Origin of the sequence: Pseudomonas sp. C6002, from assembly GCF_013385805.1 — a bacterium.
Taxonomy (GTDB): domain Bacteria; phylum Pseudomonadota; class Gammaproteobacteria; order Pseudomonadales; family Pseudomonadaceae; genus Aquipseudomonas.
Genome location: NZ_JACAPH010000014.1, coordinates 1 through 115343 on the forward strand (window position 1 = coordinate 1; position 115343 = coordinate 115343).

105 protein-coding genes and 1 pseudogene (1 of these 106 running past the window's edge) are annotated in these 115343 nt (G+C 61.4%); 54 read left to right on the plus strand and 52 right to left on the minus strand.

Annotated features, from left to right (window positions below):
• Positions 1-280 precede the first annotated feature (280 nt).
• From HX817_RS08685 to HX817_RS08700, 4 genes are all read left to right on the plus strand, one after another.
• Complete coding sequence (locus HX817_RS08685; RefSeq protein WP_008438591.1) at positions 281-1192, plus strand: SDR family oxidoreductase; 912 nt, start codon at positions 281-283, stop codon at positions 1190-1192.
• Positions 1193-1677: 485 nt separating this feature from the next.
• The gene (locus HX817_RS08690) at positions 1678-3468 is read left to right on the plus strand and encodes a DUF1302 domain-containing protein (RefSeq protein ID WP_177040111.1); all 1791 of its coding nucleotides are present in this window, start codon (positions 1678-1680) and stop codon (positions 3466-3468) included.
• A 26-nt stretch (positions 3469-3494) separates the two neighbouring features.
• Positions 3495-4862 carry a DUF1329 domain-containing protein gene (locus HX817_RS08695; RefSeq protein WP_087695186.1) on the plus strand — a complete coding sequence of 456 codons (1368 nt, stop codon included), beginning with the start codon at positions 3495-3497 and terminating at the stop codon, positions 4860-4862.
• Between the two features lie 272 nt (positions 4863-5134).
• Entirely contained in the window at positions 5135-7624 is a 2490-nt protein-coding gene (locus HX817_RS08700; protein WP_177040112.1) for a LuxR C-terminal-related transcriptional regulator, read from the plus strand.
• A gap of 155 nt (positions 7625-7779) precedes the next feature.
• Here HX817_RS08700 and HX817_RS08705 read toward each other — a convergent pair whose 3' ends face one another.
• Positions 7780-8568 (minus strand): IclR family transcriptional regulator, encoded by a 789-nt coding sequence (locus HX817_RS08705; protein ID WP_102605170.1) that lies wholly within the window; start codon positions 8566-8568, stop codon positions 7780-7782.
• 119 nt (positions 8569-8687) lie between these two features.
• On the opposite strand from HX817_RS08705, the gene hmgA reads away from it, so the two are divergent.
• From hmgA to HX817_RS08725, 4 genes are all read left to right on the plus strand, one after another.
• Complete coding sequence (gene hmgA, locus HX817_RS08710) at positions 8688-9971, plus strand: homogentisate 1,2-dioxygenase (RefSeq protein ID WP_177040113.1); 1284 nt, start codon at positions 8688-8690, stop codon at positions 9969-9971.
• 3 nt (positions 9972-9974) lie between these two features.
• Entirely contained in the window at positions 9975-11261 is a 1287-nt protein-coding gene (gene fahA, locus HX817_RS08715; RefSeq protein ID WP_177040114.1) for a fumarylacetoacetase, read from the plus strand.
• A gap of 12 nt (positions 11262-11273) precedes the next feature.
• A complete protein-coding gene (maiA, locus tag HX817_RS08720; protein WP_177040115.1) occupies positions 11274-11909 on the plus strand; it encodes a maleylacetoacetate isomerase in 636 nt (211 codons plus the stop codon).
• A gap of 165 nt (positions 11910-12074) precedes the next feature.
• The gene (locus tag HX817_RS08725) at positions 12075-13460 is read left to right on the plus strand and encodes an aromatic acid/H+ symport family MFS transporter (protein ID WP_177040116.1); all 1386 of its coding nucleotides are present in this window, start codon (positions 12075-12077) and stop codon (positions 13458-13460) included.
• Here HX817_RS08725 and HX817_RS08730 read toward each other — a convergent pair.
• Positions 13384-14187 (minus strand): SirB1 family protein, encoded by an 804-nt coding sequence (locus HX817_RS08730; protein WP_177040117.1) that lies wholly within the window; start codon positions 14185-14187, stop codon positions 13384-13386. The genes HX817_RS08725 and HX817_RS08730 overlap by 77 nt on opposite strands.
• Positions 14188-14373: 186 nt before the next feature.
• Between HX817_RS08730 and HX817_RS08735 the strand changes: the two genes are divergently transcribed.
• Entirely contained in the window at positions 14374-15393 is a 1020-nt protein-coding gene (locus HX817_RS08735; protein WP_010176963.1) for a Glu/Leu/Phe/Val dehydrogenase dimerization domain-containing protein, read from the plus strand.
• 6 nt (positions 15394-15399) lie between these two features.
• Here HX817_RS08735 and HX817_RS08740 read toward each other — a convergent pair whose 3' ends face one another.
• On the minus strand, positions 15400-16707 hold the full coding sequence (locus tag HX817_RS08740; RefSeq protein ID WP_102605173.1) for an acetamidase/formamidase family protein: 1308 nt from the start codon (positions 16705-16707) through the stop codon (positions 15400-15402).
• Between the two features lie 217 nt (positions 16708-16924).
• On the opposite strand from HX817_RS08740, the gene HX817_RS08745 reads away from it, so the two are divergent.
• Positions 16925-17650 carry a dienelactone hydrolase family protein gene (locus HX817_RS08745; RefSeq protein WP_023659147.1) on the plus strand — a complete coding sequence of 242 codons (726 nt, stop codon included), beginning with the start codon at positions 16925-16927 and terminating at the stop codon, positions 17648-17650.
• Positions 17651-17750: 100 nt separating this feature from the next.
• On the opposite strand, the gene HX817_RS08750 is transcribed toward HX817_RS08745, so the two are convergent.
• Complete coding sequence (locus HX817_RS08750) at positions 17751-18011, minus strand: YebG family protein (RefSeq protein WP_003212789.1); 261 nt, start codon at positions 18009-18011, stop codon at positions 17751-17753.
• Between the two features lie 305 nt (positions 18012-18316).
• Here HX817_RS08750 and HX817_RS08755 point away from each other — a divergent pair, with 305 nt between their 5' ends.
• Positions 18317-18574 (plus strand): DUF6124 family protein, encoded by a 258-nt coding sequence (locus HX817_RS08755; protein WP_008438570.1) that lies wholly within the window; start codon positions 18317-18319, stop codon positions 18572-18574.
• 283 nt (positions 18575-18857) lie between these two features.
• Entirely contained in the window at positions 18858-19346 is a 489-nt protein-coding gene (locus HX817_RS08760; RefSeq protein WP_003212783.1) for a phosphate-starvation-inducible protein PsiE, read from the plus strand.
• On the opposite strand, the gene HX817_RS08765 is transcribed toward HX817_RS08760, so the two are convergent.
• From HX817_RS08765 to HX817_RS08775, 3 genes are all read right to left on the minus strand, one after another.
• Positions 19343-19660 (minus strand): DUF3509 domain-containing protein, encoded by a 318-nt coding sequence (locus tag HX817_RS08765; protein ID WP_003212781.1) that lies wholly within the window; start codon positions 19658-19660, stop codon positions 19343-19345. The genes HX817_RS08760 and HX817_RS08765 overlap by 4 nt on opposite strands.
• Before the next feature lie 300 nt (positions 19661-19960).
• A complete protein-coding gene (locus HX817_RS08770) occupies positions 19961-21256 on the minus strand; it encodes a serine/threonine transporter (protein WP_177020374.1) in 1296 nt (431 codons plus the stop codon).
• A gap of 60 nt (positions 21257-21316) precedes the next feature.
• Positions 21317-22693 (minus strand): L-serine ammonia-lyase, encoded by a 1377-nt coding sequence (locus HX817_RS08775; RefSeq protein ID WP_003212777.1) that lies wholly within the window; start codon positions 22691-22693, stop codon positions 21317-21319.
• Positions 22694-22830: 137 nt separating this feature from the next.
• Here HX817_RS08775 and HX817_RS08780 point away from each other — a divergent pair, with 137 nt between their 5' ends.
• Positions 22831-23778 carry a LysR substrate-binding domain-containing protein gene (locus HX817_RS08780; RefSeq protein ID WP_003212775.1) on the plus strand — a complete coding sequence of 316 codons (948 nt, stop codon included), beginning with the start codon at positions 22831-22833 and terminating at the stop codon, positions 23776-23778.
• Between the two features lie 211 nt (positions 23779-23989).
• Complete coding sequence (locus tag HX817_RS08785) at positions 23990-24400, plus strand: HPF/RaiA family ribosome-associated protein (RefSeq protein WP_003212772.1); 411 nt, start codon at positions 23990-23992, stop codon at positions 24398-24400.
• A gap of 72 nt (positions 24401-24472) precedes the next feature.
• On the opposite strand, the gene HX817_RS08790 is transcribed toward HX817_RS08785, so the two are convergent.
• A complete protein-coding gene (locus tag HX817_RS08790; protein ID WP_177040118.1) occupies positions 24473-25981 on the minus strand; it encodes an MFS transporter in 1509 nt (502 codons plus the stop codon).
• A gap of 104 nt (positions 25982-26085) precedes the next feature.
• Here HX817_RS08790 and HX817_RS08795 point away from each other — a divergent pair, with 104 nt between their 5' ends.
• Positions 26086-26958: a LysR family transcriptional regulator gene (locus HX817_RS08795; protein WP_008438547.1), complete on the plus strand. Its 873-nt coding sequence runs from the start codon at positions 26086-26088 to the stop codon at positions 26956-26958.
• Here the strand turns inward: HX817_RS08795 and fecA are convergent, their stop codons facing one another.
• The 3 genes from fecA to HX817_RS08810 all read right to left on the minus strand — a co-directional run bounded on the left by fecA (position 26959) and on the right by HX817_RS08810 (position 30821).
• Positions 26959-29304 carry a TonB-dependent Fe(3+) dicitrate receptor FecA gene (fecA, locus tag HX817_RS08800; RefSeq protein WP_008438539.1) on the minus strand — a complete coding sequence of 782 codons (2346 nt, stop codon included), beginning with the start codon at positions 29302-29304 and terminating at the stop codon, positions 26959-26961.
• A 90-nt stretch (positions 29305-29394) separates the two neighbouring features.
• The gene (locus tag HX817_RS08805; protein WP_087695174.1) at positions 29395-30336 is read right to left on the minus strand and encodes a FecR domain-containing protein; all 942 of its coding nucleotides are present in this window, start codon (positions 30334-30336) and stop codon (positions 29395-29397) included.
• A complete protein-coding gene (locus HX817_RS08810; protein ID WP_087695173.1) occupies positions 30333-30821 on the minus strand; it encodes a sigma-70 family RNA polymerase sigma factor in 489 nt (162 codons plus the stop codon). The genes HX817_RS08805 and HX817_RS08810 overlap by 4 nt, the downstream gene beginning before the upstream one ends.
• A gap of 159 nt (positions 30822-30980) precedes the next feature.
• Here HX817_RS08810 and HX817_RS08815 point away from each other — a divergent pair, with 159 nt between their 5' ends.
• The 6 genes from HX817_RS08815 (at position 30981) to HX817_RS08840 (ending at position 37253) form a co-directional block, all read left to right on the plus strand.
• Positions 30981-31283 carry a DUF3649 domain-containing protein gene (locus HX817_RS08815; RefSeq protein WP_003212759.1) on the plus strand — a complete coding sequence of 101 codons (303 nt, stop codon included), beginning with the start codon at positions 30981-30983 and terminating at the stop codon, positions 31281-31283.
• A complete protein-coding gene (locus HX817_RS08820) occupies positions 31280-32854 on the plus strand; it encodes a PepSY domain-containing protein (protein WP_177040119.1) in 1575 nt (524 codons plus the stop codon). The genes HX817_RS08815 and HX817_RS08820 overlap by 4 nt, the downstream gene beginning before the upstream one ends.
• Entirely contained in the window at positions 32855-33181 is a 327-nt protein-coding gene (locus HX817_RS08825) for a DUF3325 domain-containing protein (protein WP_003212755.1), read from the plus strand.
• Positions 33182-33192: 11 nt separating this feature from the next.
• Complete coding sequence (locus HX817_RS08830; protein WP_003212753.1) at positions 33193-33753, plus strand: RNA polymerase sigma factor; 561 nt, start codon at positions 33193-33195, stop codon at positions 33751-33753.
• Positions 33750-34739 carry a FecR family protein gene (locus HX817_RS08835; protein WP_177040120.1) on the plus strand — a complete coding sequence of 330 codons (990 nt, stop codon included), beginning with the start codon at positions 33750-33752 and terminating at the stop codon, positions 34737-34739. The genes HX817_RS08830 and HX817_RS08835 overlap by 4 nt, the downstream gene beginning before the upstream one ends.
• A gap of 273 nt (positions 34740-35012) precedes the next feature.
• Positions 35013-37253 (plus strand): TonB-dependent receptor, encoded by a 2241-nt coding sequence (locus HX817_RS08840; protein WP_008438524.1) that lies wholly within the window; start codon positions 35013-35015, stop codon positions 37251-37253.
• Positions 37254-37388: 135 nt separating this feature from the next.
• On the opposite strand, the gene HX817_RS08845 is transcribed toward HX817_RS08840, so the two are convergent.
• A complete protein-coding gene (locus tag HX817_RS08845; RefSeq protein ID WP_003212747.1) occupies positions 37389-37739 on the minus strand; it encodes a glutaredoxin family protein in 351 nt (116 codons plus the stop codon).
• A complete protein-coding gene (yejK, locus tag HX817_RS08850; RefSeq protein WP_003212745.1) occupies positions 37739-38743 on the minus strand; it encodes a nucleoid-associated protein YejK in 1005 nt (334 codons plus the stop codon). Before yejK ends, HX817_RS08845 begins: the two co-directional genes overlap by 1 nt.
• Positions 38744-39139: 396 nt before the next feature.
• Between yejK and HX817_RS08855 the strand changes: the two genes are divergently transcribed.
• Positions 39140-39421, plus strand: a complete 282-nt coding sequence (locus HX817_RS08855) for an HU family DNA-binding protein (RefSeq protein ID WP_003212743.1) — start codon at positions 39140-39142, stop codon at positions 39419-39421.
• A 64-nt stretch (positions 39422-39485) separates the two neighbouring features.
• Here HX817_RS08855 and rlmF read toward each other — a convergent pair whose 3' ends face one another.
• From rlmF to HX817_RS08880, 5 genes are all read right to left on the minus strand, one after another.
• Positions 39486-40508, minus strand: coding sequence for a 23S rRNA (adenine(1618)-N(6))-methyltransferase RlmF (rlmF, locus tag HX817_RS08860; RefSeq protein ID WP_003212741.1), 1023 nt, complete (start codon positions 40506-40508; stop codon positions 39486-39488).
• 248 nt (positions 40509-40756) lie between these two features.
• Positions 40757-43603 (minus strand): valine--tRNA ligase, encoded by a 2847-nt coding sequence (locus HX817_RS08865; RefSeq protein WP_177040121.1) that lies wholly within the window; start codon positions 43601-43603, stop codon positions 40757-40759.
• Between the two features lie 185 nt (positions 43604-43788).
• Positions 43789-44193, minus strand: coding sequence for a DNA polymerase III subunit chi (locus tag HX817_RS08870; protein WP_087695166.1), 405 nt, complete (start codon positions 44191-44193; stop codon positions 43789-43791).
• A gap of 7 nt (positions 44194-44200) precedes the next feature.
• On the minus strand, positions 44201-44629 hold the full coding sequence (locus tag HX817_RS08875) for a DNA polymerase III subunit chi (RefSeq protein WP_102605183.1): 429 nt from the start codon (positions 44627-44629) through the stop codon (positions 44201-44203).
• Between the two features lie 51 nt (positions 44630-44680).
• A complete protein-coding gene (locus HX817_RS08880; RefSeq protein WP_003210444.1) occupies positions 44681-46171 on the minus strand; it encodes a leucyl aminopeptidase in 1491 nt (496 codons plus the stop codon).
• A gap of 282 nt (positions 46172-46453) precedes the next feature.
• On the opposite strand from HX817_RS08880, the gene lptF reads away from it, so the two are divergent.
• From lptF to tadA, 10 genes are all read left to right on the plus strand, one after another.
• Positions 46454-47572 carry an LPS export ABC transporter permease LptF gene (lptF, locus tag HX817_RS08885; protein ID WP_134325780.1) on the plus strand — a complete coding sequence of 373 codons (1119 nt, stop codon included), beginning with the start codon at positions 46454-46456 and terminating at the stop codon, positions 47570-47572.
• Complete coding sequence (lptG, locus tag HX817_RS08890) at positions 47565-48644, plus strand: LPS export ABC transporter permease LptG (RefSeq protein WP_003210440.1); 1080 nt, start codon at positions 47565-47567, stop codon at positions 48642-48644. Before lptF ends, lptG begins: the two co-directional genes overlap by 8 nt.
• A 152-nt stretch (positions 48645-48796) precedes the next feature.
• Positions 48797-50596: a translation elongation factor 4 gene (lepA, locus tag HX817_RS08895; RefSeq protein ID WP_003210439.1), complete on the plus strand. Its 1800-nt coding sequence runs from the start codon at positions 48797-48799 to the stop codon at positions 50594-50596.
• A gap of 5 nt (positions 50597-50601) precedes the next feature.
• A complete protein-coding gene (gene lepB, locus HX817_RS08900) occupies positions 50602-51456 on the plus strand; it encodes a signal peptidase I (RefSeq protein ID WP_003210437.1) in 855 nt (284 codons plus the stop codon).
• A gap of 147 nt (positions 51457-51603) precedes the next feature.
• Positions 51604-52293, plus strand: coding sequence for a ribonuclease III (gene rnc / locus HX817_RS08905; protein WP_003210434.1), 690 nt, complete (start codon positions 51604-51606; stop codon positions 52291-52293).
• Positions 52286-53188 (plus strand): GTPase Era, encoded by a 903-nt coding sequence (gene era, locus HX817_RS08910; protein WP_003210432.1) that lies wholly within the window; start codon positions 52286-52288, stop codon positions 53186-53188. The genes rnc and era overlap by 8 nt, the downstream gene beginning before the upstream one ends.
• 164 nt (positions 53189-53352) lie before the next feature.
• Positions 53353-54042 carry a DNA repair protein RecO gene (gene recO / locus HX817_RS08915; RefSeq protein WP_003210428.1) on the plus strand — a complete coding sequence of 230 codons (690 nt, stop codon included), beginning with the start codon at positions 53353-53355 and terminating at the stop codon, positions 54040-54042.
• Positions 54043-54094: 52 nt separating this feature from the next.
• Complete coding sequence (gene pdxJ / locus HX817_RS08920; protein WP_003210427.1) at positions 54095-54838, plus strand: pyridoxine 5'-phosphate synthase; 744 nt, start codon at positions 54095-54097, stop codon at positions 54836-54838.
• 218 nt (positions 54839-55056) lie between these two features.
• Entirely contained in the window at positions 55057-56436 is a 1380-nt protein-coding gene (locus HX817_RS08925) for a multicopper oxidase family protein (protein ID WP_087695164.1), read from the plus strand.
• Entirely contained in the window at positions 56436-56927 is a 492-nt protein-coding gene (gene tadA / locus HX817_RS08930; RefSeq protein ID WP_003210422.1) for a tRNA adenosine(34) deaminase TadA, read from the plus strand. Before HX817_RS08925 ends, tadA begins: the two co-directional genes overlap by 1 nt.
• Positions 56928-57065: 138 nt before the next feature.
• Here tadA and cmoB read toward each other — a convergent pair whose 3' ends face one another.
• The 6 genes from cmoB to HX817_RS08960 all read right to left on the minus strand — a co-directional run bounded on the left by cmoB (position 57066) and on the right by HX817_RS08960 (position 63769).
• The gene (cmoB, locus tag HX817_RS08935; protein WP_177040122.1) at positions 57066-58022 is read right to left on the minus strand and encodes a tRNA 5-methoxyuridine(34)/uridine 5-oxyacetic acid(34) synthase CmoB; all 957 of its coding nucleotides are present in this window, start codon (positions 58020-58022) and stop codon (positions 57066-57068) included.
• Positions 58019-58762 carry a carboxy-S-adenosyl-L-methionine synthase CmoA gene (cmoA, locus tag HX817_RS08940; RefSeq protein WP_003210418.1) on the minus strand — a complete coding sequence of 248 codons (744 nt, stop codon included), beginning with the start codon at positions 58760-58762 and terminating at the stop codon, positions 58019-58021. The genes cmoB and cmoA overlap by 4 nt, the downstream gene beginning before the upstream one ends.
• A 136-nt stretch (positions 58763-58898) precedes the next feature.
• The gene (locus HX817_RS08945; RefSeq protein ID WP_102605186.1) at positions 58899-59543 is read right to left on the minus strand and encodes a lysoplasmalogenase; all 645 of its coding nucleotides are present in this window, start codon (positions 59541-59543) and stop codon (positions 58899-58901) included.
• A gap of 1 nt (position 59544) precedes the next feature.
• The gene (locus HX817_RS08950; protein ID WP_003210413.1) at positions 59545-59937 is read right to left on the minus strand and encodes a protease inhibitor I42 family protein; all 393 of its coding nucleotides are present in this window, start codon (positions 59935-59937) and stop codon (positions 59545-59547) included.
• Between the two features lie 199 nt (positions 59938-60136).
• Entirely contained in the window at positions 60137-62557 is a 2421-nt protein-coding gene (gene lon, locus HX817_RS08955; protein WP_003210412.1) for an endopeptidase La, read from the minus strand.
• A 222-nt stretch (positions 62558-62779) separates the two neighbouring features.
• A complete protein-coding gene (locus HX817_RS08960) occupies positions 62780-63769 on the minus strand; it encodes a GntR family transcriptional regulator (protein WP_003210410.1) in 990 nt (329 codons plus the stop codon).
• 336 nt (positions 63770-64105) lie between these two features.
• On the opposite strand from HX817_RS08960, the gene HX817_RS08965 reads away from it, so the two are divergent.
• The 9 genes from HX817_RS08965 to HX817_RS09005 all read left to right on the plus strand — a co-directional run bounded on the left by HX817_RS08965 (position 64106) and on the right by HX817_RS09005 (position 74499).
• Positions 64106-65449 carry an amidase gene (locus HX817_RS08965; protein WP_177040123.1) on the plus strand — a complete coding sequence of 448 codons (1344 nt, stop codon included), beginning with the start codon at positions 64106-64108 and terminating at the stop codon, positions 65447-65449.
• Positions 65450-65460: 11 nt separating this feature from the next.
• Positions 65461-66339: a polysaccharide deacetylase gene (locus tag HX817_RS08970; RefSeq protein WP_003210406.1), complete on the plus strand. Its 879-nt coding sequence runs from the start codon at positions 65461-65463 to the stop codon at positions 66337-66339.
• 42 nt (positions 66340-66381) lie between these two features.
• A complete protein-coding gene (locus HX817_RS08975) occupies positions 66382-67722 on the plus strand; it encodes an MFS transporter (protein ID WP_003210404.1) in 1341 nt (446 codons plus the stop codon).
• A 12-nt stretch (positions 67723-67734) separates the two neighbouring features.
• Positions 67735-68496 (plus strand): SDR family NAD(P)-dependent oxidoreductase, encoded by a 762-nt coding sequence (locus HX817_RS08980; RefSeq protein WP_017476085.1) that lies wholly within the window; start codon positions 67735-67737, stop codon positions 68494-68496.
• A 176-nt stretch (positions 68497-68672) separates the two neighbouring features.
• Complete coding sequence (locus HX817_RS08985; RefSeq protein WP_177020385.1) at positions 68673-69422, plus strand: SDR family NAD(P)-dependent oxidoreductase; 750 nt, start codon at positions 68673-68675, stop codon at positions 69420-69422.
• A gap of 13 nt (positions 69423-69435) precedes the next feature.
• Positions 69436-69729: a hypothetical protein gene (locus HX817_RS08990; protein WP_087695160.1), complete on the plus strand. Its 294-nt coding sequence runs from the start codon at positions 69436-69438 to the stop codon at positions 69727-69729.
• Between the two features lie 85 nt (positions 69730-69814).
• Positions 69815-70789, plus strand: a complete 975-nt coding sequence (locus tag HX817_RS08995; RefSeq protein WP_177008177.1) for a GTP-binding protein — start codon at positions 69815-69817, stop codon at positions 70787-70789.
• Positions 70786-71961: a PotD/PotF family extracellular solute-binding protein gene (locus HX817_RS09000; protein WP_003210394.1), complete on the plus strand. Its 1176-nt coding sequence runs from the start codon at positions 70786-70788 to the stop codon at positions 71959-71961. Before HX817_RS08995 ends, HX817_RS09000 begins: the two co-directional genes overlap by 4 nt.
• A 201-nt stretch (positions 71962-72162) precedes the next feature.
• Positions 72163-74499: a bifunctional diguanylate cyclase/phosphodiesterase gene (locus HX817_RS09005; protein WP_177040124.1), complete on the plus strand. Its 2337-nt coding sequence runs from the start codon at positions 72163-72165 to the stop codon at positions 74497-74499.
• A gap of 30 nt (positions 74500-74529) precedes the next feature.
• Here HX817_RS09005 and HX817_RS09010 read toward each other — a convergent pair whose 3' ends face one another.
• The 4 genes from HX817_RS09010 to HX817_RS09025 all read right to left on the minus strand — a co-directional run bounded on the left by HX817_RS09010 (position 74530) and on the right by HX817_RS09025 (position 80959).
• The gene (locus HX817_RS09010; protein ID WP_177040125.1) at positions 74530-75954 is read right to left on the minus strand and encodes a pyridoxal-dependent decarboxylase; all 1425 of its coding nucleotides are present in this window, start codon (positions 75952-75954) and stop codon (positions 74530-74532) included.
• Positions 75955-75988: 34 nt separating this feature from the next.
• Positions 75989-76846 carry a 2OG-Fe(II) oxygenase gene (locus HX817_RS09015; RefSeq protein WP_102368166.1) on the minus strand — a complete coding sequence of 286 codons (858 nt, stop codon included), beginning with the start codon at positions 76844-76846 and terminating at the stop codon, positions 75989-75991.
• A gap of 244 nt (positions 76847-77090) precedes the next feature.
• Positions 77091-79508 carry a glucose/quinate/shikimate family membrane-bound PQQ-dependent dehydrogenase gene (locus HX817_RS09020; RefSeq protein ID WP_008438499.1) on the minus strand — a complete coding sequence of 806 codons (2418 nt, stop codon included), beginning with the start codon at positions 79506-79508 and terminating at the stop codon, positions 77091-77093.
• Positions 79509-79621: 113 nt separating this feature from the next.
• On the minus strand, positions 79622-80959 hold the full coding sequence (locus HX817_RS09025; RefSeq protein WP_102605931.1) for a carbohydrate porin: 1338 nt from the start codon (positions 80957-80959) through the stop codon (positions 79622-79624).
• A 294-nt stretch (positions 80960-81253) separates the two neighbouring features.
• Here HX817_RS09025 and HX817_RS09030 point away from each other — a divergent pair, with 294 nt between their 5' ends.
• A complete protein-coding gene (locus tag HX817_RS09030) occupies positions 81254-81511 on the plus strand; it encodes a hypothetical protein (protein ID WP_003210383.1) in 258 nt (85 codons plus the stop codon).
• 1 nt (position 81512) lies between these two features.
• Positions 81513-81896, plus strand: a complete 384-nt coding sequence (locus HX817_RS09035) for a DUF1640 domain-containing protein (RefSeq protein WP_003210382.1) — start codon at positions 81513-81515, stop codon at positions 81894-81896.
• A 44-nt stretch (positions 81897-81940) separates the two neighbouring features.
• Here the strand turns inward: HX817_RS09035 and HX817_RS09040 are convergent, their stop codons facing one another.
• Positions 81941-83191, minus strand: a complete 1251-nt coding sequence (locus tag HX817_RS09040) for an aspartate aminotransferase family protein (protein WP_134325788.1) — start codon at positions 83189-83191, stop codon at positions 81941-81943.
• Positions 83192-83297: 106 nt separating this feature from the next.
• Positions 83298-84194: a LysR substrate-binding domain-containing protein gene (locus HX817_RS09045; protein ID WP_003210377.1), complete on the minus strand. Its 897-nt coding sequence runs from the start codon at positions 84192-84194 to the stop codon at positions 83298-83300.
• Between the two features lie 144 nt (positions 84195-84338).
• Between HX817_RS09045 and HX817_RS09050 the strand changes: the two genes are divergently transcribed.
• Entirely contained in the window at positions 84339-85367 is a 1029-nt protein-coding gene (locus HX817_RS09050; RefSeq protein ID WP_008438485.1) for an amino acid ABC transporter substrate-binding protein, read from the plus strand.
• A 4-nt stretch (positions 85368-85371) separates the two neighbouring features.
• On the opposite strand, the gene HX817_RS09055 is transcribed toward HX817_RS09050, so the two are convergent.
• The 4 genes from HX817_RS09055 to HX817_RS09070 form a co-directional block, all read right to left on the minus strand.
• A complete protein-coding gene (locus tag HX817_RS09055; RefSeq protein WP_177040126.1) occupies positions 85372-86385 on the minus strand; it encodes a diguanylate cyclase in 1014 nt (337 codons plus the stop codon).
• A gap of 137 nt (positions 86386-86522) precedes the next feature.
• Entirely contained in the window at positions 86523-88442 is a 1920-nt protein-coding gene (locus HX817_RS09060; RefSeq protein ID WP_177040127.1) for an alkaline phosphatase D family protein, read from the minus strand.
• A 137-nt stretch (positions 88443-88579) separates the two neighbouring features.
• Positions 88580-88825 carry a hypothetical protein gene (locus HX817_RS09065; protein ID WP_177040128.1) on the minus strand — a complete coding sequence of 82 codons (246 nt, stop codon included), beginning with the start codon at positions 88823-88825 and terminating at the stop codon, positions 88580-88582.
• Positions 88815-89603, minus strand: a complete 789-nt coding sequence (locus tag HX817_RS09070) for a VacJ family lipoprotein (RefSeq protein WP_177040129.1) — start codon at positions 89601-89603, stop codon at positions 88815-88817. Before HX817_RS09070 ends, HX817_RS09065 begins: the two co-directional genes overlap by 11 nt.
• Before the next feature lie 164 nt (positions 89604-89767).
• On the opposite strand from HX817_RS09070, the gene HX817_RS09075 reads away from it, so the two are divergent.
• Both HX817_RS09075 and HX817_RS09080 read left to right on the plus strand, forming a co-directional pair.
• A complete protein-coding gene (locus HX817_RS09075; protein ID WP_023659139.1) occupies positions 89768-90478 on the plus strand; it encodes a response regulator in 711 nt (236 codons plus the stop codon).
• On the plus strand, positions 90475-91794 hold the full coding sequence (locus HX817_RS09080; protein ID WP_177040130.1) for an ATP-binding protein: 1320 nt from the start codon (positions 90475-90477) through the stop codon (positions 91792-91794). The genes HX817_RS09075 and HX817_RS09080 overlap by 4 nt, the downstream gene beginning before the upstream one ends.
• 358 nt (positions 91795-92152) lie before the next feature.
• Here HX817_RS09080 and HX817_RS09085 read toward each other — a convergent pair whose 3' ends face one another.
• The 4 genes and pseudogenes from HX817_RS09085 to HX817_RS09100 form a co-directional block, all read right to left on the minus strand.
• Positions 92153-94381, minus strand: coding sequence for an ATP-binding protein (locus HX817_RS09085; protein ID WP_177040131.1), 2229 nt, complete (start codon positions 94379-94381; stop codon positions 92153-92155).
• Positions 94378-94992 (minus strand): biliverdin-producing heme oxygenase, encoded by a 615-nt coding sequence (locus HX817_RS09090; protein ID WP_177040132.1) that lies wholly within the window; start codon positions 94990-94992, stop codon positions 94378-94380. The genes HX817_RS09085 and HX817_RS09090 overlap by 4 nt, the downstream gene beginning before the upstream one ends.
• A gap of 101 nt (positions 94993-95093) precedes the next feature.
• Positions 95094-95471 carry a response regulator gene (locus tag HX817_RS09095; protein WP_003210361.1) on the minus strand — a complete coding sequence of 126 codons (378 nt, stop codon included), beginning with the start codon at positions 95469-95471 and terminating at the stop codon, positions 95094-95096.
• Positions 95472-95613: 142 nt separating this feature from the next.
• Positions 95614-96332, minus strand: a pseudogene (locus HX817_RS09100) (SDR family NAD(P)-dependent oxidoreductase).
• A 124-nt stretch (positions 96333-96456) separates the two neighbouring features.
• On the opposite strand from HX817_RS09100, the gene HX817_RS09105 reads away from it, so the two are divergent.
• Complete coding sequence (locus tag HX817_RS09105) at positions 96457-96978, plus strand: GNAT family N-acetyltransferase (RefSeq protein ID WP_177040133.1); 522 nt, start codon at positions 96457-96459, stop codon at positions 96976-96978.
• A 27-nt stretch (positions 96979-97005) separates the two neighbouring features.
• Complete coding sequence (locus HX817_RS09110) at positions 97006-97389, plus strand: cytochrome c family protein (protein WP_177040134.1); 384 nt, start codon at positions 97006-97008, stop codon at positions 97387-97389.
• Between the two features lies 1 nt (position 97390).
• Here HX817_RS09110 and HX817_RS09115 read toward each other — a convergent pair whose 3' ends face one another.
• Positions 97391-98311: an AraC family transcriptional regulator gene (locus HX817_RS09115; RefSeq protein ID WP_003210353.1), complete on the minus strand. Its 921-nt coding sequence runs from the start codon at positions 98309-98311 to the stop codon at positions 97391-97393.
• 97 nt (positions 98312-98408) lie between these two features.
• Here HX817_RS09115 and HX817_RS09120 point away from each other — a divergent pair, with 97 nt between their 5' ends.
• The gene (locus HX817_RS09120) at positions 98409-99350 is read left to right on the plus strand and encodes an oxidoreductase (RefSeq protein ID WP_177040135.1); all 942 of its coding nucleotides are present in this window, start codon (positions 98409-98411) and stop codon (positions 99348-99350) included.
• Between the two features lie 64 nt (positions 99351-99414).
• On the opposite strand, the gene phnX is transcribed toward HX817_RS09120, so the two are convergent.
• The 9 genes from phnX to HX817_RS09165 form a co-directional block, all read right to left on the minus strand.
• On the minus strand, positions 99415-100242 hold the full coding sequence (phnX, locus tag HX817_RS09125) for a phosphonoacetaldehyde hydrolase (protein ID WP_003210349.1): 828 nt from the start codon (positions 100240-100242) through the stop codon (positions 99415-99417).
• Positions 100243-100330: 88 nt separating this feature from the next.
• Positions 100331-101203, minus strand: coding sequence for a LysR substrate-binding domain-containing protein (locus HX817_RS09130; protein ID WP_087695146.1), 873 nt, complete (start codon positions 101201-101203; stop codon positions 100331-100333).
• Between the two features lie 36 nt (positions 101204-101239).
• Complete coding sequence (locus HX817_RS09135; RefSeq protein ID WP_003210345.1) at positions 101240-102535, minus strand: MFS transporter; 1296 nt, start codon at positions 102533-102535, stop codon at positions 101240-101242.
• Between the two features lie 93 nt (positions 102536-102628).
• Entirely contained in the window at positions 102629-103720 is a 1092-nt protein-coding gene (psrA, locus tag HX817_RS09140; protein WP_003210343.1) for an iron-containing alcohol dehydrogenase PsrA, read from the minus strand.
• Between the two features lie 126 nt (positions 103721-103846).
• Complete coding sequence (locus HX817_RS09145; RefSeq protein ID WP_177040136.1) at positions 103847-105865, minus strand: LTA synthase family protein; 2019 nt, start codon at positions 105863-105865, stop codon at positions 103847-103849.
• Entirely contained in the window at positions 105865-106464 is a 600-nt protein-coding gene (locus HX817_RS09150) for a hypothetical protein (protein ID WP_177040137.1), read from the minus strand. Before HX817_RS09150 ends, HX817_RS09145 begins: the two co-directional genes overlap by 1 nt.
• The gene (locus tag HX817_RS09155) at positions 106464-107732 is read right to left on the minus strand and encodes an exo-alpha-sialidase (RefSeq protein ID WP_256348682.1); all 1269 of its coding nucleotides are present in this window, start codon (positions 107730-107732) and stop codon (positions 106464-106466) included. Before HX817_RS09155 ends, HX817_RS09150 begins: the two co-directional genes overlap by 1 nt.
• 23 nt (positions 107733-107755) lie before the next feature.
• Complete coding sequence (locus tag HX817_RS09160) at positions 107756-108301, minus strand: cytochrome b/b6 domain-containing protein (protein ID WP_003210336.1); 546 nt, start codon at positions 108299-108301, stop codon at positions 107756-107758.
• The gene (locus HX817_RS09165) at positions 108301-108567 is read right to left on the minus strand and encodes a PepSY domain-containing protein (RefSeq protein ID WP_003210334.1); all 267 of its coding nucleotides are present in this window, start codon (positions 108565-108567) and stop codon (positions 108301-108303) included. The genes HX817_RS09160 and HX817_RS09165 overlap by 1 nt, the downstream gene beginning before the upstream one ends.
• Before the next feature lie 147 nt (positions 108568-108714).
• Here HX817_RS09165 and HX817_RS09170 point away from each other — a divergent pair, with 147 nt between their 5' ends.
• Both HX817_RS09170 and HX817_RS09175 read left to right on the plus strand, forming a co-directional pair.
• Positions 108715-109377: a response regulator gene (locus tag HX817_RS09170; RefSeq protein ID WP_177021394.1), complete on the plus strand. Its 663-nt coding sequence runs from the start codon at positions 108715-108717 to the stop codon at positions 109375-109377.
• Positions 109374-110747: a sensor histidine kinase gene (locus HX817_RS09175; RefSeq protein WP_177040138.1), complete on the plus strand. Its 1374-nt coding sequence runs from the start codon at positions 109374-109376 to the stop codon at positions 110745-110747. The genes HX817_RS09170 and HX817_RS09175 overlap by 4 nt, the downstream gene beginning before the upstream one ends.
• Before the next feature lie 37 nt (positions 110748-110784).
• Here HX817_RS09175 and HX817_RS09180 read toward each other — a convergent pair whose 3' ends face one another.
• From HX817_RS09180 to HX817_RS09190, 3 genes are read right to left on the minus strand one after another with little or no spacing between them, the layout of a single operon-like run.
• Entirely contained in the window at positions 110785-111408 is a 624-nt protein-coding gene (locus tag HX817_RS09180; RefSeq protein ID WP_177020400.1) for a DUF3916 domain-containing protein, read from the minus strand.
• A 55-nt stretch (positions 111409-111463) separates the two neighbouring features.
• Positions 111464-111718, minus strand: a complete 255-nt coding sequence (locus HX817_RS09185) for a colicin E3-like toxin immunity protein (protein WP_102368185.1) — start codon at positions 111716-111718, stop codon at positions 111464-111466.
• A 6-nt stretch (positions 111719-111724) separates the two neighbouring features.
• Positions 111725-112879 (minus strand): S-type pyocin domain-containing protein, encoded by a 1155-nt coding sequence (locus tag HX817_RS09190; protein WP_177040139.1) that lies wholly within the window; start codon positions 112877-112879, stop codon positions 111725-111727.
• 280 nt (positions 112880-113159) lie between these two features.
• On the opposite strand from HX817_RS09190, the gene HX817_RS09195 reads away from it, so the two are divergent.
• Together HX817_RS09195 and HX817_RS09200 are read left to right on the plus strand one after the other, a co-directional pair.
• Positions 113160-113630 carry a helix-turn-helix domain-containing protein gene (locus HX817_RS09195; protein WP_177021397.1) on the plus strand — a complete coding sequence of 157 codons (471 nt, stop codon included), beginning with the start codon at positions 113160-113162 and terminating at the stop codon, positions 113628-113630.
• The gene (locus tag HX817_RS09200) at positions 113627-114202 is read left to right on the plus strand and encodes a PIN domain-containing protein (RefSeq protein ID WP_177040140.1); all 576 of its coding nucleotides are present in this window, start codon (positions 113627-113629) and stop codon (positions 114200-114202) included. The genes HX817_RS09195 and HX817_RS09200 overlap by 4 nt, the downstream gene beginning before the upstream one ends.
• A 114-nt stretch (positions 114203-114316) precedes the next feature.
• Here HX817_RS09200 and HX817_RS09205 read toward each other — a convergent pair whose 3' ends face one another.
• Positions 114317-114541: a hypothetical protein gene (locus HX817_RS09205; protein ID WP_177020404.1), complete on the minus strand. Its 225-nt coding sequence runs from the start codon at positions 114539-114541 to the stop codon at positions 114317-114319.
• 367 nt (positions 114542-114908) lie between these two features.
• Between HX817_RS09205 and HX817_RS09210 the strand changes: the two genes are divergently transcribed.
• Positions 114909-115343, plus strand: partial view of a hypothetical protein gene (locus tag HX817_RS09210; RefSeq protein WP_177020405.1) — the beginning only. It continues 1320 nt past the right edge of the window; only the first 435 of its 1755 coding nucleotides appear in the window; its start codon is at positions 114909-114911; the stop codon falls past the right edge of the window.

Consider the following 115343-nt stretch of genomic DNA (forward strand, 5'->3'; position numbering starts at 1 on the left):
CGGTCCAAAGCCGGAGTGAGGGCACACCGAGCCTAAGCGAGGTGCCGAGTGGTGGGGCAAGAGCGTTTTGCTTACTTTTGCGCTCTTCAAAAGTGAGCCGCTGTAAGAGCGGAACCATAAGCCGCCGTTACCTAAATAACGGATATGTCCCCCATCTAACCCACACCAATCATCCCCCAGCCTTATCGCGCACCATTCACCCCCAACCGTATTTATTGTGACCACAAGCCCCGTGCCTGACACTCAACCCATCCACCCCTAACCACCCCTGGAGTCCCCAATGAGTGAGCCTGTGCAGTTCCAAGACAAGGTCGTGATCGTCACCGGTGCCGGCGGCGGACTAGGCCGCGCCCACGCACTCCTGTTCGCCAGACACGGCGCCAAAGTGCTGGTCAACGATCTTGGCGGCTCAACCCAGGGCGAAGGCGCCAACGCCTCGGCGGCCGACCGCGTAGTGGCCGAAATCCGCGAAGCCGGCGGCATCGCCGAGGCCAACCACGACTCCGTCACCGACGGTGACAAGATCGTCCAGAACGCCCTCGACGCCTTCGGCCGCATCGACGTCGTGGTCAACAACGCCGGGATCCTGCGGGACAAAACCTTCCACAAAATGGAAGACAGCGACTGGGACCTGGTCTACCGCGTACACGTCGAAGGCGCCTACAAAGTCACCCGCGCCGCCTGGCCCCACCTGCGTGAACAAGCCTACGGCCGGGTGATCTTCACCGCCTCCACTTCCGGTATCTACGGCAACTTCGGCCAGTCCAACTACGGCATGGCCAAGCTCGGCCTGTACGGCCTGACCCGCACCCTGGCGCTGGAAGGCCGCAAGAACAACATCCTGGTCAACGCCATCGCCCCCACCGGTGGTACACGCATGACCGAAGGCCTGATCCCGCCGCAAGTCTTCGAACGCCTCAAGCCGGAATTGATCAGCCCGCTGGTGGTGTACCTGGGCAGCGAGGCGTGTCAGGAAACCTCCGGGCTGTTTGAGGTGGGCGGCGGCTGGATCGGCAAGACCCGCTGGGAGCGCAGCCTGGGGGTTGGGTTTGATCCTGAAGCCGGGTTCTCCCCGGATGATGTCGCCGCCCACTGGCAGCAAATCTGTGACTTCGACGGGGCCGCTCACCCCAAGGACAACATCGAGGCCTTGAAGGAGATGATGGCCAACCTGCAGAAGTACAGCCTGTGATCATTACGTGAAAAAGTTTTAATCAAGCGGGGCGCCATGGCGCCCCGCTTTATTTTAGGCATAAAAAAAGCCGCTGCAAAGGCAGCGGCTGAAGTAAGACGTTTGATCAAGGAGCAATAAATCAACGTCAGTGAACACCGGTAACAGATTGAAAATATTGATCAATCCATAAAAAACTGGCTGTTCCTCCAGGTTCTGGAAGCGGGCGGTTTGCCCTGAAAGCCAGGCAAGAATAGGCTTTTGTTACAAAATGAAAAATAGCGATTCGAGACAAGGACTGTTACCAAACCCGCAACAGTGGCAATAACACCTCATCCATCCTCCTGATAATCCTTCATCCATCTCGTCCATGGCCTCTCCAGGACCCCGGCCAGAGCGCCCTCTCATCCTTTCGAGCGACAACACGAATACCTCCTTGGTGCGCTTATCGCTCTTGATCGCGGGCAGTAGGGTGGGGCCTTCTGTCACACCACCGGGGAAGACGCATGACAAAAACAACAATGCGCGCCATCTTCAGGCCACAGGCGCTGGCCGCTGCGGTTGCTTTGGGTTGCTGTGCCCAGGCGCAGGCTGTTTCGTTCAACATCGGCGAGATCGAAGGGCAATTCGATTCCTCGCTGTCGGTCGGTGCCAGCTGGGGCATGCGCGATGCCGACAAGAAGCTGGTGGGCATTCCCAACGGCGGAACGGGCCAGGCTTCCACCGGCGATGATGGTCGCCTGAACTTCAAGAAGGGCGAGACCTTCTCCAAGATCTTCAAGGGCATCCACGACCTGGAACTCAAGTACGGCGACAGCGGCGTGTTCGTGCGCGGCAAGTACTGGTACGACTTCGAACTGCAGGACGAAGACCGCGAATTCAAGCAGATCAGCAATAACCACCGCGACGAAGGCGCACGCTCTTCCGGCTACGAATTACTCGACGCGTTTGTCTATCACAACTATTCCATCGGCGATTTGCCGGGCAACGTGCGCGTCGGCAAGCAGGTGGTCAGTTGGGGGGAAAGTACGTTCATCGGCAACTCCATCAACAGCATCAACCCCATCGACGTTTCCGCGTTCCGCCGCCCTGGCGCCGAGATCAAGGAAGGCCTGATTCCGGTCAACATGGTGTTCGCCTCCCAAAGCCTCACCAACCAGTTGAGCGTGGAAGGTTTCTACCAGTTGAACTGGGAAAACACCGTGGTGGACAACTGCGGCACCTTCTTCGGTAACGACGTGGTGGCCCACGGCTGTAACGGCAACTACACCGTCGGCAGCCCGGCGATTGCGCCGTTGCAGCCGGTGGCGGCGGCGTTCGGCCAAGGCTTCCAGGTCACCAACGAAGGCGTTGTAGTGCAGCGTGCAAAAGACCGCGAGGCGCGCGATGGCGGCCAGTTCGGCATGGCGTTGCGCTGGCTGGGGGATGACACCGAGTACGGCCTGTACTTCATGAACTATCACAGCCGCACGCCCACCGTCGGTACCATCACCGCCAACACCAACCTGGCAACCATTGGCGCTATTGCCAACGCGGCCAACGGGATCGCCCCGGGTACCGGGGCCGGCCTGGCGCAAAGCACGATGCTCGGTCGCGGCCAGTATTACCTCGACTACCCGGAAAACATCCGCCTGTTCGGTGCCAGTTTCTCCACCACCTTGCCCACCGGCACCGCCTGGACCGGCGAAATCAGCTACCGCCCGAATGCTCCCGTACAACTCAACACCACCGACCTGACGCTGGCCCTGGTCAACCCGATTGCCGGCAACGCCGCTTCACCGATCAGCAGTTCCTTCGGTGCCGACAACGCCGGCTACCGCCGCAAGGAAATCACCCAGATCCAGAGCACCATGACCCAATTCTTCGACCAGGTACTGGGCGCCGAACGCCTGACCCTGGTGGGCGAGGCGGCCTTTGTGCACGTCGGCGGGCTGGAGGCGAAATCCAAGCTGCGTTATGGCCGTGACTCGGTCTACGGCCAGTACGGTTTCGGCGGCGACACCGATGGGTTTGTCACGGCCAACTCCTGGGGTTATCGCGCCCGGGCCATCCTCGATTACAACAACGTATTCGCCGGGGTCAACCTCAAGCCCAACGTGTCGTGGTCCCAGGACGTCAGCGGCTACGGCCCCAACGGCCTGTTCAACGAAGGCGCCAAGGCCATCAGCGTCGGCGTGGATGCGGACTACCGCAACACCTACACCGCGAGCCTGAGCTACACCGACTTTTTTGGCGGTGACTACAACACCCTCACCGACCGCGACTTCATCGCCCTCAGCTTTGGCGTGAACTTCTGATTTGGCTTAAGTAAGGACAAGAGACTATGCGCAAAATGATTCTGCAATGCGGGGTGTTGGCCCTGAGCCTGTTGGCCGCCAACGTGATGGCCGCAGTGTCGCCGGAAGAAGCGGCCAAGCTCGGCACTACCCTGACCCCGGTGGGCGCCGAGAAGGCCGGTAACGCCGATGGTTCGATCCCGGCATGGACCGGTGGCATCCCGAAAAACGCCGGGGCGGTGGACAGCAAGGGTTTCCTCGCTGACCCGTTCGCCAATGAAAAGCCGCTGTTCGTGATCACCGCCGCCACGGTCGACAAATACAAGGACAAACTCTCCGAAGGCCAGGTGGCGATGTTCAAGCGCTACCCGCAAACCTACAAGATCCCGGTGTACCCGACCCACCGCACGGTCAACCTGCCGCCGGAGATTTACGAGTCGATCAAGCGCAGCGCGCTCAATGTGCATGCGATCAACGACGGCAATGGCCTGGAGAACTTCACCGGCAACCGCTACTACGCCTTCCCGATTCCGAAAAATGGCGTGGAAGTGCTGTGGAACCACATTACCCGTTACCACGGCGGCAACCTGCGCCGCATCATCACCCAAGCCACGCCGCAGACCAACGGCAGCTACACGCCGATCCGTTTCGAGGAAGAAGTGGCCGTGCCGCAACTGATCCCGGACATGGACCCGGTCAAGGGCGCCAACGTACTGACCTTCTTCAAACAATCGGTGACCGCCCCGGCGCGCCTGGCCGGCAACGTACTGTTGGTGCATGAGACGCTCGACCAGGTGAAGGAACCGCGCCTGGCCTGGGTCTACAACGCCGGCCAGCGCCGGGTACGCCGTGCGCCGCAAGTGGCCTACGACGGGCCGGGCACTGCGGCCGACGGCCTGCGCACCTCGGATAACTTCGACATGTTCTCCGGCGCCCCCGACCGCTACGACTGGAAGCTGGTGGGCAAGAAGGAGATGTACATTCCCTACAACAGCTACAAGCTCGATTCGCCGACCCTCAAGTACGATGACATCATCAAGGCCGGCCACATCAACCAGGACCTGACCCGTTACGAGCTGCACCGGGTCTGGGAGGTGGTGGGTACCGTCAAGCCGAGCGAGCGGCACATCTACGCCAAGCGCCACATGTACATCGACGAAGACAGCTGGCAGGTGGCGCTGGTGGACCACTACGACGGCCGCGGCCAGCTGTGGCGTGTTGCTGAAGGTCACGCGCAGTTCTACTACGACCATCAGGTGCCGGCCTACACCGTCGAAACCCTGTACGACATCATCGCCGGGCGCTACATCGCCCTGGGCATGAAGAACGAAGAGAAGAGCAGCTTTGTGTTCGGCTTTGCGGCCAAGGCGGCCGACTACACGCCGGCAGCATTGCGCTCGGAAGGCGTGCGCTAAAACCTGATTGAAATGCGATCAAACTGTGGGAGCGGGCTTGCTCGCGAAGGCGGTCTGTCAGTTAAAGCATCAGTGACTGATACACCGCCTTCGCGAGCAAGCCCGCTCCCACATTTACGGTGTTCCACCTTTAGAACGAGTGCCGGGTGGCCTTTTGGCTCCCGGCTTTTTTATGCCCGCCAATCAGCCTGCTGAATACTCCTCAACAACCGCCAGCCACAGGACTAGGGTAGGGCGCACGCCGCCTAATAATAAAAAACAGGGACGCAGTAATGACCGCCATGACCCGTTGTCTGGATCGTCCTGGATTCATGCCACGCTTGTCTCCCCATCATCTGTTGCGCCCGCGCCTGGCCGTGCCGCTGCTCAACGCCACGGCACGGGTGAAGTTGCTCTGCGCCCCGGCCGGCAGCGGCAAGAGTGCATTGCTCGCCGAGTGCGCGTTGCAGGCGCCTTCGCAGTGCCAGGTGTACTGGTTGCCGCTGAATGGCGTGGCCTCGGATTTGTGTCAGCGCCTGGCGCAAAGCCTTGGCCTCGACTTTGTTGATGAGGCCACGTTGCTGCTGGCCCTGAACCGCTGGCAAGCGCCGGCCTGGTTGTTTCTCGATGACTTCTGCCGCGTGCCGGCGCCTGAACTGGATGGGTTGCTTGACCGCATCCTGGCCGCCAGCAGCCCGGCCTTGACCTGGTGGATCGGCGCGCGGCGGCGGCCGGCCTGCAACTGGCCCCGGCTGTTGCTTGATGATGAACTGTGGGAATGCAGCGCTGCCGAATTGGCGTTTGACTCCAGCGAAATCCAGCACTTGGCCGGTTCCAGCGCCGACAAGGTGTTGCAGTTCAGCGCCGGCTGGTGCGCCGGAGTGCGTATCGGATTGCTTGAAGGCGACGGGCACCCGGACAAAACCTTGCTCGACTACCTGCAACACGAGTTGTTCACGGGCCTGGCGCCGGAATTGGCCGAGGCCTGGCGCGTGCTCGCGCACCTGCCACGCTTCAACCCGAGCTTGTGTGACCACCTGTTCGGCTTTGGTGACGGTGGCGACTACCTGCGAGACTTGCAGACGCTGGGCGCCTTTATCGAGCCCTGGGAGGAGTCCACCGACTGGCTGCAAGTCTTCCCGCCACTGGCCCAACTGATGCGCGCCGAACCCTGGCCAGCCAGGCGCTCCTGGCACCGGCGCGCGTGCCAATGGTTTACCGCCGCCGAGGACTGGCAAGCAGCGTTTGAGCAAGCGTTGCAGGCCGAAGAGTACGAAGTGGCTGTAAGCCTGTTGCAGCATTTCAGTTTTGAAGACCTGTTCCGCCAGCAAAATGCGGTGCTGTTGTTGCGCCTGCATGAGCAGCATGGTGATGAATTGATGCTGGGCTCGGCGCAACTGGTGGGCTTGGTAACGGCGGCGTTGCTGTTTGCCGGGCGTTTCGACCAGGCGGCGTTGTGCATTGACCAACTGGCGCGTTTCACTCCGCAACCGACCGCGCACCTGCAGCGTTATCTGCTGGCCCGCTGGCAGGCGCAATGGGGCTGGCTGTTGCATCTGGGCGGCGAAGCCGCACGGGCCCGGGAGCATTTTCTCGAAGCCCTGCAAGACTTGCCCGAGAGCGCCTGGACGTCGCGCCTGATGTGCCTGTCGGGCCTGACCCAGCAAGCCTTGCTGCGTGGCGAGCTGGACGTGGCCCAGGCGCTGAACCGCGAGGCGTTGTGCCTGGCGCGCTCCCACGGCTCACTGCTGTTGGAGGCATTGTTGGAGCTCGATCATGCGCAGTTGCTGGAGCAGCGCGGCGCGCCGTATCGGGCCCAGAGCCTGCTGGAAACTGTGCAGCGCATGTTGGTGCAACAGCGGCTTAAAGCCGGGCCGTTGATGGGACGGATTTGCTTGCGACGTGGGCACCTGGCGCTGCGCCAGGGCCACGACGCCGTGGCCGCCGAATGCTTCGAATCCGGCCTGGGCATGTGCCTGCACAGCCAGGACAAACGCGTGCTCTACGGCTACCTGGGACTGGCGCTATTGGCCGCCAACAAGGGCGATTACGCCCAGGCGTTTATCCAGTTGCGCGACGCTGAACGCCTGATGCAGCAACGCCAGGTGCCCGACACCGTCTATCGCGCCGTATTGCTGTTGCTCAGCGGGCATTTCTGGCTGCAACAGGGTCGCGCCGAACTGACCCTGGAGGCGGTGACCCGGGTGCTGCGGCACTACCGTGGCCCCAAGGCGAAACAAGCACCGCCGGCCACCCTGGAGTTGATCCCCAGGCTTGAATATTTGCAGGTGCTGGCCGAAGTGAAATTGCATCGCGCCGAAGAGCCTGTCGCCCGCCTGAGTGCGTTACTGGAGGCCGCCCGTCAGCGGGGCATGCTGTGCCTGGAAGCGGAGTTGCACTTGGTGCTGGGGGAAGTGGCCTGGCAAGTCGGCGATCGCCCGTTGGCCGTGCGCTCGCTGGAAGCCGGATTGGAACTGGCGGGGCGTTGCCAGGTACAGCAGGCGATTCGCGAGCTGCGCCTTAGGCAACCGGGGTTGTTGAGTGCATTGGGGCTGGAACCGCAGGAATGCCCGGCGGCGGCGGGGGAAAATCCCCTGAGCCAGCGCGAACTTGAGGTGCTGCAACTGATTGCCCAGGGCAATTCCAATCTGGAAATTGCCAGCCAATTGTTTATCTCGCTGCACACGGTAAAAACCCATGCGCGGAGGATTCACAGCAAGTTGGGGGTGGAGCGGCGCACCCAGGCAGTGGCCAAGGCCAAGACGCTGGGCTTGATGGCTTGAAGCCATGCACTATTCGTCAAACAATGACGATCAAATGTGGGAGCGGGCTTGCTCGCGAATGCGGTGTATCAGTCACTGATGCTTTAACTGACAGACTGCATTCGCGAGCAAGCCCGCTCCCACATTTTGTTCTGTTGGGTGCCTGATACTGAGCGTTACGGCTGATAACCCATGCGCCAACTCACCGCCTGGGTCGCCGCCAGCAAACGCTTCGCCGCCGGGCCGTCTTCATCGGCATGGAACAGCGACGTCGGCCCCACCACGGTCAACACCGCCGCCACTTGCCCGACCGCGTTGAACACCGGCGCCGACAACGCGTCCACACCCGGCATCAGCAAACCATGCACAAAGTGCAAGCCGCGCTGGCGGATCTGCTCACAGGTGGTCGCGTATTCCTGGTCATCCGCCAACGCATGGGCAACGCCCGCCTGAATCTCCCGCTCGCGCAACTCCACGGTTTCCCGCGACGGCAGGAACGCACTGAACACCAGCCCGGTGGACGAACTGAGCAACGGCAACACCGAGCCCAATTGCGTGACCACCGTCACCGCGCGCACCGCCGGCTCGATATGCACCACCGTCGCGCCCTGGTTACCCCAGACGGCCAGGAAGCAGGTTTCATTCAACTCATCCCGCAGTTCCGCCAGGGGCAGGGCGGCGACTTTCAGCACGTCCATGCTGCCCAGCGCGGCCAGCCCCACGCGCAAGGCTTCGCGGCCCAGGCCGTAATGGTTGGTGGCGGTGTTCTGTTCGGCAAAACCCGAGGCAATCAGCGCCTGCAAATAGCGGTGGACCTTGCTCGCCGGCATTTGCACGTGCTCGGCCAGGCGCGACAACGAGGTGGCCGGCGACAGTTCAGCCAGGGCCTTGAGGATGTCGGTGCCCACTTCAGCCGAGCGGACTTTCTGTTTACCGGTGTCGCGGGGGACGGGCGGCTTTTCCATGGAGCGCATGAATCCGAAAGACGAATGGGCGTCTTTATAGCTTGACGGTCAACAGGTATCAAATTACGTTATGCGTAACTGGATTACGATAAAAACAACTTCCGCTCAGAGGATGATCCATGACCCTCGAATACCAATCGGGTTTTGGCAATGAATTTGCCACTGAAGCCTTGCCCGGTGCATTGCCCGTCGGCCAGAACGCCCCGCAGAAAGCGCCCTACGGGCTGTACACCGAACTCTTTTCCGGCACCGCCTTCACCATGGTCCGCAGCGAAGCCCGGCGCACCTGGTTGTACCGCATCCAGCCGTCGGCCAATCACCCGGCGTTCGTCAAGCTGGAACGGCAATTGGCCGGTGGGCCGCTGGGCGCTGTGACGCCCAACCGCCTGCGCTGGAACCCGCTGGATATTCCGGGTGAGCCGACAGATTTCGTCGATGGCCTTGTAGGCATGGTCGCCAATTCCGGATCGGAAAAACCCTCGGGCATCAGCATCTACAACTACCGCGCCAACCGTTCGATGGACCGCGTGTTCTTCAACGCGGACGGCGAACTGTTGGTCGTTCCCGAACAGGGCCGCCTGCGCATTGCGACCGAACTGGGTGTGCTGGAAGTCGAGCCACTGGAAATCGTCGTGCTGCCCCGCGGCCTGAAATTCCGCGTCGAACTGCTGGATGCCCAGGCCCGCGGTTACGTCGCCGAGAACCATGGCGCGCCACTGCGCCTGCCGGACCTTGGTCCTATCGGCAGCAACGGCCTGGCCAACCCACGGGATTTCCTCACGCCGGTCGCCCATTACGAAGACCTCAAGCAACCGACCACGCTGGTGCAGAAATTCCTCGGTGAACTGTGGGGCTGCCAGCTCGACCATTCGCCGCTGAACGTGGTGGCGTGGCACGGCAACAACGTGCCGTACAAATACGACCTGCGTCGTTTCAACACCATCGGCACCGTGAGCTTCGATCACCCGGACCCCTCGATCTTCACCGTATTGACCTCGCCCACCAGCGTGCACGGCCTGGCCAACCTCGACTTCGTGATCTTCCCGCCCCGCTGGATGGTCGCCGAAAACACCTTCCGGCCACCGTGGTTCCACCGCAACCTGATGAACGAATACATGGGCCTGATCCAGGGTGCCTACGACGCCAAGGCTGAAGGCTTCGTGCCCGGCGGCGCGTCGTTGCACAGCTGCATGAGCGCCCACGGCCCGGATGGCGAGACTTGCACCAAAGCCATCAACGCGACGCTTGAGCCCCACAAGATTGATAACACCATGGCGTTCATGTTCGAGACCAGCCAGGTGCTGCGTCCTACACAGTTCGCGCTGGAATGCCCGCAGCTGCAACCTTCCTACGACGCTTGCTGGGCCTCGCTCCCTGCAACCTTCAACCCGAATCGGAGATAACCCATGACTCAGCCTAATCTCACCCGCAGTTGGGTGGTTTCCGCCAACGGTCACCGGGATTTCCCGCTGCAAAACCTGCCGTTGGGGGTGTTCAGCGTTAATGGCTCGGCACCGCGCAGTGGCGTGGCGATTGGCGAGCAGATTCTTGATCTGCACGCCGCGCTGGAATGCTTTGAAGGCGAAGCCCGCCGGGCCGTTGAAGCCACCGCTGGCGGCCAACTGAACGCATTTTTCGAACTCGGCCGTGGCCCGCGCGTGGCCCTGCGAGAACGCCTGCTGGAACTGTTGGCCGAAGGCAGCGAACAGCAAGGCAAACTGCAAGCTGCGCTGCGCCCGGCTGCCGATTGCCAAATGCACCTGCCGGCCAGGATCAACGACTACACCGACTTCTACGTGGGCATCGAGCACGCGCAAAACGTCGGCAAGCTGTTCCGCCCGGACAACCCGCTGCTGCCCAACTACAAGTATGTGCCGATCGGTTACCACGGCCGCGCGTCGACGATTCGCCCGTCGGGCACCGAGGTCCGCCGCCCGAAAGGCCAGACCCTGCCAGCCGGCCAGACCGAGCCGACCTTCGGCCCTTGCGCTCGCCTGGACTACGAGCTGGAGCTGGGCATCTGGATCGGCCAGGGCAATGCCATGGGCGACTCGATTGCCATCGGCGACGCGGCTGATCACATCGCCGGGTTCTGCCTGCTCAACGACTGGTCGGCGCGGGATATCCAGGCCTGGGAATACCAGCCGCTGGGCCCGTTCCTGTCGAAGAGTTTCATCACCAGCATTTCGCCATGGGTGGTGACGGCTGAAGCCCTGGAACCGTTCCGCAAGGCACAACCGGTGCGCCCTGAAGGCGACCCACAACCGCTGCCATACCTGCTGGACAAGCGCGACCAGGCTGCCGGTGGTTTTGATATCGAACTGGAAGTGCTGCTGACCACCGCCTCGATGCGCGAGCAGAACCTGCCGGCCCATCGCCTGACCCTGAGCAACACCCAACACATGTACTGGACCGTCGCGCAAATGGTTGCGCACCACAGCGTCAACGGCTGCCAGTTGCAGGCGGGTGACCTGTTCGGTTCGGGCACCTTGTCGGGGCCGGAAGCCGGGCAATTCGGCAGCCTGCTGGAAATCACCGAGGGCGGTAAAAAGCCGATCGAACTGGCCTCCGGCGAAGTGCGTAAGTTCCTCGAAGACGGCGACGAAATCATCCTGCGTGCCCGCTGCACCCGCGACGGGTTTGCCTCCATCGGCTTCGGCGAATGCCGGGGTACCGTGGTCGCGGCGCGCTGAGAGGGCAGGGCCATGGAACTCTATACCTACTACCGCTCCACTTCGTCCTACCGGGTGCGGATCGCGCTGGCCCTCAAGGGCCTGGACTTCACCGCCGTGCCGGTCAACCTGCTGGTGCCCAAGGGCGGCGCCAACCATCAGCCGGAGTACCTGGCGATCAACCCGCAGGGGCGTGTGCCGGCCTTGCGCACTGATGATGGTGATGTGTTAATTCAGTCACCGGCGATCATCGAGTACCTGGAGGAACGTTATCCACAGGTGCCGTTGCTCTCCAGGGATTTGGCGACCCGCGCCCATGAGCGCGCGGTGGCGTCGATCATCGGTTGCGACATTCATCCGCTGCACAACTCCAGTACCCAGAACCTGCTCAAGCAATGGGGGCACGATGAAGCGCAGGTGCTGGAGTGGATCGGGCACTGGATCAGCCAGGGCCTGGCGGCGGTTGAGCAGTTGATTGGTGATCAGGGTTACTGCTTTGGCGAGCAGCCGGGGATGGCGGATACGTTCTTGATTCCTCAGTTGTATGCGGCCGAGCGGTTCAAGGTGTCGCTGGCGGCATACCCGCGCATTCAGCGGGTGGCGGGGTTGGCGGCGCAGCATCCGGCGTTCATGGCGGCTCATCCCGCCAACCAACCGGATACCCCATAAATCTCCAGGCTCACACCGGCCAAATGTGGGAGCGGGCTTGCTCGCGAATACGGTGTATCAGTCAGCAGATGTATTGACTGGCATACCGCTTTCGCGAGCAAGCCCGCTCCCACATGTGATCTTCAGCGTGTCCAAAATATATAAAAACAATACAGGTCCCTTGCGATGCACAATCAGATTGCCAGCTTTCGTGCGGCACTCGACGCCCGTCCGGTGTCGCGCTATCAGTGGTTGATTCTCCTGTTGCTGGCACTGTTGCTGGTCACCGACGGCTACGACGCCCAGGTCCTGGGCTACGTAGTACCGGCGCTGGCCAAGGACTGGGGCCTGGAAAAAGCCGCGTTCGGCCCGGTGTTCAGCGCCAACCTGCTGGGGCTGACGCTGGGCTCCCTGGCCGTCACGCCGCTGGCGGATCGCTTCGGGGTGCGGCGCATCCTGCTGTGCTGTGTGTTGATCTACGCCAGCCTCACGGTGCTGATGGTGTTCGCCAACTCTCTCAATACCTTGATGGCCGCCCGCTTTATCTGCGGCATCGGCATGGGCGGTGCAATGCCCAGCGCCATGGCCCTCATGTCGGAATACTCACCACCCCGCCTGCGAACATTGATGGTGACGCTCGCCGCCTGTGGCTTCTCTTTCGGCGGTGCGGCCGGTGGTTTTGTCGCGGCCGGGTTTATCGACAGCTTCGGCTGGCAGGCGGTGTTCCTCGCCGGTGGTGTGACGCCCTTGCTGTTGTTTCCGTTTCTTGCCTGGATGTTGCCTGAATCGCTGCCGCGCTTGCTGCGTGACGCACCGCCTTACGCGCGCCTGCAAAAAGTCACCGCGCGGATGCTGCCAGGCTGGCTCCCGCCGGCGGCGAGCGAGGAGCAAAACCGCCAGGAGCAAGGCAGCAAACTGACGGTGGTGGAGCTGTTCCGCCATGGTTATGCGCGCCCGACCTTGCTGCTGTGGGCGACGTTTTTTGTCAGCCTGATCCTGCTGTATTTCATGATCAGCTGGCTGCCTTCGCTGTTGCTGGAAAGCGGCCTGGGCCTGAATGAGGCCAACCTGGTGACCTCGATGTTCCTGTTCGCCGGGACCTTGGGCGCCATCGGCATGGCCTGGTTTGCCGACCGGCTCAAAAGCAAAGTGCGCCTGCTGTCCGGCGTGCTGGCAGCGGCTGCGGTGTGCACCATCCTGCTGGGGCTGAATCACGACAATCCGCGCTATCTGGTGGCCTGCGTGTTTGCGGCGGGCTTCTGCATCATCGGCGGTCAACTGACCCTGAACGCGTTCGCCAGTAACTTCTACCCGGCTCACGTGCGGGCCACCGGTACAGGCTGGGCACTGGGTGTCGGGCGGTTCGGGTCGATCCTGGGGCCGCTGTTCGGCAGCCTGCTGCTGGCGATGCACATACCGGTGCAGCAGATTTTCTTCTTCTGCGCGATTCCGGCGGTGATAGCGGCGTTGTTGATTATCCAGGTGCGCTCGCCAGTCAATGCACCACAGAGTTCGGCGGCAAATGCCCCAGCCGTTCGGTCAGGCGTAGACGCTGGATCGGGTCTTCGCTGAGCATCAATGCGTGTTCCAGGTCAAAACGCTCGGCGTTCGGGCAATCCAGGCGCTGATACAAACTGGCCCGGGCCAGGTAATCGGCGGCGCTGGCATTGCCCAGCTCCAGCACGCGTTCGGCATCCACCAGAGCGGCCAGGTGGTCGTCGTTGGACAGGTGCAACTGGCGCAGATTACGCGACAGCCGTTGCAGGATCGATCGCGGCTCGGCGGTGTGCAGGTGGTCGGCCTGCAACTTGAGATGGGGCCCGTATTGGCGGGTCAGCAGGTCGCGGCAATCGTTGGGGTACAGGCGTCGGCCGCCGCAGGGGTCGAGCAGGTGATCGGCGCCCGGCACCCGCAACAGGAAGTGCCCCGGGAAGTTGACGCCCACCAGCGGAATGTCCAGGCGCCGCGCCAGCTCCAGGGCAATCAGCCCGAGAGCCAGCGGCTGCCCGCGTTTACGCTTCAACACCTTGTCCAGCAGCGCGGCGGCGGGGCGCAGCGGGGTGTGGTCATCCTGGGCGAACCCCAGGTCGTTCATGCGCCGCAACAACGGTTGTCCGAGTTCATCCGCCGGCAGCATCGGCATGCTGAGGCTGACCAATTGCTGCAATACCTTGAAGTCCTGCAGGATGACCAAGGGGTCCACCGCCGGGTCGTGCTCGGCCGCCATCCACAGCGCGGCTTCAAACAGCGCGGGCGGTGACCGTTCCAGGCAGGCAAAAAAGGCGTCGCGGGGCTTCATTGGGTTCTCCGGCGGATGTCTCGTTTTAGCCTTGCTGTGAACTTTCGTCCAGTGCCTTAAGACAGGTCCTACCTGTTTATGTCGCAAACCCTTTAAAACCGGTGGTCTTATTCCTGCGCGCTTCAGCAGGGTTTCGCTGGCGGTCCTATACTTGGCGCCTACCAGAAGTGATTCGGGAGCTTGACGATGTTTGCGCTCATGCACAGCACCCGCCTTGAATCGCTGCACCTGAGCGTTGACCCGGCCACCGGGTTGAAGGCGGTCATTGCCATCCACAACAGCCGCCTGGGTCCCGCCCTTGGAGGCTGCCGCTACCTCTCTTACCCCGACGATGAAAGTGCCGTGGCGGATGCCGCGCGCCTGGCGCAGGGCATGAGCTACAAGGCCGCGCTGGCCGGTTTGCCGGTGGGTGGCGGCAACGCGGTGATCATCCGCCCCGCCCATGTGGAAAGCCGCGCGGCATTGTTTGAAGCCTTCGGCCGCTGCATCGAGCAGCTGGATGGCCGCTACATCACCGCCATCGACAGCGGCACCTCGGTGGCCGACATGGATTGCATCGCCCAGCAGACCCGCTATGTCACCAGCACCACGGCGGCCGGCGATCCCTCGCCCCACGCGGCGATGGGCGTGTTCGCCGGCATCCGCACCACCGCGATGGCTCGCCTGGGCAGCGATAACCTGGAAGGTCTGCGCGTGGCGATCCAGGGCCTGGGCAACGTCGGTTATGCCCTCGCCGAGCAGCTGCACGCCGCCGGGGCTGAATTGCTGGTGAGCGACATCGACCACGGCAAGGTGCAACTGGCGATGGAACAACTGGGTGCGCACCCGATTGCCAACGAAGCCTTGCTCAGCACTCCGTGCGATATCCTTGCGCCCTGCGGTGTGGGCGCGGTGTTCAACCGCTACACGGTCGCGCAGTTGCGATGCGCAGCGGTGGCCGGCTCCGCCAGTGCGCAACTGACCAACCTGCAAGTGGCCGATCAGTTGGAAGGGCGTGGGATTCTTTACGCGCCGGACTACGTGATCAACTCCGGTGGGCTGATCTACGTGGCCCTCAAGCACGGCGGCGCGGAGCTGGAAACCATCACCGCGCACCTGTCGAACATCGGCACACGCCTGACCGAAATCTTCGCCCATGCCCAGGCTGAAAAGCGCTCACCCGCGCGGGTAGCGGATGAGCTGGCGGAGCGCTTGCTGTACCGCTGAGGCGGGTCAAAGCTGATATTTCTCCCGGGCCAGTTGGCCCACGCCCATACGATCAAGGATGTGCATCGGGCACAGAATCGTGACCCGCACGGTTCCCGGCAGGCGGCTGATTTCAATCGAGCCGTTGATGGTCGCGCGGTTGCGCACTTCGTCGAGCGGCAGCCCGGTCACGGCGGCGGCGCGTTCCAGTCCGTTGTCTGTCGCGACGTTGAGATTGGTCCCACTGCCGATGAAGGTGATGGGCGCGTTCTCCTCGATCTCCACCTGGCCCCAGCGCTCCCCCAGTGCCTTCACCCGCAGGCGTTGTTCCGCGGTCATCGGGCGCGCCATGGGCGGCAGATCATCGAGGTTTTGCAGCAGGATCGGCCCGTCCAGGCTCAGGCCCTTGATCACCTGCACCGTCAGTTCGGTTTCCCCCGACACATCGGTGGCATGCCCGGCAATTTCGCCATTGCCCTGTTGAGCATGCATATCGCCCATGTACACCCCGGCGCCGGGGACCTTCACCGGGCAGATCAGGATGCAGCCTTCGCGCACGGAATTGGTGTCCATGTGGCCATCGGTTTTCGCGGCGTGCAGTTCATCGTGGGTCATGCTGTAGCGATGGGGCGCGCCCACCAGGTACTGGCCGAAGTCGCCGCAGTTGTGGGAATCCGGCAGATCCCGTGAAGGCGTGGTGCCGATGTTGCCCAGGAATGGGCGCATATGCGCGGCCAGGCCCGGGATATCGGCGCGGGCCAGGGACAGGATCGAGTGCTGGGCAGACAGTTCGGGCAGCGCCGACAGGTCCGATGCCTTGCCGGCCAGGCGATCCGCCACGGCCTGGTTGACCGTCAGGCTCACCTGATGCTCGGCATCCAGAACGATCACGTAACCATTGCTGAAACGAAACGCACTGACCTCGGCGCCACAGGCATCGCAACGAATGGCGTCATCGCCAATGCCTTCGACGTGGCTGGCGGGATGCTCTTGCCCGCAGTTGGAGCAGAACTTCGCGACGAACGGGTCGCCATGGTAACGCCCTTCGACAAAACTCATGACCCCCGAGGACGTGGCCAGGGAGGTGACGCGCATGCGCTTGATCTTCAGCGCCACCGCGTCGCCGATTTCGGCGCCGGCGATGAACACGGGCTGGGTCACTTCATGGCCACCCTCAAAGGCCGGCGTGATCATCGGGCCCCAGCAACCGGGCGGGGTGCCGGTGATCAAGGTGCCACCGTCGGCCAGCGGGCCGAGCATTTTCTGGCTGGGGCCGAGCAGCCCATTGGTGTAGGAGGTGACGGTGAGACGGTCGACAGAAGGGAGGTTATTCATTTTATTTTCCGGGCCCTGGGTGATTGAATGTTGAACAGGCTTCATCACTTAAGCGCCGATGTGTATCTGTCGTGTGTCGCGCTGCCGCGATTGCCGGTACGTGTGTATCTCAGGGGCATCCATACACACTCTGATACACCCGCAGTGGCGGACACGTGCAAATACAGATATCTCTGTTGCAGGCTTATTTTTTCAAACCCATCAGAACGAGGTTGGCATGTCCAAACAAACAGCAGGGCGCTCCAGTGGGCGCATGATTACCTTCAAACGTCCGGATGGCGCTGACGTCAACGGCTACCTGGCCAGCCCGGCCGTACTCGAAGGCGCGCCGGCGATCGTGGTGATCCAGGAATGGTGGGGCGTAAACGATCAGATCAAGGGCGTGGCCAATCGACTGGCCGAATGCGGTTACCGCGTGTTGGTGCCGGACCTTTATCGCGGCGCGTCGACCGTGGAAGAGGAAGAGGCTCACCACCTGATGGATGGGCTGGATTTTGGTGACGCGGTTTCTCAGGACATCAAGGGTGCTGTGCAGTACTTGCAGGCGGATTCGAAAAAAGTCGGTGTGACCGGTTACTGCATGGGCGGGGCGTTGACGTTGCTGGCGTTGAACGCGATTCCGGAAGTGGCTGCGGGCGTGGTGTGGTACGGCTTCCCGCCGCTGGAGTATCTGGATGCTTCGAAGATCAAGGCGCCGCTGATCGGGCATTGGGGCACGCAGGATGCCTTCTTCAATATCGACACCGTGGCGGAGCTGGAGGCAAAACTGCATGCTGCGGGTGTGGACGCGACTTTCCATCGCTACCTGGCGCGCCATGCGTTTGCCAACGAGACGGCGATTGGTGATGGTCGGATTGCAGACACGCAATACGATGCCGCCTGGTCGCAACTGGCGTGGGACCGCACGTTGACGTTCTTCGGCAAGACCTTGTGGCAGGCATGACACATGTGAAAGGCATCAACGCATAACCTGTGGCGAGGGAGCTTGCTCAAAGCAAGCTCCCTCGGCCACAGCAAGCCCTTTCGCCACTACAGGCACTGCATCACTCAGCCGCTGGCTGCCCAATCTCCGCCAATGCACTCGCATTGTTCTTGAACGCCGCCGCAAACGCCGCGCGGTTCTTGGCCATGAAAATACCGGCATCTTCAGCCTGCTTCTCGCTCAAGCCTTCGACGTTTTTCAACAGCACTTCCATCAGGGACTCTGCCAGTTCAAGCATCTGGTCGTGTGCGTCGGCAAGTTTGCGATCCACGAATGTAGTCTCCAGGTCACGGGTACTGCGATACAGGGTTTCAACAGCCATTTTTCGGCCTCGTCATCGGTGCAGTATTGAAGGGAGTTGCCCTTGGTTCGAATGTCGCCAAGCGTTCTCGCGACTACTGTATTTATATACAGCTAAAAGCATAAGCCAATCCATGGGCTTTGGGTAGTGGCTTTTCAATGTAGCTGGCAAATGCTGGTTTGCCCTATCGGAAACTTCTCACAGGTTGGTGGGGTTGCAGGAGCGTCATTCAGTGGCTTACCTTCTCCGGGCTTCGCTTATGCGGTACACGAGTTTGGCGGCTCGAATTTAAGGAGCAAACATCTTGTAAATCCAAGGAATGCACCATGGTAAAAATGACTGCCTGTTTTTCTGAATCGCCTATAAAGCCGCCTACCGCGCTTTTCGCTGTGACCCCAAATACTGACACTGAAACATTACTCGCCAATGCCAGCGAAACCTTGAACAGTGCCCGTGAAATGGCCAGTAGCCTGGCTTTTGAGCTTGAAGGACCACAGCGAAGTTTGCTTCTGGCGATCCATCAACTGCTGGAAATGAGTGGTTTATTGGTCGATCAAGCGTTGGATCAAGTCGCCCCGACCTGACCTGAATCACCCGGTCACCTGGATCGTTCCCACGCTCTGAGTGGGAATGCATACCGTGACGCTCCGCGTCACCTCTACCCGAAACCCTGGGGCATGGGACGCGGAGCGTCCGGGGCGGCATTCCCACGCAGAGCGTGGGAACGATCATCGAGCAGCAAGATAAGTGCCTCATATCACCCCGCCACCATCTCACTTCCTGTTCCCTGGCCTTTTTTCTGCATGCAGAGAAACGGTCACGTCCAACCCGCATTATCCGGTCGAGCCGACCTAAGGAAGCATCATCGTGAAAATCAACTGGGCTGAAAACCTGCGCAAGACCGTGCACCAACTGGCCGAGTCCTTGGGAAATCTGTTCGTCGAGACCTTCCACTACCTGGCACTGTTCGCCATTGGTGCGGTGACCGCCTATGCCGCGGTGATGGAATTTCTGGGGATGCTGGAGACGGGGCACATCAAGATCGATGACATCTTGCTGCTGTTCATCTACCTGGAACTGGGGGCGATGGTCGGGATTTATTTCAAGACCAACCACATGCCGGTGCGTTTCCTGATCTACGTGGCGATCACGGCGCTGACCCGTCTGCTGATTTCCAACGTGTCCCACCACAACCCGCCCGACATCGGCATCATCTACCTGTGCGGTGGGATTCTGCTGCTGGCGTTCGCGATTCTGGTGGTGCGGTATGCGTCGTCGGCATTTCCGTCGGTGAAGGTCGAAGGCCCGCGCCGCAAGGGTGAAGCGAGCCTTGAAACAGAGAAGGGCGAGCTCTAGAACCCTGCGTTGAGCGGCGGCCTGCTGACCGGCGGCCGCTGCAGTACCTGGTGGCTGTCCCCATCGGTCATCACCGCCAATATCTCCATCGCGCTGTGCCCCTGCTCGATCGCAATCCCGAATTGCACACTCTGCACCAGCCGTTTCAGGCGCTGGGGGTCGTTGCGTTGTTCGGCGCTGATCATGCGTTTGGCCACGACGCCGTCTTCATCGGACAGGGTCAGCATGATGCTGCCGTCCAGCCGCTGGATGCTTAAATTGACCCGGTATTTCGGGGCGAAGGTGTCGGTGATGATCTGAAAAGGGTTGTCCATGGTGCGTTACCGCCTGATAAGAACATGCAGTCATTGACGACCGGTGTCGGGATTAGTTCGCGTTTCCTGACCACCGGCCATTCGCTCGCTGAGGTTTTCACAAGGTCCGTTTTCCTCAGTAGCTGTACAGCAAGGGGCGTGCCGTACAGCAATCTGCCTGCCATCAAATTTCCACTGTGGGAGCGGGCTTGCTCGCGAATGCGGTGTGTCAGCCAATGATTACTCGGCTGAACGACCGCTTTCGCGAGCAAGCCCGCTCCCACAGTGGGTGGGTGGTGTTTTTGAGTTCGGTGATCCGTTTCAGGGCATGACCGAAAAAACGATCGCAGACAGCGCAATCAAACCGATCAACACCACAAACACGTTGGACGCCTGGCCCGAGTACTGGCGCAGGGATGGCACTCGGCGGATGGCGTACATCGGCATCAAGAACAACAGGCAGGCGATGATCGGCCCGCCCATGGTTTCGATCATGCCGAGGATGCTCGGGTTGAAGGTGGCCACGGCCCAGCAGGTGAGCACCATGAACAGCGCGGTGCAGCGCTCCAGCCACTTGGCCGACATGCTGCGGTTGCGCCCGCGCAGGGATTTGACGATCAGGCCCTGGAAGCCTTCGCTGGCGCCGATGTAGTGGCCCAGGAAGGATTTGGTGATCGCCACCAGCGCGATCAACGGTGCGGCGTAGGCGATGACCGGGGTCTGGAAGTGGTTCGCCAGGTACGACAGGATCGAGATGTTCTGCGCCTTGGCGGCGGCGAGGTCAGCCGGCGACAGGGCCAGCACGCAGCTGAAGCAGAAGAACATCACCGTCAGCACCATCATGCTGTGGGCCATGGCCAGGATGCCGCTGCTTTTGCGTTCGGCTTGCGGGCCGTACACGCGTTTCTGGTCGACGGCGAAGGCGGAGATGATCGGCGAGTGGTTGAAGGAAAACACCATCACCGGGATCGCCAGCCACAAGGTCTTGAAGAAGGCCGGCAGGGGCATGCCTTCGCTGGCGGAGGCGAAGAACGCACCGTTCCAGTTGGGGATCAGGCTCACCGCCAATAGCAGCAGGGCGGCGACGAAGGGGTACACCAGCACGCTCATGGCCTTGACGATCACGCCCTGGCCGCAGCGCACAATGGCCATCAGGCCGAGGATCAGCACCAGCGACAGGATTGCCCGGGGCGGTGCAGCCAGGTGCAGTTGGTGTTCCATAAAGCTGGTCAGGGTGTTGGTCAGCGCCACGCTGTACACCAGCAAAATCGGGAAGATCGCGAAGAAGTACAGCAGGGTGATCAGCTTGCCGGCGCCGATACCGAAGTGTTCTTCCACCACTTCGGTGATGTCGCCGGATTTGCCCGACAACACAAAGCGCGTCAGCCCACGGTGGGCGAAGAAGGTCATCGGGAAGGCCAGCAGCGCCAGCACGATCAACGGCCAGAAGCCGCCCACGCCAGCGTTGATCGGCAGGAACAAGGTGCCGGCACCGATGGCGGTGCCGTAGAGGCCGAGCATCCAGGTGGTGTCGTGTTTGTTCCAGCCTTGTGTAACGGTGGTCGGCGTCAGGTCTACAGCGGGATTTTCGGCAGCAGGTGTACGTACATCGGTCATCGTTATTGCCTCGTTATTATTTTTGCGCGGGCTCACGTTGGGGCGATCAGGGAATGCTCCTCAGCACTCCACCCAGCTGACGGCCAGGCCGCCCCGTGAAGTTTCTTTGTATTTGTCGTGCATGTCGGCGCCGGTGTCGCGCATGGTGCGGATCACGCGGTCCAGGGAGATGAAGTGTTTGCCGTCGCCGCGCAGGGCCATTTGCGTGGCGTTGATCGCCTTGACCGCGGCGATGGCGTTGCGCTCGATGCACGGCACCTGGACCAACCCGCCAACCGGGTCGCAGGTCAACCCCAGGTTATGTTCCAGGCCGATTTCGGCGGCGTTTTCCAGTTGCTCCGGGGATGCGCCGAGCACGTCCGCAAGGCCGGCAGCGGCCATGGCGCAGGCGGAACCGACTTCGCCCTGGCAGCCGACTTCGGCGCCGGAGATCGAGGCGTTTTTCTTGCAGAGGATGCCGACGGCGGCGGCAGCCAGGAAGAAATTCACCACGTCATCGTCGGACGCGTCCGGGTTGAACTTCATGTAGTAGTGCAGCACCGCCGGGATGATTCCCGCCGCGCCATTGGTCGGCGCGGTGACCATGCGCCCGCCGGCGGCGTTTTCTTCGTTGACGGCGAGGGCGAACAGGTTGACCCATTCCATGGCCGACAAGGTCGAGGTGATGACGTTGGGTTTGCCGATTTCCAGCAGGCTGCGGTGCAGTTTCGCCGCGCGCCGTGGCACATCCAGACCGCCGGGCAGGATGCCTTCGTGGCGCAGGCCTTGTTCGACGCATTCACGCATCACCGACCAGATATGCAGCAGGCCGCTGCGGATCTCGGCATCGCTGCGCCAGGCCCGCTCGTTGGCCATCATCAGCTCGGAAACCCGCAGGCCGTGCTTGTTGCACAAGGCCAGCAGTTCGACGGCGCTGGAGAAGTCGTAAGGCAATTGCACTTCGCTGGTCGGCGCGATGCCGGATTCGGCTTCCGCCGCTTCGATGATGAAACCGCCGCCCACCGAGTAGTACGTCTGCTCGTTCAACAGGCCGTTTTCGCCGTAGGCATGCAGGGACATGGCGTTGGGGTGGTAGGGCAGGCTTTCGTCCAGCAGCAGGAGGTCGTGTTGCCAGTTGAAGGCAATCGACGTGCGGCCGCCGAGCAGCAATTGGCCTGACTCGCGCAGTTGCTGGATGCGTGGGCCGATACTGGTGGGGTCGATGCTGTCTGGCCATTCGCCCATCAGGCCCATCACGCAGGCGCGGTCGGTGGCGTGGCCGACACCGGTGGCGGACAGCGAGCCGTACAAGCGCACCTCTACGCGACGGGTTTCGTCGAGCAATTGCTGGTCGATAAGCGCTTGGACGAAGGTCGCCGCGGCCCGCATCGGGCCGACGGTATGGGAGCTGGAAGGACCGATGCCCACTTTGAATAGATCGAAAACACTGATAGCCATGCTAAACCCTTACAAGCAATGGAGTAGGAATCGCTGCCATGTTTTGTAGGACAAGCGGAATTGGCGCGATACTGAGCCTCTGGATCGGCACTGACCAACGAATTATCCTAAGACACCCTTTAGCAGGACTAAACCCTATGGCTCGCCCGCTTCATGGCCAGACCTACGTCTGGTTGCACGTTTTTTCCTGCGCGGCACGGCATTTGTCGTTCACCCGCTGCGCCGAGGAACTGCACATCACCCCGGGCGCGGTCAGCCAGCAAATCCGTCAGTTGGAGGAGCGTCTGGGGTTTCGCCTGTTCCATCGGCGCGCACGCGGGGTTGAGCTGAGCGCAGAGGGCCAGCGGTTGGCGATCACCGTGGGCGAGGCCTATGGCAGCATCGATGCCGAGTTGCAGCGGCTGGACGCCGGGATGATCAGCGGCACCTTGCGCCTGCGCTCGATCCCGTCGTTTCTCGGCAAATGGCTGACCCCGCGTTTGCCGCGTTTGCAGCAGCGCTTCCCGGATATCCAGCTGCGCATGGTTGCCGAAGACAGCAGCGTCGCCCTGCACGAGGGCGACTTCGACCTGGCCATCGACCTTAACGACGGCAGCTATCCCGGCTTGTTGTCCACAGCCTTGCTGGACGAGCAGATTTTCCCGGTGTGCGCACCGAGCCTGCTGCGGGGGCGACCGCCACTGCATGGCCCCGCTGACCTGGTGCATTTCCCGCTGCTGCACGACATCACTGCCTGGCGTGGGAGTTATGAGTACGCAGAGTGGGAGTTCTACCTGAACGCCATCGGCTATGACGCCGCCGACGTACGGCGCGGTCATACCTTCAACCGCAACCACCTGACCATCGAGGCGGCGATTGCCGGCATGGGCGTGGCGATTGCCCGGCGTACCTTGCTCAATGACGAACTGGAACGCGGCACCTTGATCGTGCCATTCGGCCTCGCCGTCCCCAACCACAAACGCTATGTGCTGCTGTACGCGCCGGGTGCGCTGAGCCATCCGGGCGTGCGGGCGGTGCATGACTGGCTGGTGGAGGAAGCGGAGATTTTTCGCGGATTGCACCCGTTGGGAGAGGGGCAATTGTAAGGAAGTTGGCGGTAAGAAGATGTAACCAACTCCCCACCCTAACAGCGTTTTTGGTTGTAGTCAGGGTTAATTTGTAATGTGGGATTTATCTTTGCAAAGGGGTTGAAATGTTCCTCTGTCTGCTCAATTGTGTAATCAGGAGGTCATGGTTTTCACCCATCCGGTGAAGCAGGAATGGCCTTCGGCGAGCTAGCTGAAATAAGGGAAAACTATGCAAATCCAAGTCAATAGCGATAACCATATTGAAAGCAGCATCCGACTGGAGGAGTGGGTACGTACCACCATTGAGAGCACGCTCGAACGTTACGAAGAAGATCTGACCCGCGTCGAGGTTTACCTGCGGGACGAGAACGGTGACAAGCCCGGCCCACACGATCTGAGTTGCCGACTGGAAGCACGGCCAAAAGGCCATCAACCGCTTTCGGTCCTCCATAAAGCCGATACGCTGGAACAGGCGATCGATGGCGCAGCGACCAAGCTGGAGCATGCCCTGGAGCATCTGTACGGCAAACTGCGCGGCAAACCACGCGCCGCGGGTCAAAGCCTGCCCAATACCAAGGCCGACGAGGCCGAGCTAGAAGAGGAATTCCTGGAAAACGAACAGGCTGCGCTTAACGGCTGATAGCTGATACTTTTTTCAACCCCACTGAAAACGGGCCTGCAGATGCAGGCCCGTTTTTTTATGCGCAAAAGGTCAGCGCGGGCTGCGCCGGAAAAAACAGGCGCTCAAGGCCGCCAGTGCGCACGCTCCAACGCCGGCATACAACATGGCCCATCCCGCACCGTTGCGCAGCGCGGCCTGGGCGATCAGTGGGCCCTGCGGCAACACGTCCAGCTTGCCGGCGGCGATGTCCTGACTGAGGGTGGCCAACTGTGCCGTGCCAGGCAATACGCCAGCCAGGTAATGAGCGATCCCGAGTATCAACACCAACCCCATCAACGCGATATTCAGCGCCAGGGTGATCAGACGTGCACTGAAGTCGATGCCCGAGGCCATCCCTGCGCGGTCGGATGAAACTGAGCCGGTGGTGGTGTTGGTGGTGGGCGAGTTGGTAAACGCCAAGCCGCTGCCGGCAATCCCACAGGCGATCAGGACCCATACCACACTGGGCTGGCCGCTATGATTGATCGCCGCCATTGTCACAAACCCCACGCCCATCAGGCCCAGGCCCAATGGAATGATGCGTTCGGCGCCATAGCGCAGGGCCAGGCGTTCAGCCAGCGGCGGCACCACCAACGTGGGCAGGGTATAGGCGAGCAGGGCGAGCCCGGTGAGCATGGTGTCGTAGCCCAGGCCGGCCTGGAAATACAGCGGCAGGTAGATCATGAAGGGCCAGAAGCTGAAGTTCATGCCGATCGAGCCCATCAGCGCGCCGTTGAAGCGCGGGATGCGAAACACCGAGAAGTCGAACATCGGATGCAGGCTGCGCCGCTCGACAACCACGAACAACAACAGGCTGCCCACCGACAGTCCGGCCCAGCCGAGCATGGCCGGGGTGGCAAAGCCGCTCTCGGTGCCCTGGGTGATGAAATAAACCAGGGCGAACACTGCCAGGGTGAGGGTGGCCATACCGGCTATATCGAGGCGATGGGCCGCCGGGTCACGGGATTCCTGCACGCTGATGCGCAGCAACACCAGGGTGAACAAGGTCAACGGCACATGCACCAGGAACACCCAGCGCCAATCCGCCACCGCCAGGATCAATGCCCCCACCATCGGCCCGAAACCCAGGCCCACCCCGGCGATCACGCCCCACACCGCAAAGGCCCGGGCCCGGGTCGCCGGCTCGCGGAACTGGTGCGACAGGATCGCGAACTGGCAGATCATCATCGCCCCGCCACCCACGCCCTGGACAAAACGCGCCGCGATCAGCGTGGACGCATCGTTCGCCAGCCCGCAGGCGAGCGAAGCCAGCCCGAATACCCACAGGCACAGCACCAGCATGCGTCGGCGGCCAAAGCGATCGGCCAATGTGCCGGCGGCCATCAGCACGCTGGTGCAGGCCAGGGTGTAGGCGTTCATGATCCATTGGGCGTCCTGGAAGCCGGTGCCCAGTTGCTGCTCAAGGGTGGGCAGGATGACCGGCACGCTGGAAATCTCCAGCCCGAACATCAGCGCCACCAGGCACACGGCGGTGAGCGCAAGGCCGTCCCGGGCGGTACGTGGCGGGTTGATGGCGGATACAACGGCGTCGGGTGGCATGGCCTCTTCCTTTCAATGGGGGAAGGTGTCATTTTCACGGGAACCTGATTCTTTATTAGCGATACTTCTTCCTGTGATAAGGGAATATAGGGCGACAAACGATCATGGCCACTCCGCGTTTTGATGGTGTTGAACTGTTTTTGCAGATCGTCGAGAGCGGCAATCTGACGGAGGCCGCCGAACGGCTGAACCTCACGCGCTCGGCGGTGGGCAAAGGCTTGGCACGTCTGGAAGCGCGGCTGGGGACGTCTTTATTGCAACGCTCCACCCGGCGCCAGCGTTTGACCGAAGACGGGCAGGCCTACTACGAGCACTGCCTGCGTGCACTGGCAGAGCTGGAAGCGGCTGAATCCGTGCTGGAAAGTGGCCGCCAGCAGCCACGAGGGCGGTTACGGGCGAGCCTGCCTTTGGCATTCGGCCACCACTATGCGGCGCCTGCGTTGTGGGGGCTGATGGACCGTTTTCCGCAACTGGAAATCGAGATTTCCTTCTCCGACCGATTGATCGACTTGGCGCAGGAAGGCTTCGACCTGGCGGTGCGCATTGGCGCATTGCCTGACACCGACCGCTTGAGTGCACGTCGCCTCGGCGAACAGGCGATTGCCCTGGCGGCGTCACCCGCGTACTTGCAGCGCACACCTCGTATTGACTCCATCGACGACCTGGCCGGGCACCGGGGCATTGCCTATCGCAGCAATGCCCCGCACCGCGAGCGAGTCGCCTCGCCGTTGATCCTCGATGACCTGCAGGCCGTGGCCGATGCCGCCATCGCCGGGGTCGGCCTGGCCTGGTTGCCCAGTTGGCTGATCGCCCACTACGTGTTGCGCGGGCAACTGCAGGCGGTGCTGCCGGGCCACCGCGAGCAACCGATGCCGATCCATGTCATCTGGCCCACGGCGACGCACATGCCGGCCAAGACCCGTTGCGCCATCGACGCGTTGGTGGCCGGCACACCGTCGTGCCTGGCGGGTAGCTGATCAGAACGCGATGGACGTCTGCACATACAGCGTGCGCGGCTCGCCGACGTATTTGCCCTTGTTGTTATCGTCAAACGAGCGGGTGTAGTACTGCTTGTTGAAGATGTTTTTCACACCCACCGCCACGTTCAAATCCGACAGCTGCGGGCCAAAGTCGTACGCCGCGCGGCTGCTGAACAGCATGTAGCCAGGAATGCGTCCGGTGCTGCCATCAGCACTTTCTGCTTCAGTGTTGGCGTTGTCGGCAAACTGGCTGCTCTGGTAGCTGCTGTCCACGTTCAACTTCCAGCGACCTTCGGTGTAACCCACACCCAGCGTGCCCTTGTGCTTGGAGGAGAAGGGTACGCGGTTGCCTTTGTTCGGGCCGTCTTCGCGGATGGTGGCGTCGACGTAGGCGTAGGTGGCGTACACATCAAAACCGGCGAGCGCCGGGCTCAAGCCGTCGAGGGCGTAGTTGATGCTGGACTCGATGCCCTGATGGCGGGTTTCGCCGCGGGCGATCACGGTGTCGTTGGTCTGGTTGCTGTCGTACTGGTTGTCGAAGTTGATCAGGAACGCGCCGATCTCGGCGCGCAAGGTGCCGTTGTCATAGCGTGTGCCGAGTTCCCAGGTGCGGGCTTTTTCCGGCTTCACTTCGCCACTGGTCACGCGGTTGGGCATCTGGCTGTACTGCACGCTGCCGAACGATCCTTCGGTGTTGGCATAGAGGTTCCAGTCGTCCGTCAGGTGGTAGAGCACGTTCAACGCCGGCAGGGCGGTGTTGTAGTCACCCTTGTATTTGACGTTGCTGAGGTTGTTGGTCTGCTGGGACTCGATCATCTCGTAGCGGATGCCCGGGGTGATGGTCCATTTGCCGATATCAATCCGGTCGTCGACGAAGAACGCATTGGCTTCGGTGCTGCCCCGGGTGTCGCGGTCGTTGCGGCTGTCGGTGGTCGGCAGTTGCTGATTGGCGGTAATTGGCGTGCGGTAGCGCAGTTCGTGGCCGGCCTCGTTGATGTAGCGGTAGCCCACGCCGACTTCGTGGCTGGTTGGGCCGAGGTCGAAGCCTTGGGCGAAACGGGTTTCCAGGCCGCGTACCCAATACTCGCGGGGCGACAGGGAGAGGAAATTGCCCTGGTCCAGGTAACCGCTGCGCAGGGTGGTGGTGAAGAAGCTGTTGACCGTGAATTCCCGGCGATCTTCCTGGTAGCGATAGCCCGCGTTGAACATGGTACGCCGGCCCCAGAACTGGTCGTAGGGGCGGGTGGACTGGTACGGGTCGGCCTTGTAGGCCGCGGTGCTCAAACCACCGGGCATATCGGCCTTGCCTTCGTAGTACTGCGCCATGGCGTTGAAGCTGTTGGCGTCGTCCAGCTGGTACTTGCCCTTGAGGATCAGGTCGTCGATGCGGGTGTCGCTGTTCTCGCGCCAATCACCACCACGGGTGCCGGAATACAGGATCGCGCCGCCCAGGCCGTTGTCCGCCGTGCCGCCGGCCAGCAGGTTGCCGGTGGTCTTGAAGCCATCGTGGCTGGAAGACGGGCTGGTTTCGGTTTGCAGGCCGCCTTTCACCGTTGGCGCATCGGGAATCGCGCGCGTGACGAAGTTGACGATGCCGCCGACGTTCTGCGGGCCATAACGCACTGCGCCGCCGCCGCGTACCACGTCCACGGCATCCATGTTGCCCATGCTGATGGGCGCGAACGACAACTGCGGCTGGCCATACGGCGCGAACGGCACCGGGATGCCGTCCATCAAGACCGTGGAGCGCGAGGCCAGGCGTGGGTTGAGCCCGCGAATGCCGAAGTTCAGCGCCATGTCGTGGCTGCCGGTGCCGTTGTTTTCCGGGGCGTTGACCCCGGGAATGCGGTTGAGCACGTCGCGGGCCTGGGTGGCGCCCTGGCGTTCGAATTCTTCGCGGCGGATCACGTCCCGGGCGCCCGGGTGCTCGAAGACGTTGGTTTGTGCCGCGTCCCCCAGCCAGTCGCCGACCACGTTGGAGGTGCCCAATTCGAGGGTGGCCGGAGCATTCGCCGGTTGCAGGCTGAAGGCGTTGTTGCCCTCGGCACGGGCTTGCAGGCCGGTGCCTTTGAGCAACGCATTCAAGCCTTCTTCAGCGGTGTAGTTGCCCGACAGGCCAGGGCTTTGCACGCCGGCAGTCACGTCCGAGCCAAATGAAATCAGCACGCCGGCTTCCCGGCCAAATTGATTCAGCGCCGCTTCCAGTGACGTAGGGGCGATGCGGTAGGGCTTGGCGTCGGCCGCCATTACGTAGGGAACGGTGCTGAAACTGAGGCTGGCCCCCAGCAACAAGTGGCGCAGGGTGCGGGCGAGTGGCGTCAGGCGAGTCGGTTGCTGGGGCATGAAGTGCGGTCCTGAGAAGGAAGGATCAAGGTGGCTTTCCTTCTCTGTCACGCGAGGTGCGGAAAACGGCTCACGGGGTTTGAAAATATTTCAGGCACGGGCTTCGACAGTGACCCAGTAGCGGGTAAACCGCCGGACCCTGACCGGCAGGCTGACTTGCAGCAGGTCCAGGATTCGCTCGCTGTCGTCCAGCGGGTAGCTGCCGGAAATCAGCAGGTTGGCCACCTGCGGGTCGCAATTGAGCTGGCCACGGCGATAACGGCTCAATTCGGCGAGGAAATCTTCCAGGCGCATGTGGGCCGCCACCAGCATGCCGTCGGCCCAGGCGCCGCTGCCGGCGTCGGTGGGGCGGGCGGTGTCCCAGCCTTTGCGGGTGAAATTGACCTGATGGGCTTTCTCCACCGACAACGGCAAACCGCTATAGGTGTTGGGCATCACGTCAACGTGCCCATCAAACACCGCCAGTTGTGTGTGATCGTTGAATTGCCGCACGTTCAGCCGCGCCGCCTGGGCGCTGAGCAGACCCTGGGAAGTGATGACCCGCAGCGGGGCGTTGCCGGGTTTGGCGGTCAGCAGGATTTCGCCTTCGAGCAGGCGGATCAAGCGTTGCTGGCCATCAAAATGCACATCCACCGCACTGCCGGTGTTGAGCTGCAACTGGCTGCCATCCGCCAGCTGGAACTTGCGCCGTTGGCCGATGGGGCTGCGGTAGTCGGCACTCAACGGCGGCAATATATGTTGCTGGCGCAAACCCCAGGCCGCTGCCGACCCGGCGCCGAGTATCAGCAACAACTTCAGGGCCTGACGACGACTGTTGGATTTCGGTGCATTCAAGGCGGCGTGGGCCAGGGGTGATGGCATCCCGCGCAAGCGCTGGTTCACTCGCTGGATGTGCTCCCAGGCCCGCTGATGTTCGCTGTGGGCGTCCAGCCACTGTTGCCAGGCCGCCTGTTTGCGTGGGTTGAGCGGGCCCTGCTGCATTTCCATCAGCCAGTGCACCGCTTGTTCGGCGACTTGCGTTGAGAAACTCATAGGGCGAAGTAGCAGCGCATCGCCGCTTTATTCAGATGGCGCTTGACCGTGGCGATGGAGATGCCCAGTTCCGCGCCGATTTGCGCGTAGGTCAGGCCGTCGAGCTGGGACAGCAGGAACGCGCGTTTGACCAGGGGCGCCAGGCCATCCAGCAACTGGTCCAGCTCCATCAGGGTTTGCAGGATGATTGCCCGCTCTTCCTCCGACGGCGCCACGTGTTCGGGCATTTGTGCCAGGGCGTCGATGTAGGCGCGCTCCAGGTCCTGGCGGCGGTAATGGTTGCACAGCACACGCTTGGCGATGGTGGTGAGGAAGGCGCGAGGTTCGATCAGCGTCGGTGTTTCCCGTGCGGTGAGCACGCGGATGAAGGTGTCCTGGGCCAGGTCGGCGGCGCTTTCCGGGCAGCCGAGCTTGCGTCGCAACCAGCCGGTAAGCCAGTGGTGATGGTCGTGGTACAGGACTTCGACGGTGTTGGACGGCTGCAACGCGCACACTCCGGCAGCATGGGCATGCTTTAGAGAACAAGAATTGTTCGCATTGTAGGGCGCGCAGGCGGGTTCGGCAATTGCCAGTGATGCGTTCTCTTTTGCTTATGAGAACCTTTATCATTAATATTGCGCACTGACGAACCTGGCGCCTTGTGCATGAAACGCAAAACCTCACTTCCCGTTTCCTACCGTCTTGCCGTGACGTCGCGGGTGCTGGCGGCTGTGGTCGGCGGTTACCTGCTGGCCTCGCTGGCCAGCGTGTGCATGACGCTGTGGCTGCCCACCAGCCGCGCCGATGCGGTGATCAGCGGCATGCTGAGTTCGTTTGTGTTCTACCTGTTGGCAGTCATCTGGTGCTTCGCCTGCCGCACGGCCTGGCGCGCCTGGTTTGGCGTGTTGCTGCCCAGCGCGATAATGGCCACGTTCGCCGGGTTGGCGTACTGGATGGCGCGCACATGAAAGAGGGCTTCCGCCAGGCCATGGCCTGGTTGCACACCTGGGCCGGGCTGATCTTTGGCTGGCTGCTGTTTGCGATTTTCCTGACGGGCACCCTGTCGTATTTCAAGGACGAAATTACCCACTGGATGCAGCCCGAAGTGCAGGCGCATCCCGTCGATGACGCCCGTAGCCTGGCCGCCGCCCAAACCTATCTGCAACACCAGGCGCCCAATGCCGCGCGCTGGTTTATCACCTTGCCGAGCAGCCGTGAGCCGGGCCTGTCGGTGATGTGGCAAGACAAGGTCGACCCGGGCAAGCGCGGCAATTTCGTCGAAAAACTTCTCGATCCCGTCAGCGGCCAGCAGGTCCAGGCCCGGGAGAGCATGGGCGGCGAATTCTTCTATCGTTTCCACTTCCAGCTGCAAATGCCGTATCCCTGGGGGCGCTGGCTGTCGACCATCGCCGCGATGGTGATGTTCGTGGCGTTGATCACCGGGATCATCACCCACAAGAAAATCTTCAAGGACTTCTTCACCTTCCGCCCGCGCAAGGGCCAGCGTTCCTGGCTCGACGGGCACAACGCCGTGGGCGTGCTGGTGTTGCCGTTCCACTTGATGATCACCTACAGCAGCCTGGTGATTTTCATGAGCATGGTGATGCCGGCGAGCATCCTCGCTTCCTACGGCAACGACACCCGTGCGTTCTTCAACGATGTGTTTCCGGCCACCGACAATGCGCCGGCCCTCGGCCAGCCGGGGCAATTGCTGCCACTGGGTCCGATGTACGAGCAGGCGCGCGAGCAATGGGCCGGCGGGCATGTCGGACGGCTGGTGGTGAATAATCCAAGCGATGTAAACGCCTCGGTCAATGTGTTCCGCGCCGGGTCGGATCGAGTGGTGCATGACTTTGGCAGCACCGTCTCATTCAACGGCACCACCGGCGAACTGTTGCGGGTGAGCGGCGAGCAGTCGCTGCCGGCGGCGATTGGTGGCAGCTTCTACGGTTTGCACATGGGCCATTTCGCCGGCCCGGTATTGCGCTGGCTGTATTTCATCTGCGGCCTCGCGGGCACGGCAATGATCGGCACCGGGCTGGTGATGTGGCTGGGCAAGCGTCAGCTCAAGCACACCAAAACCGGTGTGCTGCCCTTTGAGCTGCGGCTGGTGGACGTGCTGAACATCGCCAGCATGTCCGGCTTGATGATCGCCATCGCTGCATTCTTCTGGGCCAACCGCCTGTTACCAGCCAGCTTTGCCGGGCGCTCGGACTGGGAAGTACAAGCCTTCTTTATTGCCTGGGGCCTGAGCGTCCTGCACGCGATTGTTCGTCAGGGGCGCCGCGGCTGGGTTGAGCAATTGAGTGTGGGCGCGCTGCTGTTTATCGGCGTGCCGGTGCTCAACGCGCTGACCACGACCCAGCATTTGGGTGTGACCCTGGCCAACGGCGACTGGGCCATGGCCGGCTTCGACCTGACGTGCCTGGGCAGCGGTGTGTTCCTCGCCTGGGCTGCCTGGAAAATGCAGCACCGCCGCGTCCCTCAGCCCAAGGCCGAACGTGCCCGGCCATTGACCCTCAAGGGCGAGGTGAACTGAATGCTCCTGGCGCTATTGCTGTGTTACGCAGGGTTTACCGCGTTGTGCCTGTCCATGGACCGGCACCATGGCGAACTGCTGCACAGTAAACCTTCGCCTCGTCGGCGCCTGGGTTTGCGCGTGGGCGGCTGGCTGCTGTTGATTGTCTCGATCTGGCCGGCGGTGCTCGCGACCGGGTGGAGCCAGGGGTTGGTGGAGTGGTGCGCGGTCTTGATGCTCAGCGGGTTGTTGCTGGTGTTGCTGTTGCCGTATCGGCCAAGGCTGGCCTTGATCCTGGCGGGCCTCGGCCTGCTGGCCAGTCCGGTTGCGGCCTTCGCGACCCTTTGAGTCCACCGTTGATGATCACCACGCCTCCCGAACACCCAGAGCAGCACGCAGACGCGGCGGGCGGACGGGCGCATTTCCTGCAGGTGTTCCTGTCCCAGCGCTCGCAGATGGAAGCGCTGGTCAGCCGCCGCGTGGGCTGCCGTGCGACGGCGGCGGACCTGGTGCAGGATTTGTTCCTGCGCTTCTGGCGCCGGCCGCTGGTGCAGGTCGAGGAACTCAGCACCTACCTGCTGCGCTGCGCCGGCAATATCGCCATCGACCACCTGCGCAGCGAAGGCGCCCGGGTGCGCAGCAGCGAAGGCTGGCTGCCGGAACAACAGGATAACCAGGGCTGCGAACCCCAGGCCGCGCTGGAGGCGGGCAATGATCTGCGTCACGTTGAAGCAGCCTTGCGCAGCCTGCCGGAACGTACCCGGCAGATTTTCCTGCTCAACCGCATCCATGGCCGCAAGTACGCGGAAATCGCCAAGGCCATGGGCCTGTCCCAAAGCGCCGTGGAAAAACATATGATGCGTGCCCTCGAAGCCTGCAAGGCCAGCCTTCGTGAACCATCGCCAAGGAAAGCCCCGTGAACCCCACCGCCAGCGTCACCCCGACGCCCGACCAGGAACAGGCCGCACTGGCCTGGTTGAGCCTGTTGCATGACCAACCCAGCAGTGGCGACCAGGCCACGTTCAGCCGTTGGCTGCGGGCCGATCCTGCGCATGTGGAAGCCTACGCCCAGGCCCAGGTGCTGTGGGAATTGAGTGAAGTACCGGCCAGAACGTTGGCGGATGAAGATGCCCTGGCGCTGCAGGGTTACTTGAACGCGATGAATACCTCGAAACGCTCCAGCGTGCGGCGCTGGTCTGGCGCCCTGGCCATGGCCGCCTGCCTGCTGGTGATGATCTCGATGGGCGCCGGCTGGCAGCCGTCACGCTGGGTCGATGACTTCGGCGCGGATTACGTCACCGCGCCGGGTGAGGTGAAGACCGTGACCCTGGCCGATCAAAGCCAGGTCACCCTGGACGCCGACAGTGCGATCGCAGTGGATTTCAAGCATGGCGAGCGCCATATCCAGCTACGCCGTGGCGCCGGTTTTTTCAGTGTGACCCACACTGGCGAATCCTTTGTGGTCGAGGCCGGCAGCGGCGAAGCACGGGTGCTCGGCACGCAGTTTGAGGTGCGCCTGCAACCGGCAGGTGCGCAGGTGACGGTGTTGTCCGGTCGGGTTGGGGTAACGCCGTCGAAGTATGCTCAGCAACAGATTCTGACGGCCGGCCAGCAAGTGGCCTACGTCGACGGTGTCGCCGATGAGCTGCACGCGGTCGACAGCGAGTCGCGCCTGGCCTGGCGCGATGGTTGGCTCAACTACTACAAGGCGCCGCTGGCCGATGTGGTGCAAGACCTCGGCCGCTACTATCCGGGGCGCATTCTGCTGCTCAACGAAGACCTCGGCGCCCGGCGTGTCAGCGGCAGTTTCCCGAGCAAGGACCCCCAGGCGGTGCTCAATGCGTTGCAGGCGGTCTTGGGGTTTGAACAACACTCGCTGCTCGGTCGGATGATCGTATTGCGCTAGATACAGAGCGCTACGCCGCAATGGCGTGGCGCTGTCATTACTTGCACCACCTTCCCTTGAAAATCCCCATGCCTTGGCACATCCGTGTGTGTGGACCTTTCATTTAACCTTCATCGCAATCGCCAAAACCTGTAACCAAATCGTTACGTGATGCACGGATGATCCTCGGATTCCTGAGCAGGTGGTCAGGAAGATTGGCGGCGCTGTTCACCCGGCCGAGATCGCCAATACCTCCCCCATAACAACAGATAGATGCATGTAAGGGATCTACTCGTGACCTACAACAAACTCTATGCCCTGCTTTTAGCATCGGGCCTGGGCGGCTTTGCGCCGCTGGTTCTGGCAGACGATTCCCAGGATGTCGGTTCGGTGCACGTCGCCGGCGAACGTACCCTGGGCACCGGCCACATGATTCAGGAAGAAAGTGCCAAGGCCCGGTCCACCGTGACCAAGGAAGCCATGGACGAAATGTCCCCGACGGCCAACGCCATCGACAAGCTCAAGTACACCCCGGGCATCAACGTTTCCAACGACGACGCCAGCGGCATGAGCGGCACCAGCTTCACCATGCGCGGCATGAACTCCGACCAGGTCGGGGTTTCCATGGACGGCGTGCCGATCAACGACTCCGGCAGCTACGGTGTTTACGCCAACCAATTGGGCGACCCGGAAAACGTCGGCGAAGTATTTGTCACCCAGGGCTCCTCGGAAGCGGACGGCCCGCACATTGGTTCCAGCGGCGGCAACATCGGCATGGTCACCATTCGGCCGACCAAGGAGCCGGGGCTGTTCGTCAAGCAATCCATGGGTTCGAACAACCTGACAAAGTCCTTCGCCCGTATCAACACCGGCGACCTCGGCGGCTTCAAGACCTGGGTGTCGGCCTCTCACACCGAAGGCGACAAGTGGCGCGGCAAGGGCACCTTGCGGGGCGACAAGGTAGAGTGGAGCACGCTGTTCGAAGACGACAACGGCAACACCAGCAACTTCACCATGAAGTACAACACCCAGGAAAACTACAACTACAACACGCTGAGCAAGAGCCAGTTCCAGCAACAGGGCCGCCGCCTGGATTACGCGGAAACGCCGGTCTACAAGAACGGATTGCTGTCGTCTTCCTACAAGCTCAACCGCAACCCATTTGAAAGTGTCATGACCACCTTCACCCAGCGCTGGCGCCTGCGTGATGACCTGGCCCTGACGGTTGCGCCTTACTACTACTGGGGCAACGGCGGCAGTTTCAGCGGCCAGACCGCGACCAACCTGGGGCCGAAGTCCGACAAGAGTGGCAACTACGACCTGAGCAACCTCAAGTCGGCCAACTACTATCGCCCCTCGTGGACCGAAACCTGGCGCCCTGGCGTGACGGTCAAAATGAAATGGGACATCAACGAGGAGCACAGCCTGGATTACGGCTACTGGTACGAGCGCGCTCGCCAGCGCCAGACCCAGCCGTATATCGGGATCAACAGCGAAGGTGCACCGGACGACGTCTGGGGCGATTACAACAGCGGCGGCCAGGTAGTCGACAAGAACGGCAAGACTGTCCAGGGGCGTCATCAATACACCGTGACCCCGGCCCAGAAGCTGTGGGTGCAGGACAGCTGGCAAGCCACGCCAGACCTGAGCTTTGTCGGCGGGCTGGCGTACCAGTACGTCGAACGTGACGGCGACAACCTGGGTAGCCTGTACGACAAGCCGGAAAAGCGTAACGCCCGCTACCATCAGTTCCTGCCGAACTTCAGTGCCAAGTACCAGGTCGACGAGAGCAACCAGGCGTTCTACAACGTCACTCGCAACATGCGCACACCGCAGAACTACGTGCTGTACAACAAGGGCGATTCCCTCAACCTCAACCCCGAGCTGAGCTGGAACCAGGAACTGGGCTGGCGCTACACCGAAGAGAAAATGGCCCTCAGCGCCACCCTGTTCTACATCACCTTCAAGGACCGTCAGCTGTCGACCACCGACTTGAACGGTGACTACGTGATGGCCAACGTCGGTGACGTGACCAACAAAGGCCTGGAGTTGGAGTGGAGCGGCCTGCTGCCGTACAACTTCAACTACTACGCGTCGTACACCTATACCAAGTCCGAGCAGCAGGACGACTTTGTCAGCAAGAACGTGTTGTTGCCGACCAAGGGCAACCAGTTGGCCAACGTGCCGGAAAACATGCTCAACCTGGTGTTTGGTTACGACGACAAGCGCTACTACGGCAACATTGCCGGCAAGTATGTCGGGGCGTTCTACGGTGATTTGACCAACAACGAGAAAATCTCCGGGCGCACCGTGTTTGATCTCAACGCCGGTATCTACCTGCCGGTGGACAAGAAGGTCTTCAAGTCGGCCGCGCTGCGCTTCTCGATGCTCAACGTGTTTGATAAGGAATACTTGAGCTCGGCGCGCACCGTGTCGTTCAACTCGGCGCCGGTAAATGGCCTGGCGGCCAGCTCGGCGTATTACAACGTGGGTGAAGAGCGTACGGCGATGGTTTCCCTGGAGGCCAATTTCTAACGCGTACGCAAACCCAATGTGGGAGCGGGCTTGCTCGCGAAAGCGGTGTATCAGTCGCCAGATGTATTGACTGAACCAGCGCATTCGCGAGCAAGCCCGCTCCCACATTTGATCTGCGGTATTTTACAGAGTGAGTTACTTCAGGGCCGCCATGATCGCTTCCGGGTTGTAGTCGCGAATCAGCGTGCCGTTCACGTCCACAAACGGAATCCCGCCGCCCCCCAACGCCTCGTACGCCTTGCGCGCCTGGGCGTCCTTCTCGATATCGAACGCCTGGTAGGGAATCCCCTTGGAATCCAGAAAGCGCCGGATCTGTTTGCAGTAGCCGCACCACTCGGTGGAATACAGCACCACGCGCGCTGCCGCGCGTGTCTGCTCCGGCACCACCTGGGAGGGGTTGAACAGCCGCTCGATCTTGCCCCAGTTCTGGAAAACCACCACCACCAGCAACACCAGCAGGACTTTCTTCAGAACCCCGCCCAGCATCAGTTGCGACGCTTGAGCTGGTCGGTCAGCTGGGTCGGCAGGCCCTTGATGATCAAGGTGCCGGCGGCTTCGTCGTATTCGATCTTGTCGCCCAGCAGGTGCGCTTCAAAGCTGATGGACAAGCCTTCGGCACGCCCGGTGAAACGGCGGAACTGGTTGAGGGTGCGTTTATCCGCCGGGATTTCCGGCGACAGGCCGTAGTCCTTGTTGCGGATGTGATCGTAGAAGGCTTTTGGCCGATCTTCATCGATTAACCCGGACAGCTCTTCCAGGCCCATCGGCTCGCCGAGCTTGGCCTGGCTGCTGGCGTAGTCCACCAAGGTCTTGGTTTTCTCGCGGGCGGATTCGTCCGGCAGGTCTTCGCTCTCGACGAAGTCGCTGAAGGCCTTGAGCAGGGTGCGGGTCTCGCCTGGGCCGTCGACGCCTTCCTGGCAGCCGATAAAGTCGCGGAAGTACTCCGAGACCTTCTTGCCGTTCTTGCCCTTGATAAACGAGATGTACTGCTTGGATTGCTTGTTGTTCTGCCACTCGGACACGTTGATGCGCGCGGCGAGGTGCAGTTGGCCAAGATCCAGGTGGCGCGACGGCGTCACGTCCAGCTGGTCGGTCACGGCCACGCCTTCACTGTGGTGCAGCAGGGCGATCGCCAGGTAATCGGTCATGCCCTGTTGATAGTGGGCAAACAGCACGTGGCCGCCGGTGGAGAGGTTGGACTCTTCCATCAGCTTCTGCAGGTGTTCCACCGCAATGCGGCTGAAGGCGGTGAAATCCTTGCCGCCGTCAAAATACTCCTTCAACCAGCCGCTGAACGGGTGCGCGCCGGACTCGGCATGGAAAAAGCCCCAGGCCTTGCCTTGTTTGGCGTTGTAGCTCTCGTTGAGGTCGGCAAGCATGTTCTCGATCGCGGCCGACTCGGCAAGCTCGGAGTCGCGGGCGTGGAGAACTGCAGGGGTGCCGTCGGGTTTTTTGTCGATCAGGTGGACGATGCAATGACGGATCGGCATGGGCTTCTCGGCTGGTTGAAGGGGAGGGGGGGGCTCCCGGAAAAAGTCGTCAGTGTACCGCACCCGCTGGGGATGGCGCTGTTCGGAGGGCGTTTTGAGCGCCATCCGACGGGCCATATGCCTTTTTTTCACGGTTTAGAGCGATAAAGCTGACCAAATGGGTATGTTGAGGCGGATATTTCCCCGTCTCTGTGCTAGTTTTGCCCCGTCTTACGCGCAGTCTGGGCGTTAAGCGTGCATTCAGCATTTGTCAGGTCGAACCAAACCCGGTTTCAGGTATCTATAACCCCGATCTTCGTGGTTATAGCCCTTGGGTGCCAGGCCTTGATGGCAGGGCTCGATGGCTGACACTGCACTCTGCAATCCAAATGAATTTGATAGGGAAGGAACACCACAATGGCTATTACTAAAGACCAACTGATCGCTGATCTGGCTGAAGCTGTAGACGCACCGAAAACCACCGTGCGTGCTCTGCTGGACCAACTGAGCCAGATCGTTGCTGATCAGCTGGAAAACGGCGGCGAAATCACTCTGCCAGGCGTTGGCAAACTGAAAGTGACCGAGCGTCCTGCCCGTACTGGCCGTAACCCTTCGACTGGCGCTGCCATCGAAATCGCTGCCAAGAAAGTTATCAAGCTGGTTGTGGCCAAAGGCCTGACCGACGCTGTTAACAAGTAAGACGCAGCAAAAAAAACCGTGCTCCGGAGCGATCCGGGCACGGTTTTTTGTTGCCTGCGATTTATCAGTCTTTACGGGCCCAACGCTGGCGCCATACCTGTTGCTCGCTCGGGGTCTGGAACGTCCAGGCGACGAAGCGGCTCTGCTTCTGGCCCTGGGACATTTCCACCACCTGGCTTTCCAGCACACCGGCCTTTTTCAGCGCTGTCTGGATCGCCGGCAAGTTCGACGCTTTCGACACCAGCGTGCTGAACCACAGCACCTTGTGCTGGAAATGCGCGCTTTCAGCGATCAACTGCGTCACAAACCGCGCTTCACCGCCTTCACACCACAATTCCGCCGACTGGCCACCGAAGTTCAGCACCGGCAGCTTGCGTTTCGGATCAGCCTTGCCCAGTGCGCGCCATTTACGCTCGCTGCCCTTGGTCGCCTCATCCATGGACGCGTGGAAGGGCGGGTTGCACATGGTCAGGTCAAACCGCTCGCCCGGCTCCAGCAAGCCCAGCAGGATCTGCTTGGGATTGGTTTGCTGGCGCAGCTGGATGGCCTTGTTCAGCCCGTTGGACTGCACGATCGCCTTGGCGGCGGCCACGGCCGTCGGGTCGACTTCCGAGCCGAGGAAATTCCAGCGGTACTCGCTGTAGCCAATCAACGGATAGACGCAGTTGGCGCCCATGCCGATGTCCAGCACCTTCACCGGCGCGCCACGGGGGATCACGCCTTCGTTGACGCTGGCCAGCAGGTCGGCGAGGAAGTGCACGTAGTCGGCACGCCCCGGTACCGGTGGGCACAGGTAGTCAGCCGGGATGTCCCAGTGATTGATGCCGTAGAACGCCTTGAGCAACGCCCGGTTGAACACCCGCACCGCGTCTGGGCTGGCAAAGTCGATGCTTTCCTTTCCGTACGGGTTGATGATTACGAATTGCGCCAGTTCGGGCGTGGTCTTGATCAGCGCCTGGAAGTCGTAACGGCCCTGGTGGCGGTTACGCGGGTGCAAGGTGGCCTCTTTGCGCGGAACGACGGGCTTGGCCGGCGTACTGGATTTTGGCTTCTTGCGCGGTGCTTTGGGTGTGCTGGGGGCGGTCATGGGCTGCGTCGATTCTGCGTTTGTTTCAAAAGTGGCGGGTATTGTCACACATTCCTTGGTCGAACTCGGTCAAATGTGGGAGCTGGCTTGCCTGCGATGCAGGTGACTCGGTGTATCTGCCAGACCGAGGCGATGCCATCGCAGGCAAGCCAGCTCACACATTGGTCGGGTTTCCAAAGAGAAACAGCGGTGTTTTTCCAAGCAAAAAAAAGAGACCCGAAGGTCTCTTTTTCCGCACGGGCAGCCCCTTACAGGCTGGAAATCCGCGCGTGTTGCTCCGCCAGCTTGCCCAAAGCCTGTTCAGCCTCAGCCATTTTGGCGCGTTCTTTCTCGATCACTTCAGCCGGAGCCTTGTCGACGAACGCCGCGTTGGACAGCTTGCCGCCCACCCGCTGCACTTCGCCTTGCAGGCGCAGGATTTCCTTGTCCAGGCGCGCCAGTTCGGCACCCTTGTCGATCAGGCCGGCCATCGGCACCAGCACTTCCATCTCGCCCACCAGTGCGGTGGCGGACAGCGGTGCTTCTTCGCCAGCGGCCAATACGGTGATCGACTCCAGTTTCGCCAGCTTCTTGAGCAGCGCGTCGTTCTCGGTGAGGCGACGCAGGTCTTCGCTGCTGGCGTTCTTCGCGAACACGGCCAGTGGCTTGCCCGGACCGATGTTCATCTCGGCGCGGATGTTGCGCGTACCCATCATCAGGGTCTTGAGCCACTCGATATCGCTTTCGGCCGCCTCATCAATGCGGGCTTCGTTGGCCACCGGCCAAGGTTGCAGCATGATGGTCTTGCCGTCTTTGCCCGCCAGCGGCGCGATGCGCTGCCAGATTTCTTCGGTGATGAACGGCATGAACGGATGCGCCAGGCGCAACGCCACTTCCAGCACGCGTACCAGGGTGTGACGGGTGCCGCGCTGACGTTCGATCGGCGAGTTCTCGTCCCACAGCACGGGCTTGGACAGTTCCAGGTACCAGTCGCAATACTGGTTCCAGATGAACTCGTACAGGGCCTGTGCCGCCAGGTCGAAGCGGAACTGGTCGAGTTGACGGGTCACTTCGGCTTCGGTGCGCTGCAACTGGGAGATGATCCAGCGGTCCGCCAGGGACAGCTCGATGGCCTCGCCGTTCTGGCCGCAGTCTTCGCCTTTATCCAGCACGTAGCGCGCGGCATTCCAGATCTTGTTGCAGAAGTTGCGATAGCCTTCGACGCGGCCCATGTCGAACTTGATGTCGCGACCGGTGGACGCCAGCGAGCAGAAGGTAAAGCGCAGGGCGTCGGTGCCGTAGCTGGCGATGCCATCGGCGAACTCGTCGCGGGTCTGCTTCTCGATCTTCTTCGCCAGTTTCGGCTGCATCAGGCCCGAGGTGCGTTTCTGCACCAGGGTTTCCAGGTCGATGCCGTCGATGATGTCCAGCGGGTCCAGGACGTTGCCCTTGGACTTGGACATCTTCTGGCCCTGGCCATCACGCACCAGGCCGTGCACGTACACGGTCTTGAACGGTACCTGCGGGGTACCGTCTTCGTTTTTCACCAAGTGCATGGTGAGCATGATCATCCGGGCAACCCAGAAGAAAATGATGTCGAAGCCGGTGACCAGCACGTCGGTGGAATGGAATTTCTTCAGGAATTCGGTCTGTTGCGGCCAGCCGAGGGTGGAGAAGGTCCAAAGGCCCGAGCTGAACCAGGTGTCCAGTACGTCGTTGTCCTGTTGCAGCGCCACGTCCGCGCCAAGGTTGTGCTTGGCACGTACTTCTGCTTCGTCGCGGCCCACGTAGACCTTGCCCGACTCGTCGTACCAGGCCGGAATCCGGTGGCCCCACCACAGCTGGCGGCTGATGCACCAATCCTGGATGTCACGCATCCACGAGAAGTACATGTTTTCGTACTGTTTCGGCACGAACGCGATGCGGCCGTCTTCCACGGCAGCAATTGCCGGCTCAGCCAAAGGCTTGGTGGACACGTACCACTGGTCGGTCAGCCAAGGCTCGATGACAGTGCCGGAGCGGTCACCTTTCGGTACCTTCAGGGCGTGGTCGTCAACGCTCACCAGCAGGCCGGCAGCGTCGAAGGCGGCAACGATCTGCTTGCGCGCTTCAAAACGGTCGAGGCCGGCGTATTCAGCCGGGATCTTGCCGTCGATGCTCTCGTTCAGCGTGCCGTCGAGGTTGAACACCTGGCAGGCCGGCAGAACAGCGGCGTTTTTGTCGAAGATGTTCAGCAGCGGCAGGTTATGGCGCTTGCCGACTTCGTAGTCGTTGAAATCGTGGGCCGGGGTGATTTTCACGCAGCCGGTGCCGAATTCAGGGTCGCAGTAGTCATCCGCAATAATCGGGATGCGACGGCCAACCAGCGGCAGCTCGACGAACTTGCCGATCAGCGCCTGGTAGCGCTCATCGTTCGGGTTGACCGCGACGGCGGCGTCGCCGAGCATGGTTTCCGGACGGGTGGTGGCGACGATCAGGTAATCATTGCCTTCGGCGGTCTTGGCGCCGTCAGCCAGCGGGTACTTGAGGTTCCACAGGAAACCTTTCTCGTCGTGGTTTTCCACTTCAAGGTCGGAAATCGCCGTGTGCAGCTTGGTGTCCCAGTTGACCAGGCGCTTGCCGCGGTAGATCAGGCCGTCTTCATGCAGGCGCACGAAGGCTTCCTTCACGGCTTCCGACAGGCCGTCGTCCATGGTGAAGCGCTCGCGGCTCCAGTCGACGGACGAGCCCAAGCGACGGATCTGACGGCTGATATTGCCGCCGGACTGATCCTTCCATTCCCAGATTTTCTCGAGGAATTTCTCGCGGCCCAGGTCGTGACGGTTCTGGCCGGTGGCTTCCAGTTGGCGTTCCACCAGCATCTGGGTGGCGATACCGGCGTGGTCTGTACCTGGTTGCCATAGGGTGTTGCGACCCTGCATGCGGCGGAAACGAATCAGGGCATCCATGATCGCATTGTTGAAGCCATGGCCCATGTGCAGGCTGCCAGTGACGTTCGGTGGCGGAATCATGATGGTGTAGGCATCGCCCGCGCCTTGCGGAGCGAAATAATTCTCGGACTCCCAGGTCTGGTACCAGGAAGTTTCAATAGCGTGCGGCTGGTAGGTCTTATCCATGCGCGGCGGGACCCTAGTTGGCATTAATTCAGGAAAGCCGACAAGTATAACGGGGGATAGGGGAGAGGGGTAGGAGCGAGCTTGCTCGCGAAAAACCTGAGGGCGGCGCGTTCATTCAGGATGTACGCGTTATCGTTCACGCCCTTCGCGAGCAAGCCCGCTCCCACAGGGGATATGTGTCAGCCTTAGTTCTGGTACTGGCTCAACAACCGCTCCATGCGCGCATCCAGCCGGCGCTTGATCTCGGTTTCGATATGCGGGGCAAAATCGTCGATCACGTCTTGCATGATCAGTTGCGCGGCGGCGCGCAGTTCGTTGTCCAGGTGCAGCAGCAGGGCGTCGGGGGCTTTTTCGGCGGCAGGTACGGCAACAGCCGCAGCCGGCGCAGCTTGCACCGCGGGCGTTTCGACAGGTTCCGGCGTAACCGGCTTGCCACCCACCATATCGAACAGCAGGGGAATTTGTACGTCACCGTTGACCGCATCGGTCAGCAGCGGCGGTTGCAGGTCATCATCACCGAGCAGCTTGCGGATCGACTCAAGGTCGTCCAGCAGGTGGTCAGGGTCTTTTAGCGGGTTTGGAGTGTCCATCGTGTGCTCAAAGTCGTTGTAGCCGGTGATCTTGCAGAGAATAGCCCTGTTCGCGGTAGAAACGGAAACTCTCCCGCGCGGCCTGACGAATAGCCGGGTCTTCCACCACCACTTCCGCCACGCGGGCGAAACCCTTGGCGAAGGCCGGTACTTTCAGGTCAAGGTTGACCAGCAGGTCTGTGTGATCGCCGCAGCTGTCGCCCAAACCCAGTACTACCAGGCCTTCCGGTTCTGATTCGGCGGGACCGTGGGGCACGAAGCTTTCGCCCTTGAAGCGCCACAGGCGGGCGTCGAGGTCATCACGCTGGGCGGCATCGCTGCAGTGCAGGTAGATGCGGTGGCCCATGCGCCAGGCTTTTTCGGTGAGCTTGCAGGCAAAGTCCAGGCGCGCGGAAGGATCGGCGCTGGGCAATATATAGAAGTCGACTTGGGTCATTGCGGTTCCTGAGCCCCGGGCGGCTTTACAAGCGCCCGGGGATCTTCATTTTCAGGCTTTGGCGCGGTCCAGCAGGTACTGGGTCAGCAATGGAACCGGACGGCCAGTGGCGCCCTTGTCCTTGCCGCCGCTGGTCCAGGCGGTGCCGGCGATGTCCAGGTGGGCCCAGTTGAAGTTCTTGGCGAAACGCGACAGGAAGCACGCCGCAGTGATGGTGCCGGCTTTCGGGCCACCAATGTTGGCGATGTCGGCAAACGGGCTGTCCAGCTGTTCCTGATACTCATCGAACAGCGGCAGTTGCCAGGCGCGGTCGTCGGCAGCCTGGCCGGCGCTGAGCAGTTGGCCGATCAGTTCGTCGCTGTTGCCCAGCAGGCCCGACGTGTGGGCGCCCAGGGCAACTACGCAGGCACCGGTCAGGGTGGCGATGTCGATCACGGCTTGCGGCTTGAAGCGCTCGGCGTAGGTCAGGGCGTCGCACAGCACCAGGCGGCCTTCGGCGTCGGTGTTGAGGATTTCCACGGTCTGGCCGCTGAGGGTGGTGACGATATCGCCCGGACGGGTCGCGCCGCCGCTCGGCATGTTCTCGGCGCAGGCCAGGATGCACACCAGGTTGATCGGCAGCTTGAGTTCCAGCACGGCACGCAGGGTGCCGAACACGCTGGCGGCGCCGCCCATGTCGTACTTCATCTCGTCCATGCCCAGGCCCGGCTTGAGGCTGATGCCGCCGGTGTCGAAGGTGATGCCTTTGCCGACCAGGGCAAATGGCTTCTCGGACTTCTTGCCGCCGTTGTATTGCATCACGATCAGGCGTGGCGGCTGGTCGCTGCCCTGGCCCACGGCATAGAACGAGCCCATGCCCAGTTCCTTGATCTTCTTCTCATCCAGGACTTCGACTTTCAGGCCCTTGAATTCCTTGCCCAGCGCCTTGGCTTGCTCGCCCAGGTAGGTTGGGTGGCAGATGTTCGGTGGCAGGTTGCCCAGGTCACGGGTGAACGCCATGCCGCCGGCGATGGCCTGGGCGTGGGTCACGGCGCGTTCGACTTCAGCCTGGGCCGCCTTGATGGTCAGCAGGGTGACTTTCTTCAGGGCGCGGGGTTCGGCCTTGGTGCTCTTGAACTGGTCGAAGACGTAGCCGCCGTCCAGCAGGCTTTCGGCCAGCAGGCGGGTCTTGCCGTAGCTGTCGCGGCCCTTGACCACGACTTCGTCCAGCGCCAGGGCCGCGTCGGTGCCGCCCAGGCCCTTGAGGGTGTTGAGGATGCCGGCGATGATCTTGCGGAACGGACGGTCGCCCAGTTCGGCGTCTTTACCAACGCCCACCAGCAATACACGGTCGGCTTTAAGGTTAGGCAGGCTTTGCAGCAGCAGGCTTTGGCCAACCTTGCCGGCCAGGTCACCGCGCTTGAGGACTGCGCTGATGGCGCCGCCGCTCAGTTCGTCCAGTTGCTTGGCGGCAACGCCCAGCTTGCGGCCTTCGCCGACAGCGACCACGAGGGTGGCGGTTTTCAACGTTTCGGGGCTAACGCTTTTTACAACCAGTTCCATTTTCGGGTCCCTTATAAAGGTCAGTGAGCCAGGAGTCTGTACTCCGGCTTGTAAGCTTGGCAGCCTGTAGGCCGCCCGCGACAAAGGCCGCAGTTTGAACCTCGCCGCCCGAGCCTGACAACCCTTGCGGGCAGCTTTGTGCACGCGTATGAGCAAGCTCCGTGACAGGTGCGGTCAATCACAGGATAATGCGCCATCTTTTTAGCCGGCCTGCAGCAATGGGTCGACTCGATATGCTTGCTTGTTTGGCCGCCTTAGCCTGACAACCCTGGAGTGTCTGGTTTGATCGTCTTCCGTTATCTATCCCGCGAAGTCCTGTTGACCCTGAGTGCCGTGAGTGCGGTATTGCTGGTCATCATCATGAGTGGTCGCTTCGTCAAATACCTCGCCCAGGCTGCCTCGGGTGCCCTGGATCCGGGTTCGCTGTTCCTGATCATGGGCTTTCGCCTGCCGGGCTTCCTGCAGTTGATCCTGCCATTGGGCCTGTTTCTCGGGATTCTGCTGGCCTACGGCCGCTTGTACCTTGAAAGCGAAATGACCGTGTTGTCGGCCACCGGCATGAGCCAGCAACGTTTGCTGGCCATGACCATGGTTCCGGCCACCGGTATCGCGCTGGTGGTGGCCTGGCTGAGCTTGAGCCTGGCACCCCAGGGTGCCCTGCAGTTCCAGCTGGTGCTGAACAAACAGGACGCCATGACCGAATTCGACACCCTGGAGCCGGGCCGCTTCCAAGCGCTCAACGATGGCACCCGGGTGACCTATACCGAGCAAATGACGGATGACCGTGCCAACCTGGGAGGGGTGTTCATCTCCCAGAAAAACCTCGGCCAGAACCAGAAAGACCGTGGTATTTCGATTCTGGTGGCCGACAAGGGGCGCCAGGAAGTGCGTCCGGATGGCAGCCGTTACCTGATCCTGGAAGATGGCTATCGCTATGACGGCAGCCCCGGTCAGGCCGATTACCGCGCAATCAAGTACGACACCTATGGCGTGATGCTGGCCCGGCCGGATGTCAGCGATGAGGTCACCGACCGCGACGCGATCCCGACCCCAGACCTGATCGGCAGCAAGGAACTGCGTTCGATCGCCGAGCTGCAATGGCGGATTTCCCTGCCGCTGCTGGTGTTTATCGTGACCTTGATGGCCGTGCCGCTGTCCCGGGTCAACCCGCGCCAGGGCCGCTTCCTCAAGCTGCTGCCGGCCATCCTGCTTTATATGGCTTACCTGACCATCCTGATTTCCGCCCGCGGCTCCCTGGAGAAGGGCAAGCTGCCGCCGGCCCTTGGGTTGTGGTGGGTCCACGGGGTCTTCCTGGCCATTGGCCTGGGGCTGCTTTATTGGGAACCGATGCGGTTGAAGATGCGGAGTCGTCGCAGCGTGAAGGAGATGGCCCGTGGTTAAGCTCGACCGCTACATTGGTAGCAGCGTCCTGGTCGCAATCCTTGCGGTATTGGGCATTATTCTAGGGCTGGCCTCGTTGTTCGCCTTCATTGATGAAGTCGGCAACGTCAGCGATACCTACACCGTTACCGACGTCCTGAGCTACGTGGCGCTGACGGCGCCCCGTCGCCTGTACGACATGATGCCGATGGCTGCGCTGATCGGCTGCCTGATCGGCCTGGGCAGCCTGGCCAGCAACAGCGAGCTGACCATCATGCGCGCGGCGGGTGTTTCCATCGGTCGCATCGTGTGGGCGGTCATGAAGCCCATGCTGTTGCTGATGGTGGTCAGCGTGCTGATCGGTGAATACGTGGCGCCTCCAGCCGAGTCCACGGCCCAGGCCAATCGTGCCCTGGCCCAGGGTTCGGGCGATGCCCAGAGCTCCAAGCATGGCCTGTGGCACCGCCAGGGTGAGGAGTTTATCCACATCAACGCCGTGCAGCCGGGTGGTTTGCTGGTGGGTGTCACCCGCTACCACTTCGACAAGGAACGTCACCTGCTGTCGTCGAGCTTCGCCAAACGTGCACAGTACGCCGACGAAAAGTGGCAACTGAGCGATGTGACCACCACCTATTTCCGTGATATCGGCAAGGGTGCGGCATCGACCACCGAAGTGATCAATGTGCCGACGGAGCAGTGGGATATTTCCCTCAAGCCCGAATTGCTGAATACCGTGGTGATGATCCCGGAAAGCCTGCCTATCTCCGGCCTGTGGGGGTATATCCATTACCTCAAGGACCAGGGCTTGAACAACGGCCGTTACTGGCTGGCGTTTTGGGTCAAGGTGTTGCAGCCGGTGGTGACGGCCGCGCTGGTGCTGATGGCGATCTCGTTCATCTTTGGCCCGTTGCGTTCCGTGACCCTCGGCCAGCGCGTGTTTACCGGCGTACTGGTGGGTTTCACCTTCCGTATCGCCCAGGACCTGCTGGGGCCGTCCAGCCTGGTATTCGGTTTCTCGCCGCTGTTTGCGGTGCTGGTGCCGACCGCCATCTGCGCCGTGGCCGGCTTCTGGCTGTTGCGTCGGGCCGGTTGAGCCCGCGCTTATGAACAAAAAATGCCCCGTTCGAACGACCGGGGCATTTTTGTTCTTGGTCGCCATGGATGACGTCTGGTCTGCGCATCAGGTACAATTCCCGGCTATTTTTCAGCGGGCAGTCTGCCTGCAGCCTTTTTGAGTGTTGATCCGTGAGTGATTTGAGTCATATCCGCAATTTCTCCATCATCGCCCACATTGACCATGGCAAGTCGACGCTGGCCGATCGATTCATCCAGATGTGCGGCGGCCTTGCCGAGCGTGAAATGGAAGCCCAGGTGCTGGACTCCATGGACCTCGAGCGCGAGCGCGGGATCACCATCAAGGCCCACAGCGTAACCCTGTACTACACCGCCAAAGACGGTATCAAGTACCAGCTCAACTTCATTGACACCCCGGGTCACGTCGACTTCACCTATGAAGTCAGCCGTTCCCTGGCGGCCTGCGAAGGTGCGTTGCTGGTAGTGGATGCGGGCCAGGGCGTTGAAGCCCAGTCCGTGGCCAACTGCTATACCGCCATCGAGCAAGGCCTGGAGGTGATGCCGGTGCTGAACAAGATCGACCTGCCACAGGCCGATCCGGACCGCGTCAAGGAAGAGATTGAGAAGATCATCGGCATTGACGCCACCGACGCCGTCGAGTGCAGCGCCAAGACCGGCCTGGGCGTCGACGAGGTGCTCGAGCGCCTGGTCAAGACCATTCCAGCCCCCACCGGCAACTACGAAGATCCGCTGCAAGCGTTGATCATCGACTCCTGGTTCGACAACTACCTGGGTGTTGTTTCCCTGGTACGCGTACGCCACGGCCGTGTGAAGAAGGGCGACAAGATCCTGGTCAAGTCCACCGGCAAGATCCACCTGGTGGACAGCGTCGGTGTATTCAACCCGAAGCACACGGCTACCACTGATCTGAAAGCCGGCGAAGTAGGCTTCATCATCGCCGGTATCAAGGACATCCACGGTGCACCGGTAGGTGACACCCTGACCTTGAGCTCCACCCCTGACGTCGACGTGCTGCCGGGCTTCAAACGCATCCAGCCGCAGGTTTACGCCGGCCTGTTCCCGGTCAGCTCCGATGACTTCGAGGACTTCCGCGAAGCCCTGCAGAAGCTGACCCTCAACGACTCGTCGTTGCAGTACACCCCGGAAAGCTCCGACGCCCTGGGCTTCGGCTTCCGCTGCGGGTTCCTGGGCATGCTGCACATGGAAATCATCCAGGAGCGCCTCGAGCGCGAATACGACCTGGACCTGATCACCACCGCGCCGACGGTTATTTTTGAACTGGCGCTGAAAACCGGTGAAACGATTTACGTCGACAACCCGTCCAAGCTTCCGGATCTGTCTTCCATCGAAGACATGCGCGAACCGATCGTGCGGGCCAATATTCTTGTGCCGCAAGAGCATCTGGGCAACGTCATTACCCTGTGTATCGAAAAGCGTGGCGTACAACACGACATGCTGTTCCTCGGTACCCAGGTGCAAGTGACCTACGATTTGCCGATGAACGAAGTGGTCCTGGACTTCTTCGACCGTCTCAAATCCACCAGCCGCGGCTATGCTTCGCTGGATTACCATTTTGACCGTTACCAATCAGCTAATCTGGTGAAGCTGGATGTACTGATCAACGGCGACAAGGTGGATGCCCTGGCGCTGATCGTGCACAAGGACAACGCGCACTACAAAGGTCGCCAGTTGACCGAAAAGATGAAAGAACTGATTCCGCGCCAGATGTTCGACGTCGCGATCCAGGCCGCCATCGGCGGGCAGATCATTGCACGGACTTCCGTCAAGGCACTCAGAAAGAACGTACTGGCCAAATGCTATGGCGGCGACGTCAGCCGTAAGCGCAAGCTGCTCGAGAAGCAAAAGGCCGGTAAAAAACGCATGAAGCAAGTGGGTAACGTGGAAATTCCACAAGAAGCCTTCCTTGCGGTGCTCAGGTTGGATAGTTAGGTCCTATGTCACTAAATTTCCCGCTGTTGCTGGTCATCGCCGTTGCCGTTTGCGGTCTATTGGCGTTGCTCGATCTGGTGTTCTTCGCCCCGCGTCGCCGGGCAGCCATCGCGTCCTATCAGGGCAGCGTCAGCCAGCCCGATGTGGCGGTGATCGAGAAACTGAACAAAGAGCCGATGCTGGTTGAATACGGCAAGTCGTTCTTCCCGGTGTTGTTCATCGTGCTGGTGCTGCGTTCGTTCCTGGTGGAACCGTTTCAGATCCCTTCGGGCTCGATGAAACCTACCCTGGACGTGGGCGACTTCATCCTGGTGAACAAGTTTTCCTACGGGATCCGCTTGCCGGTGATCGACAAGAAAGTGATCGAGATCGGTGACCCGCAGCGCGGCGATGTGATGGTGTTTCGCTACCCAAGCGACCCGAACGTCAACTACATCAAGCGTGTAGTGGGCCTGCCGGGCGACGTGATTCGCTACACCAGTGACAAGCGCCTGTTCGTCAACGGCGAGTCGGTGGCAGAAAAACTGATCGGTTCCGAGCCGAACACCCTGGGCAGCGCCGAGCTGTACCAGGAAAAACTCGGGGCGGTAGAGCACGAAATCCGCAAGGAGATGAGCCGCTACCGTTCGCCGCCTGACAACCAGTGGACAGTGCCTGCCGGGCACTACTTCATGATGGGCGACAACCGCGACAACTCCAACGACAGCCGCTACTGGGATGACCCGAATATTCCCAAGGACCTGCTGGGCATGGTCCCCGACCAGAATATCGTCGGCAAGGCCTTCGCGGTCTGGATGAGTTGGCCGGAACCCAAGCTCAGCCACCTGCCGAACTTCTCGCGGGTCGGGCTGATCAAGTAATCCATGCGGCGCTGTGAACACAGCGCCGAATGCTTTTCTGGGGCTTGGACAAAACCAGGCTCCATGCAGCAACCACCAGGATTTGAATTTGAACACAGCGTTAATCGTCGCAGGCCACCGGTGCCTCGAACTGAATGTGGGTAAACCGTGAGCGTTTCTCTAAGCCGTCTCGAGCGCCAGCTCGGCTACACCTTCAAGGATCAGGAATTGATGATCCTTGCCCTCACACACCGCAGTTTTGCCGGGCGTAACAACGAGCGCCTGGAATTCCTCGGTGATGCCATCCTCAATTTCGTCGCCGGCGAAGCCCTGTTCAATCGCTTCCCGCTGGCCCGCGAAGGCCAGTTGTCGCGCTTGCGTGCGCGCCTGGTGAAAGGCGAGACCCTGGCTGTACTGGCCCGTGGTTTCGACCTGGGTGATTACCTGCGCCTGGGCTCCGGCGAGCTGAAGAGCGGCGGTTTCCGTCGCGAGTCGATCCTGGCCGACGCCCTTGAGGCACTGATCGGCGCGATCTACCTCGACGCGGGCATGGAAGCGGCCAAGGAGCGCGTCGTCGCCTGGCTGTCGACCGAAATCGAAAGCCTGACGCTGGTAGACACCAACAAAGATCCAAAGACCCGCCTGCAGGAATTCCTGCAGTCCCGTGGTTGCGACCTGCCGCGTTACGAAGTGGTGGATATCCAGGGTGAGCCGCATTGCCGAGTCTTCTTCGTCGAATGCGAAATCACCTTACTGAATGAAAAAAGCCGAGGTCAGGGTGTGAGCCGTCGTATTGCCGAACAGGTAGCGGCCGCTGCAGCACTGATTGCCCTGGGCGTGGAGAATGGCCATGACTGATTCAACCGCAACTCGCTGTGGCTATGTTGCCATCGTCGGCCGTCCGAACGTGGGCAAGTCCACGTTGCTGAACCACATCCTGGGACAGAAGCTGGCGATCACCTCGCGCAAGCCCCAGACCACCCGCCACAACATGCTGGGCATCAAGACCGAAGGCGCCGTACAGGCTGTCTACGTTGATACCCCGGGCATGCACAAAGGCGGCGAAAAGGCCCTCAACCGCTACATGAACAAAACCGCTTCGGCCGCGTTGAAAGACGTCGACGTGGTGATCTTCGTGGTCGACCGTACCAAGTGGACCGACGAAGACCAGATGGTTCTGGAGCGCGTGCAGTACGTCACCGGCCCGTTGATCGTCGCGTTGAACAAGACCGACCGCATCGAAGACAAGGCCGAGCTGATGCCGCACCTGAGCTGGCTGCAGGAACAACTGCCGAACGCCCAGATCATGCCGATCTCGGCCCAGCACGGGCACAACCTCGAAGCCCTGGAACGTGTGATTGCTGGCTACCTGCCGGAGAACGAACACTTCTTCCCGGAAGACCAGATCACCGACCGCAGCAGCCGTTTCCTCGCCGCCGAACTGGTACGCGAGAAAATCATGCGCCAGATGGGTGCCGAGCTGCCGTACCAGATCACCGTCGAAATCGAAGAGTTCAAGCAGCAGGGCAAGACCCTGCATATCCACGCGTTGATCCTCGTCGAGCGTGACGGCCAGAAGAAAATCATCATTGGCGACAAGGGCGAGCGCATCAAGCGCATCGGCACCGAAGCGCGCAAGGACATGGAATTGCTGTTTGATTCCAAGATCATGCTCAACCTGTGGGTGAAGGTTAAGGGTGGTTGGTCCGATGATGAGCGCGCGTTGCGTTCGTTGGGTTACGGCGACCTGTAACAGGTCTCCGGAACACCGCAGGACAAATGTGGGAGCGGGCTTGCTCGCGAATGCAGTGGATCAGTCACTAGATGTGTTGACTGACACCCCGCATTCGCGAGCAAGCCCGCTCCCACATTGGATAGTCGTTGTTTTCCAGACCGTGTTCCCGCAGCGAGAACCCCATGTCTCAAACTCCACCCACCGGCCAACCCGCCTACGTCTTGCACAGCCGCGCCTACCGCGAGACCAGCGCCCTGGTGGACTTCCTCACGCCCCAAGGCCGCCTGCGCGCGGTCTTGCGCAGTGCACGCGGCAAGGCCGGCACCCTGGCGCGGCCCTTCGTGGCCCTGGAAGTGGAGTTTCGTGGACGCGGCGAGCTGAAGAACGTCGGCCGCATGGAAGCTGCCGGCGCCTCCAACTGGCTCAACGGTGAGGCGCTGTTCAGCGGCCTCTACCTCAACGAATTGCTGATCCGCCTGCTCCCCGCCGAAGACCCGCACCCCGGCGTCTTCGATCATTATGCCGCCACCTTGCTCGCCCTCGCCGAAGGCCGTCCCCTGGAGCCGCTGCTGCGCGCATTCGAATGGCGCCTGCTGGATGACTTGGGCTACGGCTTCGAACTGAGCAACGACCTGCACGGCGAGCCCATCGCCGCCGACGGCATGTATCGCCTGCAAGTGGACGCAGGCCTGGAGCGGGTCTACCTGCTGCAACCCGGCCTGTTCCAGGGCACCGAATTGCTCGCCATGAGCGAAGCCGACTGGACCGCCCCCGGCGCCCTGTCCGCCGCCAAGCGCCTGATGCGCCAAGCCCTGGCCGTGCATCTGGGCGGTCGACCGCTGGTCAGCCGCGAGTTGTTTCGAAAGCCCTGACATCCCCGTGTATGCTGTGCAGCGATTCCTTCCCTCTTCAGGAGCGCTTTTCGTGACCACCAGCAATCGCATTCTTCTCGGCGTGAACATCGACCACGTAGCCACCCTGCGCCAGGCCCGGGGCACCCGTTACCCGGACCCGGTCAAGGCCGCGCTGGACGCCGAAGAAGCGGGCGCCGACGGCATCACCGTGCACCTGCGCGAAGACCGCCGCCACATCCAGGAGCGCGACGTGCTGCTGCTCAAGGACGTGCTGCAAACCCGTATGAACTTCGAAATGGGCGTCACCGAGGAAATGATGGCGTTCGCCGAGCGCATTCGCCCGGCGCATATCTGCCTGGTGCCGGAAACCCGCCAGGAACTGACCACCGAAGGCGGCCTCGATGTGGCTGGCCAGGAAGCGCGGATCAAGGCTGCCGTGGAGCGCCTGTCGAAGATCGGCAGTGAAGTCTCGCTGTTCATTGATGCCGATGAGCGCCAGATCGAAGCTTCGCGCCGTGTCGGTGCCCCGGCCATCGAACTGCACACGGGCCGTTATGCCGACGCGACCACGCCGACCGAAGTTGCCGACGAATTACAGCGCATCATCGACGGCGTCAACTGCGGCCTGGGCGAAGGCCTGATCGTCAACGCCGGCCACGGCCTGCACTACCATAACGTCGAAGCCGTGGCTGCGATCAAGGGCATCAACGAGCTGAACATCGGCCATGCACTGGTGGCTCATGCGCTGTTCGTCGGCTTCAAAGGCGCCGTCGCCGAGATGAAAGCCTTGATTCTGGCCGCCGCCAAACATTAAAAGAGCGCTGAAGATCCAATGTGGGAGCGGGCTTGCTCGCGAAGGCGGTGGGTCTGTTACTCATGCATCGTCTGACACGCCGCTTTCGCGAGCAAGCCCGCTCCCACACAAGCCCGCTCCCACATGTGGCAATGCGAACCCTTACTGTTTAGGTGATGCCGGTGTATGGTATCTGCCCTTTGCGGGTCTCGGACCCGCGGCAGATACGTGAGGTTGTTGTGTCCCAATCGTTTTCCCGTCGACAAATCCTGGGTGGTCTTGCCGGTCTCGCGGTGGTGGGCGTCGGTGCCGGTGGCGCCTATCGCTACTGGCTCGGGAAGGTGGCCGAGGCCGAGGCGGGGCACGATTACGAGCTGATCGCCGCGCCGCTGGACGTGGAGCTGGTGCCGGGGCACAAGACCCAGGCCTGGGCCTTCGGCCCTTCGGCGCCGGGCACCGAGTTGCGAGTGCGCCAGGGTGAATGGCTGCGGGTACGCTTTATCAACCACCTGCCGGTCGCCACCACCATCCACTGGCATGGCATACGCTTGCCGCTGGAAATGGACGGCGTGCCGTATGTCTCGCAATTGCCGGTACTGCCGGGCGAATACTTCGACTACAAATTCCGCGTGCCCGATGCCGGCAGCTATTGGTATCACCCCCACGTGAACAGCAGCGAAGAACTGGGCCGTGGCCTGGTGGGCCCGCTGATCATCGAGGAGCGCGAACCCACCGGTTTCAAGCACGAACGCACCCTGAGCCTGAAAAGCTGGCACGTGGACGAAGAGGGCGCTTTTGTCGCCTTCAGCATTCCCCGCGAAGCGGCCCGGGGCGGCACCGCCGGACGCCTGTCGACCATCAATGGCGTGTCCCAGGCGGTGATTGATTTGCCGGCCGGGCAGATCACCCGTGTGCGCCTGCTCAACCTCGATAACACCCTGACCTATCGCATCAACATCCCCGACGTTGAAGCGCAGATCTATGCCCTGGACGGCAACCCCATCGAACCGCGCCCGCTGGGCAAGGAATACTGGCTCGGCCCTGGCATGCGCATCTGCCTGGCGATCAAGGCGCCGCCCGCCGGTGAAGAGTTGTCGATCCGCAACGGCCCGGTACGCCTGGGCACCTTCCGCTCGGTGGCCAGCACCGACACGGCGACCGAATGGCCGCCTGCGTTGCCGGCGAACCCGATTGCCGAGCCGGACCTGGCCAATGCCGAGAAACTCAACTTCAATTTCGAATGGGTTGGATCGGTCTCGGTGAACGTGGACAATAAGCCACCGAGCCTGTGGCAGATCAACGGCCAGGCCTGGGACATCACCGACAAGACCTGCGCCGACCGCCCGATTGCCAAGCTTGCAAAGGGCAAGAGTTACATTTTCGAACTGAAGAACATGACCCAGTACCAACACCCGATCCACCTGCACGGCATGAGTTTCAAGGTCATCGCCTCGAACCGCCACAAGGTGATTCCGTACTTCACCGACACCTACCTGCTGGGCAAGAACGAGCGTGCCCGCGTGGCGCTGGTGGCGGATAACCCGGGTGTCTGGATGTTCCACTGCCATGTGATCGACCACATGGAAACCGGCCTGATGGCCGCCATCGAGGTGGCGTGATGCGTCAGTTTCGCCCCACGGCGATTATCGACCGCAGCCGCGACCAGGACTTCATGCGTGAAGCGCTGGCCCTGGCTGCCCAGGGTGCCGCGCTGGGCGAAGTGCCGGTGGGCGCGGTGCTGGTGCAGGATGGCGAAGTGATCGGGCGCGGCTTCAACTGCCCCATCAGCGGCAACGACCCCAGTGCGCATGCCGAGATGGTCGCGATTCGGGCCGCTGCTCAGGCTGTCAGTAATTATCGACTGCCGGGCAGTACGCTCTACGTCACGCTGGAGCCGTGCAGCATGTGCGCCGGGCTGATCGTGCATTCACGGATTGCCCGGGTGGTGTACGGCGCGCTGGAGCCGAAAGCCGGGATTGTGCAAAGCCAGGGGCAGTTTTTTACCCAGGGTTTTCTCAACCATCGGGTGCTGTATGAGGGCGGGGTGTTGGCCGAGGAGTGCGGGACGGTGTTGAGCGAGTTCTTCAAGGCGCGAAGAGCCAAAGGCTGACGCGATACCCTGTGGCGAGGGAGCTTGCTCCCGCTGGGCTGCGTAGCGGCCCCAAAATCTGGGGAGCGCTGCGCACTCCAGCGGGAGCAAGCTCCCTCGCCACAACAGCAGTCTTATTTCTTCAACACAACAGCAGTCTTATTTCTTCGCGACAATCACCGCCCGCATCGGCGCCGGCAGCCCTTCGATGGTCTTGCTGTGATCTTCTGGGTCCAGGAAGTCGCTGAGGGACTGATACTTCATCCACGCCGTGCCGCGCTGTTCCTCGACCGTGGTCACGCTCACGTCCACACAGTGCACCTCACTGAAGCCCGCACGCCGCAGCCACAGCATCAGCGCCGGCACCGACGGTAGGAACCAAACGTTGCGCATCTGCGCGTAGCGGTCTTCCGGCACCAGCACTTGCTGCTGATCGCCTTCAACCACCAGCGTCTCCAGCACCAGCTCCCCACCCTTGACCAGGCAATCCTTCAGCGCCAGCAAATGCTCGATGGGCGAGCGGCGATGGTAGAACACGCCCATGGAAAATACCGTGTCGAAGCCTTCCATGTTCGACGGCAGGTCTTCAAACGGGAACGGCAGGTGCCAGGCCTTGGGCGTCGGCAGATAACGCTGCACCGCCTGGAACTGGCAGAAGAACAACCAGTTCGGGTCGACGCCAATCACACTGTCGGCGCCGGCGCCGAGCATGCGCCACATGTAATAGCCGTTGCCGCAACCCACATCGAGGATGCGTTTGCCCTTGAGGTCCAGGTGCGGCGCGACCCGTGACCACTTCCAGTCCGAGCGCCATTCGGTGTCCACGTGCACGCCGAACAGATCGAACGGCCCCTTGCGCCACGGGCAAAGGCCCATCAGCGCAGTACGCATTTGCGCACGGGTGTCGTCGTCGCAATCGGTATCCAGCACCAGGCCGTTCAGCAGGTCGATTTCACTGGGCATGATCTTCGGCAGCGCATCCAGCGCGCTCTGCCAGCGTTCCAGGTCGCCATGGCCTTTTTCCATCTTCGCATCGAGTTGCGCTTGCAGGCCCTGGGCCCATACGGCCAGGGGAGTGCCGACCAGGTGGCGGGCGAGGGGAGAAAGATCAATCATGGCAAGGCAATCAACGAGGCAAAGTTAAGACACTGGAACCACGGCACGACTTTCGAGAACCCGGCCGCCAGCAGGCGTTCGCGGTGTTCTTCGAGGCTGTCGGGCTTCATGACGTTTTCGATGGCGCTGCGCTTCTGGGCGATTTCCAGTTCGCTGTAGCCGTTGGCACGCTTGAAGGCGATGTGCAAATCGGTGAGCAGCGCATGTTCTTCCGGGTCATTGAAGCGCAGCTTTTCCGAAAGGATCAGCGCGCCGCCCGGCAGCAGCGATTGGCGAATGCGCGAGAGCAACGCCTGGCGTTGTTCGGGGGCGATAAATTGCAGGGTGAAGTTCAGCGCCACTACCGAAGCCGGCTGGAATTGCAGGGCGAGGATATCGCCCTCGATCACCTCCACCGGCAGCAACTCCTGGAACATCGAGTCCTGGCCGTTGAGGTATTCGCGGCAACGCTCGACCATCGCCGCCGAGTTATCCACCGCGATCACCCGGCAACCGTCGGTGCGCACGTGACGGCGCAGGGCCTGGGTCACCGCGCCGAGGGATGAACCGAGGTCGTAGAGCACACTATTGGGCTGGGCAAACTGCGCCGCGAGTACGCCGAGGTTCTCGACGATGGTCGGGTAGCCGGGCACCGAGCGCTTGATCATGTCCGGGAAAACCCGCACCACGTCTTCGTTGAAGGCGAAGTCCGGCACCTGGGGCAGGGGCTGGGCGAATAGGCGATCGGGTTCTTTGCTCACGGCTGTTCCGGCGACGAAGGGGGAAAGCCGGGCATTTTAGCGTAGGAGCTGGCTTGCCGGCGATGTTCGTTAACGATGACGCGGACTTTCTGGATGAACGCGGCAACTGTGGGTTTTTTCGCTGGCAAGCCAGCTCCTACAGGTTGACGGTTTTTTTCTGAGGAAAGGAAGAGGCCGTAATGCCCCACTGCCCCAGCCAGTAGCTGACAATCAGCAAATACGGCGCCGCTTCAAACGCCACCACAAACCGATTGATCCCGATCAGCGTGTCGGAGAACACGAACGATGCCGCACCTGCCGCCGCCAGGTACGCCGATCGCTTGGGCACTTCGCTGCCCAAGCGCGCCAACGCTCGCCACAGCATCGCGCTGATCACCAGCGCATACACCACCACCGGCACCAGCAATGGGCCCAGGCCATGGGAAATCAGAATGCTCAGCAAGATCGCGCCCACCACCAGCGCCAGTACCAGCGGCAAAATCGCCGGGCGGCGGCAGTCGCTCAAGTAGGCTTTCAGGTACGCCAGGTGTGCGAACAAAAACGCACCGAGGCCGAAGATGAACAGGTCGCCGGGCCAGGCCAGCAGCACGTCGCCCACCAGGGAAAAAATCAGCCCCAGGCTGATCCAGCGTCGATAGTCAGTGGGCGGCGCATCATGCAGCCAGCCCAGCAGCGCCAGTACCGGCAATGGCTTTACCAACAGGCAGAGCAGGGTGGCGTGGGTGCTCAGGCCGTAGATAAAGGTTACCGCCCCCATCAACGCAAGGATCATCCATGGCATATCAGTTCACCGTAATGGCGCAGTCGAAGGTTTCGGCCGGTTCAGCTTCCGGCTCCCAGGGTTGTTGTGAGGTGAGGCGCAAACGGCCCTGGCCGGCGTTGAAGGCCTGGAAGCGCCAGGTGGATTGGCCGCCACTGCCGACCACGCCGGTGTCGTCGGTGTTGCTGTAGACCTCGGGGCTCAGGCTGCGCAGCACGCCGCCGGCCGAGTCCTGGATGGCCCAGCGGTAACCGGTGGTGGGATTGCTGGGCAGGGTCAGGATCAGGTTTTGCCCGGTCTTGAGTTGCAGCGGGCAGGCGCTCTGTTTTTCCACGGTGACGTTTTGCTTCGGCGCACTGGCGCAGGCGGCGAGCAGGCAAAGGCTCAGGGGGAGAAGCAGACGGGCAGCGGTCATGGGGGCTCCGTTGTTTGGCGACGAAGGGCGAGCATAACCGAAGATGAGACAAGGTGTGACAGATGGCGTTGTGTTGGCTGCACCGGCCTCTTCGCGAGCAAGCCCGCTCCCACATTCGACCGCATTCCAAAGCATGGACTCGGTCAAGTGTGGGAGCGGGCTTGCTCGCGAAGAGGCCAGCTCAGGCGCTACATAACTATCAGAACAACACCTTCGCCACATCCGCAAAGCGCTTGGCAAAGTGCACCGTCATCCCTTCCTTCAGGTACTCCGGCAGCTCTTCAAAGCTCCCCCGGTTAGGCTCCGGCAAGATCAACTCGTGAATCTTCTGGCGCCGCGCCGCAATCACCTTCTCGCGCACCCCGCCAATCGGCAGCACATGCCCGGTCAGCGTCAGTTCACCGGTCATGGCCACGCCTTTTTTCGGCGGCTGGTTACGCGCCAGCGACAGCAGCGCACTGGCCATGGTCACGCCCGCGCTCGGGCCGTCTTTCGGCGTGGCGCCTTCCGGCACGTGCAGGTGCACGAAGGCTTCATCGAAGAACTTCGGGTCACCGCCAAACGACTTCAGGTTCGAGCTGATGTAGCTGTAGGCAATCTCGGCCGATTCCTTCATCACTTCACCCAGTTGCCCGGTGAGCTTGAAGCCACGGTTCAGCGTGTGGATGCGCGTCGCCTCGATCGGCAGGGTCGCGCCGCCCATGCTGGTCCAGGCCAGGCCGGTGATCACACCGGTGCCCGACAGCACTTGCTCGTTACGGAACACCGGCATGCCCAGGGAGGCTTCCAGGTCCTTGTTGCCGATCTTGATCACCGAGTCCGGCTCATCCAGCAGCTTGACCACCGCCTTGCGCACCAGTTTGCCCAGCTGTTTCTCCAGCTGGCGCACCCCGGCTTCGCGAGCGTAACCATCGATCAGGGCGCGCAGGGCGCCGTCGCTGATGGACAGGCTGTTTTTCGACACGCCGGCTTTTTCCAGCTGCTTTGGCCACAGGTGACGCTTGGCAATCGCGACCTTTTCTTCGGTGATGTAGCCCGACAGGCGAATCACTTCCATGCGGTCCAGCAACGGGCCGGGGATCGAATCCAGGGTGTTGGCGGTGCACACGAACAGCACTTTGGACAGGTCCAGGCGCAGGTCCAGGTAGTGGTCGAGGAATTCGACGTTCTGTTCCGGGTCGAGGGTTTCGAGCAGGGCCGAGGCCGGGTCGCCCTGGTAGCTCTGGCCCATCTTGTCGATCTCGTCGAGCATGATCACCGGGTTCATCACTTCCACATCTTTGAGGGCTTGCACCAACTTGCCCGGCATCGCACCGATGTAGGTGCGGCGATGGCCCTTGATCTCGGCCTCGTCACGCATGCCGCCGACGCTGAAGCGGTAGAACGGCCGGCCGAGGGATTCGGCAATCGATTTGCCGACACTGGTCTTGCCCACGCCCGGCGGGCCCACCAGCAACACGATGGAGCCGGCGACTTCGCCCTTATAGGCGCCCACGGCGAGGAACTCGAGGATGCGACTCTTGATGTCATCCAGGCCGGCGTGGTGTTTGTCGAGTACCTTGCGGGCGTGCTTGAGGTCGAGTTTGTCCTCGCCATACACGCCCCACGGCACCGAGGTGGCCCAGTCCAGGTAGTTGCGGGTGACCGCGTACTCCGGCGAACCGGTTTCCAGGATCGACAGCTTGTTCATTTCTTCGCTGATGCGTTTCTGCGCCTGGGTCGGCAGGACCTTGTCCACCAGGCGTTGTTCGAATTGCTCGACGTCGGCGCTGCGATCGTCCTTGGTCAGCCCCAGCTCTTGCTGGATGACCTTGAGTTGTTCCTTGAGGAAGAACTCGCGCTGGTGTTCGCCGATCTTGCGGTTCACTTCGGCGGAGATTTCTTTTTGCAGGCGCGCGACTTCGACTTCCTTGCGCAGCATCGGCAGGACTTTTTCCATGCGCTTGAGCATGGGCACGCAGTCCAGCACTTGCTGCAGTTCAGTGCCGGTGGCCGAGGTGAGGGCGGCGGCGAAGTCGGTCAGCGGCGACGGGTCGTTGGGGCTGAAGCGGTTGAGGTAGTTCTTCAGTTCTTCGCTGTACAGCGGGTTGAGCGGCAGCAGTTCCTTGATCGCATTGATCAGCGCCATGCCGTAGGCCTTGACCTCGTCGGTCGGCTGGGTCGGCTGGTGCGGGTATTCGACTTCCACCAGGTACGGTGGGCGGTGGTGCTTGAGCCAGGTCTTGATCCGCACGCGGGTCAGGCCCTGGGCGACGAATTGCAGCTTGCCGTTTTCGCGGCTGGCGTGGTGCACCTTCACCAGGGTGCCGTACAGCGGCAGGCTGGAGGTGTCGAAGTGGCGCGGATCTTCGGGCGGGGTTTCCATGAAGAACAGGGCAAGGGAGTGGTGGTCGGACTTGCTCACCAGCTCCAGGGTTTCGGCCCACGGCTCTTCATTGACGATCACCGGCAACACTTGCGCCGGGAAGAAAGGCCGATTGTGGATCGGGATGATGTAGACCTTGTCGGGCAGGTTTTGCCCTGGGAGGGCCAAGCCAGTGTTTGCGGAAGTGTGTTCAGCGTTTTCCGGGTCGGCGTAGTCGTTGAGGTCGATGTCCGGGAATTCTTGCTGGTCGCTCATGGGGCACCTGCATAGGGAAGTATGCAAGTTAGATGGGGCGGGTCGGCAGTGGTTTCAATGGGGGGGGTGAGATAGCAACATATTGCACAATATTTTCAAAAGCACCGCTGAACAAATGTGGGAGCGGGCTTGCTCGCGAAGGCGGTCTGTCAGTCGATGCATCTGTGACTGATGCGCCGCCTTCGCGAGCAAGCCCGCTCCCACATTTTCGATTGCATTTCGTCAGCTGAGTTTGTGCAGGTAGGCCGGTAAAGGTTGTTCGGGCAGCACCGACAGCACTTTCAAGCGCTGCAACATGCGCTGCCGGGCCCGTTGCAGGTGCTCGCGCAGGTTCAGTGCGGCGGCGTCGAAGGCGCCATGCAGCAACAGCTCAAGGATCAGCCGGTGCTCGGCCAGCATCGCCGGATCGGCACCGATGCCCAGCAGCCGGTAGAAAATCCGGCTGATGATCATCGGGCTCTGCCCCTGGCGGATCAGCGCGGCGATCTTGCGATTTTGCAGGCCCGCGAGGCAGTGCTGGTGCAGGTCTTCCTCGATCTGCTCGATCTCTTCCAGGCTGCAATGGGCGCTGTTTTGCGCATCGAGCACGCGCTGCAACATGGCGTGCAGCAGGTCGCGGTCGAGGTTCGGCGCGCTCTGGCGCAGGGCTTCGGGCTCCAGGCAGGCGCGCAGTTCGTAGTCTTCGGTGACTTCCCGGGCAGTCAGTGGCCCGGCCAGCCATTGGGAATAGGGTTCCTTTTCCACCAGGCCACGGTCCCGCAGGCGCATCAGCGCTTCACGCACCACCGCGCGGCTGACGTTGTAGTGCTCGGCGGCGGCCTGTTCATCGAGGCGATAATGCCCGAAGGCGATACAGGTCGAGAGCGCCGCGCCGATTTCCTCGACGATGCGCTCCCCCAGTGGCCGGGTGTCCACCAATTCATCTTCACCGTTGAGGCCCAGGTGCGCATGGCTCAGGGGCAGGCGCAGCGGCTCCATGTCCAGGCCGTCGGGGTTGATCAGGTAACCCCGGCCATCGAAGCGGCAGATCAACCCTTCGTCATGCAACAGGTTCAGGGCTTTGCGCACCGGCACCCGGCTGGTGCCGAACAATTCGGCCAGCGGCGCTTCCAGCAACACCAGGCCATGGCGGGCGGTGCCGTGGGTGATGGCGTCGCGCAGAACCTGGTGAATCATCGCGTAACGGGAAGCCGAGGCTGACACTGCTTTCATCGGGCTCTCTGGAGCAAACGGGTCGGTGGCCGGGGATTCTCTCATAGTTGCGCCTGTCACTCTGCGCCACGTCGGTGGCACTTTTTTGGGGCCTTCAGAGGGTTGATGTTACTTTTCTGCACCAAAATGTATTTATTAATAAAAGATACATTATTTCATTCCTGGCGAGCCTTAAACACCAGCCGATATTTCTTTTAATGCCTGAAACCCATCTAGCCCGTGGATCTGCTCCAAAGTGCCAGGTGTGGCAACCGAGCTGTCCACAAGACTGGCACGAAAGCTGCCTTTGTAAAATGTACATTTTATTAATATGTACATTTTTTAAAGGTCGTTCCCATGTCAGACGCCACTTCAATGGCCGAGGATTTCGCCAGCGGTCGCAGCGACCCGGTGCAGGTCCTGGAACAGGCACTTGCCCACGCGAGCATGGCCCCCGGCGTGTTCATCTCCCTGACCGCCGAGCGCGCCCGCCGTGAGGCCGAAGCGTCGGCCGCCCGTTGGCGTGCCGGCCAGCCGTTGAGCGTGTTCGACGGGGTGCCACTGGCCTGGAAAGATCTGTTCGATGTGGCCGGCAGCATTACCACGGCGGGCGCGGCCTATCGCCGTAATGCGCCGGCCGCCTTGCTGGACGCGCCAAGTGTGGGCCTGTTGTGCCGCGCCGGAATGGTCAGCGTCGGCAAGACCAACCTCAGCGAACTGGCCTATTCCGGCCTGGGCCTGAACCCGCATTTCGGCACGCCGCACAACCCGGCCAGCGTCGATCAACCGCGGATTCCCGGCGGCTCGTCGTCGGGCTCGGCGGTCGCCGTGGCAGCCGGCATCGTGCCGATCGCCATGGGTACCGACACCGCCGGCTCCATCCGTATTCCGGCTGCGCTGAATGGCGTGGTCGGTTATCGCAGCAGTTGCCGACGCTACAGCCGCGACGGCGTTTTTCCGCTGGCTCACACCCTCGACAGCCTCGGCCCGCTGACCCGCAGCGTGCGCGATGCACTGGCCATCGACGACCTGCTCAATGGTCGCGACCAGCGCCCACCACGCCCGCCCCGCAGCCTCAATGGCCAGCGGTTCTGGGTCGAGCAAAGTGTGCTGGAAGACGCACGGGTTGAACCTGCGGTGCGCGATAACCTGCAACGTTGTGTGGACCGATTGAAGGCAGATGGCGCGCTGATTGACGTGCGCCCCTCGAAGACCTTCCAGGCCACCCTCGACCTGATCCTGCACCAGGGCTGGCTCGGCGCCTTCGAAGCCTTCGCCCTCCACGAAGCCCTGCTCGACAGCCCTGATGCCGAGCAACTCGACCCCCGCGTTCGCCGTCGCCTTGAAGCGGCCCGCACACTGCCGGCCAGCCAACTGCTGGCGCTGTACGACGCCCGTCGCCGCCTGCAACAGCAGCTTGTCGACGAACTCGACGGCGCGATCCTCATCACCCCCACCGTGGCCCATGTGGCCCCGGCCCTGGCGCCGTTGGAAGTCGACTTTGAACTGTTCGTCAGCACCAACCTCGCCACCCTGCGCCTGACCATGCCCGGCAGCCTGCTGGACATGCCCGGCGTCAGCCTGCCCAGCGGCCGTGATGCCCTGGGCCTGCCCACCGGCCTGTTGCTCAGCGCCCCCAGCGGCGAAGACGCGCGCCTGCTTCGGGCCGCGCTGTCAGTAGAAACCGCACTCACTTTTTAAGGAGACACATCATGGCTAAAGACATCCTCTGTGCATTTGGCGTCGACGTCGACGCGGTCGCCGGCTGGCTCGGTTCCTATGGCGGCGAAGATTCCCCGGACGACATTTCCCGCGGCCTGTTCGCCGGTGAAATCGGTGCGCCACGCCTGCTCAAATTGTTCGAGCGCTACGGCCTGCGCACCACCTGGTTTATTCCCGGCCACTCGATGGAAACCTTCCCCGAGCAGATGAAGGCGGTGGCCGACGCCGGTCACGAAATCGGTGTGCACGGCTACAGCCACGAAAACCCGATTGCGATGACGGCCGAGCAGGAAGAAATCGTCCTCGACAAGTCCATCGAGCTGATCACCCAGGTCACCGGCAAACGCCCCACCGGCTACGTCGCGCCGTGGTGGGAATTCAGCAAGGTCACCAACGAACTGCTGCTGAAAAAAGGCATCAAGTACGACCACAGCCTGATGCACAACGACTTCCACCCGTACTACGTGCGCAAGGGCGACACCTGGACCAAGATCGACTACAGCCAGCACCCCGACACCTGGATGAAACCTCTGGTGCGCGGCGAAGAAACCGACCTGGTGGAGATCCCGGCCAACTGGTACCTAGACGACCTGCCGCCGATGATGTTCATCAAGAAAGCCCCGAACAGCCATGGCTTCGTCAACCCGCGTCACCTCGAAGAAATGTGGCGCGACCAGTTCGACTGGGTCTACCGCGAGCACGAACACGCGGTGTTCACCATGACTATCCACCCCGACGTGTCCGGCCGCCCGCAAGTGCTGCTGATGCTTGAGCGGCTGATCGAACACATCCAGAGCCATGCCGGCGTGCGCTTCGTCACTTTCGACGAAATCGCCGACGACTTTATCCGCCGCCAACCGCGTACCTGACACCCGTACCTAAACCCTGGCCAACCTCCCGAGGCGCGATTCATGTCTATCTACAACAAGCTTGATCTGACTGGCTGGAAACCCCGGCAACTGACGCCCAAGGAAGTGCGTTTCGCCACCTGGATCGCGTTTTTCGCCTGGGTGTTTGCGGTGTATGACTTCATCCTTTTCGGCACCTTGCTGCCGGAAATCGGGCGGCACTTTAATTGGGGTGAAGTGGAGCAGGCGGAGATTGCGACATGGGTGGCGGTAGGCACCGCCGTGGTCGCGCTGGCCATCGGTCCGATCGTGGACAAACTGGGTCGGCGCAAAGGGATTATTTTCACCGTGGCCGGTTCGGCGATCTGCTCGGCGCTCACCGCCATTGGTGGTGCGTGGGGCAAGTCGTCGCTGATCCTGATCCGTTCGCTGGGCGGCCTGGGGTATGCCGAGGAAACCGTCAACGCGACTTACTTGAGCGAACTGTACGCGGCTTCCGATGATCCAAAACTGGCCAAGCGTCGCGGCTTTATCTACAGCCTGGTGCAGGGCGGCTGGCCGGTGGGCGCGTTGATCGCGGCGGGTTTGACCGCGCTGTTGCTGCCGGTGATTGGCTGGCAGGGGTGCTTCGTGTTTGCGGCGATCCCGGCGATTGTGATCGCGGTCATGGCGCGCAAGCTCAAGGAAAGCCCGCAGTTCCAGATTCACCAGCGCATCAGCGAGCTGCGTAAAAGCGGCGCGGTGAAAGAGGCGCAAAACGTCGCTGTGACCTACGGCGTGGACTATGACGAACACAGCAAGGCCGGCCTCAAGGCCGCATTCCGTGGCCCGGCCCGCCGTGCAACCCTGGTGATCGGTGCGGCGCTGCTGCTCAACTGGGCGGCGATCCAGGTGTTCAGCGTGCTGGGTACGTCGGTGATCGTCAGCGTGCACCACATCTCGTTCGAGAACTCGCTGATCATCCTCGTGCTGTCGAACCTGGTGGGTTACTGCGGCTACCTCAGCCACGGCTGGATGGGCGACAAGATCGGCCGGCGCAATGTCATCGGCCTCGGCTGGATGCTCGGCGGGCTGTCGTTTGCCGGGATGCTGTTTGGCCCGAGCAACATGGCGATGGTGGTGGGGCTGTACAGCCTGGGCCTGTTCTTCCTGATCGGGCCGTACTCGGCGGCGCTGTTTTTCATCAGTGAAAGTTTCCCCACCAGCATCCGGGCTACCGGTGGCGCGATCATCCATGCCATGGGGCCGATTGGTGCGGTGGTTGCCGGGTTCGGCGCGACCCAGGTGTTGTCGGCGGGGAGTGACTGGCAGACCGCTGCGCTGTGGTTTGGCGCAGTGCCGTGCTTCCTCTCCGGTGCGTTGATGTTTGCCGCGCGCCATGTGCGTCCGGAAACCGTCCAGTAAGGAGTTGATTCGATGAGTCGTAAAGTTGCATTGATTACCGGTGCCGCCAGCGGCATCGGCCAGGCCCTCGCGGTGGCGTACGCCCGCAGCGGCGTGGCGGTGGTGGGTGGGTATTACCCGGCCGATCCCCATGACCCGCATCACACGGTTGCGCTGGTGGAAGAAGCCGGCGGTGAATGCCTGATGTTGCCGCTGGACGTGGGCGATACCGCGTCGGTGGATAACCTGGCTGCGCAGGCGGTCCAGCACTTCGGTCGCCTCGATTACGCGGTGGCCAACGCCGGATTGTTACGCCGTGCGCCACTGCTGGAGATGACTGACGCGCTGTGGAACGAGATGCTCAACGTCGACCTGACGGGGGTGATGCGCACCTTCCGCGCGGCGACCCGGCACATGCATGAAGGCGGCGCGCTGGTGGCGATTTCGTCGATTGCCGGTGGCGTGTATGGCTGGCAGGAGCATGCGCACTATGCGGCGGCCAAGGCCGGCGTGCCGGGGTTGTGTCGCTCGCTGGCGGTGGAATTGGCGCCGTTGGGGATTCGTTGCAACGCGGTGATTCCGGGGTTGATCGAGACGCCCCAGTCGCTGGACGCGAAGAACTCCCTCGGGCCGGAAGGGCTGGCGAAAGCCGCGCGGGCGATTCCGCTGGGCCGGGTCGGGCGGGCGGATGAAGTGGCGTCCCTGGTGCGTTTTTTGACCAGTGAGGAATCGAGCTACCTGACCGGGCAGAGCATTGTGATTGATGGTGGCTTGACCGTGCGCTGGCCGGACTAACCCCCAGTTTTAAGCCGGACTCGCTCCAAATGTGGGAGCGGGCTTGCTCGCGAAAGCGGAGTGCCAGCCAATACATGCGGAACTGATCCACCGCATTCGCGAGCAAGTCGAATCGTCGCACCGCCGCTCCCACATTTTTGACCGCGTTCGCCGTTTGATTATTTCAGGAGTTCACCATGCCCCAACTCGCTAACCGCCGTGCTGTGATCACCGGTGCCGGCAGCGGCATCGGCGCCGCCATCGCCCGTGCCTACGCCGTCGAAGGCGCGCGCCTGTTGCTGGCCGACCGCGATGCCGCCACCCTCGCCGAAACCGCCATCACCTGCCGCAACCTCGGCGCCGAAGTCCTCGAGTGCGTGGCCGATGTCGGCACCGTCGACGGCGCCCGGGCCAGCGTCGATGCCTGCGTCACCCACTACGGCGGCATCGACATCCTGGTCAACAACGCCGGCATGCTGACCCAGGCCCGTTGCGTCGACCTGACCCTGGACATGTGGAACGACATGCTGCGCGTCGACCTCACCAGCGTGTTCGTCGCCAGCCAGCGCGCCTTGCCTCACATGATCGCCCAGCGCTGGGGCCGGATCATCAACGTCGCCTCGCAACTGGGGATCAAGGGCGGCGCCGAGTTGACGCACTATGCGGCGGCCAAGGCCGGGGTGATCGGTTTCACTAAATCCCTGGCCCTGGAAGTGGCCAAGGACAACGTACTGGTCAACGCTATCGCACCCGGGCCCATCGAAACGCCATTGGTAGGCGGCATCAGCGACACCTGGAAACGCGCCAAGGCCGCCGAGTTGCCCCTGGGTCGTTTCGGCCTGGCGGACGAAGTCGCGCCGACTGCCGTGCTGCTGGCCAGCGAGCCGGGCGGCAATCTGTTCGTCGGCCAGACCCTTGGCCCGAACTCCGGCGACGTCATGCCATGAGCGGGTATTAAGCATGTGCGGACTCTGCGGCCTGTTGGGCGAAGACCTGCACTGGAGCGACCCTTTGGGCGATGAATTGCCGCGCCGACGCGAACGTCTGCGCCGAATCGCGGCGATCAACCAGGTGCTGGCGGTGTTCCGGCTCAAGGTCGAAGACTTCCAGGGCGCGTCCTATCTGCTGCTGGGCGCCACCGGCAAACAGGAACTGGCCAGCGGCCTGGATCAATTGTGGCGGGCGGCAGAGACCATGCTCGGTCGACCGCTGGACCCGTTGGACCCGCGCCTGCTCGATCATCTGGAACTGTAGGAGCCCGGCTTGCCGGCGATGGCGTCCTTGATATCGCCATCGCCGGCAAGCCGGACTCCTGCGGGGGCATCATTGAGGTAGAACTATGAGCATCGCGCTAAACGTCATCACCGGCTTCCTCGGCAGCGGCAAGACCACCTTGCTCAAGCGCCTGCTGCAAGGTGAAAGCCTCGGCGACACGGCGTTGCTGATCAATGAGTTCGGCGACGTCGGCATCGACCACCTGCTGGTGGAGGAAGTCGCGCCGGACACGGTGCTGCTGCCCAGCGGCTGCGTGTGCTGTTCGATTCGCGGCGAGTTGAAAGACGCCTTGCTCGGCCTGTTGCAGCGTCGTGAGCGGGGCGAGATTCCGCCCTTCAAGCGGGTGATCCTGGAAACCACCGGCCTGGCCGACCCGGCGCCAATCCTCGCGACCTTGAACAACGACGTGCAACTGCGCGGGCGCTTTCATATCGGCCTGGTGGTGACGCTGGTGGACGCCAGCCACGCCGCTTTGCAAGAGCGCCTGCACCCGGAATGGCTGGCGCAAGTGGCCGCTGCCGATCGCCTGCTGTTGAGCAAGACCGACCTCGTCGAAGACTGTGGCCCGTTGCGCTTGCACTTGCAGGCACTGAACGCCGGCACGCCGATCCTCAATACCTGCGATATCGACAGCGGTGAACAACTGCTGCTTGGCGAAGGCCTGCGCAGTGCCGAGCCCGCTGCAGAAGTCCGCCGCTGGAAACTCCATCAAACCACCGCCGCCAACCACGGCGCTGCGCAAGTCTGTTGCCTGACCTTCGATCAGCCGCTGGATTGGGTCGGTTTCGGGGTCTGGTTATCGATGCTGTTAAGATGCCACGGCGAACGTATTCTTCGCGTCAAAGGACTGCTCAACGTGAACGCCAGTAACGCTCCCATCGTCATTCATGGCGTGCAGCATTGCCTGCATGCCCCGGTTCACCTGCCTGCCTGGCCGGGGACCGATCGGCAATCGCGCCTGGTGTTTATCCTGCGCGGGCTCGACCCGGCTCTGCTGCGGCGCTCCTTTGAAGTGTTCTCCAGAAGGTTCGCCGCATGATCACGCTTCGCGTCCTCGGCACCTCGGTGACCTTGCTCGAAACCTTGCGTGTGCGAGCGGAAAAAGAGCTGGGCATTCGCCTGGTGTACCAGGTGCATGATGTCGAGCAGGCCCAGCGCATTGCGGTGATGCAGCCTGACAGCTACGACCTCTACGACCAGTGGTTTCACAACGTCGACTTCGTGTGGCCGGCGCGGGCGATCCAGCCGATCGACACCCGGCGCATCGCGCTGTGGCACGAGATCAACGACCTGCCCAAGCGCGGACGCTTGTCCGCCAACGACCGTCTGGGCAGCGGCAGTGTGCCCAGCGAGCGCCTCTTCGTGCAGCACGACGGCAGCCTCGGCAGCACCGTCACCGAACGCATCAGCATGCTGCCCCTGACCCACAACGCCGACAGTTTCGCCTACCGCCCCGAGCGCTTGCCCGAAGGGTTCAACCGCGGCAACGAGAGTTGGGGCTGGTTGCTGGACCCGGCCTGGGGCGCACGCACTGCGTTGCAGAGCGACGCCGCCATCGGCGCCCTGGACGCGGCGCTGGCCGTGCAAGGCGCGGGCCTCGCGACCTTCAAGGACATCGGCAACATGAGCATCGAAGAGATCGATGTACTGGCCGATATCCTGGTGCGTAAACAGAAGGAAGGCCACTTCGCGGCGTTCTGGTCCGATGACGAGGAAGCCGCGCAACTGATGCTCAGCCCGAGCATCGATATCCAGAGCCTGTGGTCACCGACCCTGATGCGCCTGCATCGGGCCGGGGTCAAATACCGCCTGGCGGTGCCCCGTGAAGGCTATCGCGCCTGGTTCGGCGGGTTGTCGCTGTCGCGCCATGCCAAGGGCCCGGTGCTGGATGCGGCCTATGCCTACCTCAACTGGTGGCTGTCCGGCTGGCCGGGTGCGGTGATGGCGCGCCAGGGTTATTACATCGGCAACCCGGCTCGCAGCCGTGATCACCTGAGCAGTGCCGAATGGGACTACTGGTACGCCGGGCTGCCCGCCCGGGAAGAGCTGTTGGGCAGCGATGGCTTGCCGCTGATCGATGTGGGTGACGTGCGCGACGGCGGCTCCTATGAACAGCGCATGGGGCATATCGCGGTGTGGAACTCGGTGATGGATGAGCACAACTATCTCGTGCGGCGTTGGGGGGACTTCATGCGGGCGCGAACGTCGTAACGGCAGCCTGTCGCCAAATTAATGACATATAAACTCCCGTATTTATTGGGTGCACTTCTTCTCTTGCGCAGCTAATCTGGATAATTCAAATATCCCTGTAAAAAGGATATTTATTTGACGCCGGTTCAGCTATCGCGAGGGACGCGTATGACGAAGGGACGTTTCGGCTGGAGGGGGCAGGCGCTGCCAGAGGGCAACAGAATGAGGTGGCGCCATACGTTTCAAACCCGGATTGCCGGGGTGCTGGCGCTGCTGTTGCTGGTGGTCGTGGCGGCGGTGTATTTCGCGGTGAAGACCGCCACCAATCGTGCCGTGGAAAACCAGGCCCAGGTGCAGCTGGAAACCGGCAGCCAGGTGTTCGAACGCCTGCTCGACCTGCGTGGCCGGCGCCTGCAATACGGCTTGAACTGGCTGACGGCGGACCTGCCGTTTCGCCAGGCTGTCGCCGATGGCGAACCCGACGCGATTCTCGCGACCCTGCGCCGGCATGGCACCGGCCTGAGTTCCAGCGAGGTATTTGTGCTGGGGCTCGACGGCCGCGTGATGGTCAGCACGTTACCGGCGCTGACGTCCGGCCAGGCCTTTCCCTATAACGATGCCTTGCGCCAGGCCCGGCGCAGCGGCCTGCAAATGTTGATCGTGGCCCTGGATGGCCGGCCTTTCCTGCTGGTGCAACAGGAAGTCGTCGACCCCGCACCGATCGCCCGTGTCGCCATGGGCTTTCCCATGGACGAAATCTTTGCCAGTGAATTGCGCTCCATGAGCAACCTGGAAGTGTCGTTCATCAGCGCGCAGCTTGGTCAGCCCGGCGAATTGTTCAGTACTCAGCCCGAGGCGCTACAGGCGTCGATTGCCAGCGACCTGCAGGGCGCGTACATCACTCCGGTGGCGCAATTGAACCTGTTCCACGGCCAGCGCTATCTCAGCCAGGTGCTGCCGTTGGGTAACACGGCAGACGGTGGCGAGGTCCGGGTGCTGCTGCAAAGCCCGCTGGACCACGCCCTTGAATCCTTCGCGCCGCTGGACCGGCAATTTCTCGCGATCGCCCTGGTGGTGCTGCTGGTGTCGCTCGCGGGTGCGTTGTTTCTGGCGCGGCGGGTTTCACGCCCACTCAATGCGTTGGTGCAGGCGGCCGAACGCATCGGGGCCGGTGACTACCGCACACCGGTACAGGTGCGCAGCCACGATGAATTCGGCCTGCTGGCCCAGGCCTTCAACGCCATGCAAACCGGGATCGCGGTACGCGAGCGACAACTGGCCCACAACGCCTTGCACGACCCGCTCACCGGCCTGCCTAACCGCGCGCTGGCCATGGAACGCCTGGGCAGCGCCATCAGCGCTGGCCGGCCGGTGGTGTTGCTGTACCTGGGGATTGAAAACTACCGGGTGATCAACGAAGGCTACGGCCCGGAAGGCGTGGAAGAAATGCTCCGCGAAGCCAGCCGCTGCCTGCTGTCGAGCCTGTCGGCCAGCGACACCGCCGCGCGCATCACCGGCAGCGAGTTTTTGCTGCTGCTGGAAAACACCGCGATCGACCGCGCGGTGGCCCTGGCTGACCGCTTGTATGGGCTGCTCACCGAGCCCCAGCGCATTGGTGGCGATGAATTGCGCCACGAAGTGAGCATCGGCATCGCCGCCTACCCGGCCGACGGCCAGCAGGTTGAAGAGCTGATCAGCCGCGCCGCGATTGCCCGCCACGATGCGGCAGCGTTCCCGGGTTACTTACAGATCTACCAGCAGGACCGCGACCTCGCCCATCAACGCCAGATCAGCCTGATTCGTGACCTGCGCCGGGCGCCGACGGAGGGCGAGTTGTACCTGTGTTACCAGCCCAAGCTCGACCTGCACCATGGCCATGTGCGCCAGGCCGAAGCGCTGTTGCGCTGGCAGCACCCGACCCTGGGCCTGGTGTCGCCGGCCGAGTTCATTCCCCTGGCCGAGCGCACCGGCAGCATGGGCAGCCTGACCCAGTGGGTGATCGAAGAAGCCATTCGCCAACTGGCCGAGTGGGCGGTGCGCGGGTTGGAGGTGCAGTTGTCGGTGAACATCTCGGTGGATGACCTGGCCGATGACGGCCTGGCCCTGCGGGTGACCGAGTTGCTGGCGCACTACCGGGTATCGGCCCGGCAACTGATTTTCGAAATCACCGAAAGCGCGATCATGCACAACCCGGCCCAGGCCCTCAGCGTGCTGGAGCAACTGCGCGCTTGTGGCATCAGCCTGTCGGTGGATGACTTCGGCACCGGCTATTCATCCCTGGCGCAACTGCAACGCCTGCCGGTGCAGGAATTGAAGATCGACCAGTCGTTTGTGCGCAACCTCGACAGCACTTCCGGCGACGGCGTGATCGTGCGCTCGACCATCGAAATGAGCCACAACCTGGGGCTCAAGGTGGTGGCCGAAGGGGTGGAGTTCGAGCCCAGCCTCAAGCTGCTCAAGCTCTGGAAGTGCGACACGGCCCAGGGCTATCTGATCAGCCGGCCGTTGAATGCCATGGCGTTTGAGATGTGGATGCGCCGCGAGCGCGTGCCGGTCTAGGGCGTCGGTGGCTGCACCGACGCCGGTCTTTCAGTGTTCCACCGTTGCATCGACCAGGCTTTGCAACCGTTCCCACAAGCCTTCGACGTGGTGGCGCTCCGTCCCCAGCGCGCCAATGGACACGCGTACCATCCAGCGCTCGTCGAGCACGGCGGGGGTGACGTAGGCGCTGCCTGAATGGTTGAGCTTTTCCGCCCAGGCCCGGGTGTAGTTATCCAGCGCCTCACCATCCAGGCCTGGTGGCTCGTGGCGAATGCACAAGGTTTGCAGGGTAACGGCGGCTACCAGTTTCCAGTGTTTGCTGCCTTCAATCTGTTCTGCCAGCCAGCGGGCATTCGCCAGGTCACGCCGCAGCCGGGCCTGCAGGCCGCTGACGCCTTGCTCGCGGATCAGGAACCACAGCTTCAGCGCGCGGAACCGGCTGCCCAGGGAGATCCGCCAGTCGCGGTAGTTCCTGACCTGGCCGTCAGCCTTGGACTGTAGATAGCTGGGGTTGGTGGTCATGATGCGAATCAAGTGCTCGGGGTCGCGTACAAAGTACACCGAGCAATCAAACGCCGCCCCCAGCCATTTGTGAGGGTTGAGGACCAGCGAGTCGGCGTTCTCGATGCCGTGCCACAGCGCGCGGCATTCCGGGAGGATCATCGCGGCCCCGGCCATGGCTGAGTCGACATGCAACCACAGGCCGTGGCGTTGCGTCAGGGCGCCGATGGCTTCCAGGGGGTCGATGGCCATGGCTGCCGTTGTGCCGGTGGTCGCAATCACCACACAGGGTCTGTTCCCGGCAGCCAGGTCTTGTTCGATTGCCCGCTCCAATGCATGCGGTGACATTGCATTGTGTTCGTCGGTTGCCACGGTACGGATATTGTTCTGGCCGAACCCCGCCAGGATCGCGGCCTTGTTCACTGAACTATGGGCGTGGGCCGAGGTGTAGACGATCAAGGGGGCGCCGCTGTTTTGCAGGCCATCGTGCATCAGCGCGTAGTAGGAGCTGCGTTCGCGGGCGCTGATCAGCGCCACCAGGGTGGAGGTCGAGGCCGAGTCCTGGATCACTCCGCTCCAGTTGGCGCTCAGGCCGATCATGTCGCGCAGCCAATCGGTGGTGACTTCCTCGATTTCGGTCAGGGCCGGGCTCGATTGCCACGACAATCCCACCACGCCCAGGCCGGTACTCAAGCAATCGCCGAGGACGGAGGACAGTTCCACATTCGACGGGAAGAACCCGAAGAAACTTGGATGCTGCCAATGCAACAGACCGGGCATGATCAGTGTTTCGACGTCGCCCATGATCTGTTCGAACGGTTCGGCTGTCTCAGGCGGGCTGGCCGGCAATGCGGACCTGATTTCGCCCGGGGCCGTGGTGGGTTGCACACCGCGTTGCTCGATGTTTTGTCGATAGTCTGCAATTAGGTCGATCATGGCGTGGCCATGTCGGCGGAATTCTTCAGGTGTCATATCAGGGTGTCCGTCAGGAAGAGAAATAAAGGCGTTAGCACCAGAAGTAAAACGGCTGGCCAGTGGTATAGCCGATAAACGACTGGATGCTGATGCGCTTGCCTGAATCGAAACCGCAAATGGCATGGGGACGGCGAGTATTGATAATCACCAGTTCGTTTTTCTGCGGCTGGATGCGCAGCGGTTTTTGCAAACGATCTTCGGGCAGTTCCGCCCCTTCGAAACGGATGACCTCGTCGTAGGTAAACGCCTCGGTATCCCAAATGACCAGTTCACCTCCGGAAGGGGGTACTTCGAGGTAAATATTCGCGCTGAATTGATGTTCCAGTTCGGCAATCGACAAGGGCAGGCAATCGACATGGGGGACTGTTTCGGAGAGGTGGGCTGTCTCCGGGAACATGGCGCGGATAATGCCGCAGAACATCGGCTGGCCCTGGAACGCCGCGGTTGTCGCGCCTTCTGGCCACACCTGCCGGATATGCTCCATCAGTAGATGGATGGGTGGTTTGCGCGGGGCACAGAGGTCATCGATCACGCAGCGCATGTGGGTGGCGTCTGCGTAGTATTTCTGTTGCGAATAGCTGTCTGCGGCCTTGCCATAGGTGGAGTTGAACGGTGTTCCCCAGCGATGGACACCATAGAAATGCTGGACAACTTTTCCGTGCTCATAGGTCTCGTGGTTATATTCCTGGAGCGTCGCCGTTTCGTTGATATGTTTATTTAGTACTTCGCTGGTTTGTTCATTCGCGTAGTCAGGTACCCGGATGGCAAGTATTTCTCCGCGAATAAGTTTTTCCAGGCTGAGTGTGTCGAGTTGCTCAAGCGCCAGGATCCCGGGCGCCTGGCTATGCGGGACTGCAGGTATTGATTCAACGCTGTTGAGGTCCGTCATGATGAAAACTCCATGTTAGTTACAGCACGTCATATAGATAACGTTTGTTTGGCTGGGGATTTACTGGCGACAGTGAGCGTCGGATGGCGCAGGGCCAAAGTTGAGGGAAAGACTTTTGGGGAGGTATAGGACTTTTCCGAGTAAACTTTTAAATACATCGGCGCTATCGGATCGCTTTATTTCACGCATAAAAAAAGGCGGCTACCCACTTAGGTAGCCGCCTTTTTCTTACTGCCGGTTTTGCTTAATCCGGCAGTTTGAACGCCATCACATAGTCACCCTGCTTGGTGCCCAGGGAACCATGACCGCCGGCCATGACCAGCACGTACTGCTTGCCGTCCTTGCCGGTGTAGGTCATTGGTGTGGTTTGCGCGCCTGCTGGCAGGCGGCCTTCCCACAACTGCTTGCCGTTTTTCACGTCATAGGCACGCAGGTACTGGTCAAGGGTACCGCTGAGGAAGGACACGCCACCGGCGGTGGTAAAAGTCCCGCCCAGGCTTGGCACGCCCATGGTCAGTGGAATCGGAACCGGCGAGCTGTCACGCACGGTGCCGTTCTTGTGCATCCAGATGGTCTGGTGGTTGGTCAGGTCGACCGCGGCCACATAACCCCACGCCGGCGCCTGGCACGGCAGGCCCAGTGGCGACAGCATGGCTTCGAGGATCACGCCGTATGGCGCGCCTTTGTTCGGCTGCACGCCTTCGGTTTCGCTGACCCGTGGGCCTTGCTTGGCAATATCGGCAGCCGGGATCAGTTTCGATTTGAACGCCATGTAGCTTGGGTTCACGAACGCGATCTGGCGAACCGGGTCGACGGAAATGCCACCCCAGTCGAACACGCCGAAGTTACCTGGGTAAACGATCGAGCCCTGCAGCGACGGCGGGGTGAACGGACCGTCGTAGCGCATGGATTTGAAGTCAATCCGGCACAGCATCTGGTCGAACGGCGTCACGCCCCACATGTCACGCTCCTTGAGGGGCGGTGGCATGAAGTTCAGGTCGGACTTCGGTTGGGTCGGTGCGGTGTGATCGCCGGCCACTGCGCCTTGCGGTACAGGGATTTCATTGATCGGCACTACAGGCTGACCGTTCGAGCGGTCGATCACGTAGATGCTGCCTTGCTTGGTCGACGCCATTACCGCTTGCTTCACGCCGTCAGCGGTCTTGATGTCGATCAGCGAAGGCTGGCCGCCCACGTCCATGTCCCACAGGTCATGGTGAGTGAACTGGAAGGTCCACTTCACGTGGCCGCTGTCGATGTCCAGGGCAGTCAGGCCGGCGCTGTACTTCTCGGAGTCCGGAGTCCGGTCGCCGCCGTACTGGTCGGGCATCTGGTTACCCATCGGCAGGTAGAGCATGCCGAGTTTTTCGTCCACCGCGAACATCGACCACATGTTTGGCGAGTTGCGGGTGTAAGTCTTGCCCTCGGCCAACGGGGTGGTGTCGTCCGGGTTGCCGCTGTCCCAATTCCACACCAGCTTGCCGGTGTGCACGTCGAACGCACGGATCACGCCGCTAGGCTCGTCGGTGGAGACGTTGTCGGTCACGTGACCGCCGATTACCACCAGGTTCTTGGTGACGGCCGGTGGCGAGGTGGAGTAGTAACCGCCCGGGGCGAAGGTGCCGATGTTGGCACGCAAGTCGATCTGGCCTTTGTCACCGAAGTCTTCGCACATCTTGCCGGTGTCGGCGTTCAGGGCGATCAGACGGGTGTCGGCGGTAGGGACGAAGATGCGTTTCGGGCAGGCATTCGGCGCGGCGGCCGGGCTGGCGCTGCCAGTCGGGCTCTGTTCCGAGGCATACACGGCATCATCGTGATACGACACGCCACGGCAGGTCATGTGCGCCCAACCCTTGAAGTTGGCAGCGCCTTCGCTGCTAATCTTCGGGTCGAAACGCCAGATTTCCTTGCCGGTGTCCGGGTCCAGGGCAATCACCTGGCTGTGGGGCGTGCACACGTAGAGCATGCCGTTGACTTTCAGCGGGGTGTTTTCCGCGGTGGTTTCACCGGGATCGCCTGGGCCAGGGATGTCGCCAGTACGGAAGGTCCAGGCTGGAACCAGCTTGTGGGCGTTTTCCGGAGTGATCTGTGCGAGTGGCGAGTAACGATCACCGAAGGCCGAACGGCCGTAGGAGTTCCAGTCACCATCAGCCTGGGCCGGCGCAGTGCTGGCCATGCCCGGTACCGCATCGCGGTCCAGCTGGCCTTTCTTGACCATGGCGCCCGGGTCGGTGAATTGGCTGGCCAATGCAGCGGCGCCGGCCAGTACGACGGCGACGCTCAGCGCGCCAGTGCCCAGCGGCGAGGCTTGGCCACGCAGCAACGGACGGCGGAACCACGGGAGCAGCATGACGATGCCGAGGGCAAACAGCAGGGCCAGGCGCGGTACCAGTTGCCACCAGTCCAGGCCGACTTCCCACAGCGCCCATACGGTGCTGGCAAACAGCACCAGTGCGTACAAGCCCAGCGCCGCACGGCGTGTAGCCAGCAGCAACAGGCCTGTGACGGTGATGCCGAGACCGGCCAGCAGGTAATACAGCGACCCGCCGAGCATGCTCAGCTTGATCCCCCCGGCCAACAAGGCCAGGCCCATTATCAGCAGCAAGATCCCCAGCAGCCTGGGCAGCAGGCGACTTGGACTTGAAGCACCATCAGTGCTCATAGTGTGGTTCTCCGTTACGTTTTGAATTGATTGCGCACAGTTCACTGTAGATGACGTTCCGGCGCAGGCTTGGTTCAGGGCTAATTCGTTTTCTTCAGAATTTACTTACAACGTCAGAATGAGCTTTGCAGCTTGATCCCGCCGATGAGCGCGTCATCCACCTGGGCCACGGCTCCGGGGTGACGGATGTATTGCAGGTTCGGGCGCACCGTCAGCCACTGGGTGACATGGATGCCGTAATAGAGCTCAGCGCTGTATTCCGTGTGTTGAATCGGCAGGTAGGATGGGTCATCGAAGTCGTATACCGCGTGGGCCTGGTTGCTTGCCTCGGCATTCTTGCGGTAGGCCGGGTTGACGTGCACCCGGGCCACGGCGAAACCGATATCGTCCTTGGCGCGGGCGTCGAACAGGCCCTTGTAGACCACGCCGGCTTGCACGTAGTTATCCACAGCGTTGGTTTTCTTGTCGTGCATCGTGCCGTTGGCGAACACGTTCAAGCCCCGCGAATGGTCGCTGGCCAGGCTGGTGACTTGCTGCTGCACCCCCAGCCACACCCCGTGCTTGCTGGAGGCGCTGCGATAGGCCTCGCCGCTGAGGGCTGCCGGCTGGTCGTTGCGGTCTTTATACACATCGCTGGCCTTGGCGCTGCTGTAGTAGTAGCCGGCGCGGTATTCGCCGGGCAGGCCGTTCAGCGTAGGCGTCCATACCAGTTCAACCGGGAGCAGGGCGCCTTGGGTGCCGCTGCCGCTGAGCTTGAAGCCGTTGCCGCGATCGAGGTTGGACGGGTTCTGTTCGTAGGCGCCGACCTGGGCGTACAACTCGGGCGTCAGGTGATATTTGACCCGCAACGCCCACTGGCTCACCGGCCAGTTGTACCAGATGCTGCCAACCCAGTTACCGACCTGCGAGCCGCAGAATGCGAGGTTCTGGAAGTCGCAGGGGAAGCTGTTGAAGTCTTCACCTTCGCCAAAGCGCCCGGCCTTGATGTCGAGCTTTTGGTCGAAGAATTTCTGCTGGTACCACATCTGCGTCAGGCGCCAGGTCTGGCCACGGCCCCAGACTTCCTGGGACGAGGTAAAACCGCCCACACGCGGATCGTTGACCCGGTCATTGGTGATGTTGTTGCCGCTGCGCTCGGTCACCGTCAACTGGAACTCGGCGTCGTGCCAGCCGAGGATCTTCTGCAGATCCAGGTGCGTGCCCAGGCCGAATTGGTCGCTGTAGCGCGCAGTGCGGTCGTGATCCGAGCCGCCGTGCAGGTTGCTGCCCATTTCGCCGGTGTAGTCGAATTTGAAGTCGTAGCCTTGCTGAGACAGCGCTGTCCGAGTGCCGCCGAAATCACCCAGCATCCACGGTGATTCAGCGTCAAAGGCAGGTGCGGCCTGGGCACAGTTGATCAGGCCGAACGGTAACAGCGCAGCGCACAGGCGCAGGTTGGGGAAAGCAGGCATAGGCAAAATGGGGTCTTAATATTTTATGGTTTTGAAACGCAAACAGCGGCCTGGCGCGTTCGCACAAGGGCGTTGAACACGGGCGGTCGATGGTTTGGTGGAATGATGAAACGTTTCAGTTTGTTGCTGACAAGGATAAAGCCCTGGCGCGGGGAGAGAAAGGGCTAAACGGAAGATGGATTCTTTCGGATTTGGTAATAGTGCGCTGGATCGTCGGATTTGGTAGCAATCTGTGCGTTGGTTTGTGTTTGAGGGCGTGGTTATCTGCGTCACCAAAACAGATGGGGGGTCGACATGGAAGGCGACGACAACGTAGGTGAGGCAAAGGCCGTAACAGCCGGGGAACTAGTCATTATTCTCGGTCAGTATCACAGTGCAATTGCTAGGCTCGGCTCCGGCATCATTAGCTTGTCCGGTGCGCTCAAACATAGCGAAGACGTGGATGTAAAACAGGCGGCAGATGAAGCATGGGTGAAGCTGAATGAGTTTATCGACTGCATGGAAGGTGTAGCTGATGGACTGAATGCTTTGACCCAAAAGAAGGAGGCCTGAAATGGCGAATGACCTCAAGGATAATGTGAGCTATCTTCGCCAGGAGTACCGTCAAGGTTCGTCATCAGGCTACGACCGCAAAGGCGGCGCAGGCGGTGGGGGCAACGGAGGAGAAAACGATTTGGAAAAGCGTATTTCGCAAGTTGAGGCAAGATTGGAGCGCGTCGAGACGAAGCTGGATGGCATGCAGGAGCACATGGCCACCAAGTCCGATCTGATGCAGACCAAAATCGACCTGCTCGAAGCAACCTCCAGGTTGGATCTCTCAATCGCCAATTTCAGAACGGATATGCAATCGTTGGAAACCCGACTGCTGAAATGGTTTGTCGGAACAGCTGGCGCCTTGTCTGCCATCGCCTTTGGCGTCGCCCGACTCGTCCACTGACGTTTTCCGTTCGAAGCCCGGCTTCCCGCCGGGCTTTCTGGTTTTTAAGCCAACTTCGCCAAACACTCTTCAAGAATATCCAGCCCTTCCTCCAGCACCGCCGCTTCAATCGTCAACGGCGCCAGCAGGCGGATGATATGCCGCGATTTGCCGCTGGGCATCAGCAACAAACCCGCCTCGCGGGCCAGTGCCAGCAGCTGGGTCAGTTGTTGTGGCGCCGGGCTGCCGTCGGCGTTGGCCAGTTCGATGCCACGCATGGCGCCCACGCCGGTCAAGCGGCCGAGGTAGGGGGAGAGCCTTTTCGAACACCATGATTCATAGCGACTGACGATCGCTTCTTCCTGCTGCGTGCCCCAACCTTGCAGGTGCTCGTCCGTCATTTCGTCCAGGGTGGCCAAGGCCGCCGCGCAGGCAATCGGGTTACCGGAGTAGGTGCCGCCGAGGCCTCCTTTGGGCAGGTTGTCGAGCAATGTCTTGCGACCCACCACCGCACCCAACGGCACACCGCCGGCGATGCTTTTGCCCAGCAGGATCAGGTCCGGTTCGATGCCCAGGCGTGAGAAGGCGAAGCGCTGGCCGGTGCGGCCGAAGCCGGACTGGATTTCATCGGCAATCAACAGGATGTTTTTCTCATCGCAGAAGCGTCGCAGGGCCTGGGCAAATTCCACGTCCAGCGCCAGGAAACCACCTTCGCCCTGCACGGGTTCGATGATGAAACAGGCCACGTCGTCGACGTCGATTTCCACGCTGAACAGGCGGTCCATCGCCTTGAGTGCTTCGCCGCAGGTCACGCCGTTGTCGCGGCTGGGGTAGGGCAGGTGGAACACCGGCCCCGGCAATACGCCGACTTTTTGCTTGTATGGCGCGACCTTGCCATTGAGGTTGAGCGTCGCCAGCGTGCGCCCGTGAAACGCACCGTCAAAGGCGATGACGGCGGTGCGGCCAGTGGCGCCGCGGACAATTTTCAGGGCGTTTTCCGCCGCTTCCGCGCCACTGTTGGTGAGCATGCCACTGACCGGGTAATCCACCGGGATGAATGCGGTAAGACGGTCCATCAGTTCGATGTAGGGCGCGTGAGGCGCGGCATTGAAGGCGTAGTGGGTGAGCCTGGTGGCCTGGTCGCGGATCGCCTCCACCACACGCGGGTGGCAGTGGCCCAGGTTGAGCACGCCGATGCCGCCGACGAAATCGATGAAGCGCTTGCCGGTGGTGTCCCAGACTTCGGCGTTCCGGCCATGGCTGAGGCTGATGGGGTGGACGATGGAAATCGACTGGCTGATGGTTTCGCGGCTCATGGATCCGGGACTCAAGAATAGGATGCGTCCTTTTATCTAAGCCGTGAGCCGCCTTGCCCCGCAAACGAAATAAAGTCGCCGGGTCATTATTAAAAGTCGGGATGTGCTATGGCGAGGGAGCAAGCTCCCTCGCCACATCCACCATCCAGTTCAGGAACGCCTTCACTTTCGGGATCTCCCCGGCATGCTCGGCATGGGCGATAAAGTGCGCGCCGGCACTCGGCATTCTGTAATCCCAGGGGATCATCAGGCTGGCGTTCGCCAATTCCTCGGCCACCAGATACTGCGGCACCAACGCCACGCCGTACCCCGATTGCGCGGCGCGGATGCACATGTAGAACGTGTCGAAACGCGGCCCGTGGTAGCTGTTTTGCGAGTGCAGGCCCTGTTCCAGAAACCACTCGTGCCAGGCTTCCGGGCGCGAGGTGCATTGCAGCAAGGTGTGGCGGGACGAGGCGTCGCTGCCAGCGGCAACAAACCCGGGGGCACAGACCGGCACCACGGCTTCGCGAAACAACTCGATGCAAGTTGCCCCCGGCCACGCTCCCTGGCCGAAGAAAAACGCGATATCCGCCTTGGCCTGCAACACGTCGAACGGCTCCAGTTCGTTGCGCACGTCCAGATGGATATTGGGATGGCGCGCGGCAAAATCCTTGAGCTTGGGCACCAGCCAGCGGTCACCGAAGGTCGGCTGGGTGGCGATGCGCAGCACTTCGGTCTCGCCACCGTAGGTGAGGATGTAGCGGCTGGAAATATCCACCTGGTTGAGGATTTTGCGTACTTCCTCCAGGTACAGCGAGCCCGCCGGCGACAGGTACAAACGCTGGCGCACCCGCTGGAACAGCGGGTGGCAGAGCATCTCTTCGAGCTGTGCCACCTGCTTGCTCACCGCGCTCTGGGTCAGGTGCAGTTCTTCGGCAGCGCGGGTGAAACTCAGGTGGCGGGCGGCAGCTTCGAAGCACTGCAGGGCGGTCATCGAAGGGGTCAAGCGTTTCGAGATCATGAGAAGTTCATTCCAAATCGGAAGGAGCCTTTGCCTAAACGTCGTTTGTGGCCAAGGTGTAAAGCCGTTGATACTGACCGGCAACACTATAAACGGCGCGGGTTTGTGGCGCCGAATAATAAAGACCGACAGGGAGCGCCTTGCATGAAGCACATGAAATCCACGTTGGCGGCATTCACCGCCGCAGCACTATTGGGGCTGGCCGCAAGCGCACACGCGGGGGCGACCCTGGATGCGATCCAGAAGAAGGGTTTTATCCAGTGTGGGGTCAGTGATGGGTTACCGGGTTTTGGCGTGCCGGACGCCAACGGCAAGATGACCGGCATTGATGTGGACGTGTGCCACGCCGTCGCCGCAGCACTCTTTGGTGACGCGTCGAAAGTGAAGTTCAGCCAGTTGACCGCCAAGGAGCGTTTCACTGCGTTGCAATCCGGCGAGATCGACCTGATTTCCCGCAACACCACCTGGACCAGTTCCCGTGACGCGGGCATGGGCATGGTGTTCACCGGCGTGACCTACTACGACGGCATCGGGTTCCTGGTGAACACCAAGCTCGGTGTGAAGAGCGCCAAGGACTTGGACGGCGCGACCATCTGCATCCAGGCCGGCACCACCACCGAGCTGAACGTCTCGGATTACTTCCGCGCCAACGGCCTGAAGTACACGCCGATTACCTTCGACACTGCTGACGAAAGTGCCAAGGGCCTCGAAGCGGGCCGCTGCGACGTGCTCACCACCGACCAGTCGGGGCTGTACGCCCAGCGGATCAAGATGGCTCACCCGGATGAGTTCGTGGTGTTGCCGGAAGTGATTTCCAAGGAGCCATTGGGCCCGCTGGTGCGCAAGGGCGACGACGAGTGGTTCAGCATCGTCAAGTGGACGTTGTTCGCCATGCTCAATGCCGAGGAAATGGGCATCACTTCGCAGAACGTTGAAGAGCAAGCCAAGTCCAGCAAGAACCCGGACGTCGCCCGTTTGCTCGGCGCAGACGGTGACTACGGCAAGGACCTGAAACTGCGCAAGGACTGGGTCGTGCAGATCGTCAAGCAAGTGGGCAACTACAGCGAGGTGTTCGAGCGCAACATCGGCCAGGGCAGCGTGCTGAAGATCAAGCGCGGCCTTAATGCCCTGTGGAGCAACGGCGGGATCCAGTACGCGCCGCCGGTTCGCTGAGGTTTCACGAAGAAACCGTGTCCTTGCCCGCCGCCTTGGAGCGATACAACGCCTGATCGGCCCTGGCCATCAGGCAGGCGGGTGACTCATCGTTGCGTCGCTCTACCACGCCGAGGCTCAACGTCACCTTGAAGCTGCCCACGGCGGGCAAGTCCTTGAGCGCACAGCGCATTCGCTCGGCCAATTCCCGCGCGGTCTCCAACGTGCTTGTGGGCACGATGACCATGAATTCATCGCCGCCCCAGCGGGCCAGCAAGTCGCCGTGGCGAATGCAGGCCTCCAGGCATTCCACCACGCGCACCAGGGTTTCATCGCCTACGGCATGGCCGTGCTGATCGTTGATGGGCTTGAAGTCGTCAATGTCCATGGCGATCAGCGACAGCGGCAGGCGAAACCGTTGGGCGCGAGCGCACTCTTCCAGCAGGACGCGTTCAAGGCGGTAACGATTGGCCACGCGAGTCAAGGCGTCGCGTTCGGCCAGGGAGCGATTCTCGTCCAGTTGCAACTGCAGTTGTTGATTGACACGCGACAGCTCGCGGGTGCGCTCGGCCACCAGGGCTTCAAGGGATTGATTGCGGCGCTCCAGCTGTTCGATGGACTGTTTGCGCGCCTGGATACTGCGGTGGGCGCCGACCATGCGTGCCACCGAGCCGTCGTCGTTACGTGCGATCACGTAGCCGCGGTCTTCGATCCACAGGTAGGAGCCGTCTTTCTTGCGGCAGCGGTATTCGGCTTGATAGTGAGTGGTGCGGCGGTTGATGTAGTTATCAAACAGCACCATCACTTGGGGATAGTCATCGGGATGAATCACGTTTTCCCAGGTGAATACGCTGTTTTCCAGGGAGTGATGGGCATAGCCGAGCATTTCGTACCAGCCGGGGTTGCGGTAGACGAACCCGGTGTTGGCGTTCCAGTCCCAGATCCCGTCGCTGACCAGCTCCATGATGGCATGCAGCATGTCGGCGTTAAGGTCGCAAAAGTCCTTCCTTGACGGTTCGCTGCCGGATGTATCGTCCATTGCGCACTCCCTGCGTGGACTGGCTCCTGGGGCCAGCCAAAATTGATGCCGATACTCCGTGGCTGGCGGTACTGTACAACGGCGCCTTGGCGCTTAGAAGGGGGTCTTTGGTCTAGTGGGAATGTGGCTAAAAGCCACTACTTGCTTGGGTTCAGCTTCTGATCAGGCGCCGCCATCCTGGTCCTGGGCGCCCCATTGGCATTGTGCTGATAAATCGCCTCAGGCTGCCCCTGCCGGTTAAAAAACACCTGCCCGATCCCGGCAGAATTCCAGAGCCGTTCGCCCGCTTCAGCGTGTTCCGGAATATGCGGCACTACCTGCATGAGTCGGCGACGGGTGAACCAGTTCAGCGGTGAGCGCGGTGAGTAGAGCCATCGATTGAGACGGTCGAACCATTCCAGCAAGCGCGGCGGGAATTCGTTCTTGATGCCGCTGCTGGTGATCTGCCAGATTTTTGGACCGGCATTGCGGTGGCGAATCAGCACTTCATAGACGAACGAGTAGTGCACGTCTCCCGAGAGGATCACGTAGTTGCCCGGTGTGCGGGAGTGACGAAAGATGTTGAGGATCACCTGTGCCGCGCCGCGGTGGGCCATCCAGTTTTCCGCGTCCACCAGCAGCGGGTAGCCGCACCAGCTGAAGGCCTTCTGCACGGTTTCGATCAGCTTGACGCCGAAGATCGGCGCCGGTGAAACGATGATCGCGCAAGGGTGATCCAGCAGCTCCTGTTGCAGTTCGCTCAGTGCTTCCCAGTCCAGCAGGCCGGACGGTTGCGTGAGGTTGAACTCGCTGCGCCAGCGCCGGGTACGGGTGTCGAGCACTACCAGTGCGGGGGTGGTGGGCAGTACGTAATGCCATTGCTGGAACTTCAGCAGGTCATCCACCAGCTCATCTTGAGCGACAGGCTGCAGGTAGTTGTCGTGGGCCTGTGTGGTGAGCGCCAGGGTTTTGCCGATCACCGTATCGAACGCATCCGGGTTATTGCCCCAGCCCTGGCACAGCATGTAGGCCAGCAGTGCGTTGCCGATGATGCGCTTGGAGAACGGATGCCCGTAGGCGGTTTCTTCCCATTGGGCGCTGAGGTTCCAGTCGTCGGTGATGTCGTGATCGTCGAAGATCATCAGGCAGGAGAGGTGGGCGAACACCCTGGCCACGCCACCCAGGCCGTCACGGAACGTGTCGATCTGCACTTGCTCGTGCCCATAGCGTACGTGCCCTTCGGCGCGCAGTTGCGGCGCTTGCGGGGTGATCAACTGCCACGGTAGGGGCGACCACGCCAGCAGGTACATCGCCATGACTTCGGCAAAAGTCACCAAGTGGTTGTCGGCGCTGCTGCTGGTGAAAATAGGCTTCTTCACCCCGCCAAAAAAACGCTCGCGCAGGGTCTCGTTGCTCTTCAGGGCGGGCAACAGGTCGGCTCGATGGTAGTAGCTGGCGGCATGCTCATAAAGCGCGGCGCTGTTGTCGACGACGGCACCGTCGAGGTGTTCATCGAACAGGCCGAGGCGCGTGATCAGCGCATGAATGGCCCGCAGCATCGGCCCCGCGACATCGTCGGCGTAGACCTGGTCGCCACTCATCATCAACAAGGCCGGGCGTTCCTCCAGGGTGTTCGATGCGGCCAGCAGCCGGTCGACACACAGCAAACCGTCGGCTGCGCTGTGATGGGGCTTGCGGCAGGAACCGTGGACCAATTGGTGGATGCGGCTGTGCAGGACGAAATGCGGGCCTTGTGCGCCCGGGTAGAGCAGGTGCGGCGCCCATTCGGCGATACCGGCACGGTTTACCAGCAGGTCGTAGCTGATGCTTACGTCCTGGGGCAGGGCTTCCGCCAGCGGTACGTCGATCAGGTGGATAAAGGCCTGGCGCCCGACGGGCACCACCTTGCATTGGCTGGCGTCCAACTCGATATCGAGCGCCGCGCCTTGGGCGACTTGCAGCCTCAGGGTCAATGCCAGGGGACGACTTCCCACCAGCCACATCACCAGGCGCCGCGGTTCCAGGCGTCGCAGCAACGGGCCGGCGAGTACAGCGGGAAGTGTGTCGGGGTGAGGCATCAAGGCAACGGCTCTGGGCAAGGTTGGGCCGAAAAGGTAACGCATTGAATGTCAGCGTTTTGTTAAGGCGCGATACCCGGGCGAGCCGCAAATTACCCGGCGCCCACTGGCCCGGGCTATAAACCTTTCATCTCAAATCATGACTGCGTGGCGCAGGTCTCGCCTTCGGCAATCATCCAGCGCAGCACTTCGGCCAGGGCCACACTGTGCTGGCGCTCGACCCAGCGCACACCCTGCGGGCTGTACCGTTCGATATAGCGGCTCAGCACCAGGCGGCCCTGCTCCGACGACAGGCTCAGGCGGGTCTCCCGGCAGAGCAGGGCGCTGGTCCCGCGTTTACGAACCTGACGTTGCAGGACCAGTGAGCTTGATTCAGAAATCATCGCCGGCTCCCTGCGCACAACTATCGGCCTGAGGCGACGTCGCCCCCTGCTTGCCCTCCAGCACAAAGGCCGCGCGGTGTTCGGCCACCACGTTACGCAAGGCACTGTAGTAGTCCGGCAGCTTTTGCAGGCTGTCGGTCAGCGGCAGCAACGAGGCGCGCGTGTCCACTGTGCCACCCACCAGGCTGATGGTGCCCAGGGTTTGCACAGTATCGCTGTCGCCCAGCGGCGCCACCAGGAAGTTCAGGACCTTGCCCGCCGCATCGCGGCTGTTGCCGGTGCCCAGCAACGGCAGTTCGACAATCGGCCCGTTGCCAATCCCCCACACGCCAAAGGTCTGGCCGAAATCGGCGGTGTGCCGAGGGATGCCCAGCGGGTCCGAGACATCAATCAAGCCGACGATCCCCACGGTGGTGTTCACCGCAAAACGTCCCAGGGTGTTGATCGAGCGCCGTGGGTTGCCTTGCAGCAGGTCGCTGATGAAGACCTTGGGCTCGCTGAAGTTGCTGGCGAAGTTATGCACACCCTGCTGGAAAAACTCCGGCATGTATCGGTAGCCTCGGGCTACAGGCGCCAGGGCGTAGTCATCCACCGCGCGGTTGAAGGCGAACACGCCCCGGTTGACTGGTTCGGCGGGGTCATACACCGGGTAGGAAACCTGTGCGCAGCGTGTGGTACTCGTTACGTTGGCCGGGCTCGCGCAGCCTGTGAGGTAAGACACAGTCAGCAACAACACCGCCTGGCGAGCCAGGTGCTGGGGATACGTCAGCGAGCGCATGGGGTCAGTCTCCGGGAAAAGGAAGCCGATGCTGGCAGCCGCAGCTTGCGCAAAGATGTCTGCTTTATTGCGCCGTTGACGCTTTATTGCACGATTGAAATATATGACGGGCCGCGTCGAATGGTTTTAGATGGCGCATCGACAAGACCAAGTGATGCCCATCGGTGAGCCATCTTTTAATCGTGGACGATGACCTCGAGGTCCTCGCCCTGCTGAAGAAATTCTTCCTGCAACATGGCTACACGGTCGAGACCGCCGCCAATGGCGCCGAGCTGTGGGCGGCCATGGAGCGTACACCTGCCGACCTGATCATCCTCGACCTGATGCTGCCGGGGGATAACGGCCTGTTGCTGTGCCAGCGCCTGCGCCAGCAATACGCAACACCGGTGATCATGCTGACCGCCATGGGCGAACTGAGTGATCGCGTGGTGGGCCTGGAAATGGGCGCCGATGATTACCTGAGCAAACCTTTCGATGCCCGTGAATTACTTGCCCGGGTGCGCGCCGTACTGCGTCGGGCGGGTGAAAACCGGCCGACGTTGGGCGACGTGTCGCGCCCGCTGATTCGTTTCGCCGGCTGGCAACTGGACCTGACGCGCCGTGAGTTGCGCTCGCCGGACCAGGTGATGATCCCGTTGTCGTCCGGGGAGTTCGACCTGCTGCTGGTGTTCGTCGAACACCCGCAGCGCGTGCTCACCCGCGAGCAATTGCTGAACCTGGCGCGGGGCCATAGCCACGACGCGTTCGACCGCAGCATCGACGTGCAGGTCAGCCGCCTGCGACGCAAGCTGGAGTTCGACACCAAGCGCCCGGCGATGATTCGTACCGTGCGCAACGGTGGTTACCAGTTCACCGTCGCGGTGACCCGCTCATGAGCCGCTTCAAACCTCGGGACACCGTGGCCCGCTGGATTGCCCTGACCATCCTGATTGCGATGCTCACAGCGCTGGCCTTCAATGCGCTGTTTGTGCAACTGGCTGGCGTTTGGGCCAGGCCGCCGTTGGGTGAAACCGGCCTGTTGGAGAAGGTCGCGGTGATCGTGCGGATGATCGAAGCGGCAGAGCCGTCCCAGCGCGCCCAACTGACTCGGGCAGTGGCCGATGACAGCTTCAAGGTGAGTTGGTCGGCCACCCGCACAGGCATTGATGTGCCGGTTCTGGAAGACCCGGGGTTTCACTCCGACCAGGTGTTCAAGCAGCTGCTCAAGGGGCCGGAGCGGCGAATGGAAGCCTACGAACCGTCCGACTGGCCTGGCCCCGGCGGGCGCTATGCGCTGGTGGTGCAGTTGGTGGATGAATCCTGGCTGATGTTCAGCGCGCCGTCGCGCAGCTGGGGCCTGGCGGAAGGCCCGCGAAGCCTGATCGTGCTGATGCTGGTACTGATTTCCACCGCGCTGGTCACGCTGATCGCCACCCGGCGCCTGGCCCGGCCGCTGCAATATTTCGCCCAGGGTGTGCGACGTTTCGGCGCCGACTTTCGTGCGCCGCCTATCGAGCCGGTCGGCCCCCAGGAAATCCGCCAGGCGATTCTCGCGTTCAACGGCATGCAGGCGCAGTTGCAGCACTTCATCCAGGACCGCACCCAGATGCTCGCCGCGATTTCCCATGACCTGCGTGCGCCGCTGACCCGCCTGCGCCTGCGGGGGGAATTCATCGAAGATGCCGACCAGCAGCACCGCCTGTTCCGGGATGTCGACGAGATGCAGGCGATGATCAACACCGCGCTGGAATTCTTTCGCGACGATGCGCGCCTGGAACAGGCCACCCAACTGGACCTTGCGGAGTTGCTGCAAACGCTGATTGACGACTACCGCGACCAGTCCATCGACATCACCTTCAATGGCCCGCCACGGCTGGTGTATTTCGGTCGCCCGCTGGGGCTCAAGCGAGTGATGACCAACCTGATGGACAATGCGATCCACTACGGGCGGGCGCCGGAAATCGAACTGCAACAGAGTCCGGGCGTGGTGACGATACGGGTACTGGACCGTGGCCCGGGCATCCCGCAGGAGCAGCATGAGCAGGTGTTCCTGCCGTTCTTTCGGCTGGAAGGCTCACGCAATAAAAGTACCGGCGGGGTCGGTTTGGGCCTTTCCACGGCACGGGCGATTGTCCTGGAACACGGTGGAACGCTGACGTTGGAGAATCGCCCGTGTGGCGGGTTGGCCGCCGTGGTGGTGTTGCCGGTTTAGGAAGGCTTAAACCCTCACGGCAAATTGCCTTTTCCCAGATCAGTCAGATTACCGCTATTCGACTGAAAAATTTGCTGGTTGGAGCTGCTACGCGAGGGCTCATCGTTTGGTTTGGGGGCCGGCTGAACAGGTTGGACGGGTTGAGTGGCTTGAGGCGAATGAGTGGGTTGATTGAAGGATTGGATATGGAAAGCGCTGCCAATGATTGGAAAGGACATAGATGTTGGCTCTCATTAGAAAGGACGTGAAGTGCGCATTCACCTCCCTTTGAGTGCGTCCTGATCAGTGGCCCTGGCCCGGTCCGGCGTTCCGGGCCTTTGGGTTTCCATATGCTTCGCCGTGTCGATGAGGCGCCGTTTCAAGCCGGCTTGGGCACCGTAAACCGAAACTCGCTGCCTCGCCCCAACTCACTCTCAGCCTCGATCCGCCCGCCGTGGGCCTGCACGATGCCTTGGGTGATGTACAAGCCCAGGCCGCTGCCGGTGGGATTGTTTTCGGTTTGCGTCCAGTAGCGATCAAACACGTGAGGCAACTGATCAGGGGCGATCCCTTCGCCTGAGTCACGCACCGAAAACACGATCTCTTCGCCATTGCTCAACGCACTGATGCCGATATTGCCCTGGCGCGGGGTGAACTTGATGGCGTTGCCGATCAGGTTCGACAGCACCTGGAACAACCGTTCCGGGTCGGCATGGATTTGCAGCCCGGGTTCGGCATTGAAGGACAGGTCGATGCCCTTTTCCATCGCCAGGGGCGCGAGCAGTGAATAGGCCTCCTCGAACATCTGGCTCACGTCCAGGGCCACCGGCTTGACGGTGTAGCGCCCGGCTTCGATCTTCGAGGTGTCGAGCAAATCTTCCAGCAGCACATTCATGCGCCCGGCGGCTTGTTGCATGGTATCGATGGCCGAGGAAATCCGTCGCGAGGTGTGTGGGCCATCGGAACTGAAGGCCTTTTGCATCATGCCGCAGAGCATCGAGATCACCGTCATCGGGTTGCGCAGGTCGTGGGAAACCACCGCCACCAGTTCATCCCGGGCGCGCACCGCCTGTTGTTCACGCAGCACCTGGCGGGCCAGGTCATTTTCCAGGGCCGAGCGGCGCAGGTCGTTGGCGGCGAAGCGGTCACCGTGGCTCCATTTGGTGGAAATGCCGGCCATCTCCACCTTCCAGATTTCAAACGAGGTGCGTGGGCGAAGGTGCAGGCCCGCGTCGGTGCTTTCCAGGTCCAGGGGTTTGTTCGGGTCGCCGCTCCAGTTGATGTTTTCCTTCACTTCGGGACGAAACCACAACACGCCGTTGTCCACCGGCTTGGGCAAGCTCATGGCCAGCACGCCACTGGCTACGTGCTGGTATTCAGCCGCCGGCGGGTAAACCGAGGCCAGGTTATGGCTGGCAAACACCGGCTGCCCGGCCTCTTGCAGCCACTTGTGCAGGGCGCGAATCTGCGCAGGTTCCGGGCAATTGCCGTAACGGTGCAGTTGCTTGTCTTCGATGATTGCCACACCGCCTGCGAGGGTCAGGTCCATCAGCAATTGCGGACGCTGCGCCAGGCCATCGAAGACGTTTGCGGGCGAGGCCTGCATGGCCTGGCTGAGCAAGGCCAGGGCCTCGACTTTTTCTTCGCGCTGGCGGCTTAGGTCCAGGGCCTCCATGGCGCTGATCTGCAACGACAGCACCTGGCCGATAGTCTGGCACGCGGTGCGCAAATCATTGGGCACCAGCAGCGGCTGGCGGTTGCCGCAACTGATCAGGCCCCAGAGTTTGTCGCCGGCCATCAGGGAGATGCTCATGGACGACAGCACCCCCATGTTTTTCATGTACTGGCAGTGAATTGGCGACACGCTGCGCAGGGTGGCGAAGCTCAAGTCCAGGGGCTGGCCGGTGTCCGGGCGCAACCTGGGCACCAGCGGCACTGCCTCATAATCGGCATTGGGGATGATCCGCAGCCAATTGGTGCGGTACAGCTCCCGGGCTTGTTCGGGGATGTCAGACGCCGGGAAGAACAGGCCGTTGAACAATTCCATCGACGGGGCGGACGCTTCGGCGATCACCTGGCCGTGGCCTTCCTCTTCGAAACGATAAATCAGCACCCGGTCGTAGCCGGTCATGGCCTGGATTTCGTTGACGCTGATTTCATACAAGGCTTGAAGGGTTTTCGCCGCCTGCAGGCGTTGCAGCATCTTGCCCAGGTTGCTGGTCCGGCCATTGAGTGCCCGCGGCTGGAAGTCCTTGAGCCGTGGTTCGAACTCCAGCACCAGTACATCCTGATGGCGGTGCAGCAAGCCTTCGAACTCGGCGCCGTTGAGGGTCATGTGCAGCGGTGCGGCGTCGAAAAAGCTGTTTTGCGTGACCATGGCCCGGACGGCTTCGGCATGTTCAATGCCGATCAATGTGTGCAGCGGCTGGCCCAGCAGGGATTCCGGTGAGTGGTTGAACAGTTCGGCTACGTTGGCGCTCACCTGCACGATATGCAGTTCCGGCTCGGACAGGGTCAGCAGCGCACCGTGGGGCTGGATGGCCCCCGGGAAGCGGATGGGTTCGTCTGCACAGTTGGCAAGCAACTCTTCAAAATCTTCGGGTTTCATAGCAGTACCTCCTGGCTGTCGAGCCATTGCTCAAAGCAGCTGAATGTCGAGCGGGCCGCGTTCACGGCGCGCAGTTTGGCGTGCGCATCGAGGGGCACATGGCTCAGGTAGTCGAGAAAGTCTTTCCAGCGCCGACCGGTTTCAGCGCCGTACACGTTGAGAAACGCGCCGCCGTTGTCGGCATCCAGTCCCAGGCGCTGGGCCATTTCCCGGCGCAGGATCTGCCCGCCCAGGGTGGCACCTTCCAACACATACAGCGCGCCCAGGCAGGCGGCCGGCGTGTCGAGGAGCGGTAGCGACAGGCAATGGGGAAGGGCGGCGATGGCTCGGGCGTCCAGGCCCAGGGCGTGAAGATCCGTCAGCAGGGTGGGAGTTTTGCGACGCAGCACCTGATCAAACCCCACGGGGATCAAGCCGCTGTCGTGCAGCGTCGTTTCCAGAGGGTTGTAGAACCCGTAATAGGCCTGGAGCAGGCGTTTATACCGAGTGTGATCGAGCTGCGGGGAGAAAAACGGCAAGCGCTTTTCCAGGGCGACGTGCAGTAAAGCGGTACCCGAGCGCAGGGCTTCAAGTACAGGGGGCGCACCAACGTCATGGGCCTGTGAATGCATTCAGTAAACTCGAACTGGGGGCCTGCTGGCCATGTAAGGTTGCTTAATAACTGACCGCAGGAGTCGCCGTGAAGTTCGCCTTGGCTGATATCGCGATGCTATCAGTGCATGGGCGAACCCTGCACCAGGGCCGACTGCACGCAGTCGATCAGGCGCTTGGTGGTCCACGGCTTGGGCAGGAACCGCACGGTGCTGCCCAACTGCGAGGCCATTGCGGTGTTGCCCGAGGTCAGCACCACCGGCAGCGTCGGCCAGCGATGGGCGACTACTTTGCTCAAGTCGTAGCCATTGAGCAGGCCGGGCATCTGGATATCGCTGACAATCAAGTCTACCGGATCACTGGCTCGTTCAAGAAAAATCATTCCTTCGTCTGCGGACGGGAACGAGGTCACCACCGCGCCGAAATCCTCCAGTACATCTACCATCAACGAGCGAATGATTTCGTCGTCTTCCAGCACCAATATCGATGGCTGAGCCATGATCCTTACTCCACCATCCGGGTTAAGTAAGGTGGAGTGGGGCGCCGTCGATTAGGTTCGATTGGATGTTTTTTTTGCGATGGGTGGTCATTTGGTTGTCTTTGAATTGCGTCAGGGCAGGGCGCTCCACTGGCGAAACCTGCTAGAAGCGTTCATCCAGCAGCGCCGGCAACGTCAGCTCCTTGACGAAACTGGCGCCGGACAGGCTTAAGACCATACGCACCACCTGCACCACGTCATGCACCGGAATCAATTGGCCCTCACCGCGCTGTTCGGCCTGGGTGCGTGAGGTGCTCAAGGAATCTTCGGTATTCAGATAGCCCAGGTTCAGGCAAGTGACGCCCAGGCGCTGCTGGCGATAGCCTTCACGCAGCGCATCGGCGATGCCGCGCAAGGCGAATTTCGAGGCGCCGAACGCCACTTCGGGCCGGCCGCTCTGGGGCAGTCCCGAGGTCGAGCCGGTGAGGATGATGCGCGGCTGAGGGCTCTTCAATAACACCGGCAGCGCCGCTTGATCAACAACAGCGGTGCGGTGATGTTGCAACTGACGATGGCTTCCAGTTGCGTGTCCTCGTCGGTGAGAAAGCTGTACGCCGGATCAAACGCCCGCGCCTCCCAGATGCCCAGGTTATAGATCAGTGTGTCCAGCCCGCCTGCCGCCACCGCCTGCTCGATGACGTGCGCCGCTTGGCCAGGCATGCCAAGGTCTGCTTCCACCCAGCGCACCTCGGCGCCAGTGCTGCACATCAAGGGATCAGGGCGACTGCGGGACACCCCGATCAGCGTATCCCCAACCCCGCCCAGCCCTTCCATCAAGGCCCTGCCCAATCCTTTGCTTGCACCGACCACCATGGTTTTCATCGCTTGTCTCCTGAACCGCTGTGCCGAGAGGAGCGGGCATGCAAGCAGAGTGGTGGGGTGATATCAATTGAGTGGCTGTTTCCAGATGTTAATCTCAGGTGTTTCAACGATCCCGGGTTGCCTCATGCTGACTGTTATCCGACTTGCCGCCGCACCCGACGCAGTGTGTTTACCTGCAATAGAGCGCAGTGCGGCCCAGTCCTTTCGTGCGATCGAATCCTTGAGCTGGCTGGCCGATGCCGAGGTCATGAGTGTTGAACGTCATCTGCAGTTGATCGCGTGGGGTACGTGTTGGGTGGCGGTGGATGCTGCTGGCCAGGTCCAGGGTTTTCTCAGTGCACAGATGCTTGATGACGACCTGCACATCCATGAACTGTCGGTGGCGCAGGTCATGCAGGGCCGTGGCGCAGGGCGGCAATTGCTGGAAGCCGTGATGAATGAAGCAAGTTTGCGCCGGTTGCGGGCCGTCACCCTCACCACGTTTCGCGATGTGCCCTGGAATGCCCCGTTCTACCAGCGGCTGGGATTTCAGCCAGAGCGCTCGCTGGCGCCGGATCATCGTTTGGCAGAGGCTCTGCGCGAGGAGTATCGTCACGGTTTTGCGCCGGGCAGTCGCTGTGCCATGTCATGGCAAGTCCCCAGCTGAACCGGCACAACGGATGGAAAGTTACCCATGAAGTACGTCGTATTATTCAGCCTCGCCCTGATTGCCGGTCTCGTCAGCCTGCCGGCAACGGCGGCGGGAGACGCCGAAGCCGGTGGAAAGTTATTCAGCAAAACCTGCGGCGGTTGCCATAGCGTCGGCGAAAATGCCCGGGGCGGTTTCGGGCCGCAGCTCAACGGCATCATTGGCCGCCCGGCCGGCACGACCACTGATTACCAGTATTCAGATGCGATGAAGAATTCAGGCGTGGTCTGGACGCGGGACAAGCTGGCCGCCTACATCGAGGCACCGAAAAAGGTCGTGAGCGGCACTCGGATGATTTTCTGGGGGATCAGCGACCAGGAGAAGATCGATAACCTGCTGGCGTACCTTGCGACGTTCCAGGCGCAGTAATTCACATTGATTGACGGCACGCGTCCCGATAATGCCTCGGGGCCTTTCCTGTCACTCGCTTGAAGGCGTTGCTGAACGCACTTTCAGAACCGTACCCCAACGACTGCGCTAACACGCCCACTGACAGATTCCCCTCGCGCAACGCTCGTTGCGCAAGGCGCATGCGCCACTCGGTCAGGTACGCCAACGGTGGTACCCCGGCAACGCTCTTGAAGTAGTGCGAAAAGGTGGTGCGCGACATCGCAGCCGCCGTAGCCAGGTCTTCCAGTGTCCAGGCACGCCCCGGCTCGCTGTGTATCAAGCGCAGCGCGGGGGCCAGGCGCTTGTCGCTGACCGTGCGCAGCCAGCCTTCGGGTAATACGCCCGAGGTCTCGACATAGGCCCGCAGGATCTGGATAAACATCAACTGCGCCAGTTGCGCCGACGCCAAGCTTGCCCCGAGCAAATTGGCTTGCCCCTCATGTGCCAACTGGCCGAGTAGCCATTGCACGATTGTCGCTTGCGGCGACGTGGCCCGCACGTGGATCAGGGGCGGCAGCGCGTTGGCCAGCAGGCCGCCACTCTCCGGGTCCAGTTGCACGTAGCCGCCGATTTGCACACAGCCCTGGCCGTCACCGATTTGCGGGAAGCGGCCGGCGTCAGCGAATAATTGCCGCGCTTCCAAAGGCGCGACCGACACATCGCCTGCAAGCACAAACGAGCGTTGCGCACACAGCAGGAACACATCGCCCGCCTCAATCAACACCGGCGCCAGTTCGCCATCCATCCACAACCAGCACTGCCCCTTCACCACCCCGAAAAACTTGATCTTGTCCGGCGCGGGAAAACGCAGGGCCCAGGCGCCGCCCGCGCTGAAGCCGCCGGTCATCACCGATTGGGCATTCACGAACGTGAGAATCTCGGAAAACGGGTCGCTGGGCATATTCGTACTTTTACGCATGTAAATGGGATAATCGAGTATTCAGAGTACGGCTTTCGAGGGGTAGCGTGTTAACCACACGTCCAATGGAGACTCTGTCATGCCCACAGTACAAAAACCGATCCACAGCGGCTATGGAGCAGCAACCACCGTCGCCGAAGTCATCCGGGGCGTCGATCTCTCGGGCAAGGTGGCGATTGTCACGGGCGGCTACTCCGGCATTGGCCTGGTCACCGCCCGTACCCTGGCTGCCGCGGGCGCCCGCGTGATCGTCCCGGCCCGTGACCTGGCCAAGGCACGCGCCGCACTCAAACCTTACCCACAGCTGCAACTTGAACCCCTGGACTTGATGGACGCCCAGTCCATCGAACAGTTTGCCGTGCGCTTTCTGGCGACAGGCTGCCCGCTGCACCTGCTGATCAATAACGCGGGCATCATGGCGCCGCCGCTGAGCTGCAATGCCCAGGGCTACGAATCTCAGTTCGCGACCAACCATCTCGAGCATTTCCTGCTTACCCAGCGCCTGTGGCCGGCCTTGCAGCGCGCCGAAGGTGCACGGGTGGTGACGCTGTCCTCACGGGGGCATGTGCACGGCGCCGTCGACTTTGACGACTGGAATTTCGAGCGCCAGGCCTACGATCCATGGAGGGCCTACGGTCAGTCCAAGACTGCCAATGCGCTGTTCGCCGTGCATCTGGATACGCTCGGTGCGGCGAGTGGGGTAAGGGCTTTTGCGGTGCATCCCGGTGGAATCATTACCGATCTGGTGCGGCACATGAAGCCTGAAGTCTTGCAGGCATCAGGCTATGTCGACGAGCACGGGAAACCGGTGATCGACCCTGAGCGGAACATGAAAACCCCGGAGCAAGGCGCGGCCACCAGTGTGTGGTGCGCGGTGAGTGGGCAGTTGGCGGGAATGGGCGGGGTCTATTGCGAGAACTGTGATGTGGCGGCGGCAGTGAGTGCGGAATCGGAAGAGCAGTTGGGTGTCAGGCCGTGGGCGGTGGATACCGGGTTGGCGCAGCGGCTGTGGATACTTTAGCGAGCAGCTTGTCGCAGGGCGATAGGCCGCAGTGTGGGGTCAGCTCACTGACCCCATCGGCCCATCAAGAACCCTGCGGCGTTTCTCCGCGCGCCAAACGCGCATTGATATCGTCGATCACCGCCGGCAGTTCGACGATGGTGTCGATCAGGTAATGCGGCCGCGAGCCCTCGAACATCTGTGTAATGCGCGCACGCTCCAGCGCCAGCTCAGCAGCAGGCAGCGCCTTGTATTGCTCGTAGGTCAAACCCAGTGCGTTGCCGGAGCAGGTCAACGCCACCGTCCACATGCCGGCGCTACGGCCTTCCAGGATCCCCGGCCAGGTGTCGTCGACCTTCACGCACGCGGCCACATCGCTGACCCCCAGGGCAATCACGTTGGCCAGTGCCTGCGCCGGATGCGGGCGCCCGTTGGGCACTTCGTCGGTCGCCACCACATGGTCGGCGACGTAGCCGTTCTGTCGCGCCAGTTCGACCACCTTGGCCATCACCACCGCCGGGTACCCGGAGCAGGAGCCAATCTTCAAGCCCTGCCCGCGCAGGGTGTTGATCGCCTCAAGGGCGCCGGGAATGACCGCCGAATGCAGCGCGATTTTCTCGATCTGCAACGGCATGAAGCGCTCATACAGTGCGGTGACATCCTCGTCAGTCGGCAAGCGATCAAATACCGCCCGATAACGCTCGGCAATCTGTGGCAGGTTGCACAAGGTGCGGATGTGATCCCACTTGCCCATGCCCATCGGGCCGCGGGCTTCCTCCAGGGAAACGGCGACGCCGAACTCACCGAACGCCTCGACAAAAATCTGCGTGGGGGCGAAGGAACCGAAGTCGACGACGGTGCCGGCCCAGTCCAGGACCACGGCTTGCAGCTTGGAAGGTTGTTGGTAGTGCATGGCAAGTCTCCATTTTCAGGTGTGAGCAGGCCGTCCCTCTCTCAAAGAAGAGGTAAGCGCCTGGTGAGGGTTTAAACGGTCAAGACGATCAGGTGGCCGGGATCGGGCTGGCCTCGAATAGCTCGGCGATCATCGGTCGGTTGCGGCGGATGCCCAGGCAACACAAGTGGTAGTCGATGAAAAACGGATGGTCGACGAAGGTGATCGGCGTGGTGCCCGGGGTTTCGGCGTATTCCACGGCAGAAACAAAGCCGATGCCGATGCCCTTGGTGATCGCGTGCACAATGGCTTCGCGACTGTTCAGCTGCATCACGCAGTTCACGGCGATGCCCTGGCGCTTGCAGCTTTCTTCCACCAGTTGCCGGGTGCGTGAGCTTTTCTCGCGCATCACCCACTTTTCGCGGCTGATCTGTTCCACGTGCACCTCTTTCTGCCGGGCCCACGGGTGGTCATCGCGCACCACCGCAATAATCGGATAGCGCCGGTACAGCTGGGTATCGAAGCGCTGGTCGAACTCCGAAAGGGCCAGGATCGCCACGTCGATATCGAAGTTGAAGAGCCGGTCCAGGGTTTCCTTTTCCGGGGAAAACGAGGTTTCCAGTTCGATGTCCGGGTGGCGCTGCATCAGCTCGTAGGTCAGGTTCATCGCGATCGGCGGCGACACCGCGCCCAGGCGCAGCAGCCCGGTCTTGCGCTGCTTGAAACTCTGCAACAGTTGCATGGCTTCATCCTCCTGGCCGAACAGCCCCTGGGTGATCCCGTAAAGGGCGTGCCCGGCGGCACTCATCTCGATAAACCGCCCGCGACGGTGGAACAGCTCCACCGAGAACTGCTTCTCCAGCCCGTTGACCTGCTCGCTGACCGTCGGCTGGCCGACGCTCAGGTACTCGGCGGCGAGGGTGAAACTGCCGGTCTTCGCCACCGCATGAAACGAGCGCAGCCACTTGTGGTACTGGTACATAACGAGTCCTGTTCCTGAGGTCCGCCGGGCCGGTCATCAACGTCGGATAAACAACGCCACCGCTGCGCTGCACAGGCAGGCCGAGGTCACGACGATGAAGATCAGCGAGGTATTGCCGGTACTGTCGAGCATACTGCCGATCAGCGGTTCCGCCAGGCCGGCGAACAGATAGGATGAGAAATTCATCACGCCCGTGGCCGTACCCGCACGCTTGGCGCCGACCAGGTCCGGGCACAGCGCCCAGAAACTCGACGCCGGGCCATACACGAAGAACCCGCAGAGGAACAACGCTACCAGGCCGATTGCGCTGTGGGGCGGCAAACTCCACATCCACAGGCTGGTGGCGGCGCCGAGGAACATGTAGAGCATGATCGCCAGGTAGCGTTTGGAGCCGAACAGCTTGTCCGAGACCCAGCCGTTGCTCAGGGCGCCGATGGCCATGCCCACCGGCAGGGCCACGGTGATCCACTTGGGGTCGATCATGCTGTCGCCGCTTTTCCAGTTGGCCCCGAGGAAGTGCACCGGCACCCAGACGATCAGGCCGTAGCGGGCGGCGTTCTGGAAACCCAGGGAGATCGCGGCGATGATCAGCCGCGGATTTTTCAGCACCGCCTTGTAGCGCTGCGCCGAGGATTCGACTTCGCCGTGGGCCACTTCATGATTCTTGTCTTCGGCATTCGCCACGCCGGTATCGGCCAGGGGCTCGAAGCCCATGTCTTGAGGCCGCTCGCGGGCCACCAGGTAGAAAATGATGCCGCCCGCCAACATCAACAGCACCGGCAGGCGGAAGATCCAGCGCCATTCCAGTTGGAACACTTCCAGCACCACGATGGAGGTGACGTACGACAGGACCGAGGCGCACCCGGCGGCGAACACATAAAAGCCATACACCTTGCCGCGCTCGCCGGCGCTCCACCAATTGGAAATCAACCGGCTGCCGGGTGCCCAGCCGAGGGCCTGGAAGTAACCGTTGATGCCCCACGGCAGGATCAGCCCGGCAAAGCCGCTGGCGAAACTGGTGACCCAGTTGGCCGCGCAGGACAGCACCGCGCCCAGGGTCATGATGCGGCGGCCGCCGAACTTGTCGGCGAGGTTGCCGTTGATCGCCTGGCCAATCGCGTAGGCCCAAAGCATCGCCGCGGAGGCCCAGCCGAGGGTTTCCTTGGTCAGGCCGAACTCGGCCTGGATCCCGGGGATGGCAAAGCCGAAGGTCTGGCGGCCGGTGTAGAAAAACAGATAACAAAACATCGCCGCCAGCAGCATGCGCCACTGGGCTACGCGAAACGATGAGGTACGGACGGCAGGAACAGGCAGCACGTGTGCACGATTCATGATGTTTTCCTTATTGTTATTCGCCCCGGCGACCGCAGCCGCAGGGGGGCACTCTTGATAGGTGCAACAGGAAACGACCGAATTACGGTGAGTCTAGGCCGCTTGCGCGCCGATGAAATTCTTGCCGCGTGCGCCTTGCAGGGCGAAGCGGATCATCGCCTCGGCCTCGGTGGCATTCACGCCGTAGTCGGCAAATTCGGTCTTCACGTCCAGGCTGTGGAGGAAGTCGCGCAACTGCGCCTGGGCCTGCTGCAGGTCGGTGCCGAATACCCGTTGCAGGGTGCGGTCCCGCGCGGCGTCGTGCCCCCATGCCAGGCCCAGTACCAGCGGCAAAGTGAAGGAACAGGCGATGCCATGGGGCAGGCCGTGGTGCAGAGTCATCTCATAAGAGATGGAGTGGGCGAGGGCGGTCTTGGTGTTGGAAAAAGCCAGGCCGGCTTTCAGCGCCGCCAAGGCCATGCGCGAGCGCAATTCCTGGTTGCCGAGGTCACGCCGCAAGCGCGGCAGGCATTCCAGGATGTCTTCGATGGCGGAGATGGCGAAGGTGTCCGAGACCGGGTTGGCGTTGACGTTCCAGATCGATTCCAGCGCATGGGACAAGGCATCCAGCCCGGTGGACACCGTGACCCCGGCCGGCACCGTCAGCATCAACTGCGGGTCGATGATCGCCACTGTCGGCCAGGTGCAGTCCAGGTGCAGCGAATACTTCTTGAGGCTGGCGGAGTCCCAGATCGTCGCCCATGGCGTGACTTCGCTGCCGGTGCCGGCGGTGGTCGGTGCGGCAATCAACAGCTTGTGGCGGGCCGGCGCGAAAGGTTTACCGGTGGCCAGCAACGCCAGCAGCTCGTCGAAATCCCCGGAATCTGTGCCGACGATCAAGGCCTTTGCCGTATCAATTGCACTGCCACCGCCGACGGCGACCACCACCTGGCAGTCACCGGCCTGCAGCCAGAAACGCTCGTAGGTGTCGCGCAGTTGGGCCACGTCAGGGTTGGGCTGTACGTCTTCGATGACGTACACCAGGCGTTCGCCCAGCAGGGCCTGGATGCGGTCTACCAAACCGAGCCCGCGGGCTTCGGGAAAGGTCACGAGGGCGACGCTCTGGCCTTCGGTAAGAGCGGCGAGTTCTTGCAGGCAGCCCCAGCCGAAGCGGGTGTCTACCGGGTTGTGGAAGCGGGCAGTCATGGCGGGTTCCTGGTTTTTGTTATTGGAAGTGCCGCCATAGTCGGGGAGGGTGAGGTGGACCTCAAATCGATAGATTGTGGGGATGGATTGGCTGGGCCGATAGTACAGCCCGACCGTCAGGTGACTTCAGCGCACGTTCCGGAACAACATCAATCGCGCACTCTCATGCAGGCCACGGGTCAGCCCCTGCAACCGCTCAAACTCCTCGGGATACTGCTGAGCCACATTGTCCCTCGGCGTTTGCGACGCCAGGTCATGCAGGGTCGGCGAGCTGCCGTCGTGCTCCATTTGCAGCAGGAAGTCCTTGGTCACGCCGCCGATCAGCGGGAACGTGCCCTCGCGCAATACCAGCGGCACCACGCGCTCGCCTTCCGGCGCAGGTTGCTGGATATCCCGGCCCATCGCGCCATTGCGGAACGGTATGCCCGCCATGCCGGCCACGGTAGGCAGCAGGTCCGCCAGGCCGACGGCTTCTTCGATCACCCGGGGTTGCAGGCCGGGCGCGTGGATCATCATCGGCACGTTGTTGCTTTCCAGCCCAAGCTGCTCGAATGCCGGCGCCATGTGCGGAATCTGGCTGATTCGGGTGTTGTGGTCGCCGAAAAACACGAAGATGGTGTTGTCGTAGTAACCGCCAGCCTTGGCGATTTCCATCAGGCGGCCGATGTTGAAGTCCAGCAGGCGCACGGCGTTGTACTGCTCGACGCTGCGGCTGCCTGCGGCCTGGACTTGTTCCACGGTGAGGTCATGCACCTTGAAGCCATCGTTGGTCTTGGGGATGGTAAACGGTCGGTGGTTGCCGGAGGTTTGCAGGTAGGCGAAGAACGGTTGGTCCTTGGGGATGGCCCGCAGCAGTTCGTCGCCTTCCTTGAACAGGTCCAGATCCGAAACGCCCCACACGTCCACCCGTGGCGAGCGCCAGTGGCTTTCGTCATACAGCTTCACGCCGTCGATGCTCTGGCGGATCAAGGCGTTGATATTCGCCCAGCCGGCATTGCCGCCGATCATGTAGAGCTTCTGGTAGTCCTCGAACGCATTGATCAAGGTGTGTTGCCGGGTGATCAGCGGGTTGCGGGTTGCCGTCTCCTGGCGGGTAACGTCGGGCACGCCGGTGATGCTCGCCCACACGGTTTTGGCGGTGCCGGTGACGGGCACGTAGAAGTGTTTGAAGAACCAGCTTTCCTTCGCCAGCTTGTCGAGGTTCGGCGTGGGGTTCAGCGGGTTGCCATAGGCGCCCACGGCGCTGGTGCCGAGGGACTCGAGCATCACGAAGATCACGTTCGGCGGGCGCTCGCCCTTGAGCTGATAAGGCTGCACGGCTTGTTCACGGGCGAAGTTCAACTGCTCGGGGTCGGGCTGGCTGACCCCCAGATAATTCGCGACTTGCGGGTAATGCTCGCGCACCCGCGCCTCATCGAATTGCGACTGGCCGACCTTGAGGGTGTCGTACAGAAACAGCACCGGGTTGAGGCCCGCGGCGGCGATCTGGTTGTTGCCGGAAAAGAACGCGTCGCTCCAGCGCAGAGGCACGGGATTTTCGATATTGAGGTTGGCGACGCGGCCGAGCAGGGCCAGCAATACCGCGATCACGCCGACGGTGGCCACGGATGCGATGGCCAGCTTGCCAATGGGTTTGCGTTCGCCATCCAGGGTGATGCGTTCAAGGCGAACCAGGGCGTAGGTCCATAGGCCGACGGCGGCAAGCCAGCTCAAGGTTATCCACAGCACCGGGTAGGTTTCCCACACCATCTGTTGTGAAATCTGCGCGTCTTCCAGGTAACGCAGCACCGTGGCGTTGATGCGCACACCGAGGTAGGCGTAGTGGCCGAAGTCGATGATGTACACCAGCCCGACGGTGGCCAGCGCCAGCAGCAGATAACCCCGTGCCAGCCAGCGCAGGGCGGGGACAGTCATCAGGTTCCAGCGTGGCAGCCAGGCGAGCAGTGCCAGGGGCAACAGGATCAGCACCGCCAGGCGCAGGTCGAAACGCAGGCCGATGCCCACGGTTTCCAGCAGTGCGGGCTCCCTCAGGCCGACCCCGGAAAATCCCCATACAAACACCAGCCGCAGTGCCGCCAGCAACGCAAATACCAAACCGATCGCGCCCACGCCGTAGCGCAGGCGGCGCGAGTGCAACCATCCCATCATTGACCTCTGTGCAATTTTAAAAGAGGGCGCCAGGCAGCCATCGCCAGCATCCACAACCCGGCCACCAGGCAGTAGCCCGTCAGCAGTGGGTCGATCAGATAGTCCCAGTAGTTTTCCGAGGCCTTGAGCCGCAGCGCGAACGCCAGGGTGCCCGCCGCGAGCATCCACACCGCCAGCGTATTACGCAGCCAGAGCATCAACAGTGCTGCCGCGCCTATCAGCACGATCATCGGCCGAGGGTTGAAACCCCAGCGGTAGGGGTCGAAATACGTCAGGCCCATCGTCGCCGGGTACAGCACCAGGCTCAGGATGCCAAACAGCAGCAGCACCTGGACCTTCTGCGGGCGCTGGAGCGGCTGCACCACGCCCAACCGGCACAGGCTGACCCACACCAACAACACCAGGGTGCTGATGGCCAGGTCATCGGTGAAGCTGCGCACATACGCCGCCAACGGCAGTTCGTTGACCGGGATAAAACTTACCACCACCAACACCGGCAGCAGCCAGGGGCGCCAGGGTGTTGTGACGCGCAACAGGCTGAGCAGCACAAAACCCAACAGCACAAAACTCAAATGCGCTTGCCATACAGAAACCATCACAGGCGCTCCGACAGCCAGGCTTCGTTGAAGCTGACATGTTTGATAAAGGTGTTATTCCACGAGTACACCAGGTGGTACATGCCGTCCGGGCTGCGGCTGAAGTACGGGTACTCGTATTCGAAATCGCAGCCACGGGGCTTGCACACCCGGTAATCCAGGTTGCTGAGGAAGCGTTGCTCCAGGGGCAGGCGCAGCGCACCGCTGGAGGCGCGGAAGCCTTCGCCGATGATTTCCTTGTAGGCCTCGGGGGAGAACGGTTGGCCCAAGGGGTCGGGGGATTGATCCAGTTCCACCACGGTGCGCCACTGATTGAGCTTGGCATCGGTGCCGTACAGGCTGAGCTTGAAGCGGCCGTCCTGCAGGTCGTTGAGGGCCACGAGCAAACCGTCGCCTTCAGTGCTGACGGCTGCCAGCGAGGAGTTGGGATTGGACGGTTCCAATGGGTAAGGCTCGCTCCAGGTTTGGCCGGCGTCTTCGGTGCGACTGGCGAGGACTCGGTGATGGGTTTCGCCGGCGTAACGCAACATGGCGATGGCGCGTTGGCCGTCCTGCGGGACGATGGTCGGCTGCAGCGAGTTCTTCCCACGGCTGATACGGAATTTGTCGACCACCGCACCGTCGGGGCTCAAGTACAGGTACTCGGCGAATTTGCCCATGAACTCGTGGTACACCGGCACGCCGATGGAACCGTCGGCGTGGAATACCGGTGCGGCGCGCACCAGCGTGCTGATATTGAAGAAAGGCGAGGTGATCAGTTGCCGAGGGGCCGACCAGTTCGTCCCCAGGTCATCCGAGACCATCACGTTGATCGCGCTGGTGGCCCAGCCGCCTACCGACACCGAAACGTAGAACATCCACAGGCGATTGTCCGGTGCCAGGGCGATCACCGGGTTGCCCAGTTTACGGATGTAGCGGTGCGTGCCGTCGCGCGTGCTTTCGCGGGTGGCCAATACGTGCTCCGGGCCCCACTCGGCACTTTTCGCGTCAAAGCGCGCGGTGCGCACCTGCACATCGGCGGCGCCCTCGCGGGACCCGGCAAACCACACGGCCATCAGGTCGCCGCCGGGCAGGGCGGTGACCGAGGAGGAATGCACAAAGTCATTGAGCTGCGAGGAGACAAAGCGGCTGCTGTATTGCGGGGCGGCCTCTGTTGGCGAGCTGTCCTTGGGGCCTTGGGCAAACGGCGCCAATACGTGGGGCGGATGACTTTGCCAGGCAGCGAAAAACACCACCAGCAGACTGCAGATCATTAAAAGCGGGCGCATAGAGAACCTGTCGGGAAAAAGGATTACTGCGCACGGTCATCCGGCAGGCGCCTCCTGCGGCCGGTGAGCATGGATAACGGCAGGTTGTCCCGCACCTGGATACTTTCAAACAACGCCGCCAGCACATGCACGCCTACCAGGCCGGCCAGTACATTGGCGGCAGTTTCGTGCAACAGCAGCGGCCAATCGGCGCCCCACAGGGCGTCGACTTCCTGCATCAAAAAGCCACTGGCACCGATAGCCAGCAGCGCCAGCAACATCAGAATCATCACCAGCGCGCCAATGGGCGAATGGCCCAGGCGGTGCTGCGGCCGGCGGTTGAGCAGTGAACGCACATGGCCCATGAGCCGTTCCGGCGTTGGCCAGAAGTCCGCCCAGCGCGCGCTGCGCGGACCGACAAATCCCCACACCAACCGCACCAGCAACCAGGCCATGGCGTAATAGCCCAGCCATACGTGCCAGTCGTCGCCTGCTTCGTTGAAGAAGTAATTGGCCACAAAGACGCCGGCGATGGAGAGGTGAAACACCCTCACCACCGGGTCCCAGAGGCGCAGGGAGGTGGCTGGCATCAGCCCTTGATCTCTGTCTTCACGGCCTTGCCGGTGACTGGATCGTGGTAGATCTCGACCTTGCGCTTGTCCTTGTCAAAGCCATAGATCTCGTAGCAGTTGCCGTCAGTAACCTTGAACTTGCTGATCTCGTAGCCCTGGGCCTTGAGTTGCTCCTGAAAGGCCTTCTGGTCCTGCCATTGCGAGCGCTCGGCAGTGGTGCATTGCGGGCCGGCGAAGGCCATGGGGCTGGCGATAATCAGCGACAGCAAGAGAATTTTGCGCATGGAAGCACTCTCAGCAGATGTGGGAGATTTCACTGTGCAAAACCAACCTTAGCGAAAGCTTAGTTGGCAACGGCCCGTAACATCTTTCCCGAAATAGCCTCGACGGTTACACGGCATCATGCCGCCGGTTACTCCAGAGAATCAGTTATGCGCCTGCTCCTTGTCGAAGATGATCGTGCCCTTGGCCAAGGGATCCGCGTGGCCCTGGGCGCCGAAGGCTACACCCTGGACTGGTTGCAGGATGGCGTCAGCGCCTTGCACGCGTTGCGCACCGAAAGCTTCGACCTGCTGCTGCTCGACCTCGGCCTGCCGCGCCTTGACGGCCTCACACTCCTGCAAACCCTGCGCGCCGAGCAATACGACCTGCCGGTGCTGATCCTTACCGCCCGCGACGGCACCGCCGAGCGCATCGCCGGCCTGGACGCCGGCGCCGACGACTACCTGGTCAAACCCTTCGACGTCGAAGAGTTCAAGGCCCGTGTGCGCGCCCTGTTGCGCCGCAGCCAGGGCCGCGCGCAACCATTGCTGGAACATGCGGGCGTGAGCCTGGACCCGGTGACCCAACAGGTCAGTTATCAAGGCGAGGACGTTGTGGTCACGCCGATGGAATACCAACTGCTGCACCAACTGATGGTGCGCCCCGGCAAAGTCGTCACCCGCGAGCGGTTGTCCCGCGCGCTGTACGGCTGGCAGGACCGCGTCGAAAGCAACACCCTCGAAGTCCTTATCCACAACCTGCGCAAAAAACTCTCCACCGAACTGATCCGCACCGTGCGTGGCGTGGGCTACATGGTGGAACTCAAACCATGAATTCGGTCCGCGCGCGCATCCTCATTCCGGTACTGGTGCTGATCCTGCTGGGTGATGGCCTGATCAGTTGGCTCGTGCTGCGGGACAGCCACCACGAAATCGAAGAAGTCTACGACGCCCAACTCGCCCAAAGCGCCCGTTTGCTGCAAGGCGTACTGCGCCAGCGCGATCCCGGCGATGCCGACTGGGACCGCCTCTACCAGGCTTTCGATCAAGCCATAAGCCGTGTCGGCGAAGACGGCGCCGCGCACCCCTACGAAACCCGCCTGACCTTCCAGGTATGGCGCGCCGACGGCCAACTGCTGGTGCGCTCCACCGACGCGCCGATCCTCAACGCACCGCCCACCACCCTCGGGCCTCACGACCTGATGGAAAACGGCAATGACTGGTGCGCGTTCATGCTCGCCGACATGCAACAAGGCCTGCTGATCTGGGTGGGCGAGCGCGACGACATTCGCCAGGACGTGATCCAGCGCATCATCCGCCACACCCTCTGGCCCATCCTGATTGGCGTGCCGCTGCTGGCGTTGTTGATCTGGCTGACCATCGGCTGGGGCCTCAAGCCCCTGCGCGCCATGGCCCAGGCCATTCGCGGGCGGGACAGCAATACGTTGCGACCGCTGCAACTTGAACCGTTGCCGGCGGACCTGGAACCGATGCAAACCGCGCTGAACCGCCTGCTGGTGCAGGTGGATGACCTGCTGGAGCGGGAGCGTCGGTTTATCGCGGACGCGGCGCATGAACTGCGCACGCCGTTGGCGATATTGCGCATTCACGCGCAGAACGCCCAGAGCGCGGAAACCGAGGAGCAGCGGCGAGAGGCGTTGGACTTCCTGGTGAATGGCGTGGACCGGGCGACGCGTATTGGCAGCCAACTGCTGACCATGGCGCGCATCGAGCCGCAGTTGAACAACACCGTACGAGTGCGTGTGCCGTTGACGGAGTTGGTGCGCGAAGAACTTGCGGAACTGACGCCCCTGGCGATGGAGAAAGGCGTTGAGTTGGTGCTGGAAGGGGATGAGGAATGCTGGATTGAAACGGACCCCGTGGCGTTGGCGATTGCGCTGCAGAACCTGGTGACCAATGCGCTGAATTTCTCGCCGGCGGGGAGTGAGGTGAGGGTGATGGTGCGGGGGACGGATTCAGGAGGGGTGCAGCTGTGTGTGGAGGATGCGGGGCCGGGGATTGATGAGGGGGAGATTGGGCGGTTGTTCGAGCGGTTTTATAGCCGCGGGAATGCAAATGGGGCCGGGTTGGGGTTGGCGATTGTGCAGATGATCGTGGGGAAGATTGGGGGGCGGTTGGAGTTGTATAACCGGGAGGTGGGTGGGTTGTGTGCGCGGTTGAGTTTTAGCGAGGGGGCTGCTTGAAAAGGCCGTCGTTATAACCACGGCTTTCATCGCAAGGCTACGGTGCTGTGCTGAATAAATGCGGATGTTCTGCCTGAAATGCTTTGAAAGTCTTGTACTTCCAGCGGTCGCCGCCCGGGTCTTCATCCGATGAACTGACCTCGCCGAAATACCAATGCTCTGACTCGAACTGTTCTCCGTCCTCATCTTCGTGGATGAAGTGAAAACCCACCTCGTGTAGGCCTGGGGGGATGATCAACCCCCATTCGTTTGCAAGGCTTCTGCCCGTTATTCGGGTTTGACGAAAGTAGTCGTAGTCGAAGGGCAGAATAGCGCCGAGGTAGCGGCTTTTATCGATGTAGACGCAGACTTCGCTTGAGAACATGTCGGGCACCAGAATGGCTGCTACGATCCAGCATTCAGGTGTTTCATCGGGCCGGGCTTGAATCAGGTGCGCGGCCGCGTTGATCAATTGCTGAGCGCAGTGTGCCTGGATCGCCGGGGTTGTTTGCTTGCCTTCGACCAAGGTTTCTATGACGGGGATTTTGAAATTTTCAAATCCTCGCCTCACTGGGAAGTCTTCTAAAAACCAGCCTTCGAAACTATCTGCCCATCGGCTTATTGCGCGCAAGCGCCTGGGGATGTTGCGGAGTTTTTTGTCTGAAAGTGCAAGACGACGCATAGGGTATGAATACTCTTGGTTTGCTTCTGTTTGTGAGGCCCGGGCTTATTCTTAATCACCAGGACTTTCTATAATCGAGAGCGAGAAAGTAGTCACTTTCCGACGAAATAATTTTGTGACTGAAGAGCGGCTGTATAGTTAATAGCCATTCTTCACGCAGCTGGAACATTCCGTTGTTAATGTCGTCTTCAACGGACAGTCTGAGCGAGTCGACAACGGTATAGTCCTCGCCCAAGTCTGCGGAGCGCTCTATTCCTAAACCAAGCTCTGTCGACTTATCGAACCATTCCAGTCTTAATTTCAGTCCCATATGCCCTCACAAAAATTTTTTGATATTTCGTTTTTTCTTAGGCTTTTTCAGCCGTTCACCAGTTATGTGGTTGAACGCCCCCAAGTGACTGCCATCGCTTGCTCTATACGCCTCTAGTTCGCCGTGCTGCGAGTCCCACTCGTAAATTATCCGTCCTTTGTCATCAATCCAGCGCTCTCTAAGCCCTGCCCCACCTTGCTTTGGGGTCTTGGGTTTTGCCTTGCTCAGGTTTAGGAAACCGGTGATTTCGTCTGTGCCGGGAGCGGAATGGTATTTGTGATCGCCCGCCCTAACGCTAACCACCACATACAGCGGCCGAACCCCCGACTCCACCGGAAACACCAGAATAAAATCCCGATACTCCGGCGGATAAATCGGGTTCACCAGAATCTGTTTGGCCGCCTCCGTCGGCGGATAAATCCACATCACCGGCGCTTGTGGTGCAGCCTCCAATGCCGGTATGCCAAGGGTGTCGCCAGGATCAATGGCCGGCGTCCAAATCAGCTCCACACCCTCGCCAAGATCCGCCACGAACTGACTGTCACGACTCTGAAACTGCACCACATCGATCATCTGCCAGTCGGTATTTTTACCGGTGTAAAACCCATATCCCTTCAGCGTCCCATCGGCGCGTTGCTCGATATGCAACCGCATCCGCGAGCGGGCTTTTTGCAGGTTACGAAGTTGCTCTTCGCTATAGAGCGCACTGTCGCCAAGCTCCGATGGCCATGCCAGCGCCACCAGCCCTGCAAGCAAACTCCCCGCTGCGGCGCCGACCGCCGCAGCCGAGGACTCCAATGCCGCTGTGCGCAATACAAGCTGGCCAAGCCCTACGGGCAGGGCACCACCACTGATTTTCCGGAGGGACACGCCGCCGTGGCTGTCCATCTCCCGCCCGCCTAACAGCGTGAAGTGGCCGTAGTCCTTGATCAGCTCAAGCGGCACATAGCCGGTGGGATTGTTGTAGCTGATGATCCCGTCGGGCAACTGGCACGACTTGGCGAATACGTGGCCTGGAATCCTCGCGGGTTCAGGCGATGGCGGGGGAGGCGCTTCATACAAATCAATAAACGGTGAATACGGAATCTGCTTAGGCTGCGGAGTCAGAATTCGCCGCTTCAACTGCTCTTCTTCGGTAATTGGATACGCGCGCTCTGTCATGACGACTCACCTCCCTGTGCAAGGAAGCGAGCCTATGAGAGCGGAGAAGAACCTGAAATTCTCGTTGTTCGATGGGAGGTGTGGGAAATGTCATCAGATCAACAGCGACAATCGCGCCCCACGCTGCAGGCCGCAAAGTACGACGAGTAAGTAGATTCGTCCCCTGTGCTCCTTTACTGACGAACAGCTCACTGACTAGCGGTCGTTTCGTTTATTGCGATTTTCGTTTATTTCGTCTAGCGTTGCTCTCACTCAGTTGAGTATTTGCCGGAGCGAAATCATGATTGCCAGCCATCTCCCCAAAACCGTCCTGCCGTTGGAAAAGGAAGTCGAAGCCGCCGTACAAGGCCAGCGAGCGTTGGCGTCTCTACTATCGACCAAGTTTGAGACCCAGCGTATCGACATTTTCGACAAGGAAGACAAGCCTCATACGCTGGTGCTACCTACCTCAGCGCTGCGCCTGCTGGTCGATATTTTGGGTGAGTTGGCCATTGGTAATGCCGTAAAGGTTGTGCCCGTCCACGCTGAACTGACTTCCCAGGAAGCTGCCGACATGCTCAATGTGTCGCGACCGCATTTGGTCAAGATGCTGGAAGAGGGCGCTATTCCATTCACCAAAACCGGACGGCATCGGCGGATACGGTTTTCTGATTTGATGGCGTTCAAGCAGCGGCGTGAGGATGAAAGTCAGGAGGCGATGGATGCGTTGGCGCAGCAGGCGCAGGAGTTGGGAATGGGGTATGAGGGATGAGGTGTTCGCCTTTTACTGCGGTATACGACGCCTGTGTTCTCTACCCTGCGCCACTCAGGGACTTGCTTATGTGGCTTGGCCTTTCGGGGCTTTTTCGAGCGCGATGGACTAATCAGATTCATGAAGAGTGGAAGCGAAATGTGCTCAAGAATCGGCCTGACTTAACGGCAGCTCAAATGGATTGCACTTCGGCGCTGATGGACATGGCGATACCGGATGCTCTGGTGACGGGGTACGAGGATCTTTGTTCGAGCCTGGATTTGCCTGATCCTGATGATCGTCATGTGCTCGCGGCGGCGATCAGGAGTAAAGCCGAGGTTATCGTGACCTTCAATTTGAAGGATTTTCCAGCGCGGGTGTTGGACGCGTACGACATTGAAGCGATGCACCCGGATGACTTTGTTTCGGATCTTTGGGATTTGGATCAGGCAGCTGTGTTGGCTGCGGCGCAGAAGCAAAGGCGATCGCTGAAGAGGCCGCCGATGGATGCGGGGAATTACCTGGAGATGTTGATGCGGCAGGGGTTGGTGCAGACGACTAAGTTTCTTGGGCCTTATGAGGTGATGTTGTAGAGATTGTGTCAGATGGGCTGCATCTGCCGGTCAGATGTTTCTTGGCATATCTGGAGTAAATAGATCTGCCCCCCTAAGTTTCTGACCCCTAAGTTTCTAATGTTGAGATTGATTTCACTCGTCACAGGCGAGGTAGAGCGACGCATTTTTTGGAAGAACCTGTGACGTGAGGTTTTCAATGACCTTGATCTGATTTGCTGTAAGCAGATAGTCGTAGACGCCGTCACTCTCTGTCTGCCAACCCATGATGGTGCGCAAATCTTCAGCTTTCACATTGAGGGAGATTTCAGCTGAAATGTTGTCGCTACTTATAGGCACAACGTATATCAAGTGCTTCACGGCTTTACTCTTTTCAAGTCATCTGTGTCTTTAGTTTCTTCACCCGTTATCAGATCGAAATTCGCCGCTTCAGCTGTTCTTCTTCGCTAATTGGATACGCGCGCTCTGTCATGGCTGCTCACTTCCCTGTACAAGGAAGCGAGCCTATGAGGGCGGAGGCGAACCTGAAATTCCCGTTGTTCGATGGTGTGCGTGGGAAAACTCACTTTCTGAATGGGTGCTCACCTCCTAATCAGGTGTAGGAAGCTTCCAGTTCGCGTGCAGGCGTCGAAAAACCGGTGTGTCGATATGCTAGGGTCATGCGCCATAACCGATAGGGATAAGGCGAGTGCCTGCCCTCAGTGGAAATTGGACAGGACGCCAGTTGATGATTTATGAAGATGTAGACCCGCAACTACTTGCCTTTTTGCATGACCCTATGGCGAACACGACTGCCCTCCCGCCAGCTGGCAAACGTCTCACCTGGCGCAGTCGAATGCTTTACAAAATACCCGCACTGCGTCGGCTGATTTGTCCCGAACAGGTTCAGGCAATACTCTGGGAGAAACTTAAGGCAAACCTGGAACAGGCCCGACAATCGCTGCCGCAGTATCTCTTCGAAGACAACACACCGCTCAACCCTAATACCGTTAACCGGTTCACAGATCAACTGGGTAGCTATTTCAGGATTGAGGTGGCGTCTGCAGGTCATGGTGCGTCATCAGCGTCGGGAAGTGATACGTACGCTGATTTTAGTAAAGCCTACACATGGGCGGCGCTTGAATATACGTGCAACAGGATTGCCGAAAACCTGCAGCTGCGA

Coding starts and splice junctions, on each gene's coding strand:
- HX817_RS08685 (WP_008438591.1), top strand. CDS start 281: ATGAGTGAGCCTGTGCAGTTCCAAGACAAGGTCGTGATCGTCACCGGT.
- HX817_RS08690 (WP_177040111.1), top strand. CDS start 1,678: ATGACAAAAACAACAATGCGCGCCATCTTCAGGCCACAGGCGCTGGCC.
- HX817_RS08695 (WP_087695186.1), top strand. CDS start 3,495: ATGCGCAAAATGATTCTGCAATGCGGGGTGTTGGCCCTGAGCCTGTTG.
- HX817_RS08700 (WP_177040112.1), top strand. CDS start 5,135: ATGACCGCCATGACCCGTTGTCTGGATCGTCCTGGATTCATGCCACGC.
- HX817_RS08705 (WP_102605170.1), bottom strand. CDS start 8,568: ATGGAAAAGCCGCCCGTCCCCCGCGACACCGGTAAACAGAAAGTCCGC.
- hmgA (WP_177040113.1), top strand. CDS start 8,688: ATGACCCTCGAATACCAATCGGGTTTTGGCAATGAATTTGCCACTGAA.
- fahA (WP_177040114.1), top strand. CDS start 9,975: ATGACTCAGCCTAATCTCACCCGCAGTTGGGTGGTTTCCGCCAACGGT.
- maiA (WP_177040115.1), top strand. CDS start 11,274: ATGGAACTCTATACCTACTACCGCTCCACTTCGTCCTACCGGGTGCGG.
- HX817_RS08725 (WP_177040116.1), top strand. CDS start 12,075: ATGCACAATCAGATTGCCAGCTTTCGTGCGGCACTCGACGCCCGTCCG.
- HX817_RS08730 (WP_177040117.1), bottom strand. CDS start 14,187: ATGAAGCCCCGCGACGCCTTTTTTGCCTGCCTGGAACGGTCACCGCCC.
- HX817_RS08735 (WP_010176963.1), top strand. CDS start 14,374: ATGTTTGCGCTCATGCACAGCACCCGCCTTGAATCGCTGCACCTGAGC.
- HX817_RS08740 (WP_102605173.1), bottom strand. CDS start 16,707: ATGAATAACCTCCCTTCTGTCGACCGTCTCACCGTCACCTCCTACACC.
- HX817_RS08745 (WP_023659147.1), top strand. CDS start 16,925: ATGTCCAAACAAACAGCAGGGCGCTCCAGTGGGCGCATGATTACCTTC.
- HX817_RS08750 (WP_003212789.1), bottom strand. CDS start 18,011: ATGGCTGTTGAAACCCTGTATCGCAGTACCCGTGACCTGGAGACTACA.
- HX817_RS08755 (WP_008438570.1), top strand. CDS start 18,317: ATGGTAAAAATGACTGCCTGTTTTTCTGAATCGCCTATAAAGCCGCCT.
- HX817_RS08765 (WP_003212781.1), bottom strand. CDS start 19,660: ATGGACAACCCTTTTCAGATCATCACCGACACCTTCGCCCCGAAATAC.
- HX817_RS08770 (WP_177020374.1), bottom strand. CDS start 21,256: ATGACCGATGTACGTACACCTGCTGCCGAAAATCCCGCTGTAGACCTG.
- HX817_RS08775 (WP_003212777.1), bottom strand. CDS start 22,693: ATGGCTATCAGTGTTTTCGATCTATTCAAAGTGGGCATCGGTCCTTCC.
- HX817_RS08780 (WP_003212775.1), top strand. CDS start 22,831: ATGGCTCGCCCGCTTCATGGCCAGACCTACGTCTGGTTGCACGTTTTT.
- HX817_RS08785 (WP_003212772.1), top strand. CDS start 23,990: ATGCAAATCCAAGTCAATAGCGATAACCATATTGAAAGCAGCATCCGA.
- HX817_RS08790 (WP_177040118.1), bottom strand. CDS start 25,981: ATGCCACCCGACGCCGTTGTATCCGCCATCAACCCGCCACGTACCGCC.
- HX817_RS08795 (WP_008438547.1), top strand. CDS start 26,086: ATGGCCACTCCGCGTTTTGATGGTGTTGAACTGTTTTTGCAGATCGTC.
- fecA (WP_008438539.1), bottom strand. CDS start 29,304: ATGCCCCAGCAACCGACTCGCCTGACGCCACTCGCCCGCACCCTGCGC.
- HX817_RS08805 (WP_087695174.1), bottom strand. CDS start 30,336: ATGAGTTTCTCAACGCAAGTCGCCGAACAAGCGGTGCACTGGCTGATG.
- HX817_RS08815 (WP_003212759.1), top strand. CDS start 30,981: ATGAAACGCAAAACCTCACTTCCCGTTTCCTACCGTCTTGCCGTGACG.
- HX817_RS08820 (WP_177040119.1), top strand. CDS start 31,280: ATGAAAGAGGGCTTCCGCCAGGCCATGGCCTGGTTGCACACCTGGGCC.
- HX817_RS08825 (WP_003212755.1), top strand. CDS start 32,855: ATGCTCCTGGCGCTATTGCTGTGTTACGCAGGGTTTACCGCGTTGTGC.
- HX817_RS08830 (WP_003212753.1), top strand. CDS start 33,193: ATGATCACCACGCCTCCCGAACACCCAGAGCAGCACGCAGACGCGGCG.
- HX817_RS08845 (WP_003212747.1), bottom strand. CDS start 37,739: ATGCTGGGCGGGGTTCTGAAGAAAGTCCTGCTGGTGTTGCTGGTGGTG.
- yejK (WP_003212745.1), bottom strand. CDS start 38,743: ATGCCGATCCGTCATTGCATCGTCCACCTGATCGACAAAAAACCCGAC.
- HX817_RS08855 (WP_003212743.1), top strand. CDS start 39,140: ATGGCTATTACTAAAGACCAACTGATCGCTGATCTGGCTGAAGCTGTA.
- rlmF (WP_003212741.1), bottom strand. CDS start 40,508: ATGACCGCCCCCAGCACACCCAAAGCACCGCGCAAGAAGCCAAAATCC.
- HX817_RS08865 (WP_177040121.1), bottom strand. CDS start 43,603: ATGGATAAGACCTACCAGCCGCACGCTATTGAAACTTCCTGGTACCAG.
- HX817_RS08870 (WP_087695166.1), bottom strand. CDS start 44,193: ATGGACACTCCAAACCCGCTAAAAGACCCTGACCACCTGCTGGACGAC.
- HX817_RS08875 (WP_102605183.1), bottom strand. CDS start 44,629: ATGACCCAAGTCGACTTCTATATATTGCCCAGCGCCGATCCTTCCGCG.
- HX817_RS08880 (WP_003210444.1), bottom strand. CDS start 46,171: ATGGAACTGGTTGTAAAAAGCGTTAGCCCCGAAACGTTGAAAACCGCC.
- lepB (WP_003210437.1), top strand. CDS start 50,602: ATGTCACTAAATTTCCCGCTGTTGCTGGTCATCGCCGTTGCCGTTTGC.
- era (WP_003210432.1), top strand. CDS start 52,286: ATGACTGATTCAACCGCAACTCGCTGTGGCTATGTTGCCATCGTCGGC.
- recO (WP_003210428.1), top strand. CDS start 53,353: ATGTCTCAAACTCCACCCACCGGCCAACCCGCCTACGTCTTGCACAGC.
- tadA (WP_003210422.1), top strand. CDS start 56,436: ATGCGTCAGTTTCGCCCCACGGCGATTATCGACCGCAGCCGCGACCAG.
- cmoB (WP_177040122.1), bottom strand. CDS start 58,022: ATGATTGATCTTTCTCCCCTCGCCCGCCACCTGGTCGGCACTCCCCTG.
- HX817_RS08945 (WP_102605186.1), bottom strand. CDS start 59,543: ATGCCATGGATGATCCTTGCGTTGATGGGGGCGGTAACCTTTATCTAC.
- HX817_RS08950 (WP_003210413.1), bottom strand. CDS start 59,937: ATGACCGCTGCCCGTCTGCTTCTCCCCCTGAGCCTTTGCCTGCTCGCC.
- lon (WP_003210412.1), bottom strand. CDS start 62,557: ATGAGCGACCAGCAAGAATTCCCGGACATCGACCTCAACGACTACGCC.
- HX817_RS08960 (WP_003210410.1), bottom strand. CDS start 63,769: ATGAAAGCAGTGTCAGCCTCGGCTTCCCGTTACGCGATGATTCACCAG.
- HX817_RS08965 (WP_177040123.1), top strand. CDS start 64,106: ATGTCAGACGCCACTTCAATGGCCGAGGATTTCGCCAGCGGTCGCAGC.
- HX817_RS08970 (WP_003210406.1), top strand. CDS start 65,461: ATGGCTAAAGACATCCTCTGTGCATTTGGCGTCGACGTCGACGCGGTC.
- HX817_RS08975 (WP_003210404.1), top strand. CDS start 66,382: ATGTCTATCTACAACAAGCTTGATCTGACTGGCTGGAAACCCCGGCAA.
- HX817_RS08980 (WP_017476085.1), top strand. CDS start 67,735: ATGAGTCGTAAAGTTGCATTGATTACCGGTGCCGCCAGCGGCATCGGC.
- HX817_RS08985 (WP_177020385.1), top strand. CDS start 68,673: ATGCCCCAACTCGCTAACCGCCGTGCTGTGATCACCGGTGCCGGCAGC.
- HX817_RS08990 (WP_087695160.1), top strand. CDS start 69,436: ATGTGCGGACTCTGCGGCCTGTTGGGCGAAGACCTGCACTGGAGCGAC.
- HX817_RS08995 (WP_177008177.1), top strand. CDS start 69,815: ATGAGCATCGCGCTAAACGTCATCACCGGCTTCCTCGGCAGCGGCAAG.
- HX817_RS09000 (WP_003210394.1), top strand. CDS start 70,786: ATGATCACGCTTCGCGTCCTCGGCACCTCGGTGACCTTGCTCGAAACC.
- HX817_RS09005 (WP_177040124.1), top strand. CDS start 72,163: ATGAGGTGGCGCCATACGTTTCAAACCCGGATTGCCGGGGTGCTGGCG.
- HX817_RS09010 (WP_177040125.1), bottom strand. CDS start 75,954: ATGACACCTGAAGAATTCCGCCGACATGGCCACGCCATGATCGACCTA.
- HX817_RS09015 (WP_102368166.1), bottom strand. CDS start 76,846: ATGACGGACCTCAACAGCGTTGAATCAATACCTGCAGTCCCGCATAGC.
- HX817_RS09020 (WP_008438499.1), bottom strand. CDS start 79,508: ATGAGCACTGATGGTGCTTCAAGTCCAAGTCGCCTGCTGCCCAGGCTG.
- HX817_RS09025 (WP_102605931.1), bottom strand. CDS start 80,959: ATGCCTGCTTTCCCCAACCTGCGCCTGTGCGCTGCGCTGTTACCGTTC.
- HX817_RS09030 (WP_003210383.1), top strand. CDS start 81,254: ATGGAAGGCGACGACAACGTAGGTGAGGCAAAGGCCGTAACAGCCGGG.
- HX817_RS09035 (WP_003210382.1), top strand. CDS start 81,513: ATGGCGAATGACCTCAAGGATAATGTGAGCTATCTTCGCCAGGAGTAC.
- HX817_RS09040 (WP_134325788.1), bottom strand. CDS start 83,191: ATGAGCCGCGAAACCATCAGCCAGTCGATTTCCATCGTCCACCCCATC.
- HX817_RS09045 (WP_003210377.1), bottom strand. CDS start 84,194: ATGATCTCGAAACGCTTGACCCCTTCGATGACCGCCCTGCAGTGCTTC.
- HX817_RS09050 (WP_008438485.1), top strand. CDS start 84,339: ATGAAGCACATGAAATCCACGTTGGCGGCATTCACCGCCGCAGCACTA.
- HX817_RS09055 (WP_177040126.1), bottom strand. CDS start 86,385: ATGGACGATACATCCGGCAGCGAACCGTCAAGGAAGGACTTTTGCGAC.
- HX817_RS09060 (WP_177040127.1), bottom strand. CDS start 88,442: ATGCCTCACCCCGACACACTTCCCGCTGTACTCGCCGGCCCGTTGCTG.
- HX817_RS09065 (WP_177040128.1), bottom strand. CDS start 88,825: ATGATTTCTGAATCAAGCTCACTGGTCCTGCAACGTCAGGTTCGTAAA.
- HX817_RS09070 (WP_177040129.1), bottom strand. CDS start 89,603: ATGCGCTCGCTGACGTATCCCCAGCACCTGGCTCGCCAGGCGGTGTTG.
- HX817_RS09080 (WP_177040130.1), top strand. CDS start 90,475: ATGAGCCGCTTCAAACCTCGGGACACCGTGGCCCGCTGGATTGCCCTG.
- HX817_RS09085 (WP_177040131.1), bottom strand. CDS start 94,381: ATGAAACCCGAAGATTTTGAAGAGTTGCTTGCCAACTGTGCAGACGAA.
- HX817_RS09090 (WP_177040132.1), bottom strand. CDS start 94,992: ATGCATTCACAGGCCCATGACGTTGGTGCGCCCCCTGTACTTGAAGCC.
- HX817_RS09095 (WP_003210361.1), bottom strand. CDS start 95,471: ATGGCTCAGCCATCGATATTGGTGCTGGAAGACGACGAAATCATTCGC.
- HX817_RS09105 (WP_177040133.1), top strand. CDS start 96,457: ATGCTGACTGTTATCCGACTTGCCGCCGCACCCGACGCAGTGTGTTTA.
- HX817_RS09110 (WP_177040134.1), top strand. CDS start 97,006: ATGAAGTACGTCGTATTATTCAGCCTCGCCCTGATTGCCGGTCTCGTC.
- HX817_RS09115 (WP_003210353.1), bottom strand. CDS start 98,311: ATGCCCAGCGACCCGTTTTCCGAGATTCTCACGTTCGTGAATGCCCAA.
- HX817_RS09120 (WP_177040135.1), top strand. CDS start 98,409: ATGCCCACAGTACAAAAACCGATCCACAGCGGCTATGGAGCAGCAACC.
- phnX (WP_003210349.1), bottom strand. CDS start 100,242: ATGCACTACCAACAACCTTCCAAGCTGCAAGCCGTGGTCCTGGACTGG.
- HX817_RS09130 (WP_087695146.1), bottom strand. CDS start 101,203: ATGTACCAGTACCACAAGTGGCTGCGCTCGTTTCATGCGGTGGCGAAG.
- HX817_RS09135 (WP_003210345.1), bottom strand. CDS start 102,535: ATGAATCGTGCACACGTGCTGCCTGTTCCTGCCGTCCGTACCTCATCG.
- psrA (WP_003210343.1), bottom strand. CDS start 103,720: ATGACTGCCCGCTTCCACAACCCGGTAGACACCCGCTTCGGCTGGGGC.
- HX817_RS09145 (WP_177040136.1), bottom strand. CDS start 105,865: ATGGGATGGTTGCACTCGCGCCGCCTGCGCTACGGCGTGGGCGCGATC.
- HX817_RS09150 (WP_177040137.1), bottom strand. CDS start 106,464: ATGGTTTCTGTATGGCAAGCGCATTTGAGTTTTGTGCTGTTGGGTTTT.
- HX817_RS09155 (WP_256348682.1), bottom strand. CDS start 107,732: ATGCGCCCGCTTTTAATGATCTGCAGTCTGCTGGTGGTGTTTTTCGCT.
- HX817_RS09160 (WP_003210336.1), bottom strand. CDS start 108,301: ATGCCAGCCACCTCCCTGCGCCTCTGGGACCCGGTGGTGAGGGTGTTT.
- HX817_RS09165 (WP_003210334.1), bottom strand. CDS start 108,567: ATGCGCAAAATTCTCTTGCTGTCGCTGATTATCGCCAGCCCCATGGCC.
- HX817_RS09170 (WP_177021394.1), top strand. CDS start 108,715: ATGCGCCTGCTCCTTGTCGAAGATGATCGTGCCCTTGGCCAAGGGATC.
- HX817_RS09175 (WP_177040138.1), top strand. CDS start 109,374: ATGAATTCGGTCCGCGCGCGCATCCTCATTCCGGTACTGGTGCTGATC.
- HX817_RS09180 (WP_177020400.1), bottom strand. CDS start 111,408: ATGCGTCGTCTTGCACTTTCAGACAAAAAACTCCGCAACATCCCCAGG.
- HX817_RS09185 (WP_102368185.1), bottom strand. CDS start 111,718: ATGGGACTGAAATTAAGACTGGAATGGTTCGATAAGTCGACAGAGCTT.
- HX817_RS09190 (WP_177040139.1), bottom strand. CDS start 112,879: ATGACAGAGCGCGCGTATCCAATTACCGAAGAAGAGCAGTTGAAGCGG.
- HX817_RS09195 (WP_177021397.1), top strand. CDS start 113,160: ATGATTGCCAGCCATCTCCCCAAAACCGTCCTGCCGTTGGAAAAGGAA.
- HX817_RS09200 (WP_177040140.1), top strand. CDS start 113,627: ATGAGGTGTTCGCCTTTTACTGCGGTATACGACGCCTGTGTTCTCTAC.